This is a genomic window from Mucilaginibacter sp. UYP27 (assembly GCF_040547175.1).
Lineage (GTDB): Bacteria > Bacteroidota > Bacteroidia > Sphingobacteriales > Sphingobacteriaceae > Mucilaginibacter.
Genome location: NZ_JBEPPE010000001.1, coordinates 1441788 through 1557130, shown reverse-complemented (window position 1 = coordinate 1557130; position 115343 = coordinate 1441788). Strand labels below are relative to the sequence as shown.

Annotated in this window: 94 protein-coding genes, 2 tRNA genes, 3 rRNA genes and 1 pseudogene (2 of these 100 cut by a window edge); 49 read left to right on the top strand and 51 right to left on the bottom strand. The window is 43.5% G+C overall.

Annotated elements, in window-relative coordinates; all coding sequences use genetic code 11:
- Window positions 1-1563, bottom strand: the 5' portion of a protein-coding gene (acs, locus tag ABIB39_RS06865) for an acetate--CoA ligase (RefSeq protein WP_354428455.1). It extends 339 nt beyond the left edge of the window; the window shows 1563 of its 1902 coding nt (coding positions 1-1563); the start codon lies at window positions 1561-1563; its stop codon lies beyond the left edge, outside the window.
- A 420-nt stretch (window positions 1564-1983) separates the two neighbouring features.
- Here acs and rpmB point away from each other — a divergent pair, with 420 nt between their 5' ends.
- The 8 genes from rpmB to ABIB39_RS06825 all read left to right on the top strand — a co-directional run bounded on the left by rpmB (window position 1984) and on the right by ABIB39_RS06825 (window position 8920).
- On the top strand, window positions 1984-2217 hold the full coding sequence (rpmB, locus tag ABIB39_RS06860; protein WP_067063465.1) for a 50S ribosomal protein L28: 234 nt from the start codon (window positions 1984-1986) through the stop codon (window positions 2215-2217).
- Between the two features lie 76 nt (window positions 2218-2293).
- Window positions 2294-2476 (top strand): 50S ribosomal protein L33, encoded by a 183-nt coding sequence (rpmG, locus tag ABIB39_RS06855; protein ID WP_067063463.1) that lies wholly within the window; start codon window positions 2294-2296, stop codon window positions 2474-2476.
- A 75-nt stretch (window positions 2477-2551) separates the two neighbouring features.
- The gene (locus ABIB39_RS06850; protein ID WP_354428452.1) at window positions 2552-2713 is read left to right on the top strand and encodes a DUF4295 domain-containing protein; all 162 of its coding nucleotides are present in this window, start codon (window positions 2552-2554) and stop codon (window positions 2711-2713) included.
- 169 nt (window positions 2714-2882) lie between these two features.
- Window positions 2883-3845 carry a signal recognition particle-docking protein FtsY gene (gene ftsY, locus ABIB39_RS06845; protein WP_354428450.1) on the top strand — a complete coding sequence of 321 codons (963 nt, stop codon included), beginning with the start codon at window positions 2883-2885 and terminating at the stop codon, window positions 3843-3845.
- Window positions 3846-3895: 50 nt separating this feature from the next.
- On the top strand, window positions 3896-4273 hold the full coding sequence (locus ABIB39_RS06840; protein WP_354428448.1) for a GxxExxY protein: 378 nt from the start codon (window positions 3896-3898) through the stop codon (window positions 4271-4273).
- Between the two features lie 61 nt (window positions 4274-4334).
- Window positions 4335-5669 (top strand): 30S ribosomal protein S12 methylthiotransferase RimO, encoded by a 1335-nt coding sequence (gene rimO, locus ABIB39_RS06835; protein WP_354428446.1) that lies wholly within the window; start codon window positions 4335-4337, stop codon window positions 5667-5669.
- Between the two features lie 264 nt (window positions 5670-5933).
- Window positions 5934-7544, top strand: a complete 1611-nt coding sequence (gene bshC / locus ABIB39_RS06830; protein WP_354428444.1) for a bacillithiol biosynthesis cysteine-adding enzyme BshC — start codon at window positions 5934-5936, stop codon at window positions 7542-7544.
- 92 nt (window positions 7545-7636) lie between these two features.
- Entirely contained in the window at window positions 7637-8920 is a 1284-nt protein-coding gene (locus ABIB39_RS06825) for an IPT/TIG domain-containing protein (protein ID WP_354428442.1), read from the top strand.
- Between the two features lie 5 nt (window positions 8921-8925).
- Here ABIB39_RS06825 and ABIB39_RS06820 read toward each other — a convergent pair whose 3' ends face one another.
- A complete protein-coding gene (locus ABIB39_RS06820) occupies window positions 8926-9399 on the bottom strand; it encodes a DUF6702 family protein (RefSeq protein ID WP_354428440.1) in 474 nt (157 codons plus the stop codon).
- A 66-nt stretch (window positions 9400-9465) separates the two neighbouring features.
- On the opposite strand from ABIB39_RS06820, the gene ABIB39_RS06815 reads away from it, so the two are divergent.
- Both ABIB39_RS06815 and ABIB39_RS06810 read left to right on the top strand, forming a co-directional pair.
- Window positions 9466-10056, top strand: a complete 591-nt coding sequence (locus tag ABIB39_RS06815; protein WP_354428439.1) for a HupE/UreJ family protein — start codon at window positions 9466-9468, stop codon at window positions 10054-10056.
- Window positions 10053-12392, top strand: a complete 2340-nt coding sequence (locus ABIB39_RS06810; protein ID WP_354428437.1) for a M1 family metallopeptidase — start codon at window positions 10053-10055, stop codon at window positions 12390-12392. Before ABIB39_RS06815 ends, ABIB39_RS06810 begins: the two co-directional genes overlap by 4 nt.
- Window positions 12393-12455: 63 nt before the next feature.
- Here the strand turns inward: ABIB39_RS06810 and ABIB39_RS06805 are convergent, their stop codons facing one another.
- Both ABIB39_RS06805 and ABIB39_RS06800 read right to left on the bottom strand, forming a co-directional pair.
- Window positions 12456-12965 carry a hypothetical protein gene (locus ABIB39_RS06805; RefSeq protein WP_354428435.1) on the bottom strand — a complete coding sequence of 170 codons (510 nt, stop codon included), beginning with the start codon at window positions 12963-12965 and terminating at the stop codon, window positions 12456-12458.
- 349 nt (window positions 12966-13314) lie between these two features.
- A complete protein-coding gene (locus tag ABIB39_RS06800; protein ID WP_354428433.1) occupies window positions 13315-13692 on the bottom strand; it encodes a T9SS type A sorting domain-containing protein in 378 nt (125 codons plus the stop codon).
- A 295-nt stretch (window positions 13693-13987) separates the two neighbouring features.
- On the opposite strand from ABIB39_RS06800, the gene ABIB39_RS06795 reads away from it, so the two are divergent.
- The 7 genes from ABIB39_RS06795 to ABIB39_RS06765 all read left to right on the top strand — a co-directional run bounded on the left by ABIB39_RS06795 (window position 13988) and on the right by ABIB39_RS06765 (window position 21077).
- Entirely contained in the window at window positions 13988-15058 is a 1071-nt protein-coding gene (locus ABIB39_RS06795; RefSeq protein WP_354428431.1) for a sensor histidine kinase, read from the top strand.
- 6 nt (window positions 15059-15064) lie between these two features.
- Window positions 15065-15823: a LytR/AlgR family response regulator transcription factor gene (locus ABIB39_RS06790; protein WP_354428430.1), complete on the top strand. Its 759-nt coding sequence runs from the start codon at window positions 15065-15067 to the stop codon at window positions 15821-15823.
- A 52-nt stretch (window positions 15824-15875) separates the two neighbouring features.
- Complete coding sequence (gene msrA / locus ABIB39_RS06785) at window positions 15876-16421, top strand: peptide-methionine (S)-S-oxide reductase MsrA (RefSeq protein WP_354428429.1); 546 nt, start codon at window positions 15876-15878, stop codon at window positions 16419-16421.
- 18 nt (window positions 16422-16439) lie between these two features.
- On the top strand, window positions 16440-17252 hold the full coding sequence (locus tag ABIB39_RS06780; protein WP_354428427.1) for a 5'-nucleotidase, lipoprotein e(P4) family: 813 nt from the start codon (window positions 16440-16442) through the stop codon (window positions 17250-17252).
- A 62-nt stretch (window positions 17253-17314) separates the two neighbouring features.
- A complete protein-coding gene (locus ABIB39_RS06775) occupies window positions 17315-19756 on the top strand; it encodes an alkaline phosphatase family protein (RefSeq protein ID WP_354428425.1) in 2442 nt (813 codons plus the stop codon).
- A 34-nt stretch (window positions 19757-19790) separates the two neighbouring features.
- Window positions 19791-20657 carry an aldose 1-epimerase family protein gene (locus ABIB39_RS06770; RefSeq protein ID WP_354428424.1) on the top strand — a complete coding sequence of 289 codons (867 nt, stop codon included), beginning with the start codon at window positions 19791-19793 and terminating at the stop codon, window positions 20655-20657.
- A gap of 81 nt (window positions 20658-20738) precedes the next feature.
- On the top strand, window positions 20739-21077 hold the full coding sequence (locus ABIB39_RS06765; RefSeq protein ID WP_354428422.1) for a hypothetical protein: 339 nt from the start codon (window positions 20739-20741) through the stop codon (window positions 21075-21077).
- 104 nt (window positions 21078-21181) lie between these two features.
- Here the strand turns inward: ABIB39_RS06765 and ABIB39_RS06760 are convergent, their stop codons facing one another.
- Window positions 21182-23020: a glycoside hydrolase family 35 protein gene (locus ABIB39_RS06760; RefSeq protein ID WP_354428421.1), complete on the bottom strand. Its 1839-nt coding sequence runs from the start codon at window positions 23018-23020 to the stop codon at window positions 21182-21184.
- Window positions 23021-23034: 14 nt separating this feature from the next.
- Window positions 23035-25857: a DNA gyrase/topoisomerase IV subunit A gene (locus tag ABIB39_RS06755; RefSeq protein ID WP_354428420.1), complete on the bottom strand. Its 2823-nt coding sequence runs from the start codon at window positions 25855-25857 to the stop codon at window positions 23035-23037.
- A gap of 146 nt (window positions 25858-26003) precedes the next feature.
- Here ABIB39_RS06755 and ABIB39_RS06750 point away from each other — a divergent pair, with 146 nt between their 5' ends.
- Window positions 26004-26357 (top strand): hypothetical protein, encoded by a 354-nt coding sequence (locus tag ABIB39_RS06750; RefSeq protein WP_354428419.1) that lies wholly within the window; start codon window positions 26004-26006, stop codon window positions 26355-26357.
- Window positions 26358-26366: 9 nt separating this feature from the next.
- On the opposite strand, the gene ABIB39_RS06745 is transcribed toward ABIB39_RS06750, so the two are convergent.
- Window positions 26367-26882, bottom strand: a complete 516-nt coding sequence (locus tag ABIB39_RS06745) for a YdeI/OmpD-associated family protein (RefSeq protein WP_354428417.1) — start codon at window positions 26880-26882, stop codon at window positions 26367-26369.
- A 172-nt stretch (window positions 26883-27054) separates the two neighbouring features.
- Between ABIB39_RS06745 and ABIB39_RS06740 the strand changes: the two genes are divergently transcribed.
- Window positions 27055-27480, top strand: a complete 426-nt coding sequence (locus ABIB39_RS06740; RefSeq protein WP_354428416.1) for a nuclear transport factor 2 family protein — start codon at window positions 27055-27057, stop codon at window positions 27478-27480.
- Between the two features lie 197 nt (window positions 27481-27677).
- On the opposite strand, the gene ABIB39_RS06735 is transcribed toward ABIB39_RS06740, so the two are convergent.
- From ABIB39_RS06735 to ABIB39_RS06720, 4 genes are all read right to left on the bottom strand, one after another.
- The gene (locus tag ABIB39_RS06735; protein ID WP_354428414.1) at window positions 27678-28337 is read right to left on the bottom strand and encodes a GDSL-type esterase/lipase family protein; all 660 of its coding nucleotides are present in this window, start codon (window positions 28335-28337) and stop codon (window positions 27678-27680) included.
- A complete protein-coding gene (locus ABIB39_RS06730) occupies window positions 28334-28828 on the bottom strand; it encodes a cytidine deaminase (protein WP_354428412.1) in 495 nt (164 codons plus the stop codon). The genes ABIB39_RS06735 and ABIB39_RS06730 overlap by 4 nt, the downstream gene beginning before the upstream one ends.
- Before the next feature lie 72 nt (window positions 28829-28900).
- Complete coding sequence (locus ABIB39_RS06725; RefSeq protein ID WP_354428410.1) at window positions 28901-30796, bottom strand: DNA topoisomerase IV subunit B; 1896 nt, start codon at window positions 30794-30796, stop codon at window positions 28901-28903.
- Between the two features lie 103 nt (window positions 30797-30899).
- Window positions 30900-31592, bottom strand: coding sequence for a hypothetical protein (locus tag ABIB39_RS06720; RefSeq protein WP_354428408.1), 693 nt, complete (start codon window positions 31590-31592; stop codon window positions 30900-30902).
- 495 nt (window positions 31593-32087) lie between these two features.
- Here ABIB39_RS06720 and nagB point away from each other — a divergent pair, with 495 nt between their 5' ends.
- Complete coding sequence (gene nagB, locus ABIB39_RS06715; protein ID WP_354428407.1) at window positions 32088-34007, top strand: glucosamine-6-phosphate deaminase; 1920 nt, start codon at window positions 32088-32090, stop codon at window positions 34005-34007.
- Window positions 34008-34117: 110 nt separating this feature from the next.
- Window positions 34118-34342, top strand: a complete 225-nt coding sequence (locus ABIB39_RS06710) for a hypothetical protein (RefSeq protein WP_354428405.1) — start codon at window positions 34118-34120, stop codon at window positions 34340-34342.
- Between the two features lie 33 nt (window positions 34343-34375).
- Here ABIB39_RS06710 and ftcD read toward each other — a convergent pair whose 3' ends face one another.
- From ftcD to ABIB39_RS06685, 5 genes are all read right to left on the bottom strand, one after another.
- Complete coding sequence (gene ftcD / locus ABIB39_RS06705) at window positions 34376-36061, bottom strand: glutamate formimidoyltransferase (RefSeq protein ID WP_354428403.1); 1686 nt, start codon at window positions 36059-36061, stop codon at window positions 34376-34378.
- A 7-nt stretch (window positions 36062-36068) separates the two neighbouring features.
- Window positions 36069-37304, bottom strand: a complete 1236-nt coding sequence (gene hutI, locus ABIB39_RS06700) for an imidazolonepropionase (protein WP_354428401.1) — start codon at window positions 37302-37304, stop codon at window positions 36069-36071.
- A 157-nt stretch (window positions 37305-37461) separates the two neighbouring features.
- Window positions 37462-39135: a urocanate hydratase gene (gene hutU / locus ABIB39_RS06695; RefSeq protein WP_354428399.1), complete on the bottom strand. Its 1674-nt coding sequence runs from the start codon at window positions 39133-39135 to the stop codon at window positions 37462-37464.
- The gene (gene hutH, locus ABIB39_RS06690; protein WP_354428397.1) at window positions 39113-40672 is read right to left on the bottom strand and encodes a histidine ammonia-lyase; all 1560 of its coding nucleotides are present in this window, start codon (window positions 40670-40672) and stop codon (window positions 39113-39115) included. The genes hutU and hutH overlap by 23 nt, the downstream gene beginning before the upstream one ends.
- Window positions 40659-41162: a MarR family winged helix-turn-helix transcriptional regulator gene (locus ABIB39_RS06685; RefSeq protein ID WP_354428395.1), complete on the bottom strand. Its 504-nt coding sequence runs from the start codon at window positions 41160-41162 to the stop codon at window positions 40659-40661. Before ABIB39_RS06685 ends, hutH begins: the two co-directional genes overlap by 14 nt.
- Before the next feature lie 246 nt (window positions 41163-41408).
- On the opposite strand from ABIB39_RS06685, the gene ABIB39_RS06680 reads away from it, so the two are divergent.
- Window positions 41409-41852, top strand: a complete 444-nt coding sequence (locus ABIB39_RS06680; RefSeq protein WP_354428394.1) for an SRPBCC domain-containing protein — start codon at window positions 41409-41411, stop codon at window positions 41850-41852.
- Window positions 41853-41915: 63 nt separating this feature from the next.
- Window positions 41916-42581 (top strand): basic secretory protein-like protein, encoded by a 666-nt coding sequence (locus ABIB39_RS06675; RefSeq protein ID WP_354428393.1) that lies wholly within the window; start codon window positions 41916-41918, stop codon window positions 42579-42581.
- 377 nt (window positions 42582-42958) lie between these two features.
- On the opposite strand, the gene atpG is transcribed toward ABIB39_RS06675, so the two are convergent.
- From atpG to ABIB39_RS06635, 8 genes are all read right to left on the bottom strand, one after another.
- Window positions 42959-43867, bottom strand: a complete 909-nt coding sequence (gene atpG, locus ABIB39_RS06670; RefSeq protein WP_354428391.1) for an ATP synthase F1 subunit gamma — start codon at window positions 43865-43867, stop codon at window positions 42959-42961.
- A gap of 89 nt (window positions 43868-43956) precedes the next feature.
- Window positions 43957-45531, bottom strand: coding sequence for a F0F1 ATP synthase subunit alpha (atpA, locus tag ABIB39_RS06665; protein ID WP_354428390.1), 1575 nt, complete (start codon window positions 45529-45531; stop codon window positions 43957-43959).
- A gap of 32 nt (window positions 45532-45563) precedes the next feature.
- Window positions 45564-46112: an ATP synthase F1 subunit delta gene (gene atpH, locus ABIB39_RS06660; RefSeq protein ID WP_354428389.1), complete on the bottom strand. Its 549-nt coding sequence runs from the start codon at window positions 46110-46112 to the stop codon at window positions 45564-45566.
- A gap of 81 nt (window positions 46113-46193) precedes the next feature.
- Window positions 46194-46688 carry a F0F1 ATP synthase subunit B gene (atpF, locus tag ABIB39_RS06655; RefSeq protein ID WP_354428388.1) on the bottom strand — a complete coding sequence of 165 codons (495 nt, stop codon included), beginning with the start codon at window positions 46686-46688 and terminating at the stop codon, window positions 46194-46196.
- A 102-nt stretch (window positions 46689-46790) separates the two neighbouring features.
- Complete coding sequence (gene atpE / locus ABIB39_RS06650; RefSeq protein ID WP_191173613.1) at window positions 46791-47000, bottom strand: ATP synthase F0 subunit C; 210 nt, start codon at window positions 46998-47000, stop codon at window positions 46791-46793.
- Between the two features lie 47 nt (window positions 47001-47047).
- Window positions 47048-48124 (bottom strand): F0F1 ATP synthase subunit A, encoded by a 1077-nt coding sequence (gene atpB / locus ABIB39_RS06645; protein WP_354428386.1) that lies wholly within the window; start codon window positions 48122-48124, stop codon window positions 47048-47050.
- 32 nt (window positions 48125-48156) lie between these two features.
- Window positions 48157-48543 (bottom strand): hypothetical protein, encoded by a 387-nt coding sequence (locus ABIB39_RS06640; RefSeq protein ID WP_354428384.1) that lies wholly within the window; start codon window positions 48541-48543, stop codon window positions 48157-48159.
- Window positions 48540-48770 (bottom strand): AtpZ/AtpI family protein, encoded by a 231-nt coding sequence (locus tag ABIB39_RS06635; RefSeq protein WP_354428382.1) that lies wholly within the window; start codon window positions 48768-48770, stop codon window positions 48540-48542. The genes ABIB39_RS06640 and ABIB39_RS06635 overlap by 4 nt, the downstream gene beginning before the upstream one ends.
- A gap of 68 nt (window positions 48771-48838) precedes the next feature.
- Here ABIB39_RS06635 and ABIB39_RS06630 point away from each other — a divergent pair, with 68 nt between their 5' ends.
- From ABIB39_RS06630 to uvrC, 5 genes are all read left to right on the top strand, one after another.
- The gene (locus ABIB39_RS06630; RefSeq protein ID WP_354428381.1) at window positions 48839-49045 is read left to right on the top strand and encodes a hypothetical protein; all 207 of its coding nucleotides are present in this window, start codon (window positions 48839-48841) and stop codon (window positions 49043-49045) included.
- Window positions 49035-49361, top strand: a complete 327-nt coding sequence (locus ABIB39_RS06625; RefSeq protein WP_354428379.1) for a type II toxin-antitoxin system RelE/ParE family toxin — start codon at window positions 49035-49037, stop codon at window positions 49359-49361. Before ABIB39_RS06630 ends, ABIB39_RS06625 begins: the two co-directional genes overlap by 11 nt.
- A gap of 10 nt (window positions 49362-49371) precedes the next feature.
- The gene (gene porW / locus ABIB39_RS06620; RefSeq protein ID WP_354428378.1) at window positions 49372-52299 is read left to right on the top strand and encodes a type IX secretion system periplasmic lipoprotein PorW/SprE; all 2928 of its coding nucleotides are present in this window, start codon (window positions 49372-49374) and stop codon (window positions 52297-52299) included.
- A 7-nt stretch (window positions 52300-52306) separates the two neighbouring features.
- Window positions 52307-54544, top strand: a complete 2238-nt coding sequence (locus ABIB39_RS06615) for a penicillin-binding protein 1A (protein ID WP_354428376.1) — start codon at window positions 52307-52309, stop codon at window positions 54542-54544.
- A 97-nt stretch (window positions 54545-54641) separates the two neighbouring features.
- Window positions 54642-56465: an excinuclease ABC subunit UvrC gene (gene uvrC, locus ABIB39_RS06610; protein WP_354428374.1), complete on the top strand. Its 1824-nt coding sequence runs from the start codon at window positions 54642-54644 to the stop codon at window positions 56463-56465.
- Between the two features lie 200 nt (window positions 56466-56665).
- Here uvrC and porN read toward each other — a convergent pair whose 3' ends face one another.
- From porN to ABIB39_RS06575, 7 genes are all read right to left on the bottom strand, one after another.
- Window positions 56666-57634 (bottom strand): type IX secretion system ring subunit PorN/GldN, encoded by a 969-nt coding sequence (porN, locus tag ABIB39_RS06605; protein ID WP_354428372.1) that lies wholly within the window; start codon window positions 57632-57634, stop codon window positions 56666-56668.
- A gap of 7 nt (window positions 57635-57641) precedes the next feature.
- The gene (porM, locus tag ABIB39_RS06600; RefSeq protein WP_354428371.1) at window positions 57642-59159 is read right to left on the bottom strand and encodes a type IX secretion system motor protein PorM/GldM; all 1518 of its coding nucleotides are present in this window, start codon (window positions 59157-59159) and stop codon (window positions 57642-57644) included.
- Window positions 59160-59193: 34 nt separating this feature from the next.
- On the bottom strand, window positions 59194-60003 hold the full coding sequence (porL, locus tag ABIB39_RS06595; RefSeq protein ID WP_354428369.1) for a type IX secretion system motor protein PorL/GldL: 810 nt from the start codon (window positions 60001-60003) through the stop codon (window positions 59194-59196).
- A gap of 43 nt (window positions 60004-60046) precedes the next feature.
- Window positions 60047-61375 (bottom strand): T9SS ring complex lipoprotein PorK/GldK, encoded by a 1329-nt coding sequence (gene porK / locus ABIB39_RS06590; RefSeq protein WP_354428368.1) that lies wholly within the window; start codon window positions 61373-61375, stop codon window positions 60047-60049.
- Between the two features lie 258 nt (window positions 61376-61633).
- Window positions 61634-62398 carry a uroporphyrinogen-III synthase gene (locus ABIB39_RS06585; RefSeq protein ID WP_354428366.1) on the bottom strand — a complete coding sequence of 255 codons (765 nt, stop codon included), beginning with the start codon at window positions 62396-62398 and terminating at the stop codon, window positions 61634-61636.
- An 8-nt stretch (window positions 62399-62406) separates the two neighbouring features.
- Entirely contained in the window at window positions 62407-63393 is a 987-nt protein-coding gene (locus ABIB39_RS06580) for a DUF4271 domain-containing protein (protein WP_354428364.1), read from the bottom strand.
- Window positions 63394-63466: 73 nt separating this feature from the next.
- On the bottom strand, window positions 63467-63913 hold the full coding sequence (locus ABIB39_RS06575) for a DUF1569 domain-containing protein (protein ID WP_354428362.1): 447 nt from the start codon (window positions 63911-63913) through the stop codon (window positions 63467-63469).
- A 124-nt stretch (window positions 63914-64037) separates the two neighbouring features.
- On the opposite strand from ABIB39_RS06575, the gene hemW reads away from it, so the two are divergent.
- The 3 genes from hemW to ABIB39_RS06560 all read left to right on the top strand — a co-directional run bounded on the left by hemW (window position 64038) and on the right by ABIB39_RS06560 (window position 67055).
- Window positions 64038-65159, top strand: coding sequence for a radical SAM family heme chaperone HemW (hemW, locus tag ABIB39_RS06570; RefSeq protein ID WP_354428360.1), 1122 nt, complete (start codon window positions 64038-64040; stop codon window positions 65157-65159).
- 109 nt (window positions 65160-65268) lie between these two features.
- The gene (locus tag ABIB39_RS06565) at window positions 65269-65817 is read left to right on the top strand and encodes a fasciclin domain-containing protein (protein ID WP_354428358.1); all 549 of its coding nucleotides are present in this window, start codon (window positions 65269-65271) and stop codon (window positions 65815-65817) included.
- Between the two features lie 356 nt (window positions 65818-66173).
- Complete coding sequence (locus ABIB39_RS06560) at window positions 66174-67055, top strand: cupin-like domain-containing protein (protein ID WP_354428356.1); 882 nt, start codon at window positions 66174-66176, stop codon at window positions 67053-67055.
- On the opposite strand, the gene ABIB39_RS06555 is transcribed toward ABIB39_RS06560, so the two are convergent.
- The 4 genes from ABIB39_RS06555 to ABIB39_RS06540 form a co-directional block, all read right to left on the bottom strand.
- A complete protein-coding gene (locus ABIB39_RS06555; protein ID WP_354428354.1) occupies window positions 67052-70873 on the bottom strand; it encodes a two-component regulator propeller domain-containing protein in 3822 nt (1273 codons plus the stop codon). The two genes, ABIB39_RS06560 and ABIB39_RS06555, sit on opposite strands and share 4 nt — an antisense overlap.
- 296 nt (window positions 70874-71169) lie before the next feature.
- Window positions 71170-71997, bottom strand: coding sequence for an SGNH/GDSL hydrolase family protein (locus ABIB39_RS06550; RefSeq protein WP_354428352.1), 828 nt, complete (start codon window positions 71995-71997; stop codon window positions 71170-71172).
- Between the two features lie 47 nt (window positions 71998-72044).
- Entirely contained in the window at window positions 72045-72167 is a 123-nt protein-coding gene (locus ABIB39_RS06545) for a hypothetical protein (protein WP_354428351.1), read from the bottom strand.
- Window positions 72168-72308: 141 nt separating this feature from the next.
- Entirely contained in the window at window positions 72309-72731 is a 423-nt protein-coding gene (locus ABIB39_RS06540; RefSeq protein WP_354428350.1) for a YybH family protein, read from the bottom strand.
- A gap of 242 nt (window positions 72732-72973) precedes the next feature.
- On the opposite strand from ABIB39_RS06540, the gene ABIB39_RS06535 reads away from it, so the two are divergent.
- The 6 genes from ABIB39_RS06535 to ABIB39_RS06510 all read left to right on the top strand — a co-directional run bounded on the left by ABIB39_RS06535 (window position 72974) and on the right by ABIB39_RS06510 (window position 79578).
- Window positions 72974-73852: a carbohydrate kinase family protein gene (locus ABIB39_RS06535; RefSeq protein WP_354428348.1), complete on the top strand. Its 879-nt coding sequence runs from the start codon at window positions 72974-72976 to the stop codon at window positions 73850-73852.
- 121 nt (window positions 73853-73973) lie between these two features.
- Window positions 73974-75074: a vWA domain-containing protein gene (locus tag ABIB39_RS06530; RefSeq protein ID WP_354428346.1), complete on the top strand. Its 1101-nt coding sequence runs from the start codon at window positions 73974-73976 to the stop codon at window positions 75072-75074.
- 114 nt (window positions 75075-75188) lie between these two features.
- Window positions 75189-76688 carry a sigma 54-interacting transcriptional regulator gene (locus tag ABIB39_RS06525; RefSeq protein WP_354428345.1) on the top strand — a complete coding sequence of 500 codons (1500 nt, stop codon included), beginning with the start codon at window positions 75189-75191 and terminating at the stop codon, window positions 76686-76688.
- A gap of 26 nt (window positions 76689-76714) precedes the next feature.
- Window positions 76715-77986 (top strand): metallophosphoesterase, encoded by a 1272-nt coding sequence (locus ABIB39_RS06520; RefSeq protein ID WP_354428344.1) that lies wholly within the window; start codon window positions 76715-76717, stop codon window positions 77984-77986.
- A gap of 61 nt (window positions 77987-78047) precedes the next feature.
- Window positions 78048-78941: a UbiA family prenyltransferase gene (locus tag ABIB39_RS06515; protein ID WP_354428343.1), complete on the top strand. Its 894-nt coding sequence runs from the start codon at window positions 78048-78050 to the stop codon at window positions 78939-78941.
- Window positions 78931-79578 (top strand): class I SAM-dependent methyltransferase, encoded by a 648-nt coding sequence (locus ABIB39_RS06510; RefSeq protein WP_354428341.1) that lies wholly within the window; start codon window positions 78931-78933, stop codon window positions 79576-79578. The genes ABIB39_RS06515 and ABIB39_RS06510 overlap by 11 nt, the downstream gene beginning before the upstream one ends.
- A 78-nt stretch (window positions 79579-79656) precedes the next feature.
- On the opposite strand, the gene ABIB39_RS06505 is transcribed toward ABIB39_RS06510, so the two are convergent.
- The 3 genes from ABIB39_RS06505 to ABIB39_RS06495 are packed head-to-tail and all read right to left on the bottom strand — an operon-like array spanning window position 79657 to window position 83898.
- Window positions 79657-80343, bottom strand: a complete 687-nt coding sequence (locus ABIB39_RS06505; protein WP_354428340.1) for a response regulator transcription factor — start codon at window positions 80341-80343, stop codon at window positions 79657-79659.
- Between the two features lie 15 nt (window positions 80344-80358).
- Complete coding sequence (locus tag ABIB39_RS06500) at window positions 80359-82002, bottom strand: sensor histidine kinase (protein ID WP_354428338.1); 1644 nt, start codon at window positions 82000-82002, stop codon at window positions 80359-80361.
- A gap of 6 nt (window positions 82003-82008) precedes the next feature.
- Window positions 82009-83898, bottom strand: a complete 1890-nt coding sequence (locus tag ABIB39_RS06495; RefSeq protein ID WP_354428337.1) for an alpha/beta hydrolase family protein — start codon at window positions 83896-83898, stop codon at window positions 82009-82011.
- A gap of 103 nt (window positions 83899-84001) precedes the next feature.
- On the opposite strand from ABIB39_RS06495, the gene ABIB39_RS06490 reads away from it, so the two are divergent.
- From ABIB39_RS06490 to ABIB39_RS06460, 7 genes are all read left to right on the top strand, one after another.
- Entirely contained in the window at window positions 84002-85843 is a 1842-nt protein-coding gene (locus tag ABIB39_RS06490; protein ID WP_354428335.1) for a tetratricopeptide repeat protein, read from the top strand.
- Window positions 85844-86089: 246 nt separating this feature from the next.
- A complete protein-coding gene (locus ABIB39_RS06485; protein ID WP_354428333.1) occupies window positions 86090-86392 on the top strand; it encodes a DUF4286 family protein in 303 nt (100 codons plus the stop codon).
- A gap of 2 nt (window positions 86393-86394) precedes the next feature.
- Complete coding sequence (gene rfbC, locus ABIB39_RS06480) at window positions 86395-86952, top strand: dTDP-4-dehydrorhamnose 3,5-epimerase (RefSeq protein WP_354428332.1); 558 nt, start codon at window positions 86395-86397, stop codon at window positions 86950-86952.
- 257 nt (window positions 86953-87209) lie between these two features.
- Window positions 87210-88046 carry a M57 family metalloprotease gene (locus ABIB39_RS06475; protein ID WP_354428330.1) on the top strand — a complete coding sequence of 279 codons (837 nt, stop codon included), beginning with the start codon at window positions 87210-87212 and terminating at the stop codon, window positions 88044-88046.
- Between the two features lie 71 nt (window positions 88047-88117).
- Window positions 88118-90925 carry a S8 family peptidase gene (locus ABIB39_RS06470; protein ID WP_354428328.1) on the top strand — a complete coding sequence of 936 codons (2808 nt, stop codon included), beginning with the start codon at window positions 88118-88120 and terminating at the stop codon, window positions 90923-90925.
- Between the two features lie 107 nt (window positions 90926-91032).
- Complete coding sequence (locus tag ABIB39_RS06465) at window positions 91033-93861, top strand: outer membrane beta-barrel protein (protein WP_354428327.1); 2829 nt, start codon at window positions 91033-91035, stop codon at window positions 93859-93861.
- 31 nt (window positions 93862-93892) lie between these two features.
- Complete coding sequence (locus ABIB39_RS06460; protein ID WP_354428325.1) at window positions 93893-94669, top strand: GLPGLI family protein; 777 nt, start codon at window positions 93893-93895, stop codon at window positions 94667-94669.
- A 124-nt stretch (window positions 94670-94793) separates the two neighbouring features.
- Here the strand turns inward: ABIB39_RS06460 and ABIB39_RS06455 are convergent, their stop codons facing one another.
- The 10 genes from ABIB39_RS06455 to ABIB39_RS06410 form a co-directional block, all read right to left on the bottom strand.
- Entirely contained in the window at window positions 94794-95735 is a 942-nt protein-coding gene (locus ABIB39_RS06455) for a sugar phosphate isomerase/epimerase family protein (RefSeq protein ID WP_354428323.1), read from the bottom strand.
- 327 nt (window positions 95736-96062) lie between these two features.
- Window positions 96063-96740, bottom strand: coding sequence for a hypothetical protein (locus tag ABIB39_RS06450; protein WP_354428322.1), 678 nt, complete (start codon window positions 96738-96740; stop codon window positions 96063-96065).
- A 1-nt stretch (window position 96741) separates the two neighbouring features.
- Entirely contained in the window at window positions 96742-98385 is a 1644-nt protein-coding gene (locus tag ABIB39_RS06445; protein WP_354428320.1) for an AAA family ATPase, read from the bottom strand.
- On the bottom strand, window positions 98385-99983 hold the full coding sequence (locus ABIB39_RS06440) for an Eco57I restriction-modification methylase domain-containing protein (protein ID WP_354428319.1): 1599 nt from the start codon (window positions 99981-99983) through the stop codon (window positions 98385-98387). The genes ABIB39_RS06445 and ABIB39_RS06440 overlap by 1 nt, the downstream gene beginning before the upstream one ends.
- 76 nt (window positions 99984-100059) lie before the next feature.
- Complete coding sequence (locus tag ABIB39_RS06435) at window positions 100060-101133, bottom strand: AAA family ATPase (protein WP_354428318.1); 1074 nt, start codon at window positions 101131-101133, stop codon at window positions 100060-100062.
- A gap of 325 nt (window positions 101134-101458) precedes the next feature.
- Window positions 101459-101570 (bottom strand): 5S ribosomal RNA (gene rrf, locus ABIB39_RS06430).
- Between the two features lie 310 nt (window positions 101571-101880).
- Window positions 101881-104765: ribosomal RNA gene (locus ABIB39_RS06425) — 23S ribosomal RNA — on the bottom strand.
- Window positions 104766-105038: 273 nt separating this feature from the next.
- A tRNA-Ala gene (locus ABIB39_RS06420) sits at window positions 105039-105115 on the bottom strand.
- Window positions 105116-105161: 46 nt separating this feature from the next.
- Window positions 105162-105236, bottom strand: a tRNA-Ile gene (locus ABIB39_RS06415).
- A 159-nt stretch (window positions 105237-105395) separates the two neighbouring features.
- A 16S ribosomal RNA gene (locus ABIB39_RS06410) occupies window positions 105396-106917 on the bottom strand.
- Together the 16S, 23S and 5S rRNA genes with 2 tRNA genes alongside form the textbook arrangement of a ribosomal RNA operon.
- A 1529-nt stretch (window positions 106918-108446) precedes the next feature.
- On the opposite strand from ABIB39_RS06410, the gene ABIB39_RS06405 reads away from it, so the two are divergent.
- The 4 genes from ABIB39_RS06405 to porD all read left to right on the top strand — a co-directional run bounded on the left by ABIB39_RS06405 (window position 108447) and on the right by porD (window position 111960).
- Window positions 108447-109379, top strand: a complete 933-nt coding sequence (locus tag ABIB39_RS06405; RefSeq protein ID WP_354428317.1) for an outer membrane protein assembly factor BamD — start codon at window positions 108447-108449, stop codon at window positions 109377-109379.
- 18 nt (window positions 109380-109397) lie between these two features.
- The gene (locus ABIB39_RS06400; RefSeq protein ID WP_354428316.1) at window positions 109398-109745 is read left to right on the top strand and encodes a DNA-directed RNA polymerase subunit omega; all 348 of its coding nucleotides are present in this window, start codon (window positions 109398-109400) and stop codon (window positions 109743-109745) included.
- Between the two features lie 119 nt (window positions 109746-109864).
- Entirely contained in the window at window positions 109865-111067 is a 1203-nt protein-coding gene (coaBC, locus tag ABIB39_RS06395) for a bifunctional phosphopantothenoylcysteine decarboxylase/phosphopantothenate--cysteine ligase CoaBC (RefSeq protein ID WP_354428314.1), read from the top strand.
- Window positions 111064-111960, top strand: coding sequence for a type IX secretion system protein PorD (gene porD / locus ABIB39_RS06390; protein ID WP_354428312.1), 897 nt, complete (start codon window positions 111064-111066; stop codon window positions 111958-111960). The genes coaBC and porD overlap by 4 nt, the downstream gene beginning before the upstream one ends.
- A 78-nt stretch (window positions 111961-112038) precedes the next feature.
- On the opposite strand, the pseudogene ABIB39_RS06385 reads toward porD, so the two are convergent.
- The 3 genes and pseudogenes from ABIB39_RS06385 to ABIB39_RS06375 all read right to left on the bottom strand — a co-directional run bounded on the left by ABIB39_RS06385 (window position 112039) and on the right by ABIB39_RS06375 (window position 113455).
- Window positions 112039-112346, bottom strand: a pseudogene (locus ABIB39_RS06385) (DUF3817 domain-containing protein).
- 140 nt (window positions 112347-112486) lie between these two features.
- Window positions 112487-112813, bottom strand: coding sequence for a hypothetical protein (locus tag ABIB39_RS06380; RefSeq protein ID WP_354428310.1), 327 nt, complete (start codon window positions 112811-112813; stop codon window positions 112487-112489).
- A 54-nt stretch (window positions 112814-112867) separates the two neighbouring features.
- Complete coding sequence (locus ABIB39_RS06375) at window positions 112868-113455, bottom strand: TetR/AcrR family transcriptional regulator (protein WP_354428308.1); 588 nt, start codon at window positions 113453-113455, stop codon at window positions 112868-112870.
- 205 nt (window positions 113456-113660) lie between these two features.
- Between ABIB39_RS06375 and recJ the strand changes: the two genes are divergently transcribed.
- A protein-coding gene (gene recJ, locus ABIB39_RS06370) for a single-stranded-DNA-specific exonuclease RecJ (protein WP_354428307.1) crosses the window boundary here: on the top strand, window positions 113661-115343 show its 5' portion. The gene runs 45 nt beyond the window's last position; the window shows 1683 of its 1728 coding nt (coding positions 1-1683); it begins with the start codon at window positions 113661-113663; the stop codon falls past the right edge of the window.

Genomic DNA, 115343 nt, shown 5'->3' with positions numbered 1-115343 from the left:
ATTCTCTACCTCGGCAGTGCCAATACGGTGGCCGGATACATTCAGCACGTCATCAACACGGCCGGTAATGCGGTAGTAACCATCCTCATCGCGTAAGCAACCATCACCCGTAAAATACAGGTTGGGGTAAGTGGCAAAGTAAGTAGTGCGGCAGCGCTCGTGGTCGCCATAAGTAGTACGCAGCATACCCGGCCAAGGGAACTTGATACAAAGGTTACCGCTTACGCCGTTACCCTCTATCTCTTTACCCGTTTCATCAACCAGTACAGGTTGCACCCCCGGCAACGGCAAAGTTGCGTAGCCCGGCTTTAATGGCGTAACGTTGGCAATCGGCGAGATCATAAAGCCACCTGTTTCGGTCTGCCACCAGGTATCCACAATAGGGCATTTACCTTTGCCTATCTTCTCATCAAACCAATGCCAGGCTTCCTCGTTAAGCGGTTCGCCTACCGAGCCCAGTTTTGTTAACGAGCTAAAGTCTTTTCCCTTCACCACATCATCGCCAAAACTCATTAGCGAGCGGATAGCGGTTGGGGCGGTATATAATATATTGACCTTGAATTTCTCTACAATATCCCAAAGCCTGCCTGCATCCGGCCAGGTTGGGATCCCCTCGAACATTACCGAAGTAGCGCCCTGTGTAAGCGGCCCGTAAGCGATATACGAGTGCCCGGTGATCCAGCCGATATCAGCCGTACAAAAATAAACCTCGCCAGGCTGATACTGGAAAGCGTTGCTAAATGTGTAGCCGGTATAAACCATGTAACCACCACAGGTATGCACCACACCCTTCGGTTTACCTGTAGAGCCGGATGTGTACAGGATGAACAGCATATCCTCGGCATCCATTTCTTCGGCAGGGCACTCACTGTTACCTTGAGTTTCTACTTTTTTAACTTCATCTTCCCACCATACATCACGGCCTTTTATCATAGATACCGGTGTACGGCTTCGCGTAAGTACAATTACCCTTTTAATAGTCGGGCATTGTACCAGCGCGTCATCTATAATAGATTTCAACGGCACTTCTTTAGTTCCGCGGAAACTACCATCGGCAGTTATCACGATGTTACATTCGGCATCCTTGATCCTATCGGCAATAGATTGCGCCGAAAACCCGCCAAACACCACCGAGTGGATAGCGCCGATACGGGCACAGGCCAAAACAGCAATGGCCAGCTCAGGCACCATAGGCATGTATATACAGATCCGGTCGCCTTTTTTGGCGCCGTTATTTTTAAGCACGTTCGAGAACTGGCACACCTTATCATGCAGTTGCCTGTAGGTTAAAATACGATGATCTTCTGTAGGGTCATTTGGTTCCCAGATAATAGCGGGGGTATCGCCGTTCTTTTCCAGGTGGCGGTCAAGGCAGTTTTCGGTAATATTTAGTTTGGCGCCTTTAAACCATTCAATTTTGGGTTCGGTAAAATTCCAGTCTAAAACCTTGTCCCACTTCTTTTTCCATAAAAAATTATTGGCGATGTCTTCCCAAAATTGCTCGGGTTGGTCCACACTTTTTTGGTAGACCTGTTGGTATTCTTCAAATGATTTAACTTGCATGGTAGTATATAATGGTGGCGTAAATTAGCAATTTTAAACTATATAGCTGCTCGACTCTTAAATCTTTTTAAAATAATTTAAGAAGGTTATTAGATCACAAAAAATCAAAATTGCTAAAAGGTTTTACTTAGTTAAATTTAAACATTAAATTTAATTATTGGTTTGTAAATCGATTAACAACAATAAGGATTTGGTTCTATATAATTAATAACTTTAGGCTACCTGTAGTTTAATAAATATTATTTATTAGGTAAAACAGATTGAGCAATCGTTTGCGCCATTTTATAGGTAAACAACGCTTATTACCAGCGTTTAAATATTTTTTGAAATATTTTAAAAACTCCATTGTTTATTTCACTTAAAAAGCTGATATTTGCAAACTCTTTTTAGGAAAAGAACGAGAATTAAAAAATATTTGTCATGTCAAGAATTTGTGATTTAACAGGAAAAGGCTACATGAATGGCTTTAACGTTTCTAACTCGAACGTTAAAACTAAACGCAAGTTTTATCCAAACTTAAAACTTAAAAGGTTTTATATCCCTGAAGAAGATAAATGGATCACTCTAAAAGTATCTACTTCAGCACTTAAAACTATCACCAAAAATGGTATTACTGCTTGTATCAACAAGTTTGTAAAAAAAGGCTCTATTTAATATTAATAGATTGTTGGGGCTATGGTAAAGATGTGATATCTTAACGATTGGCAGGCAACTCAAAACATAACAGAAAATGGCTAAGAAAGGCAACAGGGTTCAGGTAATTTTAGAATGCACAGAGCATAAAACCAGCGGCATGCCGGGTATGTCTCGCTACATTACCACCAAAAACAAAAAAAACACAACTGAAAGACTGGAAATGAAAAAATTCAACCCGGTTTTAAGGAAAGTAACTGTACATAAAGAGATTAAATAATTTAAGCTGTTTGCTGTAGATGCGCGTTTGTATAAACGCGGCATTGTAAGCCACAACTTATTAAAACATAAAAACATGGCTAAGAAAGTAGTTGCAACCCTAAAAGTACAGGGTAAAGGAAAAGAGTTTTCAAAAGTGATCACGATGAACAAATCGCCTCGTACAGGTGCCTATTCATTCAAAGAGCAGATCGTTCCAAACGATAACATTAAAGATGCTATTGCTGGTAAACAGTAATCACTTTTAGTAAGAATATAAAAGCCGTCTTGTTTTAACGAGAGGGCTTTTTTTGTTATGGATGGATGTTTGACAGAAAGTTGCAGGGATATGTTTATCCGGCAGCAAACATCCCGCTTCTAATTGTTAATTTGCATATCTGCACATTTAAAATCTGCACATCTTACTTATGGGATTATTTGATTTTTTCAAGAAAAAGGAAACCACGCAGCAGGAACAGCAGGCGCTTGATACCGGCCTGGAAAAAACCAAGGACAATTTCTTTTCCAAGATTACCAAGGTAATTGCCGGTAAAAGTACGGTTGATGATGACGTGTTGGATGACCTGGAAGAAGTGCTGGTAACATCTGACGTGGGCGTGAGCACTACCCTGAAGATCATCGAGCGCATCCAGGCGCGTGTAGCTAAAGACAAATACGTAAGCACCTCCGAACTTAATAACTTGTTAAAAGACGAGATCCAAAACCTGCTTGCCGAAAACAACAGTAACGATTTCCGCACATTTGAGTACGGCACACAAAAGCCTTATGTAATAATGGTGGTTGGTGTTAACGGTGTGGGTAAAACCACCACTATTGGCAAATTGGCCCATAAGCTAAAGCAAGCCGGCAATCAGGTAGTTTTAGGCGCCGCGGATACCTTCCGCGCAGCAGCGGTTGACCAGATAAAGCTTTGGGGCGAACGTGTCGATGTAAAAGTTGTGGCACAAGCCATGGGCAGCGACCCGGCTTCGGTAGCTTACGATACCCTGCGGTCTGCCGTTGCCAATGGCGACGACGTGGCAATTATTGACACCGCTGGCCGTTTACATAATAAGGTAGGTTTGATGAACGAGCTTACTAAGATTAAAAATGTGATGCAAAAGGTGATTCCCGGCGCACCACACGAGATATTGCTGGTACTGGATGCATCAACCGGGCAAAACGCCATTGAGCAATGCAAACAGTTTACCGAAGCTACCGCGGTTAATGCCCTTGCCTTAACCAAACTTGACGGCACTGCTAAAGGCGGCGTAGTGATAGGGATCTCGGACCAGTTTAAGATCCCGGTAAAATATATTGGAGTAGGCGAAGGCGTTGAGCACTTGCAGTTATTTGACAGGCAAGCGTTTGTAGACAGTCTGTTTAAATAATTATTGTTATCACCGATTAATTATGATTAAGACGATTCCACTGAATAAAAATGGCGGAGTTTGAAAAAGATATATTAACCGAGAAAATAATTGGATGTTGTTTCGAAGTCCATAAAGGCTTGGGGCCAGGGTTTTTAGAAAAAGTGTACTCTAAAGCTTTACAGCACCAGCTTCAATTAGAAGGATTGAACTTTGAAATAGAAAAAGAGTTTAACCTGTATTTTAAAGATAAATTTGTCGGCAATTTTCGTTGCGACTTTTTTATCGAGAACAAAGTAATTGTCGAAATAAAATCTTTTGCAGGGATTTACACCCCTGTATTATTTCAAAAACAAGTGCTGTCATATTTAAAGGCAGCAAAAGTAAAAACCGGGCTGCTTATTAACTTTGGTAACGTAAGCTGTTCTATAAAACGATTGTCTGTTTAGTTTGATTATAGACCAAATCGGTGAAATCAAAAAAATCAGTGTAATCGGTGAAAAAAACATAATGAGGACAAAAACAATAAGTAAACCAGCCATGATCAAGAAACCCCGTGTAAACGTGGTTACTTTGGGCTGTTCAAAAAACATATACGATAGTGAAGTACTGATGGGCCAGCTTAAGGGCAGCGCCTATGAGGTGGTTCACGAATCTGATAAAATGCGCAGCGATGATATTATCGTTATCAACACCTGTGGTTTTATTGATAATGCCAAGCAGGAATCTATCGATACCATCCTGCAATACAGCGAGCTTAAAGAGCAGGGTAAGGTTGGCAAGGTGATTGTAACCGGTTGCTTAAGCGAGCGTTACAAGCCCGAATTAGAAGCCGAAATAACCAACGTTGATGCCTACTTTGGCACCAACGACCTTCAAAACATACTACACAGCATCGGTGCGGACTACAAACATGAACTAATAGGTGAGCGTTTGCTGACCACTCCTTCGCACTTTGCCTATTTTAAAATTGCCGAGGGCTGTAACCGCCCCTGCTCTTTTTGCGCCATCCCGCTGATGCGCGGTAAACACGTGAGTACGCCTATTGACCAGTTAGTTAAAAATGCCGAAAGCCTGGTTAAGAACGGCACTAAGGAAATTATCCTTATCGCGCAGGACCTTACCTATTACGGCCTCGACCTTTACGGCAAACGTAACCTTGATGAGCTTTTACGCCGCCTTAGTGATGTAAACGGTGTGGAATGGATTAGAATGCAATATGCCTACCCTTCCGGTTTCCCGATGGAGGTTTTGGATGTGATGAACGAGCGTGATAATATTTGTAAGTACCTGGATATGCCGTTGCAACACATTACAGATAACATGCTAAAATCGATGCGCCGCGGGCTGACCAAGCAAAAGACCATCGATGTAGTGAACGAGATCCGCGACCGCGTGCCAAACATCGCCATGCGTACCACCCTGATAACAGGTTACCCCGGCGAAACCCAGCACGACTTTGAAGAAATGGCACAATGGGTAGCCGATACCAAGTTTGACCGCCTGGGCTGTTTCACCTACTCGCACGAGGAAAAGACGCATGCCCATAGTTTAGTGGATGATGTACCCGAAGAAGTTAAACAAGAACGCGCTGATGCCATCATGGAAATCCAGCAAGGCATCTCGTTCGATAAAAACCAGGAGAAGATTGGTAACACCTACAAGGTACTTATCGATAAAAAAGACGGCGGTTACTTTGTCGGCCGTACCGAATTTGATTCGCCCGAGGTAGATAACGAAGTTTTGATAGACGCTTCTATCGATTACGCAGCAGTTGGCACATTTGTTAACGTTAAAATTGACAACGCCGAGGACTTTGACCTTTATGGACAAATTGTAAAATAAAACCAATTTTACAGGCCGCGTGTTGCTATTAAGATATTAAAATCTAATTTCGACGTTCTGATTTAATGCAGGTATGGTTTAAAGCATATCTGGCAATTAACTCACCTCAATTACGCTACGCTGGTCGAACCTCTCTGCTTCGCAAAGAGGGTGAGAAAATCAAGAGCCCTCTTTCCGCGCAGCGAAGAGAGGGTGGTCGAGCGAAGCAATGACCGGGTGAGTAAATATGCGCCGTGAATCAATAATCCGAAATTCAAATAAGCAATGGACGCAGCCTGTATTGACTATAAAGACACCGGGTATTTTTCCCAAACGGTTATTGATTACCTGGAAAACGTTCCGGAGTTAAGGTCATTTTACGGCGAGCGCCCCACCCTTGAAGGTTTCGCGGAATTTTTTAACCACAAAAAAGTTATTGCCAACCGCGAGCTTTTAGCACAAGTTTTACTTGAACAATACTTTGGCAATTCCCAAAAAGGTGAACCCGAATTAGAATCTGCGGACTTCATCCGCAAACGCATAGAATTACTTAAGGAAGACAACACTTACACCGTTACTACCGGCCACCAGCTTAATATATTTACCGGTCCTCTTTATTTTATTTACAAAATAGTTACCGCTATAAAATTGTGCAGGCAATTAAAGGAGGCTCATCCCGATAAAAACTTTGTCCCGGTTTACTGGATGGCATCAGAAGATCATGATTTTGCCGAGATAAACTACACCAATATAGGTGGTAAAAAAGTGCACTGGTGGTACGAAGCCTCGGGCGCTACGGGGCGTATCAACCCGGACACCATGCGCCAGGCGCTTAACCAATATAAAGGTGTGCTGGGCATAGATGGACACTCATCAGAACTTGGTGAAATGGTAGAAACCGCCTACACCAAATTCGACCACCTTGCTGATGCTACCCGCTACCTGGTTAACGCTCTTTTTGGCCGTTATGGTTTGGTTATTATCGATGCCGACGATCATCGCTTGAAAGAGTCCTTCGCTCCCATCATCGAGCAGGATATCATCCAACAAAACAGCTTTAAAAATATTACCGCCGTCAACGAGCAATTACAAAAGCTTGGCGTTCATATCCAGGTAAATCCGCGAGAGATCAACTTCTTTTACCTGAAGGATAACCTGCGCGAACGCCTTGTTTTCGAGAACGACCGCTACAGTGTAATGAATACCGATATCAGCTTTACCGAGGCTGAATTAAAACAAGAAATTAAAACCGCGCCCGAAAGGTTTAGCCCTAACGTAGTGATGCGCCCGCTATACCAGGAATGCATCCTACCCAATATTGCTTACGTAGGTGGTGGTGCCGAACTGGTTTACTGGCTGGAGCTTAAATCAAATTTCGACCATTATACGGTTGATTTCCCGATACTGATTTTGCGTAACTCGGGCCTGGTTATCCGCAAAGAAACAGCCGCCAAGATAAAAGGCATGGAGCTTGCCCCCGCCGAGATCTTTAAAAGTGCCGACAAGATCAAAAACGGCTGGGTTAAAAAACACAGCAACCATGACCTTACCCTCGCCGAAGAATGGCGCGAACTGGAACGTGTTTTCGAAAAGATAAAACTCCGATCTCATAAAATAGACCCAACCCTCGAGCCATCGGCCGGGGCTGTACAGGCACGATTAAAGCACGCCATAGATAACCTGCAAAAGAAGATGGTAAAGGCCGAAAAACGCAATTACCACACCCGCCTGGAGCAGATAGAATCCATCAAAGCGGATATATTCCCCAACAATAGTTTACAGGAACGTTCAGAAAATTTTGGCCTTAGCTATGTAAAATGGGGCCAACTATTTATAGACGAACTTATCCGCAATTTTGAACCGCTCGACTTTAAGTTTACGGTACTAACAGAGTAATAAATTATATCGACTGTAATTTACTATCTTTAGAACAAACTATAAGTGTGGCATATATGCGAATTTGTTTAAAATTTATTGTAATTATTGCCGTGTTCACATATACAACTCTATTTTTTAGTAGTTGTTCAAAAAGTCGTACAGAACCTGTTCCTGTTACACCAGAAGTGCCTGTAAAACCTGTCCAGGATGAGGTTGTAATAACCTCCTTAAGTGCAACTCAAGGGAAATACAACGATACCGTGCTAATAAACGGCAGCGGATTTAGCGCCATAGCATTAAACAATAAAGTACTTTTTAATGGCAAGCAAGCCGTTATCGCGGCAGCCACTACTGAGCAATTGAAAGTTACCGTACCGTTAAGCGCTGGCACCGGTTTAGTTAAAGTTACTAATGGTGTGAAATCAGCAACGGGCCCGTCATTTAAGTACAATTACACGCAGCTTACAACTGTATTGGCCGGAAATGGCACAAAGGGTATGACAAATGGCGATGGAAAATCTGCATCATTTAATTATCCTGTTAGTTTAGCGGTAACTACCGCTGGTGATATTTTTGTGGCAGACCAGCTAAACAATGTGATTAGAAAAGTAACAAAAGAAGGGATAGTCTCCACTTTCGCAGGAGATGGTATTGCGACTTCAAAGGATGGAACGGGCGTTGCTGCAAGTTTTAACCATCCTTCAGGTATAACCAACGATAAAAATGGAAATCTATTTGTAACCGAGGTTAGCGGATGTGTTATAAGAAAAATCACACCAAATGCTGTAGTAACTACGGTTGCCGGCACCGGAATAAAGGGTTATGCAGATGGTAATGGGAATATTTCTCAATTTGGTGAACTGAGCGGGATTGCTGTAAATGATAATGGCGACCTGTATGTAACCGATAGTTATAACAATACTATAAGGAAAATAACTGCTGCAGGAGTGGTTACAACTTATTTACAAACAGGTGCACAAACGGGGGTTCTTGCTACAATAGCTCTTGATAACGAAAACAATATATACTTGACTGATATGTCATATTCTGACCATCCTTACTCTGTTAATACAGCATATAAAATAAGCAACTTGAAGGCTGTTACCCCATTAGATGTTTCGACACCAGGTTTTGACTACTATGGGTTAGGGGGAATTGCTGTAGACAGCAAAGAGAACAAATATATTACAAACACAAAGCTCCAGGTTATTAAAATTAGCTCTACAGGTGTAACAACCGTAATATCCGAAACAGGCATCAATAAAACTACAAATAGTTTAACAACACACGCGAGAGCTGTATATGTACCTCACGGTATAACTGTAGATGAGCAAGGTATGTGCTACATTGCAGACTTATATAATAATAAAATACTAAAAGTCGGTCTGCAGTAATCCTCCTAAAAACTAAAACTTGTATCCGCATCGGGCGCATCAAGCTTGGTGCTTTTGCGGTTGCCGCCAATGGTTACGTGCAGCATGTTGATCTGTTCGGGATGTAGGGAATTTAGCAGGTCGTCGTGGATGTCTATCTTTTTTACGGATGGTATGCCCTTTATTTCAAAGTAAGCCCAGGCGCCATCTTCCTGGATCTCGTAACCTACATAACTCAGGTTTAAAACTTTCCCATCCGCGCGGATGCTGAGGTGCTTTTTAATGTACTCGTTAATGAAACGGTTAAGCTGGGCTTTATCTTTAGGCTTTACAATATCAAGCGCTACTTTATTATCTTTCTCCAGGGCATGCTCCAGGTCGTCATAAAACATGCGGCAGCTTACCTCAACGGCTTGTGTTTTTGGGTTGTGTTTTATTTCGGTAACGCTTACATAAAAGGGGTGGAACAGCCCGAACCAAAGAATGAATAAAGCCTGCATATTGCCTGTAAAATATATCTTTACGCAAAAAACGCTATTTTTATTGTTAATCGCTAATTAATATCCATGCAGGATTTTGGCTTATACTTTCAGCTTGGCTGGCAACACATCTGCGATTGGCAGGGTTACGACCATATCTTATTCGTTACCGTCCTTTGTGGCACCTACCTCCTTGCCGACTGGCGCAAAGTACTGGTACTGGTTACAGCGTTTACTATTGGCCACTCCATCACACTGGCATTAAGCGTGCTCAGTGTGGTGAAGGTTAACACCTCATTTATCGAATTCCTGATCCCGGTAACCATCGTAATTACAAGTTTGGTGAACATTCTTAACAAAGAACGGTCTGCTAATACTATACGGTTCAGTTATATTTTGGCTTTATTGTTTGGATTGATTCACGGGTTGGGCTTCTCCAATTATTTGAAAAGCCTGCTGGGTACCAGCACCAATATCACTGCCGAACTGTTCGCTTTTAACGTGGGGTTGGAGTTTGGGCAGGTGCTAATTGTGATTACCGTGCTTATTTTAGCCCATGTAATCATAAAATTACTAAAAACGCCCCGCCGCGATTGGGTGTTGTTCCTTTCATCAGCTATATTTGGGATAGCTTTCATTATGTGCATCGAGCGCTTTGTATTAATAAAATTCAGATGAAGAAAATTTACTACTTCCTTTCACTTTGCCTGTTCGCCTCTGCATCCGCGGTAGCGCAAAACGAAAACAATCCCGGCTCTAACCATGGCAACAAGTTTGAGCAACTGGGCACCATGATAACCGACCCAAACGAGTACCGCTCGGCATCGGGCGCGCCGGGGCCAAAGTACTGGCAGCAAAAGGCCGATTACGAGATAACCGCCAAACTTGACGATGATAAGCAACGCCTTGATGGGGTAGAAACCATTACCTATACCAACAATTCTCCCGACCCACTTACCTACCTTTGGTTACAGCTTGACGAGAACGAGCATAAAAAAGATGCCGAGAACCTAAAGTTCGACGAAAGCAAAATGCAAAGCAAAATGAGCATGCGCCAGTTACAGGGCATTATGGGCCATAACCTGGACCTGGGCAACCATATTGTAAGCATAAAAGATCTTAACGGCAACCCGCTTACTTACACCATTAACCAAACCATGATGCGGGTAGAACTGCCTGCAACTTTGCAGCCGGGCCAGAAATTTAAGTTTAAAGTGGTTTGGTGGTACAACATCAGCGACAGGCTAACCATTGGAGGCCGCGGTGGTTACGAGTTCTTTCCCGAGGATGGTAATTACTCATACACCATGGCGCAATGGTATCCAAGGATGGCTGTTTATAGCGATTTCCAGGGATGGCAAAATAAACAGTTTACAGGCCGTGGCGAATTTGCCCTCACCTTTGGCGATTTTAAAGTGAACATCAACGTACCTGCCGACCATGTTGTAGGTGGTACCGGCCAGTGCAGCAACTACGCGCAAACCCTTAGCGCGGCACAACTAAAACGCTGGAACGACGCGCAAAGCGCCACACAGCCCATTGAGGTGGTAAATCTAAACGAGGTTAAACAACTGATGAAAGGCCACGCTACTACCCGCAAAACATGGACGTTCCATGCAGAAAACGTAAGGGATTTTGCCTGGGTAAGCTCGCGCCGGATAGTTTGGGATGCCATGTCTACCCAAATTGATGGCGGCAAAAAAGTAATGGCGATGTCGTACTACGGCCCCGAGGCTTATGCTTTGTACCGTAGATATTCTACCAAGGTAGTCGCGCATACCGTACGCACCTATTCAAAACACACTTTCCCTTACCCATACCCGGTGGCTATTTCTGTCGAGGCATCAAACGGTATGGAGTACCCTATGATCTGCTTTAACTATGGCCGTACCGAAAAGGACGGAACTTACAGCGAGGCTACCAAGAATGGCATGATAGGCGTAATTATTCACGAAGTTGGGCACAACTTTTTCCCGATGATCGTAAACTCTGATGAACGCCAGTGGACCTGGATGGACGAAGGGTTAAACACCTTTTGCCAGTACCTAACCGAGCAAGCCTGGGACCCTAACTACCCATCGCAGCGTGGGCCGGCTTATAAAATTGTTGATTACATGAAGTTGCCAAAAAACGAGCTGGAGCCCATTATGACCAACTCGGAGAATATTACCCGCTTTGGCCCTAACGCTTATGCCAAACCGGCAACGGCCTTAAACATCCTGCGTGAAACGGTAATGGGCCGCGAACTTTTCGACTACGCCTTTAAAACCTATGCACACCGCTGGGCATTTAAGCACCCTACCCCTGCCGACCTGTTCCGCACCATGGAAGATGCATCAGCAGTAGACCTGGATTGGTTTTGGCGCGGCTGGTTCTACGGTACCGACCCTGTTGACATATCCTTAGATAGTGTTAAGTACTATCGCATCAACACTAAAAACCCGGCTAATGAAGCTACGTTTGATCGTGCACAGTTCGACCGTAATATGGAGAACATCAGCAACAAACGCAATAAAGCCGCGGGCGATAAATTTACCGTGGAGGCCGATACCGCCCTGCAGGACTTTTACAGCAAATGGGATAGGTTTGCCGCTACGCCAATGACTACCCAAAGCTACCAGGCCATGTACAACGGCCTAAGCGCGGATGAGAAGAAAATGTACGACACCAAAAACTTCTTTTACGAGCTTAGCCTAAGCAACCGTGGCGGCTGTGTATCACCATTGATTATAGAGTGGACCTACGCCGATGGCAGTAAAGAAACCGAAAAGATCTCGGCCTATATCTGGCGCCATAACGAGCAGAAAGTAACCAAGGTGTTCGCCAAGAATAAAGAAGTGCGCTCCATTAAGCTTGACCCTGAACGCGAAACCGCCGATATTGACGAAGGCAATAACAGTTGGCCAAGGGAATTTGCGCCAACCAGGTTCGAGTTGTTTAAGCAGCAAACCTTACCAAGAGGCGCAACCAGCGGCGCCAACCCGATGCAGGAATCGAAGAAAACCACGCAATAATATAAAAAAGCCTCCCGAATACCGGGAGGCTTTTTTATATTATTCGTAACAACGTTGCATTGCTTAGTTAGTAAGTGCTACATTAAACTTACCATTGGTAACAGTTTTAGTTTTTGCTGTGCCGTTACCAACTACAAGTGTGGTAAGCCCGCCGCTAAATGTACCCTCTATATTGTTTGAAGCTGCTGCAGATACTGCTACTGTCACAATATTAGATACAGCGTTATCATCATTTACATAGCTATCATTGTTTACGGCTGTGTAAATAACGATAGGCCTGTTTTGCTCGTTAGCATCGTTTGATTTAAATATTTTACCAGGCGTTAGTACTCCGACTACAGTAATTGACAGGTTATTACCTGCATCGTCATCGCCTTGTATGCTTGTAAAAGTATTGCTGTTAACTGTGCTGGTTCCACCTACTAAATTTTTATCAAAAGTGGTTACTTTTCCGTCGATAGTTGCTGTAATTGTTCCCGATGCTGTTGCTTTGTTATCGTCTTTTGTACATGAGCTAACTGCTACAGTACCCATTGCTATTGCTGATAGGATCAACGTCTTAATAAATTTCATAGTGTGTAAATGCTTTAATTATAAGAATATATGCTCCCAAGGTGGGCACACAAACTATGCCACAGTTTAATTTATAATTACTTAGCTCACATTTACAAAAGCAGCAGGGCACAAAGGTTAACTAAATCTCACTAAAGAAACCTTTATGCCCCCTGCTAAATCTTAACCGGTCTGCATTTTAATATCTGCATACCGGCGGCACACAAAGGAATATTTTTAGCAAACGATACCAAAACGCGATAGACCGCGGGGCAGCAAACATAGACGAACGGCTATTTTTAGCCGTTGAGATAATAGGTAGTATAAACGCCTCCCACTGTATCGGGAAGCGTTCATACTACCTGTATTGTTACTGTACAAAAAGGTAAGCTTTGTTACCGTATTCTTCGTAAACGTGCAGTTGTTTGGTAACGGTTGATTTATTGTTATTAACGGTTAACGTGTAATTACCGTTCTCCAGTTCAGACAGGTTGTAGGCCTTCTCTACCGATTTGCCTTTACCCAGGTTATCAAGCAAAATCACCTGGTTGTTTTTATCGGTAATGGTAACGGTTGCCCTTGCCGGGTTTTGGATAGATATGCCAAAACCTAAAGCGGTACGCATGGCCTGGATAACCACGGTGCCATTATCGCCACCATCGTTGTTGAATGTTTTGGCGGGGCTTGCTGCAAATAAACCTGTTGTTACTACTAATAATAGTGCTGCTAATGTGAATGACTTTTTCATGATGTTTTCGTTTTAAATTATGTTTTTACTTTTTGTTATTGACTTTCAATACTCAAAGGAACAGCGTTTTACGCAACTAAAAAAACGCAATAGACCGCGGGCCAAAACAAGTAGATGAAGGGTGAATCCGGGACGGTAAAAAGTATTTTCGGGTCGAGAAAAGTAGTGGTTAGCAGTACACCTGTCAAAATTGGCCGTCCATCGGTAAACTATAGCTGCCTGTAGATTTTAATTGGCATTATGGCCATATCATTTGTAATATTGTGATATCCTGTCAATTATAAACCAAAGGGAAATGACGTTTCAACGATCTAAAAGCAAACTGGTTAACATCCTTATACAAACGCTTATATGGGTGGTGCTGGGCATTGTGCTGTTATTTAACCAGCCCCTTGGTTGGAACATTGATGTGCCTTACCAGTTTTGGTTAAAGCAATTCTTCGTTTTCTTTTTGCTGATAATATCCTACTATTTAAATGCCTACCTTTTTGTACCGCGGTTTTTATTAAAGAACCAAACGGGCATCTACTTTATGTTAATAGCCTTAACTATAGCTATTATAATGGTATTAACCAGTTGGTTTGATAAATACCTGGAATTGGGCCGTTTGTTGACCGAGGCCTTTATGAAACATGGGCCGCCAAAACGAGGCGAACGCAGGCAGGGCTATGATATTATTACATTAGCTGTATCGGCATTGGTGTTGGGCATCAGTACCAGTATAACCACTACCCAGATATGGCAACGCGATAAACAGCGCCACCAGGAAATGGAACAGGAGAAGATAAGTTCGGAATTATCATTTTTAAAGGCACAGATAAACCCGCACTTCTTTTTCAACACCCTTAATAATATCTATGCGCTTACAGTAGTTAACGTAGAAACGTCCCGCACTGCTATTCACCAGCTCTCGCGCATGATGCGTTATGTACTTTACGATACCCAAAACAGCACCGCGTTACTAAGCCAGGAAATTGCCTTTATAAAAGATTATATCAGCCTGATGCAACTGCGCTTAACCGAAAGGGTAACGGTGAATTTTATAACCCCGGCCGCGTTGAAGGACTTTGCCATAGCGCCAATGCTGTTCCTCACTTTTGTAGAAAATGCCTTTAAACACGGCGTAAGCGACACCAAACCAAGCGTTATTGATGTGTTTATAGAGCAAAACGATAACCAGGTATGCCTGATGGTGAAGAATGGCATTTACAAAACACAGGGCACCAATATAGAAGAGAACCAGGGCATCGGCCTTAATAATACCATTCGCAGGTTAGACTTGCTTTACCCCGGCAAGTACACTTTAAAGGTAGATGACACTACCGAAACCAATATGTATATTGTAAACTTAATCATCAATTTGTAACCCATTATGACTATAAATTGTATTGCTGTTGATGACGAGCCTTTAGCCCTTGGTCTCATCTGCGCTTTTATTGAGCAAACCCCGTTCCTTAACCTGGCCGGCCGTTACGGCAGCGCGGTTGAAGCTTTGGGTGGCTTGCAGGAGCATAAGGTAGACCTGATATTTTTGGACATCCAAATGCCCAACTTAAATGGAATAGAACTGGCCCGTGTGCTGGATAGCCGCGGGCCAAACAAACCCCGCATTATTTTCACAACAGCATATAACCAATTTGCATTGGAAGGTTATAAGGTAGATGCCCTTGATTACCTGCTGAAACCTTTTAATTACGAAGAGTTTTTACATGCGGCAAATAAGGCTTTAGCCTATGTGGAACTGGTGCATAAATCAAATGCAGCACCGGCTGTGGCAGAATCAACTGCAGTTGCCCCCGAACGTGTGGAAGACGATTACTTATTTGTAAAAGTAGAGTACCAGTTGGTACGCATAGCCCTCAAAGATATTTTATACATGGAAAGCCTGAAGGATTATGTAAAGATCTTCCTGAAAGACACCGAGAAGGCCATACTTACACTTAGTAGCCTAAAAGCCCTTGAAGAAAAACTGCCTGCCAAACGCTTTATGCGGGTGCACCGCTCCTACATCGTATCATTGGATAAGATCAATTCCATCACGCGCAACGCCCTGCATATCGGCAAGATCAACATCACGGTTGGCGATCAATATAAAGATGAGTTTAGTAAGTTTTTGAGTAAGTGGGTGTGATGCTCACTGGTTATTTCTAAACTAAACCCTTGTAGTCATCGTTTAATAACCGATGAACATTCAGAAGATTACATTTGGTAACGGGTGCTTTTGGTGTACCGAAGCCATTTTCCAGCATTTAAAGGGAGTAATATCTGTGGCTTCGGGTTACACAGGCGGGCATACCGTAAACCCAACCTATATGGAACTCTGTAACGGCAATACAGGTCACGCCGAGGCTGTAGAAGTTGCCTATGATGCAGGCGAACTTTCGTTTGATGAGTTGTTGCTGATTTTCTTTAAAACGCATAACCCAACATTGGTAAACCGCCAGGGCAATGATATGGGCACGCAATATAGGTCGGCCATATTTTACCATACCCATGAACAGAAGCAGCATGCCGAAGCGATGATCAAAAAGTTGAAGGAAGAAAATGTGTTTGATAAACCGATTGTAACAGAAATTACCCCCGCAGGCGAATTTTACAAGGCCGAAGATCACCATCAAAACTATTATAATGTTAACCCTTTGAAACCGTACTGCGCCTTGGTGATACAGCCCAAATTAAATAAGTTTGTAAAGGAATTTACCGATAAAATAAAGCCTGAGCTTTTGTAACCGGGTAAACGCATTTACATGAAAAGATCACTGACCGCAGTGTTGGCCTGCGCTATCTTATTAGCGGCTTGCTCCGCTCCAAAGAAAACCGAAAGCACTGCTGCTTTGATCGCTAACAATGGCAAGGTTTGGGCCTCGGTTTGGCAGCAGCGTGCGGCAGAATATAAAGCGCTTTGTTTCCAGGCATACAATACGGCCAAATGGCGATTGGATGAGTCACTCAAAAACCCCGGCAGTAAACCGCTGGCTGTTATAACCGATATTGATGAAACCGTTTTAGATAACAGCCCTTACGACGCCATGCGGGCCGCCAATAACCAGGAGTTTGCAGCTGAAACATGGAAAGCCTGGACCAATAAAGCTTTAGCTGATACGGTGCCCGGTGCACCAGCGTTTTTTAAATATGCAGCTTCGAAAGGGGTAGCAGTATTTTACATTACCAACCGCGATGAGGACGAGCGCGTAGCGACCATCAAAAACCTGCAACGTTACAACATGCCGAATACCGATAACGGGCATGTATTTTTACGCCAAACCATATCAAGTAAAGAGGGCCGCCGCCAGCAAGTATTAAGCAACTACAATATCGTACTCCTATGCGGCGATAACCTGCCCGATTTTGATAAACTGTACGACAACAAACCCAACGAAACCAACCGCCAGGTTACTACCGATTTATTGAAAAAAGAGTTCGGTAATAAATACATCGTCATCCCTAACCCATCGTACGGCGATTTTGAGGGCGCGTTGTTCAACTATAATTACAAGCTTACCGGCGCTCAAAAAGATTCTATCATCCGGGCGAAAGTTAAGTTGGATAAGCAATATTAAGTTTTTGTTAAGCCCTATTCTTTTGCCGACGCGTTACGTACTTTTGGGCACACCGCAGTTGTATGAAACAAAAAATTATTCTTAGCACCTTAATCGTTGCGTTCGCCATTACCGCATTTGCTCAAACCAAACCGGGCAAAAAGCCAAACGGCCAGTTACTTTTGCCAAACGGATGGAAACTGAGCCCTGCTGGCCGTTCGCTGCCATTAGGCGACCTACCGCTTAACATTCAACTGTCGGCCTCCGGAAAATTGCTGGCGGTAACCAACAATGGCCAAAGCACACAATCGCTCCAACTAATAGATCCACGGAACGAAAAGGTCCTCGATCAGCAGGAATTAAAAAAATCCTGGTATGGCATAGCCTTCAGCAGCGATGAAAAAACATTATATGCATCGGGCGGCAACGATAATTGCATCCTTACCTTTCATCTTAATAACAACAAATTAGGAGTGCCCGATACCATAAAACTGGGCAGCACCTGGCCGGTAAACAAAATATGCCCTACTGGCATCGCTGTAAATAAAGCGAATACCCGATTATATACTGTAACTAAAGAAGACAGTTCGCTATACGTGATCAACCCTGCCGACAAATCTATCATACACAAAATAAAATTAACTGCCGAAGCTTACAGCTGTATTTTATCCCCCGATGGGAACACCCTTTACATCTCGTTATGGGGAGGTGATAAAGTAGCGTTTTATAACGTCGTCGATCAAAAGTTAACCTTTGCTAAAACAGGCAGCCACCCAAACGAACTGTTGTTAAATAAAAAAGGCTCGCTGCTGTTTGTTGCAAACGCTAATGACAATTCAGTTTCGGTTATCAACACTGTTACCCACAAAATATTAGAAACAGTAGCCACATCATTGTACCCTACGCATTTAACCGGCTCAACCACTAACGGCTTTGCCCTATCTGCCAACGAAAAAACAATTTATATAGCCAATGCCGATAACAATTGCCTGGCCGTTTTTGACGTATCTAACCCCGGTAACAGCAAAAGCCTGGGCTTTATCCCTGTAGGCTGGTACCCTACCAATGTTAAGGTCTTAAATAAAAAAATCCTTGTATCCAACGGCAAAGGCTTCAGCTCGATGCCTAACCCAAAAGGGCCGCAACCTGTTAAAAAGATTGATAACAGCGGTTACCAAACCGGGGCCACCAACAGCCGCGAACAATATATAGGGGGACTATTTAAGGGCACATTATCATTTATCGACGCACCCAATGAAGCCCTACTAAAACTATACACCAAACAGGTTTATGCTAATACGCCTTTCAACAATAAAATTGCAGCTTTGGCAAATGGAGAAAAAAACAATCCTATTCCTCGCCGTAAGGGTCAGATCTCGCCCATTAAGCATGTGTTTTATATTATAAAAGAAAACCGTACTTATGACCAGGTAATGGGCGATGTTACAGCTGGCAACGGCGATACTTCGTTATGCATTTTTGGCAAACAGGTAACACCAAACCACCATGCAATTGCAAATGAGTTTGTGTTGATGGACAACTTTTATGTAGACGCCGAGGTGAGTGCCGACGGGCACAACTGGAGTATGGCCGCTTATGCCACAGACTATACCGAAAAAACCTGGCCAACAAGTTATGGCGGCCGCGGGGGCACCTACGATTATGAAGGCACCCGCAAGATCGCGTACCCGCGCGATGGGTATATCTGGGATTATTGTAAACGCGCCGGGGTAAGTTACCGTACTTATGGGGAGTTTGTTACCGATGGCGAACATTCAAAGGCAAGCTTAAAATCGCTTGAGGGCCATTATTGCAAGCAGTCGCCGGGGTTTGATATGGATGTTAAGGACGTTACCCGGGTAGCTGCATGGAAACACGATTTCGACTCGTTGTTAACCATTAGCGCGGTGCCGCAGTTTAACAGCATCCGCATATCTAACGACCATACAAGCGGGCAAAAAAAGGGCGCATACACCCCTATAGCATGCGTGGGTGATAACGATCTTGCCATTGGGCAATTCCTGGAACATTTATCTAAGAGCAGCATCTGGAAAGAATCGGTAGTGTTTATCCTGGAAGATGATGCCCAAAACGGGCCCGATCATATAGATGCGCATCGCTCGCCTGTTTTTGTTGCAGGGCCATATGTTAAACGCAACATGGTTAATCATAATATGTACTCCACATCCGGCGTATTGCGCACTATAGAATTGATTTTGGGCCTGCCGCCAATGAGCCAGTACGATGCAGCAGCAATGCCGTTGTACGATTGCTTTACCGCTACTCCTAACCTACAGCCATATACCGCTAAACCGGCAGAAGTTGACCTTGAAAAACGAAATGTGGCAGTTAATAAAAGCAGCGCCAGATCGGCAGCATTTAATTTAAAGGAAGCAGATACAGCACCCGACCTTGACCTGAATGAAGTTGTATGGAAATCTGTTAAAGGAGAGGACGCAATAATGCCTGCACCTAAACGGAGCGCCTTTGTTATTTTGGAGAAAAAGAAACACGACGACGATTAAGTTGTTAAATTAGCCTGTACCAAAATCACAACGCATGACCATCCTCGAGAACGAATTTCTGAAAATTACCATTGACAGCAAAGGTGCACAGCTAAGCTCATTACTAAACAAAGAAACCGGTGTTGAACAAATGTGGCAGGCCAACCCGGATGTTTGGGGTTACCACGCGCCAAACCTGTTCCCTATTGTGGGCGGTTTACTTAATAACGAGTTGCATGTGAACGGCCAAACCTACCCCATGAGCAGGCATGGCTTTGCGCGTACTTCAGAGTTTATTGTTTTGGAAAGCGATGATGTGCATGCAGGTTTCTCGTTACCCAATTCGGAGAAAACACTTGCTGTTTACCCTTATAAATTTGATTTTCAGGTTCTGTACACGTTAATAGATAACGCGCTGCGGATAACTTATAAATTGATTAACCGCGATAAAAAACCTGTTTACTTTTCGGTAGGCGGGCACCCGGCGTTTAACGTTCCGTTTAATGCCGGCGAAAAATATGAAGATTATTATATTGAGTTTGAGGTTCAGGAACACTTGCTTAGCCACGAGCTTAATAAGGATGGCCATTTTAACGGCAACTCACACCCCGTGCCAACGCCAAATAAACAACTCCCGTTAACCCGCGATCTGTTTGCCGCGGATGCACTGGTGTTTAAGAACTTGAAATCGCGCATGGTAACGATTAAAAGCACCAGGCATGATCAAACTTTATCAGTAGAGTTTCCGCATTTTAATTACCTTGGCTTATGGAGCAAGCCGGGTGCCGATTTCTTGTGCATTGAACCTTGGCTGGGCTGTGCCGACAGTGCCGACGGGCCAAAAGATATAACCGTAAAAGAGAACATACAGAGGGTTGTTGTGGGCCATGTTTTTGAGGCATCGTTTTACATCAGTATTTAATTAACAATTATTTTATAGTTTTTAAACCATTTGGTTCGTTTTCAAGCTTATCTGTAAAATAAACTATTTACAACTACAACTATGAAAAAGAAAATTTATCTAATCGCCATGACGATGCTACTGACTGTAGCTGCCTTTAACAGTAATGCTGCAACCCTTAACGGCAAAAAAGACGTTTACAAAGAAGCTGCTGCAAATATGACCAAAGAGCAGAAAGTGGCCCGTGTTGAAGAAATTAAAATGCGTGTTAACGAGATCAAAGCAATGGATAAATCTCAGTTAAACAAAACAGAGAAAAAAGAATTAAAAACAGAACTAAAAGACCTTAAACATGAAGCCCAGGCTATGGGTGCCGGTGGTGTTTACCTTTCAATTGGTGCAATTATCATCGTCATCTTAGTATTGATCCTGATCCTGTAATCAGCAATATAAAAACACTTACAAGCAACAAAGGGCGCCAATATGGTGCCCTTTGTTGCTTTACAGGATGTTATCCCATGCTAATAGTTCGACACCATGACATCTTATTTCATAACCTCATTTAATACCGAGTGGTCAAACGTAGACAACTCGGTATGACCGCCTTTTATTTGATCGAACACCACTACTTCATTCACGCCCTTTTTTAACCACGCGGCAGGTACATATAAAGTTTGCTGCGGGCCAATGTTCCAATACTTGCCCAGGTTATGTCCATTGATAAATACAAAGCCTTTACCAAAGCTTTTCATATCCAAATAGGTATCTACCACTCCGCGCAACGAGAACGTGCCGCGGTACAATGCGGGTTGTAATTCGCCCTGCTGATTTTGGGCAGGCATATATTTAAGCCCTGCTGTTGTGCTAAACGGGAACCGGTACATTTTCCACCCAAGTAATTCTTGTCCGTTTAGCGTTACTTTTTCGGTAATTCCCTGGCGGTTATCAGTCAAATATGAGCCGTAGTTGATGCGGCCATTGTTCTCTACTAAAATATCCAACACACTATTCGCAGTGGGATTATCCAATTGCAACGAATCCTGCTTTAAACGGCGGTCTAATACGCTGATGCGTTTGCCATTGAGGTAAACGGTAGCATAATCGCGCAGCTCCTTTATTTTAAGTAAGCCATTTGCGGCGTTTGCCAAAGTAGTACGGTATAATACAAAACCATATCCTTGGTCAAGATCTTCAAAACTCATAGGCCTCTCGGCCTCGACAGGTTTACCCAAATTGTTGAACAGATTTGCTACCCCGCTAAATTTGATCACCTCTAAACCAAAGGTACGCTGCTTACGCTCGGGAACATCCGGCAGGGTTTGCCCGGCAGGCAGGTGTTTGGCAATTACTGCTCTTAATTTGTAGTACTTTGGCGTTGGGTTGCCGGCTTCATCAAGCGGGGCATCATAATCGTAGCTGGATGTTTGAGGCGCATACGCTTCGGTACGGCTCATGTTGGCGCCATTCATAAAATCGCGCGTGGTACCGCCATGAAACATATACATATTGATGGATATACCAGCCGATAATATCTCGTCCAGCTTTTTGGCATCTTCATCGGCGTTACTGCCGCTGTGCGGTTTGCCCCAGCTATCAAACCAGCCCGGGTACCATTCGGCTATGTAATACGGGCCTTTACCGTTATGATATTTATTGATCAGTTCTTTTACTTTGGCAGGATTATCCTCGCCGTTTACGGCAGGCAAAAATCCCGGCAAATAACCGGCAGGCATCTGGCTGGGACCATCGCAGGTAAACAACAAACCATCAAAACCCGCCTCGCGGAAGATCTTTTCGTTTTGCGCCAGGTACTCTTTATCGTTACCAAACGAACCATATTCGTTCTCAATCTGCACCATCAGGATGTTACCGCCATGGTTTACCTGCAGCGGTGCCAATTGCTTACCAACCTCCATCATATAATTACGATAGGCATTAATAAAGGCAGGATCTTTACTGCGCACCTTCAGGTTTTTATCCTTTAGCAGCCACCATGGGTAGCCGCCAAATTCCCATTCGGCACAAACATAGGGGCTTGGTCGCATCACCACCCACAGGCCTTCTTCTTTGGCTATGCGTACAAATTCGGCAATATCGTTGTTACCTGTAAAATCATATTTGCCTTGCACGGGTTCATGCGCGTTCCAAAAAACATAGGTACCAATGGTATTTAAGCCCATGGCTTTCGCCATTCTCATACGTTCTCGCCAGTACTCGCGCGGGATACGGGTATAATGCATCTCGCCCGATATCATTTGCAGGGGCTTACCATCCAGCAAAAAATCGGTATCGCCAAGGGCGAAGGTGTGATTTACTTCCTGCGCGTTAACCACCGTAACGCCACCGAACATTAGGGCGCAATAAATTAAGATCCTTTTCAACATAGCCTTCTCACATATTAAAATAATCCCAGTTGGCCCTTATCGTCCATATCTATGTCATCCGGGTTGGTTATCTCGAAATCTATTTTTTTCTTTGGCGATTCTTCAGGTTTTGATTTCACCGGTTCTTCTTTGGATTCCACAGATTTTTCGGGTTTTGGCTCAACCGGTTTTTCTATAACGGGATTCTTTGGTTCAGATTGCAGGGCAGCCACTATCGTTGCTGCCGGTGCGGTATCTGTCACCTCTTTATCGTCTCCAGTAATCGTGATCTCGGTATCTTCAACAGAATCCGGTGCAGGGTCGGGCACATCGCTTTCATCGTCATGCTCGGCCAATAGCTCCACACTTTTTATTTGGTGTACCGATAAGCGGTTACCCATGGCTTTCATACCTTTCACATCTATCAGGTCGGTAAGGTTTAGGTCGGCCTCCTCGGGGATAAGACCTTTACCTTTCAGTTGCTCAATTTTCACAATTGGTTGGGCTGCGCCGGATATCAATACCAATTTAGAACCACTTTCGTCGCTAATAATGCTGGTTTGTTTACCTATTACCGTATTCTCGAACACGAAGCGTTTCACCATGTAGTTCTTCGATTTACCATCATAATGCACAACTGCAAACACCTTAGCGGGGTCATATTTCTCAATAACGATCATCTTATCATCAAAGTGATTGTTAAGGTCAAAATTGGTCAACTCGTAGTTACCATTGCTTAATACATTAAGGATGCGGTCGTCGCCGTCAAACTCGCCAAGGTATTTACCGCGGCCATCAGCGTTCAGGCGTTTAAGGATGTCATCGTACCAGATCTTACGACCTGCCAGTGTAGAGATGCCCTTACTTTTCAGGGTCACTTTTTTAACCGGATATTTGGTAACCATGTTCCCTATAGATGCACGGCCTTTTATGGCCAGCGCTGCAAAATCCTCGTCGAACTGTAGTTTTTTTAGCTTTTGATGCGGTTTCAGCTGAATGTTAACTACTTCGGCTTCTCCGTTAGGATTGGCGGTAAAATACAGCGTTTTAGAGCCTTTGCCACCTTTGGTTAGGTCATATTCCTTATCGCGGGTTACGCCCGTTACCGAGAAACGTTTGATATAACTTACACCGGTTTGTCCGTCTTTATAAATCATGTTATAAACGGTACGCTCATCGTTCTTTTTAAATACTGCAACGTGCTCAATATCCTTACCAACAAAAACCTTGTCCTGCACTTTGGTCACCACAAACTTGCCATCGCCACGGAACACGATGATCTCATCGATATCCGAACAGTCGCACACAAACTCATCTTTCTTTAATCCCGAGCCAATGAAACCGTCCTCGCGGTTTACATATAGTTTAACGTTGGCTAAGGCAACTTGCGAGGCTTCTACCCTGTCAAACGTACGCAGCTCGGTTTTACGGCCCCGATCCTTACCATACTTTTCCCGTAGTTTTTCAAACCATGCTATAGTATAATCGATAAGGTGTTTTAAGTGGTTTTTAACCGTTTTTATTTCGGCTTCCAAAGCCTTGATCTGCTCATCCGTTTTCTTCACATCAAAACGGGTGATGCTGCTCATCGGTTTATCTATCAGTTTTTTGTAATCCTCGGGCAGAATGGCGCGGTAGAACTGTGGGAAGAATGGCTCAAACAACTTATTCAACACTATCAACACACCTTCAAAGTCTGAAGATTGCTCATAGTCTGGATGTTTGTACATCCCTTCCTGGATAAATATCTTGAGTAACGAACTGAAGAAGATCTTCTCCATCAGTTCCTTTAGCTTTATCTCCAGCTCCTGCTTCAACAATTCTTTAGTGAAGAAAGTGCTTTCTGTAAGCATATCGTTCACGCTCATAAAGCGCGGCTTGTCGTTCTGTATTACACAGGTATTCGGCGATATAGATACCTCGCAATCAGTAAAGGCGTAAAGCGCATCAATGGTAACATCGGGCGAAATGCCCGGCGCCAGGTGGATGACGATCTCTACATCCTGCGCGGTGTTATCTTCTATCTTTTTTATTTTGATCTTACCTTTATCATTAGCAGATATTACACTATCAATAAGCCCGCCTGTAGTAGTGGTGAAAGGAATCTCGGTGATGGTAAGCGTCTTTTTATCGCGCTCAACAATTTTAGCACGTACACGAACTTTACCCCCTCGCTGGCCTTCGTTATATGCCGATGCATCAGCCATACCGCCGGTAGGGAAATCGGGCAGCAAGTTTGGCCTGTTGCCACTTAAAACCGCTATAGAGGCATCTATCAGCTCGATAAAGTTATGTGGTAAGATCTTGGTAGCCAAACCCACCGCGATACCTTCGGCACCCTGTGCAAGCAATAGCGGGAACTTAACAGGAAGCGTTATAGGCTCGCGGTTACGGCCGTCATAGCTGGCCTGCCAAACGGTGGTATCCGCATTAAAAACAACATCCAGCGCAAATTTAGAAAGGCGCGCCTCGATGTAACGTGGAGCAGCTGCCGAGTCGCCGGTTATAGGGTCGCCCCAGTTACCCTGGCAATCTATCAGCAGGTTTTTTTGACCTATCTGCACCATGGCGTCACCAATAGACGCATCACCATGCGGGTGATATTTCATGGTGTTACCTATTACGTTGGCGGCTTTGTTGAAACGCCCGTCGTCCATCTCTTTAAGCGAATGCAGGATACGGCGCTGTACGGGTTTTAAACCATCGTTTAAGTGGGGAACGGCACGGTCAAGTATTACATAGGATGCATAATCCAGGAACCAATTTTCGTATAGGCCATCAAGAGAAGTGACTTTATTAAGCTTATTTTCTTCGTTATTATTTTCAGGAGTATCGGGAGTGTTCAGATCGTCGCTCATTCTGTAGCTAAAAAAATTATGGATGGGTAAAGATAGGGAAATGTGCAGATGCGGGAATATGCTAATAAGCAAATTTTATACACATTTCAACACTTGTTAATGACAGTTTCAGTTGATAACTTTAACAGGCTTATTGATATACTAAAATGATAGACAACCGTTTAAATCAGCTGATAAATGTATGGTTTTTACCATCTAAAAACACTTGGAAAGATTTTCAAGTTATGGCAATGAAAGATATAGGAACTTTATGTTTTTATGCAGACGGGATAACTTTTGAAGGAGGCGAGACCAATATAAAAATCAAAAAGATACTTGAAATTTCATACGGTAAACAAGGCCGGGATTTCATCAACAAATGGGTCAAGATAAAATATTACAATCACTTAGACGAATTAAGTGAAGCGTATTTTGCAGATGGAAATAACAGAGGTTGGTCAGGTATTTTAGGGGGCACTAAAAAGATGTACAATTTGGTGAAGAACCTGTACAATATTTAAAATGCTTTTTTATTCCCGCAACTTCTTCTGCTCCCTCAGCATCGCCCCGTAATCCATCCGCCGTACGGCCGCACTAAGGGTTTTAGCTATACGACTGGCGCGGGTCTCTACCGTTTTAGCATCGGTGATCCATTTAATGAAATATCCCTGATGCGATTTTGACAAACTATCAAAATAGGCAAATGCTTCCGGCAGTTCATAATCGAAACACTCTTGCAGATCGTCAGGAATCTCAATTTTAAAATCTTTATCATGCTCCAGCCGCAAACGCAGCATAGCACCGCTTTCTTTACGGATGGCTTTACGAATCTCCGCCTTTAAAGCCAGTATAGAATCGCCCCCGCCCACCGGCATCAACGACATCCCCGCAACAGGGTACTCGTCCAGCCAGCCGCGTACCCTCATTGATCTTTTGTTACCGGGCAATATCTGTTGCGCCACATCAGACGGAACAATTACAAAAGTCCAGCCCGTTTTGTCACCGTTCTCGCCGTATTGCCGCATTATGGTGGTAAAATCAATCATCAGTCAAATATATCCTTTCGGTACCCAAATGTTAAATGATTGTTAAATACCCAGATTTAACATTTGCACGTGTAACTAATTGACATTGGCTTGCATCTTATATACAGAAATTAACTGATCGGTTTCATCAATTACAAAACACAAATTAATAACAACCTTATTTACATCAATCATGAAAACGTTAAAATCAGTTACCCTTGGCCTTGCCCTATTAGCAACTTGCAGCTTTGTAAAAGCCAGCGATGTGCCCGACGCATATTTAACAAAAACCCACGCCATAAATACGTATGTTGATGCCATGACCCGCGGCCGTGTAAGCAACTTTAGCCAGGTGTTAGATCAATCTGCAAAGTTTGATATCCAACGCGGCAATACGGTGTTAAGCTTCAATAAAAAAGAAATGACCGACTTTTTAAAAGGCGAGAAAAATGTAGAGCAGGCTTGTATCACCAACACACAGATAGTAGAGAATGGCACCGATAGAGCCGTTGTGAAAGTGGATATGAAATTTGACCACTTTACCCGCAGCAACTATGTAACCATAGCCAACACCGGCACCGGCTGGAAGATCACCAACGTGTACAGCGTTTTTAAATAATACTTAGTTTTAGTGTTTGAGTGTGACGGGCTCCCCAGTATATCGGGGGGCCTTTCTTATGGGCCTCTCCCCAGCCCTCTCCAAAGGAGAGGGAGCTTTAAAAAAATTTCGAATGATGAATTTTGAATGTCCAATATCGAAGTTTTCCACTTCATTATTTGAAATTCAACATTTGGTGTTGGATATTAAAAATTGGATTACTTCACCAATGGCAATAAAACCGCCTGCCATTTATCATATCCATTGCTGTTTAGGTGCAGCATATCGCTTTCAAACAAGGTAGTATCCGGCATTTTGGTTGTAGGGTCTAATATAGCTGAGGCTACATCAACATAGTGCGTTTTCTTGCGGTTCCTAATAAAATCGCGCACCAGGCCGTTGGCTATCCTAACCTCAGATAAATACTTGGCACGGCTTGGGCTTGGCTTTATAGCCATAAAATAGATCTCGGCATTGGGCAAGTTTTGTTTGATCATCGCCCAAAGTTTGTAAAACTCGCGGGCAGTGAATTTACCGGTTTTGCCTGCGGCGATATCGTTCTCGCCGGCATAGATAAAGATCTTGCGCGGGTGGTACGGGTACATGATATACGGCATATAGTAATCTACCAATTGCTCTATGGTACAACCGCCAACGCCACGGCGGATGATCGGCTTATCGCTAAAGCGTTGCTCCATGTCTGTCCATTTACGGATAGATGAACTGCCGATGAACAGGATCCCGTTTTTGGCGGGCATCTTAAGGCTGTCCTGATGTTTAAAATCGCGAATCTCGTTATCGAATAGGAAACCTGTTTGCGCGCGGGCATTTACACCAAATGTTGCTAAAACTAAAAGTAAAATGATCCTGATCTTCATACCGGTTGTACTAAACGTTCTTCAAAAAACATAAAAGGCATCATGCTTTTTACATCATCAATAACCCACACAGGCCCGTCAATGCAGTATAACAACACCCGTAACGGACTGTTTTGCCTTTTCTCCACTTCGGCCATTACCTGCAGGCAGGCACCACATGAGGTAACGGGTTTCAACAACGCAAAATCATTTGTATGCGCGGTAACTGCCATACTTACAATAGGGTCATCAGCATGGCCGGCACCCCAATGGAACAGCGCAACCCGCTCGGCACACAGACCGGATGGGTAAGCTACATTCTCCTGGTTACTGGCATGGATAATTTTACCGCTTCGCAATTGCAGCGCTGCCCCCACCCTAAATTTTGAGTACGGCGAATGCGATGTTGCCATGGCTTTTACAGCTTGGGCACATAGGGCCTGGTCTGTGCTATTTAGTTCGGTGATGGTATCGTATTCTTTAAAAGATACTTTGATATCGTGTTCTGTCATGGTAAATAAGAATCCCCCAACCTGAAAAGATTGGGGGATACAAGTTAGGGCTTATTTTTTTAATATCAAAACTTACACCGCTACCGGCAATTCAACTTCATCCAGATTTTCGGCTAACAGCGGGTTTACGCTTTCGTCATCTTTCTCTACCCGTAGGTTATTTACAATATGCTGCTGGCGGGTTGGCGTATTCTTGCCCATAAAATACTCCAGCAGGGCTTTGATGTTGGCATCTTTCAGGAACACGGGGTCTAACCTGATGTCCTTACCAATAAACAGCCCAAACTCATCGGGCGAGATCTCTCCCAAACCTTTAAACCGGGTTATCTCGGGCTTAACGCCAAGGCTGGCTATGGCGTTACGGCGCTCTTCATCACTGTAACAGTATATGGTTTGCTTTTTATTACGTACCCTAAACAGCGGAGTTTGCAGGATATGCACGTGCCCGGCCTTCACCAGGTCGGGGAAGAATTGCAGGAAAAACGTCATCAGCAATAACCTGATGTGCATTCCATCCACATCGGCATCAGTTGCCACTACTATATTGTTGTAACGCAATCCATCTATACCGTCCTCGATATTTAGCGCGTGTTGCAACAGGTTAAATTCCTCGTTTTCGTAAACCACTTTTTTGGTCAGCCCGAAGCAGTTTAGCGGCTTACCCTTTAAACTAAATACTGCCTGGGTTTGCACATCCCGCGATTTGGTAATAGATCCGCTGGCCGAATCACCCTCCGTAATAAACAGAGTAGTTTCCTGCCTGCGCTCGTGGTTATCATCAAAGTGCAGTTTACAATCGCGCAGTTTGCGGTTGTGTAACGATGCTTTTTTGGCGCGATCATTAGCCAGTTTTTTAATGCCCGCAATATCCTTGCGCTCACGCTCCGATTGCAGGATGCGTTTCAGCAAGGCATCGGCAGCAACAGGATTTTTGTGCAGATAGTTATCAAGCTCCTTTTTCAGGAAATCGTTTATAAAACCACGTACCGAAGGACCTTCCGGGCCAATGTTTTGCGAACCCAGTTTGGTTTTTGTTTGCGATTCAAAAACCGGCTCCTGTACTTTTATCGCGATAGCGGCTACGATAGACGCACGGATATCCGATGCGTCAAACTCCTTTTTATAAAACTCGCGGATGGTTTTCACCACCGCCTCTCGGAAGGCTGCCTGGTGCGTACCACCTTGTGTGGTATGCTGGCCGTTTACAAATGAGTAATATTCTTCACCGTAAGATTGGCCGTGCGTCATCGCTATTTCTATATCCTCCCCTTTAAGGTGAATGATGGGGTAGCGCAGGTTCTCGGCATCGGCATTACGTACTAATAAATCGTACAGGCCGCGTTCTGATAAATATTTTTGCCCGTTAAAGTTTAACGTTAAACCTGCATTCAGGAACACATAGTTCCAGATCATATTCTCTACAAACTCGGGGATAAAGCGATAATGGCGGAAGATGCTTTCATCGGGGATAAAATTAATAGCGGTACCATTACGTTGTGAGGTTTCCTTTTCAGGCTCATCACGAATCAGTTCGCCTTTCTCAAATTCGGCAATTTTAGTACGGCCATCACGGTATGATTGTACAGTGAACGAGCCCGACAAAGCGTTAACCGCCTTAGTACCCACTCCGTTTAACCCTACCGATTTTTGGAAGGCCTTACTATCATATTTACCACCCGTATTAATTTTAGATACACAATCTATCACTTTGCCCAATGGGATGCCGCGGCCATAATCACGAACAGACACTTTGTGGTCGCTCATGCTTACCTCAATGGTACGGCCAGATCCCATCACAAATTCATCTATCGAGTTATCAATGATCTCTTTTAGCAACACATATACGCCATCGTCATAAGCCGAGCCATCGCCCAGCTTACCAATGTACATACCCGGTCTTAAGCGGATGTGTTCCTTCCAGTCTAACGACCGGATACTATCATCATCATAATTTACTGTTTCTGCCATGTTAAGATCAAATGTTTTGGTGCTGATTCAGCCCGATATGCAAAAATAAAGTTATGCCACTTAAATTAGTATTTAAATGTGCCAACTTATTAACATTGCAGGGCTATTGCTTAAATTTTATACAGCTGCTAGCCTTGTCAATATTCTTAAAAAACTCGGGGCCTTTTTCGTTACTAAAGCAAACCGCCAGTATGGTACCGGTATGGTCTTTTTGCAAAGTTATAAGGAGCGCGTATTTATAATGCTTTGTTACCGTTTCATCAAGCAGATTTAGCAGGTATGTCCTACCGGCATCTGCATTATATTTTGCCAGGTATTTTGGTGGGATGCTGCGTAACAAATAATTATTGTCGCCGGTAAAGGCCTTTGCCTGTGCAGTACCCATACCAATGTATAACGAGTCGGGGTTGGCCTGTGCAGTATTTTTGTTACCTATAGAGCGTTGGTAACTGGCGTAATTTTCCTTTTGTGATTTTACCTGAAACCACAGTTCAAACTCCTTGCCGGGTATTTCCATGGCATAGTCAAAAGAAAGATCCTCATTATCCGGCGCCTTTATCTCCCTAAACCCTTTTGGGAAGGTAAAGTTAACGTTAGCATTTGCTGCCAATGCCAGGAAATTTTTAAGTTGAGCACTAATGACCGCCTCGGCATTGGCTGAAGTTTTTGGTGTATTTGTATGTTTTACACTAATCGGTTTTTGTTTAATAACTTTCCTTCTCACCTGCGAAAACAGTGCAGGCGAAATACAAAACAACAATACCCCCGTAAGTAATATTTGTTTAAGTTGCTTCAAGTTATAGGATAAGTTAATTAGGTAACTAAATCAATGAACGAATTTAAGTGATTTTGAACATTAAATAAAATTAATTTAATCTAAAATATTAATTAAAAATAAACACACAGCAAATATGATCATACATCCAATGCCATATCACAAAGTGGGCGCAAAAGCCTTTCCTACGTTCATTGAAATTAAACTAACCCCGCCACTCATCACTACGTTTGTATATCAGATAAAAAATCCACTATTGATCAAAACTTATCGCAGGTATCAATTTTAATCTTTTTAAATTATTTTAATAAGTATTTTGATTTTATGAATTATCTTTATTAAGTTTGTATCGATGATGAAAAACAAGTCATTAAAATACGCATACTTTTTGTCCCTTCTGGGGGGATTAAATTTTATAGTTAATTGGTTAGTAAATCCTCGCTTCGGTGAGGATTTTTTTTATGCCAATTTTTTTGAGCAGATAAAACACAATACAGCAATATATTAAACCTGATTATGGCAAGATTAAATTTATTAGAAGAAACCCGTTACGAAAAACTGCCGGTTACGGTGTACCCCGACCAGCGTGCCGCATCAATAGCAGTAGCAGGCAGGATAGCTGCGCTGATCCGCAAAAAACAAGCGGCCGGCCAGCCCACCGTGTTGGGCCTGGCAACAGGTGTTACACCAATACAGGTTTACGCCGAACTAATTCGCCTGCATAAAGAAGATGGGCTTTCTTTTAAAGGCGTTATCACTTTCAATTTGGATGAATACTACCCCATGAAACCGGATGCGGCACAAAGCTACGTTACCTTCATGAACGAAAATCTGTTCGACCATATAGACATTGACAAAAAACTGGTACACATCCCCAACGGCACCCTGCCGCAAGATGAGGTTGCTGCATTTTGTTTAGAATACGAACGCCAGATAGAAGAACTTGGCGGCCTCGACCTGCAGATCTTAGGTATTGGCCGTACCGGTCACATCGGGTTTAACGAGCCGGGCTCGGCGCCCAACTCGGGCACACGGTTGGTTACGCTTGACGACCTTACACGTAACGATGCTTCGCGCGATTTTGGTGGTAAGCAAAACGTACCTACCAAAGCGATAACTATGGGTGTAGGAACGATATTTAAAGCCCGCGAAATAATCCTGATGGCATGGAGCGCCAAAAAAGCGCCGATAGTACGCAAAGCGGTAGAGGGCGAAATTTCTGGCGAAGTGCCTGCAACCTTCCTGCAATTATCAGACAATGTAGAGTTTGTTTTAGATGTGGATGCCGCATCGGGCCTTACCCGCTTTGATACACCCTGGTTGGTGTCTGATTGCGTTTGGGATAACAATTTGAAGAAAAAAGCCGTTATCTGGCTATCGGGGGCGGTTGGCAAACCCATCCTAAAACTTACCGAAGAGGATTACAACAGCAACGGTATGGCGCAACTCGCGGTAGAGCAAGGCCCCGTATACCAGATCAACATTGACATTTTTAACCAGGTGCAGCACACCATTACCGGCTGGCCGGGAGGCAAACCGGGAGCAGACGACAGCCAGCGCCCCGAACGTGCCGAACCCGCAAGCAAACGGTCTATTGTTTTTTCTCCTCACCCCGATGATGATGTGATCTCGATGGGTGGTACATTTATTCGCCTTGTTGACCAGGGCCATGATGTACACGTAGCTTATCAAACATCGGGCAACACCGCCGTGTGGGACGATGATGTGCTACGATACATGGAATTCGCTATTGATTTTAAAGCCAGCGTTGGGGAGGATACCGCCAAACTGCAAGGCATTTACGAAGACATGCGCACATTCATCCATAAGAAACTACCAAACCAGGTAGATACTACGGAAATTCGTGATGTAAAAGGCTTTATCCGTAAAACGGAGGCTATCTCGGGTGCACGCTTTGCAGGGTTGCCGGATAGCAATATCCACTTCCAGGCGTTGCCGTTCTACGAATCCGGTAAAACCAAAAAGAACTCGGTTGGCGAAGAGGATATCAAACAGACCATGGAATTGCTACAAAAGGTAAAACCACAACAGGTATTTACCGCCGGTGATTTTGCTGACCCGCATGGCACACACGTGGTTTGTTTCAATATCGTTATCGAATCATTACAACGCCTCCGTAAAACCGAGGCTTGGGTAAACGACTGCTGGGTTTGGATGTACCGCGGCGCATGGCATGAGTTTGCCACCCACGAAATTGAAATGGCCGTACCACTTTCGCCCGCCGAAGTATTGCGCAAACGCAGCGCGATCTTTAAACACCAGTCGCAAAAAGATAAGCCCGTTTTCCCCGGTGACGATGCACGCGAGTTTTGGGTACGCGCCGAAGATCGCAACCGCGAAACCGCCCAAAATTACGATCGCTTAGGTATGGCAGAGTATGCAGCTATGGAGGCTTTTGTGAGATATCATTATTAAGATAAACATTTCTGTAACGTAAAAAGCCGCGAATTATCGCGGCTTTTTACGTTACATTCCCACCATGCCCTTGCGAGAGATAGCCCGGCAATCTCTTTAAGTATTCGTTTATGCAAAGTGTACAATTATGTAAAGAGATTGCTTCGTTCCTGCAATACCGCGGGGGAATAGAGAAAGAACGTAGCGACATGGTGGCGCTATTTTGTCAGTACATGCAAAAACTGAAAGTGCTGATTATAAGGCAGATATGCGCGTTCACGCCCGTTCATGGCCGTGAACGTGAACATTTTGCAGTTACGGGGGGCGTTTTAGGCGTGTTGAGCGGTTCCAAATAGAGCATCTAAATGACGCTTTACCGGGCGTGATTTTTATTTTATCTTCCCGTTCACCAAAGCAATTATCTCCGCTTCGGCGGCAATTGTTTTTTGCTCTATCTCTTCGCCACGTTTTAAAATATCATCTACAAAAGCTTTATCCTTAAAGCCTGATGCATTTATCTTCACATTCATAAACGCCCCCATTACCGCCGAGCGTACACACAACGCCGCTACACCCGCATCCGTTACCGAATTTGGGTTACCGTTTTCTACCATAGCTTTTATCAGCGTTAAACTTTCATAAGAGGTTTCCATTACCTGGAATGGAATTTCGATTGCGTAACGGGTAGCATCCTGTATGGCCCGGTTACGTGCAGCTTTCTCTGCATCGTTTCCTTTCGGCAAACTAAACGCTTCCATTATTCGGTTGAAGGCCGTGGTATCAAGGTCAACCAGCCTTAACAATTCATCTTTCAAGGCCTGCCCCTGCTCAGCCCAATTACTAAATTCATCCCAACGGTGGTCCCAGCCTTTTTTGTGAGATGACAGATTAGCCACCATGGTAGCCAGCGACGCACCCAAAGCACCCATATAAGCGGAGATTGATCCTCCACCCGGCGCAGGGCTTTCGCTCGCGGTTTCGTCGGCAAAAGCGGTTAAGGTCATACCCACCATTTTGCAGGCATTGGCGTCTCGCAGCAAATATTCTATTATACGGTCGTCGGGATTAAAAGGACCAAGTTCATCCAACCCCATCGATTTAATAGCGATCTTGATAATTTCCGCCTCACTCACCCCCACCGACCGCTGTTGTTTCCGCAAAAAATATTTACCGGCATCCAGCATGGCTTTCAATGGGATCAAGCCCACCAACTCGCTGCCCGTAACACGGATACCACGGTCTGCAGCCTTGCTGCAAACCTCGTCGAAAGCAACATGTATAGGCGTAACTTCAATGTTGGTTAGGTTCATCGAGATCTGGGCAACGCCATACTCTTCAATGTACCAGCCAATAGCCTTTACACTTTTTAAGGTGCCTGGGATAGATCTCGGTTTGCCATCCTCATCATTGATAATTTTACCGTTCACCGGGTCGCCCTCGCGCATTACGCGGCCAGCCTCGCGCACATCAAAAGCAATGGCATTAGCCCTGCGGGTTGATGTGGTATTCAGGTTGATATTATAAGCGATCAAAAAATCTCGTGCGCCAATCACGGTAGCACCCCGCTTGGTATCCATCTCGGCCGGGCCAAAATCGGGTTTCCATTTAGGCTCTTTTATTTTTTTGAAGAAACCCTCATACTCACCCGCACGGATCACCGATAAATTATCCCGGCTTTTATCTGCTTGTGCATGCTGGTATAAATACGCAGGAATGCCCAACTCCTGGCCCACACGCTTAGCCAGCTGCTTAGCATACTCAGCGGTCTCTTCCATCGTTATATTGGCAATAGGTATCAGCGGACAAACATCGGTTGCGCCCATTCGCGGGTGCTCGCCTTTATGTTTGCTCATATCTATCAGTTCTCCGGCTTTTTTAATCGCCAGGAAAGCTGCTTGTATCACTTGCTTTGGTTCACCCACAAAAGTTACCACCGTGCGGTTGGTGGCCTTACCCGGGTCAACGTTTAGCAAGCGAACGCCCTCAACAGACTCCACCTCGTCGGTAATTTGTTTAATGATAACCAGGTTTACACCTTCGCTAAAATTGGGCACACATTCTATTAGTTGGTTCATTAGTTTATTAGTTCAACTGTTCATTAGTAACACCCTTAACCCAAACGAGGTTAGGCTTCAATTTTCCCTGGTAATATAATATTTCGCGGTAATCGGCGCATGGGTAGGCCTGCATATCGCCGGGCATACCCGGTGCTAATATACCACCTTCTATTTTTAATGCCGTGGCCGCGCGAAAGGTCAATCCTGCAAAAACTTCGGCAGCAGATAACTTTTCTGATGCGCTCATCACGGCGGCTTGCATTAGCAAGTCGCCCATGGGTGCCGAGCCGGGGTTCCAATCGCTGGCAATAGCGAGGCAGGCACCGGCATCAAGCAGTTTGCGGGCGGGTGCATAAGGCATACCCAAACCTAAAGATGCACCGGGTAATGTTACTGCAACAGTATTAGATGAGGCCAACAGGCCAATTTCTTTTTCGCCGCTTGCTTCCATGTGGTCGGCAGATAAGGCGCCAACCTGCACCGCAACGGCGCTGCCACCTGTTGTAAACTGGTCGGCATGTACGGTAATATCAAAGCCCATTTGTTTGGCTTTGGTCAGGTAGGTCAAAGCGTTTTGAGTATTAAAGGCGCTTTGCTCGATAAAGACATCTACACGTTCGCTTAGGTTTTCCTGCTTAAGAACAGGTAGCAACTCATTTATAATATAGGCCAAATATTCTTCCTGCGATCCTGTAAAATCCTTCGGCACCATGTGCGCGGCAAGGCAGGTAGGTATCAGTTTAGCTTTAGTTTGTGCCGACGCCGTTTTGATTGCTTGGAGCTGTTTTAACTCTTCATCAACGCTTAACCCATAACCGGTTTTAACTTCGATAGTAGTTACTCCTTCCGCCAAATGGCGATTGGCACGTCGTAGCAGGTTATTTACAAGGGTGGCCTCATTAGCAGCCCGGGTTTGGGTAACGGTATCCCAGATACCGCCGCCTGCTTGGGCAATTTCTAAATAAGTTTTACCTGCTATGCGCATGGAATAGTCCTTTGCACGGTTACCACCGAAACAAATATGCGTATGGCAATCTATAAAGCCGGGCAGCAAAACATGATTGCCGTGTATCTCTTCGATTTGTGCCGATGGATTGGCTTTAGTTAGTTCTTTATAATCGCCAATTTCGATAATAAGTCCGTTCTCTACCAGCACTCCACCATTAGCAACAATATGTAATTGCTCATCCTTCAAAGCGCCTTTTAAGGGCAACCCTGTTAAGGGGAGTATTTGCGTGAATGGACCTATTAATTTTTTCATATTGTTGTTCATGTATCCCTCGCGTCATTGCGAGGTACGAAGCAATCTCTACATCGGCAGGTCAGCTCTGTACAGCAAAGAGATTGCTTCGTACCTCGCAATGACGGCTTTTTTACATTGTCTTCGGGCTTTCCGACTATCGGTTTCCGACTTAAACCTACCAGACTTTCAACCCAAATCTATCTGCCCAATCCTGTGCCTTGTCATAACCGGCATCCGCATGGCGGAAGATACCCATGGCAGGATCATTATGCAAAACTCGTTTCAGGCAAGTTGCGGCGCGTTCGGTGCCATCGGCTACGACTACCATTCCGGCATGTTGCGAGTAACCCATACCTACGCCGCCGCCGTGATGGAACGATACCCATGTAGCGCCGCCCGAAGTGTTAGCCATCAAGTTCAGCAATGGCCAGTCAGATACGGCGTCCGAGCCATCTTTCATCGATTCGGTTTCGCGGTTTGGTGATGCTACAGAGCCACAATCCAAATGGTCGCGACCGATCACGATAGGCGCTTTTACTTTGCCGCTTGCTACCAGCTCGTTAAATATCAACCCGGCCTTTTCGCGCTCGCCCATGCCTAACCAGCAAATGCGTGCAGGCAAGCCTTGAAAGGCAATTTGCTTTTGCGCTTTTTCCAGCCAGTTTATTAAAGGTTTGTTATCGGGGAAAGCGTCGATCAAAGCCTTGTCAGTTGTATAAATATCTTCTGGATCGCCGGATAGGGCTACCCACCTAAACGGGCCTTTCCCCTCGCAAAACAACGGGCGGATAAACGCCGGTGTAAAGCCCGGGAAATCGTAAGCGTTTTGCTCGCCGCCCTGTTTGGCAAACTCGCGCAGGTTGTTCCCGTAATCGAATGTTATCGACCCTCGTTTTTGCAATTCCAGCATAAAACCAACATGGCGGGCCATACTGGCTAATGACAAGTTTTTATATTGCGCAGGATCTGCCTTGCGCAGGTCAAGCGCCTCATCTAACCTTAATCCGTTAGGAATATAGCCGTTCAATGGGTCGTGTGCGGAGGTTTGGTCGGTTACCATATCGGGCACAATGCCATCAGCGATCAGTCGTTCCAGCATATCGCCGGCATCGCTCACCAAACCAACCGACAAAGTTTCGCGCTTGGCCATGGCATCCTGCACCCAGCTTACCGCTTCCTCGTATGAGTGAGTTAACCTGTCAATATATTTACTATCTATCCGTTTTTGGATGCGGGTAGCATCTACATCGGCACCTAAAAATACGGCACCAGCCATAGTTGCGGCCAATGGTTGTGCGCCACCCATACCGCCAATACCGGCGCTTACGATCAGTTTACCTGTCAAATCATTATTAAAATGCTGGCGTCCTGCCTCCACAAACGTTTCGTAAGTGCCTTGCAAAATACCCTGGGTGCCAATGTAGATCCAACTCCCGGCGGTCATCTGGCCGTACATCATCAGGCCATCGGCGCGCAGTTTATTGAAATGCTCCCAGGTTGCCCATGCGGGTACAAGGTTGCTGTTGGCTATTAAAACCCTTGGCGCCTGCGGGTGGCTGCGGATGATCCCAACCGGCTTGCCGGATTGTACCAATAACGAATGATCCTCATCCAGTTCCAGCAACAGTTCAATTATCTTCCGCAGCGATTCGGGGTTGCGGGCTGCCTGTCCGATACCGCCATAAACCACCAACTCCTCAGGGTTTTCTGCAACCTCTCCGTTAAGGTTGTTAAGCAACATGCGCAGCGGTGCTTCCGTTTGCCAGCTTTTAGCATGCAGTTGGTTACCAACCGGGGCATAATAAACCGGGTGGTTGGCGTACGTATTAATAAATTCCGAATTCGTCATCGTCGTTTATATTGATGTTGTGTTTTTGGGCGGCTTCGTCTGCAACCGACCGGAGCTGCCCGCTAATAATTAGTTGATGCAGGGCGTTGATATCATCCGCAAAAATCCTGTCTTCTTTAATAAAAGGAACGTGCTCCCTTACCAATTGATGCATGTTCTCTATTACCGGGGTACTTTGCAAAGGCCGGCGGAACTCTAACGCCTGCGATGCGTAAAGTAACTCTATAGCCTGGATGTACTCCAAATTATCTAACACCGTGTGCAGTTTGCGCCCGCTGATAGAGCCCATGGAAACATGATCTTCCTGCCCGAGCGAGGTAGGCACACTATCGGCACTTGCCGGGAAACAGAAAGTTTTATTTTCGGTAACCAACGCGGCGGTGGTGTATTGCGGGATCATCAGGCCCGAATTTAGTCCGGCATCATCTGTTAAAAGTTTTGGTAAACCGTAACGGCCTTCGCTCATGAGGTAGCAGCGGCGATCAGCAATATTGCCCAGTTCGGCAGCGGCTACAGTAGCGTAATCTAACGGCAAAGCCAATGGCTGCCCGTGAAAGTTGCCACCGCTTATGGTATCATCGGCATTAAAAATTACCGGGTTATCGGTTACAGAATTTAATTCTATCTCAGTTAGTTCTTTTAAATGCAGCCAGGCATTGCGCGATGCACCATGTACCTGCGGCATACAACGTAACGAATATGGATCCTGCACCCGATCACAATCTACATGAGAACTGCCAATGGACGACCCCTCCAATAACGACGCCAGGCGTTTCGCCACCAACTTAGTGCCTTTATACGGGCGAATGGCATGTAGCCTCGCATCAAATGGCCGTGAAGAGCCCATAAGCCCTTCAAGTGACATGGCGCCGATCAGATCAGCAACATTAAGCGCTTTGTTTAAACGTTCAACCGCCTTTATAGCGAAAGCTAAAATAAATTGGGTGCCGTTTATAAGTGCTAAACCTTCTTTTGGGCCCAGCACCAATGGCTGTAAATTATGTTGTTTAAGGATTTCGCCTGCGTGATGCCTTTCGTCGCCAATATTTACATATCCTAAGCCAATTAACGGCAAAAACAGATGCGAAAGCGGCGCCAGATCACCCGAGGCACCAACCGATCCTTTCTCGGGTACGACCGGGATAATATCATTATCTATATGCCAAATGATCCTATCTAACGTTGCAGGTGCAATACCCGAGTAGCCCTGCGCCAAAGCTTGCACCTTGGTTATCAGCATCAGCTTGGCGATTTCCTGCGGGTTAGGTTTACCTACGCCAACGCTATGGCTTTTTAAAATATTACTTTGCAGCAGGCTGGTATCCTTCTCAGAAATGCCTGTATCGCAAAGCGGACCAAAACCTGTATTAATACCGTAGACCGGTAAGTGCGCGTGTACAATTTTTTCAACCTCTTTCCAGGAAGTGCGAATGCGCGTGGCGGCATCGGTATCAATTATACCCTTTATTTTGCCCGATGCTATATCCAGGCAAACACCAATAGTTAAGTGGCCTGTGCCGTAATTAAATTGTGTCATGGAGAGCGGGGTTTAATTTGGCGCTTACTTTACCCGATAAGTTGTAAGCACGAAAAGAATCTTCTAAAGCGGATATTGCGGGGAGTATTTCGGCAATCTTTGAATCGCTCGCTTCCAGTTCGGCCATGCTGACGGTAATGGCTTCCCAAACGGGCAGGATCCGACTTAGCAGTTCGCGGCCCTTACCTGTGAATTGTACCATTTGCCTGCGGCCATCGTCGGCATGGGTGGTGGTTTCTACTAATTTACGGTTCTTTAAGTTTGTTATCAGCTGACTTGCCGCCGGGTGCGATACCTCGGTTTGTTCGCTCAACTCCTTAATAGATAGCGAATCGTTTTTTGACAGCAGGTAAAACACCGGGAACCAGCTGGCATCAAAATCAATGCCTTCATTTTGGTAGATGCGGTTTATTTCGGCAAGGAAGGTTTCACTCATCCGCCTTAAGCGGCTGCCCAATACCAGGTAACCCAAACTTTGATACAAATTCATAAGTGCAATTTATATAAGTGCTTATATAAATGCAAGTTTATTTTGTAAATGTTTGATAATCTATATTTATTAGACGCATAACTTACTCACCCGGTCATTGCTTCGCCCGCCGCCGCGGGGTGAGTAATCTCAAGCATTCTCCCCCTCAGACAGAACTTGTCCTAATCCACCTGTTCTCTTGTCGCAATTGCACCGTAAAAATCAATTTGTTATAGGGTATCTTCGTTATATATTAAATATTAGATTATGAAAGAGCAATTTAGTATCATCATCAACACATCGCGCAAAAAAGTTTGGGAAACACTTTGGGGCGATGAAACTTATCCGCAATGGACTGCACCATTTTGTGAAGGTTCAAAGGCCATTACCGACTGGAAAGAAGGCAGCAAGGTTTTGTTTAGCGACGGTGAAGACCGTGGCATGGTGTCTATGATTGCCCGCAATATCCCTTACGAATTTATTTCCTTTAAAATGCTGGGAGAATTAAAAAACGGTGTGGAAGATTTCACCAGCGATAATGCGAAAAAACTGGCCGGCGGCATGGAAAATTATACCCTTACGGGCGATGGCAATAAAACCCACTTAACGGTAGACCTGAGCGGTACCAACCTGGATCAGCACATTATGAACTACTTTTTGCAAACCTGGCCAAAAGCGCTGGAAGCATTAAAAGCCGTTGCTGAAAAATAACTTTGTATCAGCCTTTTTACTGATAATACACCTGCATTTGCTCATTAAAGCTATTTTTGCTTAATGAAAAAGTCACTATTAATATTTTTAACAACCGTAATATGCGGCGCAAGCTTTGCCGGCGGCATCGACACCATAAAACGTAGCGGTTATACACTTATCGTACACGGCAACGACGCTAACTTTGATAAAGCTATTACCGATAAACTTATCAGCACATTTTTCATCGTTTACCCTAAAATAGTAAACGAGTACAATAAGAAAAGCCTTAAACAGGTGGAGTTTTTTATCGATACCGCCTACCATGGTGTTGCTGCTACAGATAATGGCCGCGTGGTTTTTAGTCCGGCTTATATGACTAAGCACCCAAATGATATTGATGTGGTTACCCACGAAGTGATGCACATTGCCCAAAACTACGGCAGTTTCGACGGGCCGGGATGGTTAACAGAAGGCATTGCCGATTATGTACGTAACGAGCAAGGTGTGGCTAACGCTGCCGCAAATTGGAAGTTGCCGGATTTTAAACCTACCCAAAATTATGATAACGCCTACCGTGTTACCGCCCGATTTTTAGTGTGGGTAGAAACTAAGGTCAAAAAGGGGACCGTTAAAAAATTAGACAGTCAGATGCGCGATCATACTTACACAGCAGCATCTTGGAATAAACTTACCGGTAAATCGGTTGATGACTTGTGGAAGGATTATTCGACTAACCCGACGATATAATTGCCAGCCTGAATTTACCGGCTTTGAAGGTTAAATGACGTAAAGAGAGACAAAAAAAGCGTTATTTAGATGCGCTATATACACCCGGTCAGCAGCACCTAAAATAGCCCTGAAAACGACCTGAAACGCCCCCGTAACTGCAGAATGTTCACGTTCACGGCCATTAACGCGCGTGAACGCTCGTATCTGCCTTATAATCAGCGTTTCCAATTTTTACATATACTGACAAAATAGCGCCACCATCATTAGTAAGGTTTGCCAGGCTCACCATTACAGTCTATTAAACGCGCGGCATTGCAATAACGATCTGCCTGAAACTAAGAAAGGCCTTCCAAAAATTGGAAAGCCTTTCTTGTTTGTCAATTTAATGATTAAAATCAACCACCTAATGCTGCTGCACCACTTACGATCTCGGTAAGTTCGGTTGTGATTGCTGCCTGGCGTGCCTGGTTGTATGAAAGTTTTAGGGCTTTCAACAGGTCGCCTGCATTTTCGGTTGCTTTATCCATCGCTGTCATACGTGCGCCATGCTCAGATGCGTTTGAATCTAAAACGGCACGGTATAACTGAATTTTAATATTTTTAGGGATCAGCTGTTCTACTATCTCTTCCTGCGAAGGTTCTAAGATGTAGTTAACCTGCGTTTCAATAACAGCATCCTTAGCTTTAACCGCTTCTTCTTTTGGTTTTGCTTCGGCCATTGGTACCGGCAATAATTGCTCGGCAACCTGGAACTGTACAGCCGCGTTGCGGAAATGGTTATAAACCAATTCAACACGATCGTAATCGCCATTGATAAAGCCTTGCATAATGCTGTCGGTAATTTTCGAAGCATTGATAAAGTTCAGGTCAAGGTACAAATCGTTGTTGTTACCAATAACGTTATACTTACGACGCTGAAAAAACTCCTGGCTTTTTTTACCGATGGCAACAATAGAAACGTTACCCGCCCTTAACTGCTCGCTGTATTTCTCGGCAATCAGGTTATTGGCAGTTTTAATAACGTTGGTATTAAAAGCACCCGCTAAACCACGGTTTGATGATACAACAATAACCAATACACGCACCGGCTCGCGCTGTTGCAGGTATGGCGAAGCACCATCCTCTAAACTTGCCGATAGGTTTGCCAAAAGGTCTTTCAACTTATTAGCGTACGGGCGTAACTGTACAATAGCATTGGTTGCCCTTTTCAGCTTCGCTGCCGAAACCATTTTCATGGCCTTGGTGATCTGCTGTGTTGAGCTTACGGATGCTATCCTGTTTCTTACTTCTTTTAAATTAGCCATTCTTTTGTTTTAGTATCAAGTATCGAGTATCATGTATTTAGACTTTATGTCTTGCTACTTGATACTCGATACTAATTACTTACTACTAATTAGTACTTACCTGTCAATTCTTTAGCTACTGTTTCCAGTACGCCAGTCAACTGGTCATCAAATTTACCTGCTTTAAGGGCTGCCAACACTTCAGGGTGGCGTTGCTCTAACTGGCTTGTATATTCTGCTTCAAACTCACGGATCTTGTTAACCGGTACGTTACGCATCAGGTTTTTAGTACCTAAGTAGATGATAGCTACCTGTTTTTCTACCGTTACCGGAGAGAACTGGCCTTGCTTCAAAATTTCTACGTTACGTGCACCTTTATCAATTACGTTTTTGGTTGACGCATCTAAATCCGAACCGAATTTAGAGAATGCCTCAAGTTCACGATATTGTGCCTGGTCAAGTTTAAGTGTACCGGCAACTTTCTTCATCGATTTGATCTGCGCGTTACCACCCACACGTGATACCGAGATACCTACGTTAATTGCCGGGCGGATACCTGCTAAGAACAAGTTAGACTCTAAGAAGATCTGACCATCAGTAATTGAAATTACGTTGGTAGGGATATATGCAGATACGTCACCAGCCTGTGTTTCGATAATAGGCAAAGCGGTTAATGATCCACCACCTTTAACAATGTGCCTGATAGACTCCGGCAAATCGTTCATTTGCTGCGCGATGCTATCGTTGCTGTTAACTTTAGCGGCACGTTCTAATAAACGGCTGTGCAGGTAAAATACGTCACCCGGGTAAGCCTCACGGCCCGGTGGGCGGCGTAATAACAATGAAACCTCACGATAAGCTACCGCTTGTTTAGAAAGATCATCATAAACGATCAATGCAGGGCGACCTGTATCACGGAAGTACTCGCCAATTGCAGCACCTGCAAATGGAGCAAAGAACTGCATGGTAGCAGAGTCTGATGCATTAGCCGCAACAACGATAGAGTAAGGCATAGCACCATTCTCTTCTAATGTGCGTACAATGTTTGCAACTGTAGAAGCCTTTTGGCCACAAGCTACATATATACAATATACCGGCGCGCCGGCATCGTAAAATTCTTTTTGGTTAATAATGGTATCGATACAAACAGCGGTTTTACCAGTTTGGCGGTCACCAATAACTAACTCGCGCTGGCCACGGCCAATCGGGATCATCGCATCAATAGCTTTGATACCTGTTTGTAATGGCTCAGTTACCGGCTGGCGATAGATAACACCCGGCGCTTTACGCTCCAAAGGCATTTCGTACGTTTCGCCGATGATCGGTCCTTTACCATCAATTGGGGTACCCAAGGTATCCACAACACGGCCAAGCATGCCTTCGCCTACGTTGATAGATGCGATACGGTTGGTGCGTTTTACATTGTCACCTTCCTTGATATCGTCAGACCTACCCAACAATACCACACCTACGTTATCTTCTTCAAGGTTTAATACTATACCTTGTAAACCGTTATCAAATTCAACCAGTTCACCTGATTGTACTTTAGTTAGTCCGTAAACGCGTGCAATACCGTCACCCACCTGGAGCACGGTACCCACTTCTTCTAATTCAGATTCTGACTTAAAGCCCGCTAATTGCTGACGCAAAATTGCTGATACTTCGTCTGGTCTTACCTCTACCATTTTTGAATTTATTTTAGAGTTTTAATTTAATACTATTTGATTGCAACCTGTGCAAATTCCTTTTTCATTCGTTTTAAGCTGCTGGCTATGCTGGTATCAACCTGCCTGTCGCCTACAGTAAGCACAAAACCACCAATTAACGATGGGTCAACTTTATCAGTAAGCTTAACCGTGCCGCCAATCGCTTTCTGCACATCGTCAAGCATTTTTTGCTTATTCTCTGCAGATAGTGGTGACGCGGTTGTTACTTTGGCATTTGTAATTTGGTTCTTCACATCGTATAAACCAATAAACTCCTGCGCGGTAGTGTATAACACTTCGCCACGGCCTTTATTGATCATGATGTTTAAGAATGCAATAGTTACCTTGTTAACTTTGCTGCCAAAAACATCAGCCAGTATATGTACCTTTTTACTGTGCGATATAATGGGGTTAGCCAAAACAGCACCCAACTCCGGGCTACTTTTTACAGTACCCAAAAAAAGCTCCATATCAGTTTTAACCTCTTCAAGGGCTTTTTGCTCCCCGGCAAGGTCAATTAGTGCTTTCGCGTATCTTAATGCTACTGTTATTTCTGACATCGTTCTTGAGATTTGAGATGTGACATTTGAGATGTGAGACTGCTTGTCTTATGTCTCAAATCTACCATCCCATGTCTAATATTATAACTTAACTTCTTTTAACAGCTCTGCAACTAATGCATCCTGTTTGCCCTGGTCTTCAAACTGCTTGCGCAATACTTTCTCCGCAATCTCAATAGATAAAGCAGCAACCTGGTTTTTTACATCTGCCATAGCAATTGTTTTTTGGTTGTGGATATCAATACGGGCAAGCTCTATCTGGCGTGCACCTTCTTTGTGTGCAGCATCTTTAGCATCAGCTATGATCTGGTCTTTCACCTTTTTAGCTTCCTGCAAAATAGCATCACGCTCTATACGCGCTTGTTTTAAAAGAACTTCGTTCTCGTTGGTTAAACGAGCCATTTCTTCTTTAGCAGCCTCAGCTTTTGACAGCGAGTCTTCAATAAAGCGCTCGCGCTCGTCAAGGGCACCCATAATAGGTTTCCAGGCAAATTTGGCAAGTAAGAAAAACAGCACCAGGAACGATACTGTTGTCCAGAACACTAAACCAATCTCGGGGGTAACTAATGGATTCATTATATATGATGTATATATTTTAACATTCAATTTAATAACCGTGCCCGCAGCCAATCGCTACGGGTACGGTTAATTTTTTAATCCTCTTGAAGGGATGAAATATTATTTCAAGCCTAAGAAAGATACAACCACACCAAACAAAGCAGCACCCTCTACAAGGGCAGCAGCGATGATCATTGCAGTTTGGATTTTTGAAGCAGCTTCTGGCTGACGAGCAATACCTTCAACAGCTTTACCACCAATTTGACCGATACCTATACCGGCACCAATTACGGCTAAACCTGCACCAAGTGCAGCGATACTTCCAAACATTGTTTTAAATTTAAAGTGTATATATTAATATAATTATTTGCAAAAAATTAGTGGTGGTGCTCCTCAATAGCTGTACCGATAAATAATGCGGTTAACAGCGTAAAGATGAACGCCTGCAGTGCTGCTACCAGCAACTCCAATACATCCATAAATACCACAAAAGCTACTGATACCGGCGCAATGCCTACCGACTTGAACACAAATATCAGTGATATTAAGCTAAGCACAATAATGTGGCCTGCTGTAATGTTGGCAAACAAACGTATCATTAACGCGAAAGGGCGTGAGATGATACCCACCAACTCGATAACCCACCATAAAGGCCAGATCCAAACAGGCACATCGGCCGGGATGAAAATGTGTTTCCAATAGTGTTTGTTACCGTTAAGATTTACTACTATTAATGTGATAACAGAAAGCACAAGCGTTACCGCTATATTACCCGTTAAGTTTGCACCACCCGGGAAGAAAGGCACAAGGCCTATCATGTTGTTGATCCAGATAAAGAAAAACACGGTTAATAACAACGGCATAAAGCGCTGGTATTTGTAACCGATGTTTGGGCGGGCGATATCGTCCCTTACAAAAAGGATAAGCGGCTCCATAAAAGATTGTAAACCCTTAGGTGCTTTGCCCTGGCGTTTTTTGTATGCCGATGATACGCTAAAGAAGATGATAAGCAGGAAAGCGATACCCATCCACATGCTTGCCACGTTACGGGTGATAGAAAAGTCGATTAAACTACTGTTCCATTTTACAATGCTTGCGCTTTCGGCAACAGTATTATTTTCGCCAACAATATTTACTTTATCGTTTATTAAACGGTATGTGTAGTATTTGCCAACGTAGTCTGCATGGCCATGCTCGAAATGCGATGAAGAAAATACTTCAAGGCCTTTATCAGTGTACAATACAACCGGAAGTGGTAACGAAGTTTCGCCCCAAAGGTGTAAAGAATGAGAGTCGGCAATGTGTTCTAAAATAACCTCGCTTGGCTCAAACTTCTTTTCAGCGCCTTCGGCATGTTCAGCGTGTTCTTCCTGCGAAAAAGCCGGTATTGAAAATGCGGTCAGCGTTAAAAAAACGGCACAAATTCGTAAAAGTGTAAAAATTTTTGATTTCAAAATTGAGCTTTTATACATCTAAATAAAGTTTTTTACTTTAAATTTTGGTTGCGCAAGTTACGTAATAACACGTAAACTTCAAAGGCCGTATTTAAGAAATATAAGTAAAAGAAATTGCCCGCAAAAACGCCCTTTTCTACCTTGTTTTTCATCAAAAATATCACCATAAACGCCAGGCAGGCCAATATTTTAAAAGTAGTCCCGGCCAAAAAAACCTGGGCGTAGTTTTCGGGGTTTATTTTTTGGGTAAATAATATGGCCATTACTATTAAAAACGTAAGGCCTGTAATGTAGGCGAACATCCCCCAGAAATAGGGCATCAATAAATTAGGGTATCCTGCCATTGAAACGCCAAAAGGCAGGGCGGCAAGTACCGCCACAAAAATGGCAAACGATATAAGTGCAGGTTGAATCTTCAATTTCGTACAGATCTGATAACGATGAACAATGATATAAACACCCCGGCAAGCGACAGCGCTGCGGTTACCCACATGGTATCGTGTTGGTTGGCTTTGTCTATTTTATAACCGGCGAATGCAAAGATGCCGATAATAGCTATCATCTGGAACGCCAGCCCGGTATATTTGGCGTAAGCGTTTACTGCTTTGCCCCCTTCTTCGGGTTGCTTTTGTTCATTTTGTGCCATGCGGCAAATTTATTAAACCTATTGAATAGTATTTAGTAAATTAGCGATACTTTTTATATCCATTTTCTATGAAAATTTTATTGGACATTCAGGATGACAAGGCTTCGTTTGTATTAGAAGTTTTAAAAAACTTTAAATACGTGAAAACCAAACCGTTGACAGATGAGAACAGTCGTTTTCTAAGCGAATTAAAAGAGGCTGTAGAAGATGTTAAGCTGATAAAGGCCGGTAAACTTAAGGGCAGACCTGCGGAGGAATTGCTTGATGAGTTATAATGTTATCACGCTTCATTCATTTGATAAGCAGGCAAAACGTCTCGTAAAAAAGTATCCCTCATTAAAAATCGAATTAGGTGAATTAATAAGGTCATTAAAAAGCGAACCTAAACAGGGTACCTCTTTAGGTTCAAGTTGTTTTAAGATACGGCTATCTATCGCAAGTAAAGGGAAAGGTAAAAGTGGCGGAGGTAGAATTATCACGCATTTACATTTCTCAGAAAATACCGTTATTCTTTTAAGTTTATACGATAAAGCCGAACAAACAAATATATCAGACGCTGCAATTAAAGAATTATTAAAATATATCTATTAACCAAAAACAATTGAGGCCAACTTCTACCCTTTCTTTAGCTAAGTTATTGTTGCTTGCCATACTTGTGGCTGTTGCCGGCTGTTCGCTCGAGAAAAAGAGCGGGCTTAACCGCGGCCTGCAAAATTTAACAGCCAAATACAATATCTTGTTTAATGCCAAAGAGATCCTTCGCCAAAAACAAGAAGCTTATGAAGCCGGGTATGTTGACGATTACAGTGAACTGCTAAGCGTTTACCGCGATACCATAACCAAAAGCGATGTACCCGATAAAGAGTTGGACCTGGTTAAAGAGAAAGCCAATACCATCATCAGCGTTAAAGAGCAAAGCCATTATTTAGGCGATGCCTATCTGTTACTAAGCAAGGCCAATTATCTCGATGGAAATTACTTTGACGCGGTAGAGTATGCCAATTATGTTATCCGCTCGTTTGGCAGCAATATTGAGCTTAAACAAGAGGCATTGGTTTACAAGGCGCGTTCATTACTATACATCAATCAGCCTAACGATGCTAAAACTGCTTTGGATAGCGCCCTTGCTGAGATCAACCCTAAAAAAAATATTACGGGCGATGTGTACGCCACCAAACTCCAGTATGATATAAACGTACAAGATTACGCAGATGCCGAAGCCATGGCGAAACTGGCGGTAGAAAACGCACACGGTAAAGAGCGCGAATTACGCTGGACATTTATTCTTGCGCAATTGCAGGAAATGAACCACAAACCTGTTGATGCGGTTGCCAATTATGATCGCGTTAGCAAAAGCAACGCGATATTTGACATGGCCTTTAATGCCAACCTTAACCGCATCCGTATTGAGGACATGCAGAATGGCGTTAAAGTAAGCCGCCTTACCCGCCTGCGGTCGCTACTTAAAAACGCTAATAATAAAGATTTTACCGACCAGGTATATTTCCAGATAGCGCAGATCCAGTACAACGATGGCGAAATAGATAACGCGCTGAAAAGCTACAGGCAATCCATCAACTACAGCACAAAAAATCAAAATCAAAAGGGACTGTCTTACCTGCGTATGGCCGATGTGTATTTTAAGAATAAGGGTGATTACACCGGCGCCAAAAACTTTTATGACAGCGCGTTGGTGAGCCTGTCGCCAAATTACCCTAACTATCATATCATTAAAAAGAAGGCCGACAACCTTCAGGTATTGGCCGATAGGTTGCAGGTAATTGACCGCGAAGATACCTTACAGATGCTTGCCAAACTTGATGAACCAACCCGCCTTGCCCGCATCGATAAAATGGTGGAGGCAAAAATATTAAGATCGCAACCTGCACAAGTAAATAATGCCCAGGCACGTAGTGCTATCAATGTAAACCAAACGGCACAAGAGAGTGTGCCCAATGGCGATAACTTTTACTTTAGCAATGCCAACGCGGTAAGCCAGGGTTTTAGCAGCTTTAAGCGTGTTTGGGGTAACCGCCGTTTAGAGGATAACTGGCGCAGGGCCAATCGCGCGGGCAGCGACATTACCCAAAACAATTCTGTAGCCATACAAGCAACCGACCCGGATGGCGGCGCAAACGACCTGATCAGCAACAACGCCAACAAGGTTACAGCAGGCAATTACAGGCAGGAGCTTTTACAGAACCTGCCGCTTACACCCTCGTTACTGGCACAGTCTAACAAGCGCAGTTACGATGCTTATCTGGATATTGCCAACTTTTACCGCGATATATTGGATGATAAAAAAGAAGCTATTGCAGCCTACGAACTTATCTTAAGGCGTTTCCCAAATAACGATAATACCGCGGCAATATATTATAACCTATACCGCCTGTACAGCGATACAGACCCTGCATCCTCAAATAAGTATAAAGATCTGTTGGTGAAAAACTACCCGCAAACGCCATTTGCCAGGATCATCCTCGACCCGGAGTACAGTAAGCACATCAATGATGAGGATACCGGCTTCAGCATACTATATAATAATATATACGATCTGTATGCAACCAGGCAGTATGCAAAGGTTATTACCGCATCGGAGGCTTTGCTGGCGCAATATCCAAACAACCGGTTTGCATCGCAGATCTATTATCTGCGCGCCTTTGCTGCGGGTCACTTGAGGCCATTAACTCCTTTTAATACCGATCTGCAAAACATCGCAACCAAATACCCCAACGATAAACTGATAACCCCGTTGGTTAATCAGCATTTGGCGTACATCGTTGCCAACCGTTCAGAACTATCATTACGTAGCGTGGTAATATCTGATCGTGAAACAAACGACTCACAGTTTACCCTGCCTATCCCCTACCAAAAAGAAACTGAATTTAGGGTACTTGCAGAAAAATATATACCGCGACCCGATGTGCGCAAACCAGAGCCGAAACCGGTTACGCCACCTTTGGTAAAAGAGCCAAAAGCTTCAGAAATAACTTCCGCTACGCCAAAGGTTGAAAAACCTGCAGAGGTTGCCGTTGTTAAAGAATCTGTAAAAGAAACGACTGTTGAAACTAAAACTGATATTTTGCCACCGGTAACGCAATCGGCACAGGTTACTGCACCTGTTGTTACACTACCTGCGGTTGCACCTGTTAAGCAAACCCCATCGATATTTAGCTTGCGCGATAGTACCAATTATTACCTGGTGATAAATGTAAGCAGCGGCGCAATCAATCTGTCGTCATCTCGTTTTGGTATTGGGCAGTTCAACAGGGTTAGTTATAACAGCGCCGGCATCAAACACCAGCTAAAAGCCGTTGGATACGATAACCAACTGATATATATTGGGCGCTTTGCCAATCTTGCAAGTGTTAAAGATTATGCCCGTAAGATTTTACCGCTGATGCCGGATATTATGAAGGTGCCGCAGGATAAATACAGCTTTTTTATTATAACACAAGAAAATCTGAATAAATTAGCCGACCGAAAAAAACTGGATAGTTATACAGACTATTATCAACAAAACTACTAAAAAACAGATGATCAATAAAGTTTCGCAACAGGATATTAAACGTTACAACTGGTATATATGGCGTTTTGTGATCGCCTGTTTCTCTTTTTTCGTGCTGATGATACTGCTTATCGCGTTCCAGGTGTTTGGCCCGTTGCCGTCATTCGCCGAGCTGGAAAACCCTAAAAGCGACCAGGCATCAGAGATCATCTCGTCAGATAAGCGGGTTATTGGCAAATATTATATCAAGAACCGCACAAGTGTTACTTATAAACAGATTTCGCCAAACATTATCAATGCATTAATTGCTACCGAGGATACCCGCTTTTACCAGCACTCGGGGATAGATTTTCAGCGTACGTTCAGCATAATATTTTATAACCTTATTGGCAAAAAACAAGGTGGTAGTACCATTACCCAGCAGTTGGCGTTAAACCTTTTTTCGGAGCGGTCGCACAACCCTTTTAAACGCGTCATTCAAAAACTACAGGAGTGGATCACCGCGGTTAAGATAGAACGTAACTACACTAAGGAAGAGATCCTTACCCTGTACATGAACACCGTAGATTTTGGCGCTTATAACACTTATGGCATCAGTTCGGCATCGCGTACTTACTTTAATACTACACCAGATAAACTTACGCCGGACCAGGCTGCTTTATTGATTGGGATGATAAATGGCCCTGGTATTTACTCGCCCATAAACCACCCCGATAACGCTAAAAACCGCCGTAATTTTGTTCTTCGCCGTATGGATGAAGAGGGCTTTTTAAGCGCCGGACAGGCAGATGAATATAAAGCAAAACCACTTGGTTTAACCTTTAGCCCTATAGACCATAACGACGGTATTGCAACCTATTTTAGGGCTATACTTAAAAAAGAGGTGCAAAAAATATTGGTTGATAAATCGATCATGAAACCCGATGGCACCCCTTACGACCTCGACCGCAACGGCCTAAAAATATACACTACCATTGATGCCACCATGCAGCAATATGCCGAGGACGCGCAGAAAGAATATATGCGTACCCTGCAGGCGCAGTTTAACGCCCACTGGAAAGGGATTAGTCTTTGGAAAAGCATCCCAAACTTTAAATCACTGCTTGATAAAGGCATGTACAGGTCAGACAGATATATCGCCCTAAAATCGCAGGGGGCATCCGAAGAAGAGATCCGTGCTGATTTTAATAAGCCTGCCAAAATGAATTTATTTACCTGGCGTGGCGATATCGATACACTAATGAGGCCTATCGATTCTATTGTGTATTGTAAAATGCTGCTGCGTAACGCGCTTATGAGTATGGATCCAACAACCGGCTACATCAAAGCTTGGGTGGGCGGTACCAACTTTGAACATTTTAAATACGACCAGGTAAAAATGGGTACCAGGCAGGTAGGTTCTACCGCTAAACCATTTACTTACGCCGTGGCTATTGATGATGGGATTTCGCCTTGCCAGCAAGTGGCCAATGAGCCTATCACCATTACCGGCTATGGTGCCGACTGGACGCCACGTTCGTCGCCAAGCGAAACTGTGCCGGGTGTAATCACCTTGCGCACCGCGCTTGCCCGTTCGCAAAACTGGGTTACCGCCTATGTAATGAACGAGGTTAAGCCCGTCCCGGTTATGGAACTGATCAAAAAAATGGGGATCACCAGTAACGTCCCTCCTTATCCTTCTATTTGTTTAGGTACGTTCGATGCATCGGTTTTTGATATGACGGGTGCTTACTCGGCATTTGCCAACCAGGGTGTATGGACAGAGCCTACCTACCTGTTGCGTATCGAAGATAAAAACGGGAACGTTTTATATAACAATACGCCGCGCATAGTGCAAGCTATGAACGAGCAAACCGCTTATGTGATGACCTACATGCTAAAAGGCGTTATTGACGAGGGTACCGGTTATCGCTTACGTGCCAAATATGGCCTTACCAACCCCATCGGCGGCAAAACAGGCACTACGCAAGACAACTCCGACGGATGGTTTATGGGCATTACTCCGCAACTGGTTACCGGCGTATGGACAGGTTGCGAAGACCGCGACATCCACTTCCGGTCTACCCGCCTTGGCGAAGGTGCCAATACCGCACTGCCTATATTTGCAGGTTACATGAAAAGAGTTTACGCCAACCCATCCTTAGGGATCAAAAAGAATGTAGACTTTGTAGCGCCAAAATCCGGCGTATCTATCACGCTGGATTGTGGGGCCTACAGCCAACAGCAAAAAGGCACTAATGAGGTGGATAAAAAATTAGACTTTTAGAACTTGTTATAAAGTTGAAATGTTGTAAGGTTTAAAGGTTGTCTTTATGATTGATTCAACATTACAACCTTAAAACGTTCCAACCTTTCAACAAAAGATGGAGAAATTCGATTACAAGGAAGCTTTAAAAAATATACCGCACAAACCGGGTGTATATCAATATTGGGACAGCGAAAAACAGCTCATTTATATTGGTAAGGCAAAAGACCTGCGTAACCGTGTGGGTTCGTACTTTAATAAAGACACCCAAATAAATGCCAAAACGCGGGTGCTTGTTTCCAAGATCCGTAACATCACTTTCACTATTGTAGATACCGAGGTGGATGCCTGGCTGCTGGAAAACAGCATGATCAAGAAGCATCAGCCCCGCTATAATGTGATGCTGAAGGATGATAAAACCTACCCCTGGATCATTATCAAGAACGAGAACTATCCCCGCATATTCTGGACCCGCCGCATCATTAAGGATGGCTCCAAATACCTTGGCCCTTATGCCTCTGTAAGTATGATGCATACCATTTTGGGGCTGATAAAAGAAACTTATGCCCTGCGTACCTGCAGCCTTAACCTTACCCGCGAGAATATCGAAAAAGGCAAGTTTAAAGTTTGTCTGGAATATCAGTTAGGCAACTGCAAAGGCCCTTGTCAGGATTTCCAATCTGAGGCCGACTACGACAATAATATTGGCGAGATAACCGACGTGCTCAACGGGAAGATAGGCAACGTTGTACGTGGCTTAAAAAGCGACCTGGACAAAGCGGTAAGCGAGCTTAACTTCGAGCTGGCCCATCGTTTAAAACGTAAACAAGATCTGCTGGAGAACTACCAAAGCAAATCTACTGTGGTAAATTCTTCTATCACCGATGTGGATGTGTTTAGCATTGCATCCGAGGAGAAATATGCGTTTGTAAACTTCCTGAAAGTGATGAACGGCACCATCACTCAAACCCAAACTATCGAACTTAAAAAACGCCTTGACGAAACCGACGAGGAATTGTTAAGCATCGCTATAACCGAGTTCAGGACCAGATATAACAGCACTTCTAAAGAGATCATCGTCCCTTTTAATATCGATGTAGAAGATGAGAAGCTAAAATTTACGGTGCCTAAACTGGGCGAGAAACGCAAGTTATTAGATCTGTCGCAAAAGAATGTGATGTTCTTCAAAAAGGAAAAGATAGACCAGTACGAAAGGCTGAACCCCGATGTTCGCGTGGACCGCCTGCTTACGTTGATGATGAAGGACCTGCGGATGAACACCCTGCCTCGCCATATAGAATGTTTTGACAACTCCAACTTCCAGGGTGCGTATCCGGTATCGGCCATTGTAGTGTTTAAGGATGGTAAACCATCAAAAAAAGATTACCGCTTTTTCAATGTAAAAACCGTTGTCGGTCCTGATGACTTTGCCACTATGGAAGAGGCCGTGCACCGCCGCTACCGCCGCATGCTTGATGAGGGTACCGAGCTACCACAACTCATCATCATTGATGGTGGTAAAGGCCAGCTATCATCAGCGATGAAAAGCTTGAGGTTACTGGGTATAGATAAACAGGTAACCGTTATAGGCATTGCCAAACGTTTGGAAGAACTATACTATCCCGGCGACCAATATCCGCTATACCTTGACAAACGATCTGAAACGCTTAAAGTGATCCAGCAGTTGCGCGACGAGGCCCACCGTTTTGGTATTACCGCTCACCGTAAAAAACGGGACAAAGGCACCTTAGCCACCGAACTTGAACTAATACCCGGCATAGGTACAACCACCGCCGACAAGCTTTTGAAATACTTCAAATCCGTGAAAAAAATCCGCGAAGCAACTGAAACCGAGTTGCAGGAGGTGGTAAATTTGAAGCAGGCTAAATCTATTACACAGTACTTTAATCCATCGGTTAGTGATGTGACGGGTTTGCAATAAGGTCATACATGCAATTAACACGTCGTCGCGAGTAGAGATGGCGACGTCGGGCAATCTTCGATAGAAACATCAGCGACTGTGTAAACCGGGGATTGCTACGCCACGTTCCAATTAAGGGTCAGTAGGATTACAAGGAAGCACTGAGACATAAAAAAAGCCCATATGCAAACGCATACGGGCTTCAATATTTTCATGCTAAATTACTCGCTGTATTTCCAAAGATTAAGTTCATAATCAAGTATGGTTTTTTTGATCCTTTCAGACTCATAAAGCTTATCAATACCTTGCGCGTAATCGCGTATGCGTTCGTCTTTATCGTTTGATTGTTTCACAATGTAGCTGGTAAAAATACGCTTCACAAAGCAATCGTCAAAGCTTAAGCCTGTTGCATCATTGTTACGGCTAACCGCTTCTTTAACTGCCAATACTTTCCTTGCTTCATCAAAGTAGATCCAAAAAGCCGGTTGGTAATCCAACTCTAAACCTGCTGCTTTAGGTTTATAAAGTGGTGCGATACCAATGATACGTGGTTCAAATACAGAACGCTGCCTGTCAAAATACCAATCCTCTTTAATGCGGAACTTAACAACGCTATCCGGGTTAAATTCACCTGCCTGGATCGTTGATCCTATTTTGTTACCGTCTTTATCAAACTTATCTACCACCGAGCTATCTGCCATGCGGGCACGTGCCTGCCCTACACCTAAAGGCCTGCTAAAGCTATCACCGTTAGGGTCATCTTTAGTGGGCGATGGGTCATAGGCTGTAAGTTCACCAAGATCGATAGCATTCATTAACACATCTATCAGCCTGCCTTTTGGCGAGCCAAGATATTGGTTCATCTTCTCGCGAAGGTCAATCTCTCGCCACACACGTTTTGCAAACATTACATCAGCTTCGCGCAGGTTAGCATAAGGGGTTACCTTTGCACTAAGGATATTGTTTTTCTTGTAATAACCATCCATCGGGCGGTCAAAAGGTTTTTTCCTGTTAGTATCAACAGCCGTTAAATTTGTGCCTGTCGCCTGTCTATCAGGGTTAACACGCAAAGTAACAGGGGCTGTTGTCCTTGCCCTTGTCCCGGCTTTTTTGGTTGTTCTTTTTTTGGTTTGAGCGAATGAAGCGCTGCAAGCAAGGCAAAGTACAATGATCAAAAATCTTGTTTTCATAATCTTCTTAATTAGCCAATAGTATTATCGGGTCAAGCCCGCGCTGTGTGCCATCGGGGCCTACAGCAACTATATCCTGGAATACAACGGTAGTGCCCGGCGTAACACCGTTCATAGCAGAGCGCATTGCGCCAGATAACTCGCCACCCGTGGTTGTTAAGCTAACAGCATCCTGGCGTGGTTTGATAATAATTAAGTTAAACCTGGTAACGTTGAATTTAGCGTCGAACTCAAAGTTATCCAATTTTGCAAAAAGCCTGTCTTGCGCACGGATATTGGCAGCACTGGTTTTACCACCGCTTTTGCCGGCAAACATCGCTTTAGGATCCGGGATCCGTTTTACACGGAAATCCATCGCGCCTAATACCATGCCTTTATCGCCCAGTACGGTAACTTTAGCAACACCCGGCGAAGTTACATTTGCTGTATAGTGCCCGCCTGAACCAGATACCGAGCCACCGCTCATGCTTACTTTTATACTTTCTTTGGGTACGCCTGGTGCCGAAACCGACAATGGGTTTGGTACACCAATGTACAATACATTCATTTTATCAGGAGACACCACTGCCGATGGTTTTGCAACCATATAGCTACCATTAATATCATAAGATTTTGGTGGTCCGTCTACTTGTTTAACAAACAATTTACCTGTCCAATTCCTGACACCTTCGCCGCTTGCAGTTGTAGTATAAGTACCAACACCGTTTGTAGTTGGTACAGCAGAACCACCTACAGTAATTGTAGGATCAGACTTAGAATCGTAAGCGGTTAAATAGATATCTGCTTTATATTGCTGGCCAGATAGCACATAATTGCTCGATGGTACTACCACTGCCCTAAACTCGTTTAAGGTTACCTGTGCCTGGTCAACTTTCCCTAATATCTTTTTAACTACTTCATTCTCGGCGTTTTTATTATCTGCCTGTATTTTTGCTAAAGTGGTTAAAGCAGCACCTAACGGGATGCCTTCTCCAAAATAACCGGTTTGGAAGGTTTTAGATGGATAGCCAGGACGTTTTGGTGGATCGTTTGCATTTAATGAAAAATTAACACCCGCACCATCTTTACCTAACAACCCGATCAGTTTAGCCTTTGTAGCTTCAATTTTTTGCTTTAACACATCGGCTTTTTTATCGTTTATCATCACTTCTGATGATATGTCAAGGCTTTCTCTCGCATTAACGTCATTGATCTCGGGGTTTATACCACCACCTTTTTCAACTAACTCTTTCTTGAGTTCTTCAATATACCCGTTAAGTTCAGCAGAGACCTTAGTTGCCTCTTTAGCAGTAGCTAAAAGTTTATTTGCTTTTTCGGGTTGCTCTTTAACCTTTGTTGCCACAAATGCCGAGTAGGTATTATCTAAACCGGTAGTAACGTTTACGCGCGATTGGTCTAAGCTGTTTGTGATATTCTTGAACGAGTCCAGTAGGCTGTCCGGTACGTTTAAGGCTATAAGCCCTAATAGTACCAGGTACAGTATACCTATCATCCGCTGTCTTGGGGTTTCTTTACCTCCGGCCATGCTTTATATTATCTGTGTTGGTATACTTAATATGTTAGTTAACCCTTGGCTGGTTCATTGCTGTAAGCATGTTACCATACACCGAATTCAATGACGCAAGGTTTTTAGCTAAACGGCCAACCTCATCTTTAAACTGTTTAGAATCGTCTAACGATTCGTTAAAGTTATTCATTGTTAACGACAGGTTTTTGTAGAAGCTGTTCATCGCTTTTAAGTGCGCGCTCGAGTCTTGCAACTCCAGTTCGTACACCGCGTTTAACGATGAAAGGTTTTTAGCCAGGTTAGTAACCTGATCATGGTAAGCTTTAGAATCGATGTTAGTGCCTGCCATTTCATTTAAATTAGCAGACGCTTTCTCAAAAGCATTGCTTAAACCATCGTAGCTTGCAGTTGCCTGTTTTACTTTGTTTGTAAAAGCAATTGTAGCATCACCTGCATCGGTCACCCTTGAAATGGCGTTAACCTTATCACCAAATGTGCGCAAGCCTTCGCCTAAGCTGCCAATAAGCTCGGGGCCTATTTTAGCGTCAGACAGCATTTTGTCTAAAGCAGCAGTGTTTGAAAAACTGTCGCCACCAGATATAGCAGGCCTTGAAGACGATTTTGGCAATTCGCCAGAAAAATCTTCATTCAATTCGGGATATACACGTACCCAATCCACGTCTTTATCTTCTCGTTGTAAACCGAGGATAAAAAACAATATAGCCTCAGTACCTAATCCAAGTGTTATAAATTCTGAAGCGAACTTCCAGTGTTGAATTTTAAACAGCAACCCAATTATAACAACTGTAGCTCCAATTGATATAATATTCCCAATTCCGAAAGGTTTCTTTTTACCAGCCATAAACTTTAGTAAAGATGATTTGTATTTGTTAGTTTGTTTTGAATTAGCGTTTGTCCTTGATATCGCGACCAAGGAATGGGGTTACACAGCGGAAACCGATATACGATTTCGCGGTGTCCTGGTACTCGAAAGTACTGGTTGAGTTTTGAAGGAAGTAACCGATATCTTTCCAAGAGCCGCCGCGTACAACTTTACGTTTTAGTACTTCGGGGTCGCTCGCTTTTGCTTCGTAATCAAATGTTGGCGCAAGGTCATGCACAAATGTTGATGCAGATTCATCGTAAGCAGATGAGGTCCACTCGGCAACGTTACCGGCCATGTTGTACAAACCGTAATCGTTAGGGAAGTATGATCTTACGTTAACTGTGTAAGCACCGCCATCATCAGTATAATTACCACGGCCCGGCTTAAAGTTGGCCATCAAACATCCTTTGGCATTTTTAATGTAAGGGCCGCCCCAGGGGTAGTCGGTTCCTATCCTGCCGCCACGTGCTGCATATTCAAATTCAGCATCGTTTGGTAATGCAAATGGTTGATTGTGCGGGATGTGGCGCTTGTCTTTAGCACCATCGCTTAACCGTGTGCGCCATGCAGTAAATGCACGGGCCTGGCGCCAGGTAACACCCACAACCGGGTAGTTACGGTAAGCAGGGTGAGAAAAATAACCCTCAACCATTGGCTCATTGGCTGCATACGAGAAATCGTTAAGCCAAACCAATGTATCCGGGTAAACGCCTACGGTATCGCGTAAAATGAAATCAGAACGTTTTTTTGTTTTATCGTTACGATAGTTTGATGCATCGCGCAGTGTAAATAACGCGTAGTTGTATTTTAACATACGTACGTCTATCTCGTTACGGTCAAACACACGGTCATCGCCCTGGTAGTAAAGTCCTTGTAATTTTTGTTGGTTCGCCGAGGCGTTTTTGCCACGTGTACTAAATACCGGGTTGTTCTCAACATATTTCCAGTTGATGTATTTCCTGCCGTTTGGATCTGCAGCTGCGCCTTTTTTAGGCTGATAGTAATATTTTGTATCGTTTAAGTAGTTGGTTATAGCAATAGAATCTCGCACCCAAAATACAAACTGCTTGTATTTGGTATTAGAGATCTCCGTTTCATCCATAAAAAACGGAGGAACTGTAACTTGTTTGGTTTGTGCTGTTTGTGCAAATGTTACATCCTGATCTGTTTGACCCATTAAAAACGTACCACCCTTAATATAAACCATGTTAAGGGGAGTTGTTGCCCTGAAAGAACGTTGCTTAACCCCTATAACCTCGCCACTTGAAGCACCACCGCCGCCACCTATCCCGCATCCGGTTAATATAGTACCGGCCAAAACTATTATTAAAAAGTATACTTGTTTCATTTTGTATCCAAAATCAGTCAATATCTATTAATCCTATGTAACAGAACGTACCCCCGAATATATCACTTTTACAGTAACCAAACAGAAAAAATGTTTTTAAAATCTAATAAACAATGCTAATAGTTAAAAAAAACGCCCTTCGATTTCGATAGTACATCAAAGAGTACGATAAAAAATATTTCGTTATTACATAAATACTTTCACCGTTATACGGGCTATTCTGAAAAATGTTGCGGTTTGGCAACTGTTAAATTTTAATTATTTGTTGGCTTGCTTAACGTATTGGTCTATCGCCATGGTCATGGAGGGTGCGGCAGGTGTAGGTGCGGGGATATCCAGGATCAGTCCGGCCTCTAAAACAGCCTTATGTGTAGTTGCGCCAAAAGCTGCTATACGGGTATTATTCTGCTTAAAATTGGGGAAGTTTTTGTACAACGACTGGATACTTGACGGGCTAAAGAACGCTATAACATCATAAAACACTTCGGCAAGGTCGCTTAGATCGCTGCATACAGTGCGGAAAAGCACAGCGGGTGTAAAGTTATAACCGTTATCTAATAAGAACTTTTGGGTTTCTTCGGCCGCTACGTCAGAGCAGGGGTACAGGAATTTTTCGGCAGCATGTTTCTTTAAAACCTCGGCCAGGTCGGCGGCGGTTTGTTTACCAAAAAATATTTTCCGCTTACGGTATTGGATGTATTTTTGGAGGTAAAGGGCGATGGTTTCAGACAGGCAGAAATATTTCATTTCTACCGGAACCTCAAAGCGCATCTCCTCGCAAATACGAAAGAAATGGTCTGCGGAGTTACGGCTGGTAAATATAACGGCGGTAAAATCGGCCAAGTTAATTTTTTCCTTACGGAAATCCTTAGCAGGCACACCTTCTACGTGGATAAACGACCTAAAATCAATTTTTAAATTAAGCTTTTTAGCTAATTCAGCATAGGGATTTTTATCATTCTCGGGTTTCGGCAGCGTAACTAATATGCTTTTAACCTTTTTCTTTCTATCTTCCAATGCCATGTTTAATTCTACCTAAATCCTATATTAAGTGCCTTAATCAATATTAATATGGGGCAAATTTCAAGGGCACAAAGATAGACAAATAAATAAAATTTATGAAATCGAAAATTTGAAATAATACTTACGCTGCTACGCAAGTACTGCCATATAAATATCACTATCACAAATAGTAATGTAAGTACCAGTAAAAAGGGAATAAATTTATCGGCTATAAGGCTGAAACATAGCGCTACGGGTAAAAAAACAAAGGTTATATTAAAATATGTAAGTGATAAGGCCGAGATATATTCGGACACTAACTTATTGATATCAAACACAAAGCCTAAGAACTTTAATACCAGGAACTTACTGGCAAACAGCGCTATAATAACAAACGAGAGGGTTGCAAAAAGCTGGAAACCGGCAATTGTATAATAAACTTTATAATAACCTGTGGTTAACAAATAAAGGAACAGGCCGCAGGTAAAACCAAATAGCAGGAACAAACCTACAAATGTCCAAAAGTTTATGGGGCTATCCTCCTTTCCTGCCTGGGTGCTGCTTTTTCGGTTATAAAACGATTGGAAAACGTTGCTCATATCCTTGCTGGAGAATATGTTTAAGCCCGATGCAAATAATAACAAAATGATAATAATGGCAATAACCCAAATATCGCGCGATGGCCTTGTGTGCCCATATCCCTGCTTACTTCTCGCTTTGGTAGATAAGCTAAAATACAGGTCGCCTTTGTAAGCATTGGCTTTTAAAATGCTATCCACGAACATGTTGGGGCGGTTAGGATCTGGTGCCTGAACATATAACATCGCAAGGGAGTCCGACTCGAATTTTTCACGTGCCGCTGTAGCATGCGCAACCGAATCTAAAAATGGCAACGGGCCTTTAAACCTTGAGCGTATGCGGACGCTATCTGCAGGCTTTTGTACCGAATCGGCCTGCGCGTAAGCAGCAGTGCATCCTGTAACAACCATAAATACCAAACAAATAAACCAGCGCATGTAAATATAACCCGTGTATGGCGGCAAATTTAGGCAAATAAAAGCGGTTAGGCTAAAGCATGCGAAATTTCAACTACTTAGCAAATTGCCTTAGGTGATGGTCGCTGTGTTTATAAACCAAATAGCCAATTTGCTCTTTCTCTATCTTCCCGAAAAAGGGGTGCGTAATACTTGTGTTAGTCGAATTGCCATATTCTTCTAACAGTGCTATCCAATATTTTTTGGCCGCGAAGAAATCGCCGGTGGTTGATGCCTCTACAAGGGCCGGAACTGTTGGGGTACTTTTACTAAGTGGGCTCTCATCTTTGGTTAATGATCTTAGCGCTATTTTGCCAAATATATAGCCGATGATGGCTCGTTTAAATTGCGTTTTTCCGAGCATCATCTCCTCGTACAAAGCACAATGTCTCACCATTTGATAGGCATTCATTTTGCCCCATTCAGCTTTGGTGTCCTCGGTTAAGCTGTTGATACGATCTATCAAACCGTCGCGGGTGAGTTTGTCAAATATAGTTTTCATTATCCGTTGGTGTAAGTTAAGCAAACTTAAGCACTCCCCACAATATCCACGGGGGTTATTATGACAACTTAACGGGGCAAATGCGCCAATCATCGTACAAAACAGAATTACTTATCTTTGCGGCATGGCCGGTATTTACATCCACATCCCTTTTTGCAAGCAAGCCTGCCATTACTGCGATTTCCATTTCAGCACATCGGCTAAGTACAAGGACGAGATGGTGGATGCGCTTTTAAAGGAAATAGCCCTTCAAAAAGGCTACCTCAATAACGAAACCATCGAAACCATTTATTTTGGTGGCGGTACGCCGTCGGTGCTTTCTGCGGATGAGATCATCCGCATTATCAATATCATTACCGAGTTGCACACCGTATCGGCAGATGCGGAGATAACCCTCGAGGCCAACCCCGATGACCTGGACCAGCAAAAAATAAACGCCTTCAGGCATACGCCGGTAAATAGGTTCAGCATTGGCATCCAGTCGTTTTTTGATGAGGACCTGCAATGGATGAACCGTGTGCACCGCGCCAACGAAGCCGAAGCATCGGTAAAGCGGGCACAGGATGCAGGGTTTGAAAACATTACTGTCGACCTGATATATGGCTATCCCATGCTTACCGATGTAAAATGGAAACACAACCTAAATAAGGTATTTGAACTGGGCATCCCCCATGTATCTGCCTATAGCATGACGGTTGAGCCGCAAACCGCGCTGGCTACCTTCATCAGCAAAAAAAAGCAGCAACCCATGAGCGAGGCTCAAAGCGCCGGGCAGTTCACCATAATGCTGGATGCCATGGAAAGCAACGGGTTTGAGCAGTACGAGATCTCGAACTTTTGCAAATCCGGCCAATATTCGCGCCATAATTCCAATTACTGGCGGGGTGTAAAATACCTGGGAATCGGCCCATCGGCACATTCTTTTAATGGCGATACCCGCCAATGGAATATAGCTAATAACACTAAGTACATTAAAAGCTTAGTAGAAAACACTATCCCCGCCGAAGTGGAGATCCTGACGGAAACCAACCGATTGAACGAGTATATCATGACCGCGCTCCGCACCATTTGGGGCATGGACCTGGACAAGCTTGATTGCATTGCATCCGGCGCTAAAAACGATGTTTTAAAGGCCGCCAGGCCATATTTTGACGATGGCAGCATCGCCCAAAATGGCACTGTACTTACCCTTACCCCGCACGGCAAATTATACGCAGATAACATAGCGGCGGCATTATTCTTTTAACATTCAAAAAACTTAGCAATAGCGAATGGTTGTTGGAATTATATCCTGCAATTAAAACCGCCTGCAATTTTACGGCGTATCTTCTTTCAAATAATTACACCTAAAAAACATGAAAAAATTAATCATCGCGGCCTTTGCTTTAGCAGCTATAGCAATAGCCCCAAATGCAAATGCTCAAACTAAAATGGTTGGTGGCGCAGCAATGTACCCAACAAAAAACATTGTAGAAAACGCTGTAAACTCTAAAGACCATACCACATTGGTTGCTGCTGTTAAAGCCGCGGGTTTAGTAGAAACTTTGCAATCTGCAGGCCCGTTCACCGTGTTTGCACCAACAAATGAAGCTTTTGACAAATTGCCAAAAGGCACTGTTGAAACTTTGGTAAAACCAGAGAACAAAGCAACACTTACAAAAATCTTAACCTACCACGTAGTAGCAGGTAAATGGAGCGCAGCGCAATTAGCAGCTAAAATCAAAGCTGGTAATGGTACTGCCGAGTTAACTACTGTTAGCGGCGGCGTTTTAAAAGCCATGATGGATGGTAAAAAAATATACCTTGTTGACGAAAAAGGTGGCAAAAGCTGGGTAACCATTGCCGATGTTAACCAAAGCAACGGTGTTATCCACGTAGTGAACACTGTGTTGATGCCAAACTAATGAGTTGGCAGTTAGTGGTAAGCAGTTAGCCTAAGTAGATGTGTGAGGCGAGAATGCAAAACTGTAAACTCCTAACTGCAACTTATTTATACTGCCTATGAAAGCCCGGTTGCAAAAGCGCCGGGCTTCTTTTTTGTCAGTTACCAAATCACAATTAGCATTCTAAATATATGGACTGGAAAGAAAAGCTTGCCATTAAACGTGCAGATAAGACTTTAGCTGCCGGCCAGCCCAAGTAGGTTTATAAATTTACCTGCGTTTAACAGTACCACGGTTTTTATTTTGTTATTTTGATAACTTTATGGTGATAGTTGCGTCCTAATACAGCTATTGATAAAAATCCGATATTTAGAGATATGAGCTTTATACTGCACCCGATAGATACTGTTGATAACATAAGCCCCGAAGATTTTAAGAAAAATTACCTGGACCCGCGCCGCCCGCTGGTTATTAAAGGCATGACCAAAAGCTGGCCCGCCCGCGATAAATGGACGCCCGAATACCTCAAAGAGGTTGTTGGCAAAAAGGTAGTCCCTTTATACGATAACTCAAAAGCCGACCCATCAAAGCCTATCAACTCATCGGCTGCAGAGATGCCCTTTGATGATTATATCGACCTTATAAAATCGCAACCGACAGAACTGCGCATCTTTTTCTTCAATATATTTAAACAAGCACCGCAACTACTGGATGATATTGTATTCCCGAAAGACCTGATGGGTGGTTTTCTGGAAAGCATGCCATCTATGTTTTTTGGTGGCTCAAACTCCGTTACGTTTTTACATTACGATATTGATCTTCCGCACATCTTCCATACCCATTTCGGCGGCCGCAAGCACGTAATATTGTTCGAAAATAAGTGGAAACGCCGGTTATACTGTATCCCCAATGCGACTTATGCGCTTGAGGATTATGATGTATTAAACCCTGATACCAAAAAATTCCCTGCCCTTGAAGGTGTAGAAGGCACCGAGGTGTTCCTGGAACATGGCGACACCCTGTTTATGCCTACCGGCTACTGGCATTGGATGAAGTATATTGATGGCTCCTACTCGTTGAGTTTACGTGCCTGGGATGCATCCATTACCCGCAAAGCTGCAAGCATTTACAATCTTGCTGTTAAAGGCGGTATAGATAGCTTGCTAAAAATGGCATTCAAAGAAAAGTACGCCAAATACCGCGAGCACATTGCCATTAAATGGGCCGAGCAGGAACTTGCAGCAGGGAAACCTTATTAAGACCTATTTTTGGTGGTGCTATCGCTTAAATTGTCTTTGAATGACTTTTCGAGATTTGTCATCAATTCTGCAAAACCTATTGGCTTAGACATAAAATAGTTCATCCCAGCATCTAAGCAATCTATCTTGTCTTCCGGCATTGCGCTGGCTGTCATAGCTATTATTATTGGTTGATCAACCCCTTCGCGTCTAATTTTCCGGGTTGCCTCTAAGCCATCCATTTCTGGCATTTGTACATCCATTAAAATCAAGTCAAATTTTTCAAGCTGAGCAATGTCGAAAGCCTCGCGTCCGTTATTTACAATAAATGGTTGGTAGCCAAATTTGTTAAGCACTTGCTTTATAACTTTTTGGTTGATTATATTATCCTCTGCAACCAAAATTTTCATTGGGAATTTTAAAGCGAACTCCGCGGTTATCGGTTTCGGATCGGGAACAATGGGATCAATGTGGCTTATTGACTGTACTTGGTTTACTTTGCACGCTGTGCTAAAAATTACCGTAGTGCCGGTACTTATTGTACTTTCAATCTTCATTGACCCGCCTAACAACTCAACAAGCCTCTCGCAAATAACAAGGCCTAATCCCGTACCGCCATATTTGCGGGTAGTAGATGAATCGCCCTGCGAAAATGGCTTAAACAAACGAGATAATTTTTCTGTAGAAATACCAATACCGGTATCCACTACTTCAAATAAAAGCTTTAACTGATCGGCTTCCATATTAAGGAGCTTTACATTCACACACACCTGGCCAACTTTTGTAAACTTAACAGAATTACCTATTAAGTTTATTAACACCTGTTTTAACCGCAATTTATCGCTGATTATCTTACCGGGTATAGCGCCCTCCAAATTGCATAACAACTTAATATTTTGTTTGGCTGCCTGCCCGCTAAATAATTTTAAAACTTCTTCGATACATTGATGCAAATCAAATTCGTGATTATCTAAAACCATTTCTCCCGATTCTATCTTTGAAAAATCAAGAATATCGTTGATCACATTGATCAAGCTTTCGCCACTTATGCGGATGGTATCGGCATACTCCCTTTGCTCCGGGTCAAGGTTAGTTTCGCAAAGCAGGGATGCCATTCCCATAACCCCGTTCATTGGGGTCCTTATTTCGTGGCTCATGGTGGCTAAAAATATGCTTTTCGCTTTATTAGCCCTTTCTGCCTCCATCCTTGCTTCCAATTCCTGTTCACGCTGGTTTCTAAGCTCTTCAGATTGGGCTTGCAATTCTTCGTTAATTGCGGTTAATTCTTCAGATTGATCCTGGAGTTCTTCTGCTTGTTTTGCTATTTCGGCGGTTCGTTGTTTAACTACACTCTCCAGCTTCAATTTTGTAGCTTGTATATCGTGTACACGAAATTTGTAATACCCGTATAATACGGCGAGCATTAGTACACAAACAAGCACCTTAAACCACCAGGTCTTCCAAAACGGGGCAATAATTGTAATCTTCAATTGCATCGGGTTATTGTTCCAGATACCATCGTTATTGGCAGCCTTTACTTCAAATATATAGTCGCCCGGATCTAAATTAGTATAAGTAGCCTTCCGTTGTGCACCCAAATAGTTCCAATCTTTTTCAAAGCCATTAAGCCTATAAGCATATTGATTTAAGGATGGCAGCGTAAAGTTGAGCGCGGTGTATTCTATTGTGAAAACAGATTGCTGATAGTTCAGCTTCACCTCCGATGTTTGTGAAATGGCTTTACTTAACGGCGATTTTTTACCTATCCCGGTATTTCTGTTAAATAACTGGAACCCGCTTATTACCACTTTTGGCACAATGTGATTTACAGGAAGAAAATCGGGATCTATAATATTAAAACCATTAAGGCCACCAAACAACAATTTGCCATTTTGGGTAACAAGGCTTGCACCTTTAGAAAACTCGGGGCCTTGCAATCCGTTAAGTATTGTAAAATGCCTAAAGTCTGAGTTGCCAGGCTTAAAGCGTACTAACCCGTTTGTAGTGCTAACCCATATAAAACCATTTTTATCTTCGGTGATGCTATTTATAATGGAATAAACCGAGCCATCCACAAAACGATAGCCCTCAAACTTTTGAGTTTTACGGTTGTAAAAATTAAGCCCCCCGCCTATGGTACCCACCCACAAGTTCCCCTTGCTATCTTCAAAAATATCAGCAATAGTATTATTGGTTAACCCTGAATTGTACACTTTAAAATGTTTAAAGGTTTTACTGTGCGGGTTGTATAAGTTCAATCCATCATAAGTGCCTACCCAAATATGGTTGCCTCTATCCCTGTAAATTGCCCGTACATCATCATTACTTAAACTATTTACGGTGTCTTTGATATTATAATTAAAGCGCTCGTTCACGATGCCTTTATGAATTATGTTTATACCGCCTTCATCAAGGCCCACCCAAATATCACCGGCGTCATCTTTTAGCAACGCGAAAACTACGTTGCTGCTAAGATCCCTTTGTGAACTTCCTTTTCTGTAGTGAGCTATCCTGTGAGTTTTATCTCCCAGCAGATCAAGCCCATCCCCATACGTTCCTAACCAAACCTTATGATCATCTTTTAACATCGAAAGAACCTTTTGCCCGGTTACGCCAGCATTGTCATGCGTTATCTTCTGTGTTAATTTATCTAAAAAATGCAATCCGCCGCCATCGGTGCCTATCCAAATATCATTACCGGCCTCTGCAAAACTTAAAACATGGTTATTAGTAAGTGCATCTGGCAAACTTTTTTGATTAGAAAACTGCAAAAAAGAAGGGATATTATTGTCGTATTTTATAACTCCGGTTTCGAATGTGCCAACCCAAAGTGTTCTGTCAACATCCAATACGTAATTGATGGAATTTACTGTATTATTAAACCTGTTGTATTTATGCTCAAAGGCTTGTTCGCTCTCGTTGAAGAGCTCTAACCCTTCTTCGGTGGCCACCCACATTTTATTATCGCCCGCATCAGTTAGGCTAAAAACGGAGTTATTTACAATTGTGTTGTTGTTACCTGCGCGGTGGCTGTAATGATTAAATGATTGTTTTTTTGCGTTAAAAAGATCTATTCCTTCGTCAGCTGTAGCAATCCATAAGTCGCCATTGTTTTTTGTTAGCAAAAACCGAATGTGGTTACTACCCAAACTATTAGCGTCGCCACCGCTATGCGTGAATTTCGTATGCTTATTATTTTTATAATCAAATAAAATTAGCCCCCCCTCTGTGCCCAACCATAGTTTTCCGTCCTGTGCCTCAGCTATTGAATAAATGTGGCGATCCGGAAAATAATCTTTGTTTTTTTCATAGAAATAGCGCCTAAACTTTTTAGTTTTTATGTTATATAAATTTAACCCGGAGTAAGTCCCGATCCAAATATTGCCTTTTTTGTCCTGGCATATGCTCGTTATATCGTCATTTGAAAGAGTAGTTTCATCATTTTTATTAGCACTGAGGTTATCAAAGGAGTCGTTATTTTTATCATAAATGCTTAAGCCGCCGCCGCCTGTACCTACTAATAAGTGGCCCGCTTTGTCCTCGTATAAAACATTAATGTTGTTTGCTTTTAAGCTGCTATTATCATTTGCATTATGGCGATATATTTTAAATGAGTAGCCGTCGTACTTATTTAGTCCGTCATCTGTGGCAAACCACATAAAGCCGGTTTTATCTTTCAATAAAAATTTAACGTTGCTGTGCGAAAGGCCCTCGCTGATGGTTAACGATGATTTATAAGCATTTTGATATTGTCCATAAATATCAGTGGGTATTAAAAAGAGAAAAATGGAAACACTAAAAGCAAATGCAGGCAGTTTTCGCAAAAATGATATGGTCATTAATAATAGGTCAGAAAAATATTAAACATATTAAGTATTTGCCACATTTAATTGAACCGGCTATGCTTTAAATTGGACTATATTGGCTGAAACGTTTACGGTAATTCAAAAACAAATGTTTCAAATTAAGCGCTTTAGCGAAATTTATAATGTTTCTTAATTAGAAGAAAAGCACGAGATAATAATGCTTATTGGGCGAGTCAGTTTAAAATATCAACACGAGTTTGGAAGAAACTATTTGCGAAGAAGATAAAATAATATTCAGCCTGTGGGCAAATTTCGCCGCATTCCTTTGCTTAATAATACTTCATTATCCTAATCAACATATCCGCTATTATGCGGTGCCCCTGGTCTGAAGGGTGCAGGCCGTCGTAGGTCATGTTCATAGCTTCTACCGGGTATGGGTAGTCGTCGGTAGCGGGGTTATAGGGGATAGTAGTGTACTCCGGGTAATTGTAGTTTTTATACTCCTTGGTTTTAGGATCGCGCAGGCGGCGGTACTTAACAGCATTCTCGGTAGTAATTCCGCTTTTATAATACAGGTCTGCCAGTTTTAAATGTTCTGCTGTCGCGATAACCTTAACGGCATCTGCATATTGCGACAGGTAAACGCCGTCCTTATCCTTGTAATCTCCATGCAGGAAAACCGCGGGGCTATTCAAGTCCACATAATCAGTACGGTGTAATGGCGTCATTAAAATTATCATACCCTTATCATTCAAACTTCGAATCTTATCGATAATGATCCGGTAAGAGCCATACGCCGTTTTGCTTCCCGTGTTATTTTGATAATCGCTTAAGGTACCTATAGGCAAGCCTGTCCACCAATCGTTAGTGCCCAGGAACACCGAGTAAACATCCGATTTCACCAGGCCGAGATTATTAATATTGTCGGCGATGCCTTTCGCTGTCCAGCCGGAGTGCCCGTTATTTACATACTTCACATAGGGCAACTTATCTACCACATCATCCATATACCCTCTCGAGATCCGATTTTTGGAGAGTTCCGGCCTGCCGTTCATGTAAGTTATCGAATCACCGATTGCCGTCCAGGTAAGTTGCTTTTGCGGGGCAAAAGAGGTGGTTATGATGATGAGAATTATGAGGGTAAAGAGCTTTTTCATAATGCATAATGTAGATAACAAATTAAAAAATATACGCTTGTCTGGATTTAATGCACGACGAATAATGCCACACAAATCAATATCGCAAACCCTATAAACATTGCGCCCACAATTTGCTGCCCGGCACGCTCCATCATTCGTTTATAGCTATCGTTTTTATCATAATCCATCCTATAAATAGTTCTGAATGAATATGCGACCGCTGACGGTTGGAAAAATTTCCCAATGTGTCCAAGCAAATAAAGTACGCATACCCCAATTATGCGTAGCAAACCTCCAATCCAGTTGCCCAATGTAATTCTAACATTCCCCTAACTTGTATGGTCGCAAACTATTTTCCACGCTCCGTTTATCTTTCTAAACCAGAGGGTAAAGTAACCACCGGGGGCATCTTTTTCGCGGGCAAGGCTCCAGGCACCCATTACAAAGGCGTCGGTATTGCTGAGAAGTTGTACCTTATCAATTCTGAAAGTAAGCTTGCCCATAGCCGCCTTATCAGGGTAGCCTTTTTTGTAGCCGTCAAGCGTTTGCTGCCAGCCGTAGGTTGGCCCACGCTTGCCAATAAACATTAGCGAATCCGACTTCCAGTATCCCTGCATAAAACCATCCAGGTCGCCGTTGCTCCAGGCAACTTGCTGATCGTGCATCAGTTTCACTATCGCCTGCTTATCCTGCGCGTTAACAACAAAGCAGATAACAACAAGCAGGTAACAAATTAGGAGGAACTTTTTCATAGCCTAAATATAACCGGGATTTAGCAGATTTAAAAGGTTTAGGGGGATTTTGATTTGCACCAAGGGCTTTGCAGGTAGATGATTTATAAGCTTCACCACACTATTGTTCAGGTGAACAACCAATGCATACTACACCTTTGTGTTAAACAATTGTTAACAAATGTTACAACGTATTATTAAAAATTTAACATGCTTTACCATAAATCCTTTTTAGCTTTACCGCCTTACTGTTCCACTATTATATGAAGAATAAGGTTTTGTGCTTTGGTGAAGTTTTATGGGATGCCTTTGGTGATGAAAAGAAACCAGGCGGCGCGCCAATGAATGTTGCAAGGCACCTGGTGCAGCAGCATGTTAACGTTTCTTTTGCCAGCCGTGTTGGGAGCGATGCTTCGGGCGATGAACTGGTGAAATTTTTGAAAGACAACGGCCTGTACTCGCCTATGATCCAAAGAGATAATAACCTGCCAACTTGTGAGGTTACTGTGGAGCTCGACGATAAAAACCAGGCTACCTACATCATCCCACAACCGGTATCATGGGACAAAATCCAATTGGATAATAATCTTAAAGATGGCGGTAAGGATGCGTCTATTATTGTGTTTGGCAGCCTGGCCTGCCGCGAAAAAACCACGCACGATACCCTGCTTAACTTGCTCGACGAAACGGACGCTACCAAAATATTTGATGTAAACCTGCGCCACCCGCACTACACTCTGGCAACAATAGAGACCCTTGCGGCCCGCGCCAACGTAATAAAAATGAACGAGGAAGAGGCCGACCTGCTTATTGGGGGCGGTACCGGCGACCTTAAAAGCAAGATAACCGAGTTTCAGAAAAAGTATCATACCAAAACCATCTGCGTAACCCGCGGCGAACACGGGGCCATTATTTGGCACGATTATGAGTTTTTTGAACACCCGGGCTTTACCGTTGATGTTGCCGATACCGTTGGTGCCGGCGATGCTTTTCTGGCTACCTTTATTGAAGGGCTTATCGCTAATAAACCCATCCCCAAAATATTGCTGAATGCTTGTGCTATTGGCGCGTACGTAACCAGCAAACGCGGTGCAAACCCGGTTTATAACCAGGACGAGATCGTTAGGATTAAAAAAAGCTAAACTACCAAAGCAGTTTAGGGATGTATTGTCATGCTTAGTTAACAATTGCGCTAATTTGGCGCGCGTTCAAACTTTTAGCTTAAATAATCCGTTACTTTATACTCATACGAAAGGGTAACATATGCGTGGTTTTGGATTTTCAGAGTTTAAACCAGACCAGATCCCGAAAGGCGGATTTGAAGAATTACTAAAACTATTCCTGGAATTATTGAACTACACCGCCGGTGATGCCGGGGAGGCTTTATCGTGGCTTAACGAGTTGGATAAGCAGTACAACATCACCAATGATGAATACGGCATGGGCGATTTTATTGACGAGCTAAAGCAAAAGGGGTACCTGAATGAGGATAACAAAAGCGGCGAGTTCAATATTACGGCCAAAACAGAGCAAAGCATCCGAACTTCGGCGTTAGAGGAGATCTTTGGCAAGCTTAAAAAATCTGGAAAGGGTAACCACCGTTCGCCGCAAAGCGGGCAGGGCGATGAAAAAAATGCCGGACGCCGCGAGTTTGAGTTTGGCGACAGCCTGGACCAGATAGACATGACGCAATCTATCCAAAATGCGCAGGTTAACCACGGCATTGGCGGCGATTTTATGATGACCGAGCGCGACCTGGAAGTGGAGGAGATGGATTACAAAACCCTTACTTCTACCGTGCTGATGATAGATATCTCGCATTCCATGATCCTTTATGGCGAAGACAGGATAACCCCCGCCAAAAAGGTGGCGATGGCCCTGGCCGAACTTATCCGCACCAAGTATCCTAAAGACACATTGGATATTGTGGTGTTCGGTAATGATGCCTGGCCTATAACTTTGCAGGATTTGCCTTATTTGCAAGTAGGCCCGTACCATACCAATACTTACGCGGGGCTGGAGCTGGCTACCGATCTGCTTCGCCGCCGTAAAACGCACAACAAGCAAATATTTATGATAACCGATGGTAAGCCTACCTGCTTAAAGGAAGGCACCAAGTATTATAAAAACAGCATTGGGTTGGATAGAAAGGTGGTGAACAAAACGCTTAATATGGCCGCGCAATGCAAACGGCTTAAAATACCTATCACCACGTTTATGATAGCTAAAGACCCTTACCTGCAGCAGTTCGTTCGCCAATTTACCGAGACTAATGGCGGCAAGGCTTTCTACAGTTCTTTAAACAACCTTGGCGAGTACATTTTTGAAGATTACGCCAAGAACAGAAGGAAGAATGTGAAGTAGGTTCAAGACAGGAAGTCGGAATGACCGAAAGTCCGAAAGAAGCGACATTAAATAAATACAACAGAATATATCCCGGACTTTCCGACTTGCGGACTTTCGGACAAAATAAACAACATGGATACAAAAAATATAAAAACCCTTGGTGAGCTTAAGAAAAGCGGTTACAAGAGCCGTTCGGTTAAGGATGAGTTGAGGGCTAACTTAATTAAACAGTTACAGCAAAAAGAAGGTGGTTTTGAAGGCATTATTGGTTTCGAGGATACGGTTATCCCAGATCTGCAGACCGCCATCCTATCGCGCCACAACATATTATTATTAGGCTTACGCGGACAGGCAAAAACCCGTATCGCGCGTTTGCTGGTAAACCTGCTGGACGAATATGTGCCGTACATCGAAGGATCAGAGTTATTTGACGACCCTTTGGCGCCCATCAGCTGGTTTGGCCACAGCACGGTAGAAAGCAAAGGTGATGATACCCCTATTGGCTGGATCCACCGCAGCGAACGTTATACCGAAAAACTGGCTACGCCGGATGTTACCGTCGCCGATCTAATTGGCGATGTTGACCCGATTAAGGCCGCCACCATGAAACTTACCTACTCCGACGAGCGTGTTATTCACTTTGGATTGATTCCGCGTGCACACAGGGGGATCTTCGTGATAAACGAACTGCCCGATCTGCAGGCGCGCATCCAGGTATCGCTGTTCAATATTTTGCAGGAGCGCGATATCCAGATCCGTGGTTTTAAACTGCGTTTACCGTTGGATATCCAGTTTGTTTTCACCGCCAACCCGGAAGACTATACCAACCGTGGTTCGATAGTAACGCCACTTAAAGACCGTATAGAAAGCCAGATACTTACCCACTACCCGCGCACGGTAGAGATCTCGCGCAAGATAACCCAGCAGGAGGCTTTACTTAGTGATGAGCAACGCAGCACAATTGAAGCTGATGGTTTAGTAAAGGACATGGTAGAGCAGATCGCTTTTGAAGCACGTAACTCCGAATACATTGATAAAAAATCGGGGGTATCTGCGCGATTAACCATTTCTTCATACGAGAACCTGATCAGTAACGCCGAGCGTCGAATGATCATTAATGGTGAGAAAAGCACTTTCGTCCGGATTTCCGATTTCCTTGGTGTCATCCCTGCCATCACGGGTAAAATTGAGTTGGTTTACGAAGGCGAGCTGGAAGGCCCGGGCAAGGTGGCAAACATCCTTATCGGCAAAGCCATTAAAACATTGCTGCTGCAATTTTTCCCCGACCCGGAGAAATCCAAGAAAGCAAAAACACCAAACCCGTATGCCGAGATCATTAACTGGTTTAGTGATGGCAATACCTTATCGTTGATTGATGACCTGTCGTTAGTGGATTATAAAAAATCGCTTAACGCAGTACCGGGATTAAACGATGTGGTGAAAAAGTTCCATCCAAAACTGAGCGAAAACCAAACACTACTGCTTATGGAATTTATCCTGCATGGTTTGGCCGAGTTTTCGCAGCTGAGTAAAGGCTTTTTAGATAATGGGTTTGCTTTTTCGGATATGTTCAACAGCTTGTTTAACTTAGAGCCGGACGAAGATGACCTTGACATCGACGACCGTTACTAACTTTTTTATACACCAGCTTAAACGTGATGCAGGGAAACGCCCTATATTTTATACTTGTACCGCTTGTACTTATTATCATAGACTACTACATTTTACGGGGAATCCAAACTGCCTTTATTAAAAAGCAATTTACCCGTAAAAGGTGGTTTTTAGGCTTCTACTGGTTTAGCTCTTTGTTCCTGATCACTATTTTGCTGTTAAGTATTTACAGCAAAATGCCGGTTGGGGTACGCGGGGCGTTCTTGTTCCTGTTTTTTATTACATTCATATTCAAGATATTTTATGTGCTGTTCATCGCCGTTGATGACCTGCGCAGGTTTATCATTTACCTCATCCGCAAAAACAAAACCGCGCCAGATCCTGAAAAGGATAACGGTTTTAAGACCATCCCGCGGTCGGAGTTTTTGATGAAGGCCGGGATATTGGCTGGCGCTGTGCCGCTTTATCTCATCAAGCACAACATGAGCAAGGGCTTATATGATTACCATGTACTCAACGTAGACCTTTACCTGCCTAACCTGCCAAAAGCCTTTGACGGGATGCGCATAGGGCAGATCTCTGATATCCACTCGGGCAGTTTCCATAGCGTGCACAACATGCAGGGTGGCGTGCAAATGTTGCTAAACCAAAAAACCGATGTAATATTTTTTACCGGCGACCTGGTTAACGGCCAATCATCAGAAGTGAACCGGGTTATGGACGTGTTTAAAAAAGTAAAAGCACCTTTGGGCGTTTATTCTATATTAGGCAACCACGATTACGGCGATTATGGCAAATGGGCCACCCCTGCCGATAAAGCTAAAAACTTGCACGATATGCATCAGGCACACAAAACCTTGGGTTGGGACCTGCTGACAGATGAGCATCGCCGCCTTAAAATTGACGGTGCCGAACTGGGCATTTTAGGCATTGGCAACTGGGGCGCAATGAGCCGCTTCCCTAAATACGGCAAAATGGAAGAGGCCGTAAAAGGGACCGACGACCTGCCTGTTAAACTTTTATTATCTCACGATCCATCGCACTGGCGCGCCGAGGTTATCCCAAAATACCCGCAGATCGATGTAATGTTTAGCGGCCATACACATGGCATGCAGTTTGGCGTACGCACACCGGATATTCAATGGAGCCCTATTGAATATGTTTACAGCGAATGGGCAGGCCTGTACCGCGAAAAACACCAGCAGATCTATGTAAACGTTGGCTACGGCTTTTTAGGCTACCCCGGCAGGATAGGTATGCTGCCCGAGATAACCGTGTTCACCCTAAAAGCCGGCGATGACCCGGCGTTGAAAGCATAGCACCACTTCAATAAATAATTATTCCTTTTTCACCTGCATTGCCGTATTTTAGCAAAAACCGATGAAAAAAGCTCTCCAAAGCGCGTTTGATTTTTTGCTGTTCAGTAACATCTTCATGTCGCTTTGCGCGGTGGCGCAGGCTCTGGTCACTTTCCATCTGATCGATTCTAAACCGGTTTATGCCGTATTGGCGTTGCTGTTCACTTCCACGCTCGGTATCTACAATTTCAGCATTTTATTAAGCAAGCCAAAGCATCCCGAACGGTCGCCCTACAAACGCGTGCGCTGGTTTTTCGAGCATTACAGGTTGATGGTAACGTTTACCATGGTTAGCCTATTGTCGCTTATCCCGCTATTCTTTATGCTATCGATGGAGTCGCGGATCTTGCTGATCTTCTCAGCGATACTGTCGTTTTGTTATAGCTTGCCACTTTTTAGCATTGGCGAGCAAAAATTCGGATTACGCAATATCCCGGGGCTAAAAACATTTTTAATAACCCTGGTATGGACCATGAGTTGTGTGTTGCTACCCGTATTAGAAGCGCAAGACCTGCATATGGCCGAGGTTTCTGTAAGGGACATTACCATCCTTGTAGCCAAACGTTTCCTGCTGATATTTGCCCTGGCAATCCCCTTTGATATCCGCGATCTGTTCAGTGACCGCCAGGCCGGCCTTAAAACCATCCCCGTTGCCTGGGGCGAAAAGAACGCCTACCTTTTTTGCCAGGTATTGCTTGCCGGCTATATCGTTTTGCTTTTCCTGTTCAGGAACAATGGTTTTAGTGTGGATTTTTGGTCTTTAACGGTCACTGCCGTATTGATGGGCTGGCTGATATTTAAATCGAAAAGGGAAAAAGATGAGTATTACTATTTCTTTTACCTGGATGGTGTATTGATCTTGCAATATGTGATCATGATAGGGTTTGGTTTGATATACGGCAGCTATGCCGGCTAACTACGATAACTCGGCAAGTTTTTACGACCGCCTTTCGCGGCTGGTTTTTGGCAAGGCGTTGGTAAATGCCCAAGTTTATCTTTTACCAAAAATCCCTCCAAATTCAAACATCCTGATAGTTGGTGGCGGCACCGGGTGGATCCTAGAAGAGGTTGCTAAGATACATTCTTCGGGCTTAAACATCACCTATGTAGAAATCTCGGCCAATATGATGGCACTATCCCGAAACAGAAACATCGGCAGGAATAAAGTAATATTTATTAACCAACCTGTAGAAGAAGCAGGGCTATCACAAGAATACGATGTGGTGATAACCCCCTTTCTTTTTGATAATTTTACAGATGACAATCTACCCGTAATATTTAACCACGTCCATCAAACGCTTAAACCCGGCGGCCTTTGGTTTAATACTGATTTTCAATTAACGGGCAGGTGGTGGCAATATGCTATGCTAAAAAGCATGTTGTTGTTTTTTAAAATAGTATGTGATGTTGAGTCCCGGCATTTACCGGATGTGGCAAAACAGTTTAACCTAAATGGCTATAAGGTTATAGAAGAGAAAACAGTTTTCGGCGATTTTATAGTGACCAGGGGTTATAAAAGAGCGTCATTGCGAGGTACGAAGCAATCTCTTTAGGACAATTATTCACCTTGCAATATGGATATGCTTAAAGAGATTGCTTCGTACCTCGCAATGACGTAACGGACATTATTCCTAATAAACAAACTTATACCCAATACCCCTTACCGTTTGCAGGTAGGTTGGCGAATCGGGGTTGTTCTCTATCTTTTTGCGGAGGCGTACAATATGCATATCCAGCGTGCGGGTATTTACATCGGCATTGTAACCCCAAACTTCCATCATCAGTTCCTCGCGGTTTATCACCTTGTTTTTGTTTTTAAGGAAGTATAGCAATATGCGGTTCTCTAAAATGGTAAGCTCGGTTTTGCGGCCGTCACGTATCAGCAAGTGGGTATTTGGCAGGTGTTCCATATTACCAAACTTGTGCGATTCTGCCTTCTCGTTGTTAAGCGAGAATTTGATCTTACTATCAATCATCGCCACCAATACATCCATATTAAATGGCTTGGTAATGTAATCGCTTACACCAAAGTTATAGGCGCCAATTTTGTCAATATCCTGGGCCTTGGCTGTCATCATGATAATCAGTCTGTCGAAACCCTTTTCGCGCAGACTGGCGCATACCTCACTACCCTGTTTTCCGGGAAGCATCCAATCTAAAAGTACAATATCGGGTTGCTCGGCAAGTATCATCGCTTCGGCTTCTTCGCCATTGCCGCTTTCTAAAACCTTATATCCTTCGCTTTGCAGGCGTTCTGATACTAAAAACTTAAGGTTCTCATCGTCTTCTACCAATGCTATTTTAATTTCTTTATTCATTGTTATAATGATTGTCTAATTATCTAACGGTAACGTTACTATAAAAGTTGAACCTACATTAAGTTTACTTGTAACGTCAATTTCTCCGTTCATAAAGTTAACCAGTTCTTTACAAAAAGCAAGCCCCAATCCAACGCTTCCATTTTGGTTGTACTGGTTTTCTATGCGGTAAAACTTTTTAAATACATCGCCTTGCTCATAATGGGCCATGCCTATGCCCTTATCTGCAAATGAAAATACAATATTGCGTTTTTCGGGCTTAATATTTATAACTAATTCTTTTTTGCCCGGGTGCGAATATTTGTATGCATTCTCCATCAAATTCTGGAAAATGCTGCCCAGCAGTACCGGATCGCTGTGGAACTTTGTGACGCCGTTTATATTAAACTCCAGTTTAAAATCGGGGTATTTTATTTTAAAGGTATCTATATAACCGTTCACAAACTCCTTAACATATATTTCCTCGCGGTTTACGGTTATAGAGCGGTTCTCTAACTGGGTAAACGAAAGCAGTTTGTTCATCAATTCGTTGAGCTTATCGGCTTCTTCATCCAATATTTTACCGTAATGGCGGCGCTGGCGTTCGCTCAATTCGGCATCACCCTTCAGGTTAGATCCTGCTATTTTTATAACACTTACCGGGGTTTTAAACTCATGGGTAAAGTTATTAATGAAGTCGTACTGCAGTTTAAACACCTTTAAGTTGATGTTCAGGTTGCGATATATCAGCCAACCAATCAACACCAAAAAGAAATATATAAGTAATACGATAGCGCCGATTGGTAAAAAGCGGCGGTCTATCTCATGGTTCAAGTGTTCCTGGGTGGATATAAAGTAGAGCTTAAAGTTTGAGAATGCCCCGGTAAGCGCGGCCTCGGTTACTTTACGGCCGCCCTCAACATCAAGCGGGTCATAAACCACAGGTTGTATGGTTACCTGCTGGTAAAGTTCGGGATGAGTATTTTTTACTTTTAACTGGTGCGCATCCAGCAAAAAGGTCATCATATTTTGTTTATAAAAAGCCTTAACATTCTGGTTCTTGAGCAACGATTTGTAGATGCGGATATCTTCGCGGCGGGGAATATTCAGGTAGCTAATTTTATCGGGCGTTACATTGTAAAACGTCCGGAAGATCTCGTCTTGTGTTGGCAATCTTGATGTATCTGCCACGCTGATAAAATCGCCCAGCTTTAAGGCCATCTGCCTAAAATCGTCGGTATTGGACCAGGCCATATCTTTAACGCCCCTTACACTGCCCCGTTTAGGTTTGTATTGATAAATCGCCTTTACAGAGATCCCGGCGTTGTTGCTAAATTTTGCCTTGGATGCCGGGTTGCCTATTTGCATATCGTAAAATAAAACACGGCGCACAAACGGGTAGCTTTTAAATACGGTTGCCGAGTAGCTTGCCGCAATGGCCGAATCCATAAAGCCCTGGTAAGAGGTTATCTCGGGGATCTTGATCTGGAAGAAATCGTTGTAGGGCTTAACCGTTTGATCGAGCACCTCTATTTTTTTGGATGCAAATTCATTCTCTACATACTTGGCAGTAAGGTTGTATGAGATAATAACCGCTATAACAAGGCTCACTGTTATCAACACCAGAAAAGCGGTTATCAGCGAGAAATTTTTGCGATATAGATTTTTCTGCCCTTGCATAACAGGTTAAGGTTTAACCTGCATATTGGCGTTCAGGAAAGTTTCGATCTCGGCGTACATCTCCATACGGTTGTGCTCGCTTTTAAAGTAGGCACGCTCGTTTTCTTTTAGGCGATAGGTTACCGGCACATTACGTTTTTTAAGTTCGCGCACAAACTGGTTTAGCTCGCTGATGTTAGCCCTCGGGTCCTTGGCACCCTGGAATATCAGTAACGGACTTTTAATTTTATCGGTATGGAAAACCGGCGATATAGCCCTCAATTGATCGGCGTCCGTTTCGGGGTTACCCACCATTTCGTAGGTCATTTTTAAGAAAGGCTTAAAAAATGGCGGCGCATCCTTTAAGTAAGTAAAAAAATTGATCAGCCCGTACTTCACGATAGCGCAGTTATATAATTCGGGGTGGAACGATACACCATAAAGTGCCGAAAACCCACCGAAGCTGCCACCAAATATGGCTATCTTTTTAGGATTGGCTATTTTGTTTGCAATAAGCCATTTCACGCCATCGGTAATATCCTGTTGAATTTTACCGCCAACCTGTTTAAAGCCGGCCGTCCGGAACGCCTTACCATACCCTGCCGACCCCCTAAAGTTTACCTGGAAAACTGCATAACCACGGTTAGCCAAAAACTGCACCTCGGCGTTGTAATCCCATGAATTACGGCCCCAGATACCATCGTGCGGCATCACTACTACAGGCAGGTTCTTTCTGTCTTTTCCCTTAGGAATGGTTAAATAGCCGTTTATCAACATACCATCACCCGCCTTAAATGAAACCGGCTCCATATCAGATAACTCCGCCGAACTAATCTCCGGGTTTATATCTGCCAGTTTGGTTAGCTTATCTGCATTCCGTTCGTATAAAAAGTACGAACCGGGGTTTTTATCATTAGAGGCCGAAATAATAAATTTATTTTCGGCGCTGTCGCGGTCAACAATATCTATTTGGTTGCCTTTTATTTTGTTAGATAGGTTGCTGTAAAGCTTTTCGATATCCTTATCCAGGAAATGCTTCTGCGTTTTAGCCTCTTCCCATGATACCAGCTCTATCCGGCGTTTTATCTTAGAGTAGCCTACATCTAAAATATCTGCTTTATCGCTGGCATATATTACCTTATTTTCTTTACCTGTATTAGCGTCTATCTCTATCAGTACGGTTTTATCGCGGTTAACGTTTGATAGCGCATAGAAATTATCGCTATCGCCGGCAAAGGCAATGGGTTCTACCTTATCATTAAAGTTACTTTTGATGATAGATTTAAACGGGACGTTGTCATTTGCACGGTAAAGTATACTCTCGTTTACCCCGTCAGATACCTTTACCAGGCGGATGTTACCGTTCGGATCCGGGTACCATTTGGTGATGTTGCCAGGGTTGAGCAAGTATGGTTTTAGTTCGCCGGTTTTTACGTTAAGGCGGTACACATCAAAGTTAACCGGGTCGCGCTTGTTCATGGCCACGGTAATAACATCGGGCTGCTGGCGGTTGCGGTTAAGAATGCGGATGCGTGCCTTATCCAAATTTACCAGGCTTTTAATTTTTAGGGTAGCAACATCAAGCGTGTAGATCTTAAACTCATCTACCGCGATAATATCCTGCGTAAAAACGATCTGATTATTATACGTCCAGGTGTAATCGCGTACCGAGTAATCGGTAAAAGTGGTTGCCATTTGCTCGGCCCCGCTCTCTAACGATCTGATGTATATATTTTGTTTATCTTTATAAGGCTTTAAATAAGAAATGTACTTGCCGTCGGGCGAGATCTTGAAAAAGCTTTTTTCGGGTGTCTTAAAAAAATCATTAACAGGTATTTGCCTTACGTTGTTTTGTTTACATGCGCAGGCAAATAGTATTATGGTAACAAATAAAAATGATCTTAAACGACCCAACATTTGGTTTATCCTAATTGTAAAGAGTGGTCAAATTAGTTATTTTAGTTAACCTTTGTACAAATGTCACTACAATTTTACCCGCTTTTTACGTTACATATAATATATGCCGGCTGCACTAAACTATAAAAAAACTATCAGGCAACTAAGCGTATTATTGCTGGCACTGTTTATTTGCAGCACAAAGCTTTTTGCCCAAAATAACGACTTGCAGCTGGCCCGCCAGTACGCCGCAAACGGCGAACAGCAAAAAGCGCTCGAGATCTATCAAAAGCTGTTTAAACAGGATGGCGAAGCTTACTTTCAACAGTACTTTAACGTGCTTTTAAACTTTAAAAAGTACGATGATGCCGAAACCATCGCCAAAAAAATGCTGCGTAAATATCCGGGCAATAACGAGTACACCATTGCGCTGGGTTCTGTTTATACCCAACAGGGAAATACTGCTAAAGCAGATGCGTTGTATAACGATTTGATCAAAAACCTGCCCGCCGACCAAAATGCTATTGCCGGCATTGCATCACAGTTTTACCAGAGCGCTAATGCCGATTATGCCATTAAGATATTTTTGCAGGGGCGCAAACTTATTCATAACGAATCGGCCTTTGCCTTTGAACTGATAACGCTTTACCGATACAAGCGCGATAAGGAGGAACTGACCGAAGAATATCTTAACTTTTTGCCAACCAACCCGGTATTCATCAGCCAGGCCGAAAGTACCTTGGCCAGCGTTTACGAAGGCCCCGAAGATTATGAGATGCTGAAAGTTGCGTTGCTGAAACGCATCCAGAAAGACCCGCAGCAGATCATATACCCTAACCTGCTTACCTGGCAATACCTGCAACAAAAAGAGTATGACATGGCGCTTAATCAGTCGCTTGCCTTAAGCCGCAGGCAAAATGATGATGGCAGCGCCATTTTTGAACTATGCCGCACACTGGTTACTAACGAAGCTTATGATGCCGCCATCCGTGGATACGAGTATATTATTGGCAAAGGTGATAAGGATAGCCCCAACTACATTTCGGCCAAGGTAGAGCTTATCAACACCAAAAACCTTAAAGTAACATCGGGCAAATATGTACAGGCAGATTTGCTTGGGCTTGAAAAAGATTACCTGAGCCTGCTTGATGAAGTTGGCCGTGGCCGCGGCACCGTTTTCGCGATGGAAAGGCTTGCTAACCTGCAGGCTTTTAAACTGCACAAACTAAAAGACGCGCAATTACTTTTGGAAAGCGCTATTGCCATCCAGGGTGTAAGGCCCGCCCTCATTGCTGCTTGCAAGCTTGACCTTGGCGATGTTTACCTGCTTAACAACCAACCCTGGGATGCTACCCTATTATACAGCCAGGTGGAAAAAGATAACCCTAACAGTAATATTGCCCAGGAAGCGCTTTTACGTAACGCCAAAATGGCCTACTATACCGGCGATTTTAACTGGGCGCGCCGCCAGCTTGATATTTTGAAGGCCGCCACTACGCAATTGATAGCCAACGATGCACTTAATCTTTCCTTGTTGATATCTGATAACCTGCATGCCGATAGCAGTGGCAACGCCCTGAAGATCTACGCCCGTGCAGATCTGCAGATCTTTGCCGAACAGCCCGCGAAGGCTATGATCACGTTGGATAGCATCGACAAAAAATATCCGGGTAATGCTTTAGAAGCTGATATATTGATGGCAAAAGCCCGCATCCTGATCCAGCAAAAGGAGTTTGCCAACGCAGTGGTAATACTAAAAACCATTTCCGAAAAACATACAGATGACCTTTGGGCAGATGACGCCGTTTACATGCTTGGCGACATCTACGAAACCAAGCTAAATGATGCCAACATCGCCAAAAGCTACTACCAAAAAATAATTACGAATTACCCCGCCAGCCTTTGGATAAACGATGCGCGAAAAAGATTCCGGGTTTTAAGGGGCGACAAGAATGACGCGAGTTAGATAGAGAAAGTAATAGGCCTTAGTTAATATTTGTTCGGCAAAACAAGGGCTCAAAAGTTCTTTGCCGTCCCATTTATGGGACGGATTCAAGAAATGCAAATCCGGCTTTAGCCAAAATAGTCGCAATTGGGCTAAAGCCAAGCATCCACCATTACTCCCGTTGGCTGAAGCCAACGGCAATGAGTATTCATTAACGTGATATAATAATCACCTGCACAATCCAAAAATCATTACTACTTTTGCCCCATGATTGTATATAACGACACCGTAATTTTAGATGATACCGTTGAGCAGGAATGGCTGGACTGGATGAAGAATGTACACATCCCGTTAGTGATGGCTACCGGTTACTTCAGCTCGTACCGTTTGCTTACCATTGTAGATTCGCCAAATGACGGTATTACTTATTGCGTACAATTTAATGCCGATACCATTGAACAATTCCAGGAATATTATACCAAGCACTTGTTTAAACACCAGGACCTTCACCAACAACAATTTAACGAGCGGTTTGTATTATTCAATACATTAATGAAAACCGTAGACTAACCATGGGCTTTAGCGAAACCATTATTCCCGGCGTACTAATATTTGAGCCAAAAGTAATAAGCGATGAACGCGGCTATTTTTATGAAAGCTATAGCAAGCGTTCTTTTGCAGAGGCCGGCATCGAAGCCGATTTTGTGCAGGATAACCAATCATTTTCTCAAAAAAATACAGTACGTGGTTTGCACGCGCAGGCACCTCCTCATGCCCAGGGCAAACTGGTTAGGGTAGTGCAGGGTGCGGTGTTAGATGTAGCGGTTGATGTACGCGAAGGCTCGCCTACTTATGGCAGGCATGTTGCGGTAGAACTTAGTGCCGATAATAAATTACAGCTTTGGGTACCACCCGGCTGCCTGCATGGTTTCGCTACCCTGGAGGACAATACTATTTTTGTTTACAAAGTTAGCGGTGGCCTTTTTCATAAAGACTCGGAGATCGCGGCGGCATGGAACGACCCTGAATTAGCTATTGGCTGGGGCGTAAATGAAATGGATGCCATACTATCTGCTAAAGACCAAACCCTACCGTCTTTCGCATCTTTCAAAAGCCCTTTTAAGTTTTAAAGCAGCACTTATCAGTCAATACATTATTTCATATCAATTAATTCGTTTTATTTCGGAATTAATTGATATGACGTATTTCTTTTATATTTCGCTCTACGATTTTTTCACAACCCCACTGTTTATTCTTCAAGAAATAAATTAATTATTTGTTAACTCAGATGAAACTTTGTTATATTGCTTTCGTATACAATACATAGCTGGCCGGCTACAATACATCTATAATTAACTTATCGAAACACTAAACAACTTTCAAACACATGAAAACAAGATTATTATTTAAAACAGGCGTTATCGCTGCGTTTGGCGCAACCGTTTTATTTGCCTGTACAAAAGACAACAAAACCACTAACGACGTATCCGCGGTGTCAAAAACCGAGGTCTCTGCAGCCGTATTAAAAAACATCAACGACCTTGGATTTAGTACAGACCAGGTGCGTAAAGTAAATGATGGTTACCTGGTAGAAGGCGACATATTACTAACTGAAGAAAACCTGACCGAGGCAAGTACCAGCCCAAATGTTCGAATTGCTGAAACTGAGCAGTACCGAACCACCAACCTGGTAAAAAACCTGCCGCGCACGGTTACGGTTTCAATATCTAACTTGCCTACTGTGTATGCCACGGCCACGCAAAACGCAATTACACGTTACAATGCGCTTAATTTAAGCCTAAAATTCCAGTTTGTAAGCAGCGGCGGGCAAATCCAGATCATTGGGTTTAATGAGGGTCCAAGCGGTGGTTACATTACTTTAGGCTCATCGGGCTTCCCTACCAGAAAAGGAAACCCATACAGCCAGATCCAAATGAACACTAACGCGCAGGCTTATGGCAGTAACCCGGATGTTAACTATTTAACATCTGTTTTACAGCACGAGATGGGCCATTGCATTGGTTTCCGCCATACCGATTACTTTAACCGCGCTTACAGCTGTGGTGGTACTGCCGTAAACGAAGGTGCATCAAACATAGGTGCTATCCTTATCCCGGGCACACCATCTACAGCTGATGCTGCTTCATGGATGCTGGCCTGCTCTAATGGCGGCGACCGCACCTTTAACGCTAATGATAAAATAGCACTTAACTATTTGTACTAAGCTTTCGAGATCAACTAAATAGTTTTACTTTAAGGGGGAGTTTTACCGGCTCCCCCTTGTTTTGTATAGATATGATAAGAAAGACCATTTGCCTTTTTCTTTTTATTGCCTGCTTTAACATATCATACGCCCAAAAAAAATTAAGCGACTTATCGGTAACCCAAATGTATGCCTCACCTGTGGCGGGGGTTTTTAAAGCCGATAGCTTACAATACTACCTTATCAAAGTAAACCATCCCTCCCAATTAAAAAACTTAAGCCTTGTAAAACGGGTATCCTACAACTATTACATCGCATCATCGCGCGGCGCGATCTCCACTACAGAAAACATTGTTAGCGCAGTACCGGCAAACGCCTTATGGAAAGCCGACGACAACCTGGCGCTGTTAAACAGCAGCCACCCAAATGCAACCAAGGTTGTTAACCTGGTGCTTAAAAACCAAAGCATCAGCACCCTCCTTCAAATAAGAAAATACGGCACAATTGTTTCTAAAAATGGCAATGTGGTCAACATAAAAATACAGTTGAAACAACTGCCCGCCCTGCTACAGCAACCCGACATCACTTTTGCAGGGCTGGACAGGAAACCGCACGCCGAACTGGTTATAGACGACCTTGACCTTGGCGCAAATAACCTGGCGGCAATAACAGACAATTTTGCAGACATAAACGGCAACGGCATCAACGTAAGCGTAAAAGAAGAACGCTATGATGCAGACGATCTTGACTTGCTTGGCCGTTCTTTTACCTCCGTTACCCCTGCCGAAAACAACTCCGGTCATGCTACCATTATGGCTACGCTGATAGGTGGTAATGGCAATTCGTTTATTAAAGGCAAAGGCGCGGCCCCGGCGGTAAAATTTACCTCGTCGGATTTTGCGAGGCTTTTGCCCGATACCATCACCGCATTTAAAACTTTTAACATCAGTCTTCAAAACCACTCTTACGGTACCGGTATTGAAAACTATTACGGTATCGAAGCCGGGGCTTACGATAAACAGGTATATGAGAATGATGATATCGTCCACGTATTCTCATCTGGTAACATCGGTACAACTACATCTTCTACAGGATTGTACAATGGAATAGCTAATATGGCCAACCTGTCCGGTACATTTAAGCAGGCTAAAAATGTATTGGTTGTTGGTGGCACAGGCCGCACAGATGTACCGGAGACATTAAGTTCGGCAGGCCCGGCTTATGATGGCCGTGTTAAACCAGAGTTGGTTGCCGATGGTGAAGACGGCACATCGGGTGCGGCAGCCCTTACATCGGGCGCGGTGGCTTTGTTGCAGCAGGCTTATAAAAAACGGTTTACGTTACTCCCTTCATCAGCACTAATAAAAGCTGTTTTAATAAACAGTGCCGATGATATTGGCATACCTGCTGTTGATTTTAAAACAGGCTATGGCAAACTGAATGGGTTGGAAGCTATCAGAACCATAACCGACGGCAGGTTTAAAACCGGCAACGTAGTTGATAAGGGCCAAACAAGTTACCAAATAACCGTCCCCGCAAACTGTAACCTGCTAAAAGTTTCTTTAGTTTGGAATGATGCCCCGGCGAAGCTGAATGCGCCTTATGCATTGATAAATGACCTCGACCTAACGGTTAAAACAGCAGGTGGCACAAAGTTATTGCCATGGTCGCTAAGCACCTTCCCACTTACCGACTCGCTTTTAGCCCCTGCCAAAAGGCAACGCGACACGCTGAATAATACCGAGCAGGTAACCTTGCAAGATCCGCCGGCAGGCGTTTACACCATCACCATTAACGGCAGCAGGGTAACCCAAGGCCCGCAAGCTTTTTATGTGGCGTATCAAAACAAGCTCAACAACCAATTTGAATGGACGTCGCCATCAGGTAAAAATGAGTTTTTGGGCGATGACGAGAATTACCTGCGCTGGCAAAGCACTTTTGGCAATGCTACAGGCAATTTAAGTGTGAGCTATGATCATGGCACTACCTGGCAGGTGCTGGCAAACGGGGTATCATTACGTGGCAACAGCTACCGATGGAAAACTCCCGATAAGTTTACACAGGCAATGCTAAGGATGCGCATCTACAACCAAGATCACATTAGCAGGGAGTTTACCATCTCTAAACCATTAACCATGCAGGTGGGCTATAACTGTACCACAGGCACGCAACTGCACTGGAACCCGCAACCCGGCGCTACAGGCTACGTGGTTTACACCATAAAAGACAATTTGCTCCAAAAGCTAACTACAGCTACAGATACTTCCATTGTTATCCCGGCAGATGCGCAATCATCAACATACTTTGCCGTTAGCGCACGGGGTAACGGTTTTGAAGGTGTAAGAAGCGTGACTATTGACGTTACCAACCAGGGGGTAGGCTGTTACATCCGTACGTTGCTGGCCGAGGTTACCGATAATAAAACTATTGAACTTAGCCTGCAGGTGGGTAGTACACTAAACCTAAAAACCATCACCTGGGAGAAATTGACCGGCACAGGTCAATACACGGCCTTCGGCACAAGCACTGTTAACAATGGGTTACTTGAATATAGGTTTACCGATGCATCGCCAAAAAAGGGTATTAATTATTACAGGGCAAAGCTTACCACCGCCGATGGTTTCAATGTTACCTCTGAGCTTGCAAGCGCCATACTTTTGCAAAGTAACCAGTTTACGCTATACCCCAATCCTGTTAACACACAGCTTACTATTTTAAGCGGAGAAGCAAACGATTATGAGTTAAAACTCTATAATTCGATAGGGCGGTTAAGCTTAACCAAAACTTTTAACGGCCTGCAAAACACCGTGCCTATAAACGTAATGCCGGGCGTTTATACCAGTGTTATCACCCAAAAAGGGAAAGTGATTTTTAGTGCTAAAGTAATCAAGGCTCCGTAACAAAAGTGTGACTGTGTACTCTAAAAGCAGATTTAACACTTTTTAACAAAGATTTAACATCTTCTACTAAGATTTTAGTTATATCTTAGTAGCTTACAAACCTAAGTATGAAATTCACAATTACAGCACTTGTAATCTGCTTCATGTGCTCTCTATCTGCGCTTGCGCAAACCAACTATTCCGTAAAAGGAGTATCTGTTGATAGCGTTGCCCATGTAAAACTGGTTAATACATCTATCAGCGTATTAAATGCTAAAGACTCCACCCTTCGTAAGTTTACAAGGGCGTCGGCAAACGGCTCTTTTAGTTTAAATAACCTTAACAAAGGCAAATTCATCCTATTAGTGACCTACCCCGGTTACGCCGATTACGTAGAACACTTTACGCTTGATTCTGCAAAAACCACTTTTAACGTTGGCAGCATCGCCATGAACCTTAAATCGAGGTTATTGAACGAAGTTATTATTAAGGGCACGGTTGCCGCCATAAAGATAAAAGGCGATACAACCGAGTTTAACGCCAAGGCTTACACCATCCAACCCAACTCTAAGGTTGAGGACCTGCTGAAACAACTCCCCGGTATACAGGTAGATAAGGATGGCAAAATAACCGCCCAGGGCCAAACCGTACAAAAGGTACTGGTAGATGGCGAAGAATTTTTTGGTGACGACCCTACCCTGGTTACCAAAAACATCCGTGGCGATATGGTAGATAAGGTGCAGGTTTATGATAAAAAAAGCGACCAGGCTACCTTTACCGGTATTGATGACGGGCAAAAAACCAAAACCATCAACATAAAACTAAAAGAAGATAAAAAGAACGGCTACTTTGGCAAGGTAGATGCCGGTATTGGTACCGATGGCTACTACCAGGTACAAGGCCTTTACAATAAATTTAAGGGTAAAAAGAAATTTAGTGTTTACGGCGTTGGTGCAAACACCGGTAAGGTAGGCCTAAGTTGGCAGGATAACAATAAACTGGGCACCAGTGATGGCATGCAGTTTAGTGATGACGGCGGTATGTACTTTAGCAGCGGTAACCGTGACGAACTGGATTCGTTTGATGGTCGTTATAATAACCAGGGGATCCCTAAGGCCTATACAGGTGGTGTGCACTATGATGATAAATGGAAGAACGATAAATACGCGTTAAACACCAATTACAAAGCAGGCTCGTTAGAGGTTGACGGTACCCGTAATGACAGGACGCAGCAAAACTTACCCGAAAACCCTGCCGACCCAACAGCAAACCGGGTGATCAAAAGCGTATCCGACAATACCTTCAACAACAGCATTTTCAGGCAAAAGCTGGATGCTACATACTCTGTAAAGCTGGATACTACATCAAACCTAAAGATCTCAATGGATGCAACGCAAAAAAACAGCGATACGCACACCAGGGATACTTCTACCAGCAGACGCGCGGATGAAACCCTGCTGAATACCAACAGCAAAAGCATCAATAACAGCGTAGACCAGCAATTGTACAATGCCACTATCTTCTACAATAAAAAGTTTAAGAAACCGGGCCGTACCATTTCATTTAACGTAACCGCGGGCCGCACCGAAAACAAAGCGGATGGCTTCCTGAAATCGGAGATAGATTACTTTGGCCTTACCGGCTTACCAACCACCCAGGAGATCATTGATCAGCGTAAAACAGATAACACCAAAACATCAAGGTTAAATACTAATATAACCTATACCGAGCCCCTCACCAAAGCTTTGGCTATTGTGTTTAACTATGGCTTCGGTTTAAATAACAGCGATGCGGATCGGAAATCGTTCGATAAAGCCCCGGGAGGCACCGGGTACGACCAGCTAAATACCGCGCTAAGCAACCACTACATTTTTAACCAAACCTCAAACCAGGGTGGCATTAACTTTAACTACAAAAAAGGCAAAAGCAACCTGCGCTTTGGCACACGCGTTACCAATGTAGATTACAAGCAGGAGAACGAGGTTACCAACATGGCGGTAAGCCGTAACTTTACCAACTGGGCGCCGCAGGCAAATTACTCGTACAAGATCTCTACCTACAGTGGGTTTAACCTTGGTTATTACGGTAGCCAGCAACAACCAACTATAGATCAGTTACAGCCTATTGTGGTAAATACCAACCCACTGAATATCACCATTGGTAACCCTAACTTAAAGCCATCGTTCAGCAACAACTTTTACGGTTATTACAATATGTACAAGGTACTGAGCGATCAATCGGTATGGCTGAATGGCAACTACGGATTCACTACAAACCCTATCATTAACAACGTTGTTACCGATAAAACATTGGGTAAAAGCACCACCCAGGCAGTTAACCTACCCGGCGAAAAACCATACAACTTTAACTTGAACGTTGATATGAGCCGTAAACTCGGTTTTGCAGGACTTAACATCAACGCGAGGCTTAATACCGATGGTAACACCTATTACAGCCTGCAGGATAACGTGCTCAACAAAACAAAGTCAAATACTTACGGCGGCGAGTTAGGACTGTCTAAAAATAAAGAAAAAAAATATTCGCTATATCTGAGTGGCGGCCCTAATTATACCGTTGGGCAATCATCCATTAATAAGGATATCAACAACAATGGCCGTGGCTTTAGTGCCAGTTACTGGATGCAGGTTTACCTGCCGTGGAAGATAGAAGTAAGCAGCGATGGAAAATACCAATACACGGCGGCTACACAATCGTTCGCAAACGATTTCCGCCAAACCATTATCAACGCCCGCTTGATCAAATCGTTCCTGAAAGGTGAAGGTTTAAAAGTGACCCTAAGCGGTAACGACTTACTGAACCAAAACCAGGGCTTTACCCGCAGCGCATCAAGCACCTATATTACCGAGAACCGTTACACTACCATCCGCAGGTATTATATGCTATCGATAAGCTGGGATTTTAGCGGAATGGGCGGCGGTACGCCTGCAAAAAAATAAGTTAAGCATCAACAATAAGAAATATATAGCGATGAAGAAGCAACTATTATTACTACTAACCTGCCTCATAGGCAGCAACGCATTATTTGCACAAAACGCGCATTTCACCACATCCGGCACTATCGAGTTTGAGAAAAGGGTGAATATGTACGGTGTAATTAAAGCCGTAATTAACAAGGATAACGAAAGCTGGTACGCCCCCGCTTTTGAGCAATACAAGAAAAACAACCCGCAGTTTAAAGTGCTTAAAAGCACGCTAACCTTCGGCAGTAACAAAACCCTGTATTCGCCGGTTGCAGATAACGCCCCGGCATCAAACAGCTGGTTTAGCGATATGCCCCTGGCGCAGCAAATTAACACCACCCAAACAGATCTTAATACCAACCTAAGCGTTACCGCTAAAAAGGTTTTCGACGAAGGTTTTTTGGTGAAAGATACCGCACGAAAGATCAACTGGAAAATCACCGACGAAACCCGCGAAATTGCAGGCTACATGTGCCGCCGCGCCAATGCCATTGTGATGGATTCGATATATGTGGTGGCTTTTTACAGCGACGAGATCCCCCTATCCGGCGGCCCCGAATCATTTAGCGGTTTACCCGGGATGATCCTCGGCCTTGCCCTGCCGCACGAAAACGTTACCTGGTTTGCCACCAAAGTTACCGACCTGCCCGTTGCCGAAGCCGCCCTGCGTGCACCAGTAAAAGGCAAAGTAACCACATCTGCCGCCCTTAAAACCACCCTCACCAAAGCCATGGAAGGTTGGGGCGAATACGGTAAACGCTTCTTTAAGATCTACCTGTTGTAGAGAGTTAAGAAACAAGAGCCAAGAATCAAGACAACAAAAAGCCTGTACAGTTAAAAGCTGTACAGGCTTTCTTTATTTTCACTCTTGATTCTTGTCTCTTGATTCTTGACTCTAATCCTAACTTTCAACTCATTCTCTTCAAATACCCCGCGTTCTTACTGGCGCTTTGCAGGGGCGTTTCGTGGTGAAAGCGGCTTTGCTCTACAAAAAAGTACCGCATACCCATATCCTGCCCGGTGGCTATAAACTTTTTGAAGTTGATGATCCCCTCGCCTATATCACATGCCGATTCTTCTTTGCTCCCTGCCGGCAGGCGTTTCTTTAACACATCGCGCAAGTGTGCCAGTTTAAAGCGGCCTTTGTGGTTGCGCATGTAGGCGTAAGGGTCGGCGTCCTCGGTTACGGTGTAGTACACATCCATCTCAAAATCTACCAGGTCCTTATCCGTACCGGCAAGCAATACGTCAATAGGCAGCTGCCCGTCTACCGGTTTGTAGGGGTAATCGTGCGGGTGGTAACCAAACCGAAGCCCGTGCTTTTTGCAGATGGCACCCCGCTGGTTAAAATCATCGGCGAAGGTTTTAAAAGCGCCGATGCTTTTTTGGGGGCCGAGCCATGGGCATACCAGGTACTTCATCCCTATCTCCGCGGCATCTGCTGCCAGCTTATCAAACTCGGGTAAGGTGCAGGGGTTGTAGTGGGTGCTTACCAGGTTAAGGCCGTAGCCCGCCGCTATCTTTTTGAACTCTGTATTGGTTTTGCCCCAAAAAATACCCTTATCGCTGCCGTAACTTTCTATCCGGGTGTAGCCCATTGCGCCCAATAGTTGCAGCGTGCCAACAGGGTCGCGCTCCATATCCTCTTTAACCATGTAAAGCTGTATGCCGCGCGCGGGTTTCGTCCGTCCGTTAAGGGGTGCCGCCAGTGCAGCCGACGCCGACAATGCCGCCAGCATCCCACCGCTGTATATAAATGCTCTTCTGTTCATAAATTGGTTTATGATGTAAGGTAAGGAATTTTGCGGAAAGTTGGTGGTAGTTGCGGAGGTTGATAGTTGATGGATCATAGTTCATGGTAGCTGCGGGAGATGGCGGGTGGGTTGGATCTTAGTTTCCCGATAGCTATCGGGAGGTAATAGTAGCTGCGGTTGGTGGTGGATGGTATTGTGTCGGGTTATGGTTGATGGTACCTGCGAAGAACGGCATGTAGATCTTAGTAGTTAAGGCTTCAAGTCAATTAACCATTATCTATAAAACTATTTATCAATAAACTAATGAACCAATAAACCAACAAGTAAAGGTGCTGTAGTGGTACTTCGGAAGCGGTAGCCCCGCTATCCGCTTATACTGCACCAGGCCTTAACCGCGAGGGCCGGTATCCGCTGCTATCGGGTTTAGGTAATTTCTTGTTGAAGTTTAGGTAAAACTTTTGTTTCAATTTCTTCATAAAATGCTTTTAGACTACAATTCTTGTCTAAATACTTACCCCGCTCTATTACCTTAACCTTTGATAAGGGTTTGCTAATAGAATAATAATTATCATAATTCGATGCTGTATTGATTCCTTTTTTATTAAGTAATTTAACAAGTCTGCCTTTTGCATCATATGGTTTTGAAGTGTCACCATCTTCAAAAATTGCTAAAATCCATGCATCGATTTCTTCAATAGCAATCGCATATAAAATTGATTCAGATAAATCTTCTTTAAACCATGCTTCATTTATTTCCAGAATAATAAGTCCCCTCAAATCTTCGCAATATGTTTCAGATTTTTTGTCGGGCCTAACAATTCCATATTCATGTGCTTTATCGCTATCAATGTGAATTACAATAAAGTCCTGACCTTCGAAAGCTAAAAAACCATCGATTAATTCTCTATTCTCACATTCTTCTTTTACTACAGACCAAGAACTAAATGTTTGTGGAGATTTATAGGCTTTGTCTGTTTCGTCAATAGTATATATCGGTCTTAAAGCTTCAAAAGCACTTATATCCAAACCAGTTAATCCAGTTAAGATATTCGAAATAACTGCCCTGTCTGCATGTCCTTCAGAAATCACTCCTATTCTCATTCTAAAAATTTTTAGGAACGGCGCCCAGTAATCCTTTTAACCACATCTCGGAGAGTTTGAATTTTTTATCACTTAAATCGGCTTTGAATTTTATTCTCCTAGTTTTTGTTTTCCCCTCGCTATCTCTAAAAACTTCAAAAAGTCTTTGTTCATCATCCAATAAATTTAAACCGTCTAAAACAGCCGGGTTATGGGTAGTAATTAATGATTGTCTACCCATGTCTTTGGAAAGCTTAACTAATTCTGAAATTAAGACTTGGCATAAGCGTGGATTAAGTGCTGTTTCAATATTATCGATTGCAAATAATTTTGGTGTTTTATTGCTGATAAATAATGTTAGATAAAACAACACATGTAGAACACCTTCATTTGAGTTTTCTGCTGAAAATGTGTTGTTGTTATCTTGCATAAATTTATCTCTAAAATAAAGAGTGGAGATGCTTCTTCCTGGTTTTAAACCTAACATCTTAAGCTTATCATCTTTATCTGCTATAATTTCACCTAACCAATCAAAAAAACTAAGGCATTTATTTAAGTGCGATCTTTCAGTTCTGTTAAAACTTCCTATTAGAATATCAAGTCCTTCGCCATTCAATCCTAATGGAGTTTTTTTACTATCTGTGGATGTTATTCCTCTTAAAGATTTCGTGTTTAAATCAAATATTGCATAATCGGAAATAACCGAGTCAAAATCTCTATCCTTTTTAAGTCCCCTTGTAGCAATTAATTCATTTACTTTTAATAACAAGCTATCTCCCGAAATCCCTGGATTACTTCTCGCAATTTCTCCAAAATATTCTAATAACAAATCTGGGTATAACTCTTCTTCAGCTAGATTTATCCATTTTGTATAAATGTCATTTAAATTAGCGGGAGTTAAAGAACATCTATACTCTTCTTGATTATTGTTACTTTCAAAAGCAAGATTTATGTCAATACTACTCTTTTGACTGTCACTTAGAAATGAGCTTAAAATCAAATCCGGTCTTGCAATACGTACTCCTCTACTGTATAATCCCTCAAAGGTTAAATCATTTGCACGTTCGGCACCTACTGTTGCGAGAGCTTCAAGGATATTTGTCTTTCCGCAACCATTAACACCTATGAATACATTAAATCTACCTAAATCAATAGTGTCATTAACTATTGATTTATAACTATTAATGCTAATTTTTTTCAGAAAAACAGATGGCGAAACATCAGTCGGATTTTGATTACGGTATTTGATATAGTTTTCCAATGCTAACTCCCAGTCTGGGGTATTGTACTTTTTGATCGTATTTAAGACCAAATAAGATACTGCATAATGGGTAAGAGAACTTGTTGTTGGCAGGTTGGGATCGTCAGGATTTAATTCTGCTATATTATATGTAACAAATGGCTTAAGAGCACTTTTTCTAAACGACTCTCTTGTATTAGGTTTGTATTCTACGTCATAGTTTTTGTTAATAAATTCCATGATATCTTTAGAGAGAGTCAAACTCTTTCTTTCACCATCTTCCCAAGAATCACTTGGCTTAATGTTACATAAAGCAAGAAATGTTAATGCAGGAATTTTCCCTTGCTGTTCTCCAGGGAGCTCAAAACTTTTTAGAATGTCTTGCGCTTCTTTGATTTTAGCTTCGATATCTTCTTTAGTATCCATTAAAGTTTTATCTTAAGATGTGTAGAAATAACTTCATCAATATTATTTTGAGTTATTTCACTTTTGTTTAAAACGTCTTTCCCAATTTTAATAATGCTCTTAATACTTGGGAACTTTATATCTCTCAATTCAGTTGCGCTGACATTTATATTTCCATTAAAAGTACGGAAATATCTATCGAACAGTGTACTGTTTAGCAGAGCCGATAATCCCATTGTTTCGTCATCAGTTAAAGAACCTTGTCTTTTATAGATATAGTTCAAATGATTTTCGATTCCTATATTGGTAAAAGCCTTCAATGATTTACTTAGATATGGCGATGCAACCAATTTTCTTGCATCATCTTTAGAACTAAACCTCCGTAAAAGTATATAATTTACATTTGAAACTAATAATTTTGAGGAGTCATCGGTTGATATAAAATATTGCAATTTTGGTTTCCCCTTTGTGCCTTGTTCGGTTGGCCATTTATAATGCATATATTGAACATTATGAAGCCAAAACAGCGGCACAGTACTTTCAGTTGGTTCTGATGAAATGAATTTTTCATTCCTAAAATCCACGATTTTACCTGTAGAAATTTCCCAACCTAACGAATGTAGTGAATTATGCCATTTGCTAAATATTTTGATAACCCGATCATCGTTACTGCTTACAGGCAAATGAAGAGTTTTTTGAAAGCTTTCTTTATCTATCAGCGATTCTAACGAGTAAAACATCCAAGTACGTTGATCAATATCAGTAATCCCACTCGATGTAGAGATAATAACAGAGCCTTGCGATGGCTGGTCAAATGGTAAATGTAACTGATTGGACGAAATGTTCATTTTAGCTATTGCTGCTATAATAAGAGTTTCCTGTAACACTTTATCTCTCTTAAATGTTGTTGTACGAGATTTAAATAAATGAATATTTTTTATATCAACTAACGAAAAAAATTGTTCACGAAACAGTCGAAAATAGTTCCCAGAACAAAAACTCCTAGGAGTTATAAAAACTAGCTTCCCTCCAGGTTTTAACAATTTAGCAGATAGTAAAAGAAAAATGGAATAGATATTTGTTTGTCCATAAATAATAGTCTCCGCAGCTTTTGCTCTAGGATCATCTTTAGCCAGTTTAAAATATGGCGGATTAGAAACTATCAAATCATATTGCTCATGAAAATCTTGCTTTCCTGTCAAAATATGAGTGTTATGTAAAATAAAATCATTCTTACAAAGAAAATAACTCAACTCGACATTTCTAGTTGACAACCATTGTCTTAAATAATTCAAGCAATTATCTGCAAGTGGAAGTAAGTTGACATCTGTTTCAAATGCGACTAATTCAATGGTTTTTATTCTCGGATTTATAACAATTAGTTCCTCAGCCATAGCAGCTGAAAGTATGCCAATCCCACATCCCGGGTCAAGTATTTTAACAATCTCTTTGTTACTGTTAGCAAGTTCACCTATAAATTTCGCTATCTGTATCGGTGTAAAGTATTGCCCTAAATTTTTTTTATGTTCAGAAGTGACTTTTTTGCTATAAAATGCGCCCAATCGATCCGCATATTCGGAAGGCTTTTCATTTTGCCACGGAGTAATATTCTCAGTCATAATTATGCTGCTAAGGTATTACAAAGTTTATTATTGAGGGATGATTTTTAGCACAAGATGCACATTATTACCCGTATCACCTCGCCATCAACTTATTAACCAACCCTATAGAAATACTAAGTTCCTTACCTATCTGCCGCTGGTTATAACCTTTGGCCGCGAGTTCGGCTACTTTTGGTGTTAAGATATGCTGGTTTAACATGCGGGTACGCAGGTGCAGGTATTCGTGGCTGTGGCCTTCAAACTGCATTTGCATAAAATTACCCGGCTTTGTAATCCGGCAGAGGCATACATTGTCTTCGCCATAGATCTGCCCGCTGCTGCGCTGTTTTATTTGTTTAAGGTAACGCAGGCGCGGGTCGGCGGCACTTGTACCAATGGAGAAGGCGCTGTCGGCCAGGTTTATCAATAGCTTACTGCCGTGCATATCGTCGGTAGAGATGGGCGAGCCCTGGTTACGGCGTTTGGGTGTATGGGCCAGCACCAGGATGGACAGGTGATAATCCTTTTTAAGGGCTTTGAGGTTTTTAACCAGGTTAAGCGCAACGGTCGAGTTTTCGATCCCGCCGCGCAGGCAGCTGATATTGTCAATAATCAGCACCGTGGCTTTGAGTTGCTTAAGCCTGTATTCTATAGCGGCGAAAATCTGATCGTCGTTATTACTGCCATTATCAATGTCGCTGTTTATATTAAATTCGGCCCGGATAAAATTATCTGTAAAGTTGTGATGATGGCCCTCGTGTGTATAGCGCCGGTAAAACTGAAGGGTGCTTAACTCAAAATCTACATACAGCACTGTGGTGGGCTTTGCATTCATGGTGAAGGGCGCTATAGCTATGCCCGTTGCTATACTGTTGGCAATTTGCACGGCCAGCACACTTTTACCAACGTTGGTATCGGCAAACAGGATACAAAATTCTCCCCGGTGCCAAAACTCCCCGAAAAGCATTTTAGGCGCGGGCTCGCGTTCGCCAAGTTCCATCCAGCGGTTGCCGGTGGCAACGGTAAACAGGTAGCGGCAATCGTCAGGGTCGGGCGGTTCGGGCGCGATCAGTTTTAACCTTTTAGCCGGGCGGTACACCTGGCCCCTGGATTCGGCACGCAGTTTCTCAATAAACTCCGGGCGGTGGGCGGGCTGGTTCTCAGTCATTTTGTGTGTTGATAATGATATGTGTGTATGAAACGGAAGGCCGAAGCACGAAAGCCAGGCCTGTTACGGTGCAGGCAGCACCTGATACACAAATATAACGGGTATGATCCAGACTAATGGTGACACGATATTGTCAGTAGTGACAAAAACGGAAGTAGCTGATTAAGACCAGTATGTGGAAAAGTTGTGGCGTTCACGGCCGTTAACGTGAACAAGGGGAGGCATTAGGATGTGCATATGTGGGGGGATATGCGGAGGTGTGCGGATGAGAAAAGTATATAACAAAGAAACCCCTCATCTTTTGGATGAAGGGTTTAACTTTAAGATTGGGCACCGACCTACTCTCCCACATTTTACTGCAGTACCATCGGCTCTGGCGGGCTTAACTTCTCTGTTCGGAATGGGAAGAGGTGGACACCGCCGATATAGGCACCTGAATATTTTATAGTTAGTATTTAGTAGCGTGTATCAAGTATCAAGACTTTAAACGCGCTATTAAGCTAACCAATATTTTATTTTGTAAGTATAGTAACCATATGTTCAGGAAGAAGACCATGTCTTGCTACTTGATACGATATACTTGCTACTATAGCAAACTTAAACATAATTGAAAGAAGTAAGTATCAGAGAAAACAACAGCTTTGTTTTGCTCGGTGTTAGAGGCAAGGGATCGGATATGGGAACCGGGATTGCTCCTGGTCCTTGCTTCTTACGGCCTCGGATCTCTAACACCATTCATTACCTGCTATGAGAAAGCTTCGGATTATTAGTATTACTCGACTTTGATGTCACCACCTTTATATCTGTAACCTATCAACGTAGTAGTCTGCTACGATCCTCAATGGAAGTCTCATCTTGTGGCTAGTTTCGCACTTAGATGCTTTCAGCGCTTATCTATTCCCAACGTAGCTACTCTGCAGTACACCTGGCGGCATAACAGATTCACCAGAGGTTAGTCCAACCCGGTCCTCTCGTACTAAGGTCAGCCCCACTCAAACTTCCAACGCCCACAACAGATAGGGACCGAACTGTCTCGCGACGTTCTGAACCCAGCTCGCGTGCCACTTTAATGAGCGAACAGCTCAACCCTTGGGACCTTCTCCAGCCCCAGGATGTGACGAGCCGACATCGAGGTGCCAAACCTCCCCGTCGATATGAGCTCTTGGGGGAGATCAGCCTGTTATCCCCAGCGTACCTTTTATCCTTTGAGCGATGGCCCTTCCATGCAGAACCACCGGATCACTATATCCGTCTTTCGACCCTGCTCGGCTTGTCTGCCTCACAGTCAAGCAAGCTTATGCTATTGCACTCCACGTACGGTTACCAAGCGTACTGAGCTTACCTTTGAAAGCCTCCGTTACCTTTTTGGAGGCGACCACCCCAGTCAAACTACCCGCCAAACAATGTTCTCGACATTATCGAGTTAGACACCAAATACAGAAAGGGTGGTATTTCAACGTTGACTAACATACTCCTAGCGAAGCATGATCACAGTCTCCCACCTATCCTACACATCCTGTATCCGATATCAATGTTAAGTTGTAGTGAAGGTGCATGGGGTCTTTCCGTCCCGTTGCGGGTAACCGGCGTCTTCACCGATACCACAATTTCACCGAGCTCATGGCTGAGACAGCGCCCAGATCGTTACACCATTCGTGCAGGTCGGAACTTACCCGACAAGGAATTTCGCTACCTTAGGACCGTTATAGTTACGGCCGCCGTTTACCGGGGCTTCGATTCAATGCTTCTCCATTGCTGAATAACATCCCCTCTTAACCTTCCGGCACCGGGCAGGTGTCAGGCCATATACGTCATCTTTCGATTTTGCATAGCCATGTGTTTTTGTTAAACAGTCGCCTGGGCCTTTTCACTGCGGCTGATATTGCTACCAGCGCCCCTTCTCCCGAAGTTACAGGGCCATTTTGCCGAGTTCCTTAGCCATGATTCACTCGAGCACCTTAGGATTCTCTCCTCGACTACCTGTGTCGGTTTACGGTACGGGTTTTTATAACCTGAAGCTTAGCGGGTTTTCTTGGAAGTCTGATTACCTGAACTATCACCTTACCCGAAGGCTCAGTGTACTATCAGCTTTCAGCAAGAGTGGCGTACTTAACTACCTCTCCTATACCTACGGCCTTTAACGAACTATTCCGTCAGTTCGCGTCAGTGTCACTACTCCGTCACCGCATCGCAGTTATAAAAAGTACTGGAATATTAACCAGTTGTCCATCGGCTACGCCCTTCGGCTTCACCTTAGGCCCCGACTAACCCTGATCCGATTAGCGTTGATCAGGAAACCTTAGTCTTTCGGTGGGCGGGTTTCTCTCCCGCCTTATCGTTACTTATGCCTACATTTGCTTTTCTAATTCCTCCACAGTCAATTGTCTTTCCTGCTTCACCGGCAATTAGAATGCTCCCCTACCAGTATATACATAGTATATAATCCATAGCTTCGGTATAACGCTTAATGCCCGTTTATTATCCATGCCCGATCGCTCGACTAGTGAGCTGTTACGCACTCTTTAAATGAATGGCTGCTTCCAAGCCAACATCCTAGCTGTCTGTGCAATCGGACCTCGTTAGTTCAACTTAGCGTTAATTTGGGGACCTTAGCTGATGGTCTGGGTTCTTTCCCTCTCGGCCATGGACCTTAGCACCCATAGCCTCACTGCAGTGTATATTATATAGCATTCGGAGTTTGTCTGGATTTGGTAGGATTTGACTCCCCCGCACCCAATCAGTAGCTCTACCTCTATATAACTTAACCACCACGCTGTTCCTAAAAACATTTCGGGGAGTACGAGCTATTTCCCAGTTTGATTAGCCTTTCACCCCTACCCACAGATCATCCGGAAACTTTTCAACGTTTATCGGTTCGGTCCTCCAGTACCTGTTACGGCACCTTCAACCTGTCCATGGGTAGATCACAAGGTTTCGCGTCTACCCCCTCTGACTATACGCCCTATTCAGACTCGCTTTCGCTTCGGATCCGTGTCTTAAACACTTAACCTTGCCAGAGAGGAGTAACTCGTAGGCTCATTATGCAAAAGGCACGCCGTCACACCACGAAGGTGCTCCGACCGCTTGTAAGTACACGGTTTCAGGTTCTATTTCACTCCCCTGTTCGGGGTTCTTTTCACCTTTCCCTCACGGTACTGGTTCACTATCGGTCTCTCAGGAGTATTTAGCCTTACCGGATGGTGCCGGCAGATTCCCACAAGGCGTCTCCGACCTCGCGGTACTCAGGATACCACTATCCTATCATTACTTACCCGTACGCAGCTCTCATGCTCTATGGCGGGGTTTCCCACCCCCTTCCGGTTCATTTTGATATTCATGTTGTGGTCCTACAACCCCAGCTATGCCGTAACATAACTGGTTTGGGCTTCTTCCCTTTCGCTCGCCACTACTCAGGAAATCATTATTATTTTCTCTTCCTCTGCTTACTTAGATGTTTCAGTTCAGCAGGTTTGCGCATTTATGCAACTATTCTTCAAATAGTTAGGTTTCCCCATTCGGAAATCCGCGGATTAATTCATATTTGCTAATCCCCGCGGCTTATCGCAGCTTATCACGTCCTTCATCGCCTCTGAGAGCCAAGGCATCCCCCGTGTACCCTTTCTTACTTTCTTCTATACTTGTGATGCTTTTGCTCATCACTGTATGCTTTTTGATATGTTGTTCGTTCAAATAAATGTGCCGGGAGATCCGAGCCAAGACTTGGACCGAAGTCTTTTATCTTGTTTCTTTCTTCCTTTTGCAAGTATTTAAAGCCAAACAACGTCTCTACTGTTGTTTTCTCTTTTTAATTACTTCTTCCAATATGTCAAAGAACTTTACCCTATACTACACAACGTGTACAGTAACTTGCATTATATCCTATCCTGTTAAGGAAACGGAGGGTGTGGTGGAGAATAACGGATTCGAACCGTTGACCCCCTGCGTGCAAGGCAGGTGCTCTAGCCAGCTGAGCTAATCCCCCTTTCAGATGTTTATCAATACCATGTTATTCTGGTATCTTCACCTCGTAGTCCCGAGCAGATTTGAACTGCTGACCCCTACATTATCAGTGTAGTGCTCTAACCAAACTGAGCTACAGGACTGTGTGTTATTTTTACAATCTTGCCACTATTATGGCTGCACCACAACCGATGGCTTCATCTTCCGGGTTGTTTTTTTAGAGAATAAATAAGAAAATAATCATGCAGGTAACAGTTAAACTGTCATTTGCGTACTCAAAGTAATTTTGGATAATGCTCCAGAAAGGAGGTATTCCAGCCACACCTTCCGGTACGGCTACCTTGTTACGACTTAGCCCCAGTTACCGACTTTACCCTAGGACGCTCCTTACGGTTACGCACTTCAGGCACTTCCAGCTTCCATGGCTTGACGGGCGGTGTGTACAAGGCCCGGGAACGTATTCACCGCATCATTGCTGATATGCGATTACTAGCGAATCCAACTTCACGGGGTCGAGTTGCAGACCCCGATCCGAACTGTGAATGGCTTTACGAGATTGGCATCCTGTTGCCAGGTAGCTGCCCGCTGTACCATCCATTGTAGCACGTGTGTAGCCCCGGACGTAAGGGCCATGATGACTTGACGTCGTCCCCTCCTTCCTCTCTATTTGCATAGGCAGTCTGTTTAGAGTCCCCATCATTACATGCTGGCAACTAAACATAGGGGTTGCGCTCGTTGCGGGACTTAACCCAACACCTCACGGCACGAGCTGACGACAGCCATGCAGCACCTAGTTTCGTGTCCCGAAGGACTGATTCGTCTCTGAATCATTCACTAACTTTCAAGCCCGGGTAAGGTTCCTCGCGTATCATCGAATTAAACCACATGCTCCTCCGCTTGTGCGGGCCCCCGTCAATTCCTTTGAGTTTCACCCTTGCGGGCGTACTCCCCAGGTGGAATACTTAACGCTTTCGCTTAGACGCTGACCGTATATCGCCAACATCGAGTATTCATCGTTTAGGGCGTGGACTACCAGGGTATCTAATCCTGTTTGATCCCCACGCTTTCGTGCCTCAGCGTCAATGACACTTTAGTAAGCTGCCTTCGCAATTGGTGTTCTGTGACATATCTATGCATTTCACCGCTACTTGTCACATTCCGCCTACCTCAAGTGTATTCAAGTTCTTCAGTATCAAAGGCACTGCGATAGTTAAGCTACCGTCTTTCACCCCTGACTTAAAGAACCGCCTACGCACCCTTTAAACCCAATAAATCCGGATAACGCTTGGATCCTCCGTATTACCGCGGCTGCTGGCACGGAGTTAGCCGATCCTTATTCTTACCGTACATTCAGCTTCTCACACGTGAAAAGGTTTATTCCGGTACAAAAGCAGTTTACAACCCGTAGGGCCGTCTTCCTGCACGCGGCATGGCTGGTTCAGGCTTGCGCCCATTGACCAATATTCCTTACTGCTGCCTCCCGTAGGAGTCTGGTCCGTGTCTCAGTACCAGTGTGGGGGGTCATCCTCTCAGATCCCCTAAACATCGTAGCCTTGGTAAGCCATTACCTTACCAACTAGCTAATGTTCCGCATGCCCATCTTAATCCTATAAATATTTGATTATCAGAAAATGCTATCCGATAATGTTATGCGGTGTTAATCTCTCTTTCGAGAGGCTATCCCCCAGATTAAGGTAGGTTACATACGTGTTACGCACCCGTGCGCCACTCTCATGAAAAGCAAGCTTCTCAATCCCGTTCGACTTGCATGTATTAGGCCTGCCGCTAGCGTTCATCCTGAGCCAGGATCAAACTCTCCATTGTATAATGTGTTTGTTCAAATCCAGACCCTATTAACTCATCAATAGAAATCTGTAAAAAAAAATATTCTCTTACATTATCCACTATCTTAAGCTCGCTTTAATAACAATCAGTTCCTTCTCTCGAATTCCCTGCCGTTACGCTGCATAATTTATTCTCTATCTCTTTTAAGAACTGTGCGCTTCACCTCGCGGCTCTGCTTTTATGTTGTTGACCATTGCGGTCTAAACTCTCAATGTTTTAAACTAAAAATCGCTTTTAGTTTGTTAACGTTATTTGTTAAAATCGTTTCCGATTTTTTCTCCCTCGTTTTGGGATTGCAAAGGTAGAAACCTTTTCTGAATTTGCAAACTTTATTTTTTATTTTTCAAGCTGCTTTTTCAACGTACAAACCGTAAATCGTTTCCTCTTTAGCGGGCTGCAAAGGTAGTAACCTTTGTTAAATTTGCAAACTTTATTTTTTAATATTTTAAAGCTGCTTTTTCAATGTACAACCGCAATTTTGTTTCCTCTTTTGCGGGCTGCAAAGGTATTAACCTTTGTTGATTTTGCAAACTTTATTTGAAATAAATGTTGTGCTATATTTTCAGAGAACGTCCCGCTATTTCGTTTGCGGGCTGCAAAGGTAAGTACAAATTTTACTTAAGCAAATGCTTTGAATGTTTTATTGATAGTGTATTTGTAACACACAGTAAATGAGGCTCAAAAATTCACTTTTAATGCGTTATAATGATGAGTAATATCGTTATTGGTTGCAAATAGGCACATTTGCGGTTATTAGTGCTATATATTACTTATAAAACTTGAAGTAGCGATAGGTGTAAATACACAGTGATAGCTGTGGCAAAGCATAAATCGTGAGAATCTTCCAAATTGAGTGATCATGGTCCAGACATAGCTTTATCCTTATCAACGCATCTGCAACTTGTAATTTACGGAAGTATTCCCATTTAAGGGAAAGCTGTGCCATAGCGGTAATTTATAAATGTGGGCATACCAATTGATTTACACTTGCAACTTCTTCGCGATAGGGATAGTAGTGGAAACCCCGGAATGAAAGGCTGCTTTTACCCGCAGCCTGGGATGAGGAGTTGTAACGGATAGCCCGGGCCGCAGGCAACGCCCCAATTATTAAACATATCACGGTTTACCTTATACCTATATATTACATGCCAAAACTAAAAATTATAGAGTCATACTATATAGTATATAATTACTCTACACCTTTGGCACGTACAGTGGCTTTAGCTTGCTATACTATAATAGTACAGCTACTATAAAACAGCATGCTTGTACATACTATATATTTACTAATTGGCAGCTTACACCTCTGTATAAAGCTATCCAGTATTATACTATATATAACCGTAAATTACAGCAGCATTTCATTACCGGATGATCCTTTTAAAATCCCACAACGTTAAAAGATGTTAAATACATGCATTATATATATAAGGAGCACTTTTGTCGTTATATATTCGTCCTCTAAATAAATAATTGACTGATTTATAATATTCAACTATCTTTGCAAAATGTTTAAAAAACAACTACTCATATTTTCGGGCGTAATGTTCCTGCTTATTGTTACGCTTGGCAGTTGTAAAAGCAAGTACGAAAAGTTAAAAGCAAGTAACGATAACGCTAAAAAATACCAGGAAGCGGTTAAGTTTTACAATAAAAAGGACTATACCAAAGCCCTTGGCTTATTTGAAGACCTGGTAACCCGTTACCGTGGCCGGGCAGAAGCCGAGGATTTGTTTTATTATTACGCTTATACTAACTATAAACTTAAGGATTACACATCGGCAAGGTTCCACTTTAAAACATTTGCAGATACTTACCCATCCAGCCCGCGTGCTGAAGAATGCCGTTTTATTGCCGCTTATTGTTTTTACCTGGATTCGCCCATCTATTCGTTAGATCAGGAGAACACCACCAAAGCAATAGAGTCCTTACAGTTGTTTATTAACCTTTACCCTAAAAGTGACCGTGTTACCGAGGCAAGCAAACTGATCCAAAATTTACGCGATAAGCTGGAGCAAAAATCATATGCTAACTCTAAGTTATACTTAACCATTGGCGATTATCAATCTGCCGTTATTGCGTTTGGCAACACCCTGCGCGATTACCCTGATACCAAATATGCCGAAGAGCTTGAGTTTTTAACTATACGTGCACAATACGAGTTTTCTAAAGTAAGCCTTGAGCGTAAACAGCCCGAGCGTTTTGAGCAGACAATAGGTTACGCCGATCAATTTGTAGAGAAATACCCCTCAAGCAAGTTTTTGGGTGATGCCAATAACTACAAGAAAAACAGCCAACAAGGTATTGAACGTGCTAAACGCGTTTTAGCCGAAGCTGCCGTTGATTCTAAACTGGCCGAGAAATTAGCTAAGAAGGACACAACCAATACCGGCCAACCCCCGTCAATTAAGGACAGAGATAATCAGAAAATACCATATTAATAATAGATAATAAAAGACATGAACGTTAACAACCCAACTAACAAGCCAGCTGTAGCCAGCAGTACAGTTACCCGTGACCTGCGTGAACTGGATGTGAAAACCGACAATATATACGAGTCGTTGGTAATTATGTCAAAAAGGGCGAACCAGATCTCTAACAATATAAAAGAAGAGTTACACCAAAAACTTTCTGAGTTTGCATCTGCTAACGATAACCTTGAAGAGGTATTTGAAAACCGGGAGCAAATTGAGATATCTAAATACTACGAAAAATTACCTAAACCTACTTTGGTAGCTGTGCAGGAATTTTTAGATAACAAAATTTATTACCGCAACCCTGCTAAAGAAGCAAGGGATTTGGAGTAATATCCTTACGGGATCACAACATTTTAAGCCTCTGTCATATCGACGGGGGCTTTATTTGTTTAATAACGTTGGCTTATTTATATATTTGATTTTAATTGTCCCGTTAGGGATTAGGGTGTATGTTAGAAGGTAAAAAGATAATTTTAGGGGTTTGCGGAAGTATAGCGGCTTATAAATCGGCAACGCTGGGGAGGCTGCTGGTTAAGGCCGGCGCGCAGGTGCAGATAGTGATGACGCCCGATGCTACCAATTTTATTACTCCGCTTACGCTATCTACCCTATCTAAACGCCCCGTATATTCCGACTATTTTAAACCAGATACCGGTGAGTGGAATAACCACGTAGAGCTTGGGCTTTGGGGCGATGCCATGATCATAGCACCGGCAAGCGCAAACACTATGGCAAAAATGGCCGGCGGTTTGGTTGATAATTTGCTTACAGCCGTGTACCTATCGGCCAAGTGCCCGGTGTACTTCGCCCCCGCTATGGACCTGGATATGTGGAAGCATGACGTTACGCAGCACAATATTACCGTGTTAAAGGGCTTTGGGAATATCCTTATCCCACCGGGTAATGGCGAACTGGCAAGTGGGTTGCATGGCGAAGGCCGCATGGCCGAGCCGGAGGAAATAGTCGCCTTCCTGACAGATGACATCAAAAAGAAACTCCCTTTATTTAGCAAACAAATACTAGTTACTGCCGGCCCAACTTATGAAGCTATAGACCCGGTGCGTTTTATAGGGAACCATTCATCCGGTAAAATGGGTTTTGCTTTGGCTGATGAATTGGCTTCGCTTGGTGCTGATGTTACGCTTGTGGCCGGGCCAACCGCGCAAATCAACAAATACCAAAGCATTAAACGGATAAACGTTACCAGCGCGGCAGATATGTTGCAAGAGTGTTTAACGTACTTCCCGGCAGCAAATGCCTGTGTGATGTGCGCTGCCGTGGCCGACTATACCCCTACCGAAGTTGCCAAACAAAAGATAAAAAAGCAGGATGGCGGCCTTACCATCGAACTGAAGAAAACTACAGATATACTTAAAACCCTAGGCGCCCAAAAGCAGCCAGGGCAGATTTTAGTGGGTTTTGCCTTAGAGACCGAGAACGAAGAACAGCATGCCATTGGTAAACTGCAAAAGAAAAACCTGGATCTTATTGTGTTAAATTCGTTAAACGATGCCGGCGCGGGTTTTAAGAGTGATACTAATAAAGTAACTTTGATAGACCGCGACCTCAATAAAACTACTTACGGCCTTAAAAACAAAACCGAAGTGGCCCGCGATATTTGTATTAAGCTGATTGAACTTCTAAAAAAATGAAAAGTTATATAGCCTTTACCCTGTTATTATTCGCCTGTTGCGCTGCAAAAGCCCAGGATTTGAACGCACGTGTAAAGATTGTAGCGCCAAAAATACAGGTGACCAACAAGCGGGCCCTGCAAACATTGGAAACCGCCATGAAAGATTTCCTGAACGGACGCAAGTGGAGCGCAGATGAGATAGCCCCCCAAGAACGTATCGATTGTAATTTTGTGCTGAATGTGACCGCATGGGATGGCAGCAGCAATTTCAGCGGCGAGCTGCAAGTGCAATCGTCAAGGCCGGTTTTTAATTCTACTTACACCGCTACGCTGGTTAATATAAATGACAAGGATTTTGATTTTACTTACACCGAAGGCCAAACCATTGACTACAGCGACCAGAACTTTCAGAGTAATCTAAGTTCGGTAATGGCGTTTTACGCTTATATTATTGTGGGGATGGACTATGATTCGTTCTCTAAATACGGCGGCACGCAGTACTTTGCTAATGCACAAAACATTGCCATTAATGCGCAAACTACATCTTTTAAAGGTTGGAAAGGCTTTGACAATAACCTTAACCGTTACTGGTTAGTAGAGAACCTTAACAATAAGATTTACAGTAACCTGCGCGAGTTTATCTATAATTATCACCGTAACGGCTTGGATATAATGGCAGATAATGCCACCAAAGGCCGTAAATACATCAGCAGCATATTGCCCGTACTAAACCAGGTAGATCGTAAACGCTTAGGCTCTTACTTTCCGCTGGCATTTTTTACGGCTAAAAATGCGGAGTTTGTCTCCATATTTAGCAATGCATCACCGCAGGACAGATTGCAGGCCATGAATACCCTTTCCCTTGCCGACCCTGCTAACGGCGGGAAATACCAGGCGCTGAAAGGAAAGTAGTTTCGGGGAGCGAGTTTTTGAAAGCGGGATACATTTTTAAAATCCAGAATACCGCTCCCCGTACCAATAACCACGATCTTAAACCGGCTTGATATTCCTTAAGATCTTCTTGTCGATATAGAACGTCCCAAAGGGAATGATGCAGGCCAGCAATACCTTGCCCGTTGTTTCCCATTTCCATTTTTGCTCTACCCCTGCGCTTACCGTGTTCACTATAAACAGCAGAATAATGCGCCATGTATTGGCCCTATCGCTTTTACCATGGAAGCATCGTGCCCAAAATATTTTAAAGGGACGGCGATAAAAATTAATAAAAGCAAAGAGATCCCTTCCAGGAAAGCGGTAATACGCAGGCGGCCAATATTTGTTGATAGTAGCTGTTTCATGAGTTAAAAAGAATGCAGATAAGGCCTTTGTGCCAATGGCGAGAACGGCCAGGGTATAGCAATGAATATGATAAGCAGTGCCAATCCGAACCATATCAGCATAGTTTTGAACTTTTCGGCATCGGTAACTTTGCGTTTAGCTATAGCCGAGCCGATGATATAATTATTATTGCGGATACCATCAGCACTAAATGCAGCACACCAAAAAAGAATGGCTGGGTAATATGCCCGTTTGGCCCAACGGAATGGAATGAATACTTAGCATTGGGGCTTTGTGTGTAAACTAAAATACCCAGCATCAATTGGATATGCGCGGCAGTGGCTGTCCAGTGGCGTATTTGGTCATCTTTTTTGGTGAAAACCTTATTGTTACTGTACCCCATATACGCCCTATAAATAGAATAAACAAGCGTACCCAACACGGCCCAACGGAAAAGCGAATGAAAGAATAATAGCGTATCGAACATGCATAAAATTGTAATTAATATACCAATTGGTATGTTACAATTAAAAAAAATATACTATCCCAGTTGTTTAAGGTAGTTTTTCAACTCCTGCAAATAAATATTATAACACGCCGAGCCCATTGCCTTGCCCATGTTACGGATGCCGCCATAGCCGGCCACCACAAAACAAGCCACATACTCGGGGTTTACATCCTCGCGAATCTCTTTCGTAGCTTTTCCCTGGCTGATGCTTTCTTTAATAGCGTCCTGCCAACCATCAGTAAGTTTTAAAAGGGCTTTTTTAAAATACTCATTCAGCGGCGACATTTCTTCAATTAAGTTAACCGCGGGGCAGCCATACTTAGCGCGAAGAAATGGCACCTTTAACAAAACCACACGCATCATTTCGTGGATATCGTTTATTGGGTTCTTAGCATCAAGCAACGGTTTTACAAGCGAGGTGTACATACCGGGGTAAATAATCTCGTTGATCATCGCCAGGCCCATTTCGTCCTTATTTTTGAAATGGTAAAAGAAAGCGCCCTTGGTTACCTTGGTAGTAGCCAAAATATTATCAATACTCGTAGCCTGGTAACCCTGCTTATAAATAAGCTCGAAGGACTTGGTCAGGATCATAGTACGGGTATTGGCGGCTTTCGACATATTTAAAATACTAATTAGTATGTATGCAAACATACCTCATAGATCAGTAGCGTCCTAATTTATTTTGCATTACCGGATCTCGAATCAAAAAATTCGAAAAATTTGTCAAATTAACGATACCGTAAATTCCAAAAATTCGTTAACTCTGGAAATTCGGGTTCAGGCGAATTAACTATCTTTACTCTTTTTAAGCGACAGATTATTTATGACTAAACGTTGGGTGTTAAAAGATGCGGCAGATGCGGTAACCGTACAGGAACTTGCTGCACGGCTCAACATAACGCCTGTTTTATCGACCCTATTGGTACAGCGTGGCATCAATAATTTTGATGAAGCCAAATACTTTTTTCGCCCTACCGAACTACACCTGCATGATCCATTCCTGATGCTGGATATGGAAAAAGCCATAGAACGCATCGAGCAAGCCGTCACCCAAAAAGAAAAAATTTTAGTTTACGGCGATTATGATGTAGACGGCACTACAGCTGTCGCACTTACCTACAGCTTTTTCGAAAAGATCCACAAAAATATAGAATACTACATTCCAGACAGGTATAAAGAAGGTTACGGCATTTCTACCCAAGGCATTGATTATGCTGCCCAAAATGGCTTCAGTTTAATTATTGCGCTGGATTGTGGTATAAAATCCGTTGATAAAATCGCTTACGCCAACACCCTTGGGGTAGATTTTATTATTTGTGATCACCACTTACCCGGCGAGGTATTGCCTGCTGCTGTAGCGGTGCTCGATCCTAAACGTGCCGATTGCGGTTATCCTTATAAAGAATTATCCGGTGCGGGTATCGGCTTTAAGCTGATCCAGGCTTGGACAGAAAAGCACGACCTGCCTTTTGAAAGCATTGCCGAGTACCTCGACCTGGTAGCCATCAGCATAGCCTGCGATATTGTTCACCTAACCGGCGAAAACCGGGTGCTTGCACATTTAGGCCTAAAAAAGATCAACGAAAACCCATGCATCGGTGTAAGAACCCTGATGCAGGTTGCAGGCCGTGGCAACACTTATACTATTAGTGATGTGGTATTTTTGTTAGGCCCGCGGATAAACGCCGCCGGCCGGATAGACGATGCTAAACATGCCGTTGAACTTTTGATAGCCTGCCATGAAGATGCCGCCAAAGAAAAAGGCGACATGATCAACGTCCGCAATACCGAACGTAAAGGGCACGACCAGCAAATTACCGACGAGGCGCTGAGCATGATAGATAATGATGAGGTGATGATCGCCCGTAAATCTACCGTGGTGTTCAACCAAGACTGGCACAAGGGTGTTATTGGCATTGTGGCATCGCGTTTAACCGAAAAATATTACCGCCCAACCGTGGTGCTTACCCGCTCAAACGGGCATGTGGCAGGCTCGGCACGGTCGGTTTTGGGTTATGACCTGTACGAAGCCCTTTGCGGATGCAGCGATCTGCTCATCCAATTTGGCGGGCATAAATACGCGGCTGGTTTAACCATGCACCCGGAGAACGTCCCTGCCTTTATCAAAAAATTTGAAGAAGTGGTTGGTTCAACCATTACCGATGAGCAACTGGTACAGCAGGTAAGCATCGATGCGGAGATAGAATTGAAGGATATCGACTCCAAATTTTTCCGGGTGATGAACCAGTTTGCGCCCTTCGGACCGGAGAACATGGCGCCTGTTTTCCTGAGCAAAAATGTGTATGTTAGCGGAAATGCGGGTTTAGTTGGCAGCGCGCATGTTAAAATGTTTGTAATGCAACCAGGCTCTGCAGCGTTTAGCAGCATTGCCTTTAACCAGGGCGAATTGCTGCCGCAATTAAAACCGGGCGTACCTTTCGATATTTGTTACACTATTGAAGAAAACGTGTGGCGCGAACAACGCAGCATACAATTAAATATAAAG

Bases quoted from the DNA above. Each gene is read 5' to 3' on its own strand.
- rpmB (WP_067063465.1), top strand. From the start codon at position 1,984: ATGTCAAGAATTTGTGATTTAACAGGAAAAGGCTACATGAATGGCTTT.
- rpmG (WP_067063463.1), top strand. From the start codon at position 2,294: ATGGCTAAGAAAGGCAACAGGGTTCAGGTAATTTTAGAATGCACAGAG.
- ABIB39_RS06850 (WP_354428452.1), top strand. From the start codon at position 2,552: ATGGCTAAGAAAGTAGTTGCAACCCTAAAAGTACAGGGTAAAGGAAAA.
- ftsY (WP_354428450.1), top strand. From the start codon at position 2,883: ATGGGATTATTTGATTTTTTCAAGAAAAAGGAAACCACGCAGCAGGAA.
- ABIB39_RS06840 (WP_354428448.1), top strand. From the start codon at position 3,896: ATGGCGGAGTTTGAAAAAGATATATTAACCGAGAAAATAATTGGATGT.
- rimO (WP_354428446.1), top strand. From the start codon at position 4,335: ATGAGGACAAAAACAATAAGTAAACCAGCCATGATCAAGAAACCCCGT.
- bshC (WP_354428444.1), top strand. From the start codon at position 5,934: ATGGACGCAGCCTGTATTGACTATAAAGACACCGGGTATTTTTCCCAA.
- ABIB39_RS06820 (WP_354428440.1), bottom strand. From the start codon at position 9,399: ATGCAGGCTTTATTCATTCTTTGGTTCGGGCTGTTCCACCCCTTTTAT.
- ABIB39_RS06815 (WP_354428439.1), top strand. From the start codon at position 9,466: ATGCAGGATTTTGGCTTATACTTTCAGCTTGGCTGGCAACACATCTGC.
- ABIB39_RS06810 (WP_354428437.1), top strand. From the start codon at position 10,053: ATGAAGAAAATTTACTACTTCCTTTCACTTTGCCTGTTCGCCTCTGCA.
- ABIB39_RS06805 (WP_354428435.1), bottom strand. From the start codon at position 12,965: ATGAAATTTATTAAGACGTTGATCCTATCAGCAATAGCAATGGGTACT.
- ABIB39_RS06800 (WP_354428433.1), bottom strand. From the start codon at position 13,692: ATGAAAAAGTCATTCACATTAGCAGCACTATTATTAGTAGTAACAACA.
- ABIB39_RS06795 (WP_354428431.1), top strand. From the start codon at position 13,988: ATGACGTTTCAACGATCTAAAAGCAAACTGGTTAACATCCTTATACAA.
- ABIB39_RS06790 (WP_354428430.1), top strand. From the start codon at position 15,065: ATGACTATAAATTGTATTGCTGTTGATGACGAGCCTTTAGCCCTTGGT.
- msrA (WP_354428429.1), top strand. From the start codon at position 15,876: ATGAACATTCAGAAGATTACATTTGGTAACGGGTGCTTTTGGTGTACC.
- ABIB39_RS06780 (WP_354428427.1), top strand. From the start codon at position 16,440: ATGAAAAGATCACTGACCGCAGTGTTGGCCTGCGCTATCTTATTAGCG.
- ABIB39_RS06775 (WP_354428425.1), top strand. From the start codon at position 17,315: ATGAAACAAAAAATTATTCTTAGCACCTTAATCGTTGCGTTCGCCATT.
- ABIB39_RS06770 (WP_354428424.1), top strand. From the start codon at position 19,791: ATGACCATCCTCGAGAACGAATTTCTGAAAATTACCATTGACAGCAAA.
- ABIB39_RS06765 (WP_354428422.1), top strand. From the start codon at position 20,739: ATGAAAAAGAAAATTTATCTAATCGCCATGACGATGCTACTGACTGTA.
- ABIB39_RS06760 (WP_354428421.1), bottom strand. From the start codon at position 23,020: ATGTTGAAAAGGATCTTAATTTATTGCGCCCTAATGTTCGGTGGCGTT.
- ABIB39_RS06755 (WP_354428420.1), bottom strand. From the start codon at position 25,857: ATGAGCGACGATCTGAACACTCCCGATACTCCTGAAAATAATAACGAA.
- ABIB39_RS06750 (WP_354428419.1), top strand. From the start codon at position 26,004: ATGATAGACAACCGTTTAAATCAGCTGATAAATGTATGGTTTTTACCA.
- ABIB39_RS06745 (WP_354428417.1), bottom strand. From the start codon at position 26,882: ATGATTGATTTTACCACCATAATGCGGCAATACGGCGAGAACGGTGAC.
- ABIB39_RS06740 (WP_354428416.1), top strand. From the start codon at position 27,055: ATGAAAACGTTAAAATCAGTTACCCTTGGCCTTGCCCTATTAGCAACT.
- ABIB39_RS06735 (WP_354428414.1), bottom strand. From the start codon at position 28,337: ATGAAGATCAGGATCATTTTACTTTTAGTTTTAGCAACATTTGGTGTA.
- ABIB39_RS06730 (WP_354428412.1), bottom strand. From the start codon at position 28,828: ATGACAGAACACGATATCAAAGTATCTTTTAAAGAATACGATACCATC.
- ABIB39_RS06725 (WP_354428410.1), bottom strand. From the start codon at position 30,796: ATGGCAGAAACAGTAAATTATGATGATGATAGTATCCGGTCGTTAGAC.
- nagB (WP_354428407.1), top strand. From the start codon at position 32,088: ATGGCAAGATTAAATTTATTAGAAGAAACCCGTTACGAAAAACTGCCG.
- ABIB39_RS06710 (WP_354428405.1), top strand. From the start codon at position 34,118: ATGCAAAGTGTACAATTATGTAAAGAGATTGCTTCGTTCCTGCAATAC.
- ftcD (WP_354428403.1), bottom strand. From the start codon at position 36,061: ATGAACCAACTAATAGAATGTGTGCCCAATTTTAGCGAAGGTGTAAAC.
- hutI (WP_354428401.1), bottom strand. From the start codon at position 37,304: ATGAAAAAATTAATAGGTCCATTCACGCAAATACTCCCCTTAACAGGG.
- hutU (WP_354428399.1), bottom strand. From the start codon at position 39,135: ATGACGAATTCGGAATTTATTAATACGTACGCCAACCACCCGGTTTAT.
- hutH (WP_354428397.1), bottom strand. From the start codon at position 40,672: ATGACACAATTTAATTACGGCACAGGCCACTTAACTATTGGTGTTTGC.
- ABIB39_RS06685 (WP_354428395.1), bottom strand. From the start codon at position 41,162: ATGAATTTGTATCAAAGTTTGGGTTACCTGGTATTGGGCAGCCGCTTA.
- ABIB39_RS06680 (WP_354428394.1), top strand. From the start codon at position 41,409: ATGAAAGAGCAATTTAGTATCATCATCAACACATCGCGCAAAAAAGTT.
- ABIB39_RS06675 (WP_354428393.1), top strand. From the start codon at position 41,916: ATGAAAAAGTCACTATTAATATTTTTAACAACCGTAATATGCGGCGCA.
- atpG (WP_354428391.1), bottom strand. From the start codon at position 43,867: ATGGCTAATTTAAAAGAAGTAAGAAACAGGATAGCATCCGTAAGCTCA.
- atpA (WP_354428390.1), bottom strand. From the start codon at position 45,531: ATGGTAGAGGTAAGACCAGACGAAGTATCAGCAATTTTGCGTCAGCAA.
- atpH (WP_354428389.1), bottom strand. From the start codon at position 46,112: ATGTCAGAAATAACAGTAGCATTAAGATACGCGAAAGCACTAATTGAC.
- atpF (WP_354428388.1), bottom strand. From the start codon at position 46,688: ATGAATCCATTAGTTACCCCCGAGATTGGTTTAGTGTTCTGGACAACA.
- atpE (WP_191173613.1), bottom strand. From the start codon at position 47,000: ATGTTTGGAAGTATCGCTGCACTTGGTGCAGGTTTAGCCGTAATTGGT.
- ABIB39_RS06635 (WP_354428382.1), bottom strand. From the start codon at position 48,770: ATGGCACAAAATGAACAAAAGCAACCCGAAGAAGGGGGCAAAGCAGTA.
- ABIB39_RS06630 (WP_354428381.1), top strand. From the start codon at position 48,839: ATGAAAATTTTATTGGACATTCAGGATGACAAGGCTTCGTTTGTATTA.
- ABIB39_RS06625 (WP_354428379.1), top strand. From the start codon at position 49,035: ATGAGTTATAATGTTATCACGCTTCATTCATTTGATAAGCAGGCAAAA.
- ABIB39_RS06615 (WP_354428376.1), top strand. From the start codon at position 52,307: ATGATCAATAAAGTTTCGCAACAGGATATTAAACGTTACAACTGGTAT.
- uvrC (WP_354428374.1), top strand. From the start codon at position 54,642: ATGGAGAAATTCGATTACAAGGAAGCTTTAAAAAATATACCGCACAAA.
- porN (WP_354428372.1), bottom strand. From the start codon at position 57,634: ATGAAAACAAGATTTTTGATCATTGTACTTTGCCTTGCTTGCAGCGCT.
- porM (WP_354428371.1), bottom strand. From the start codon at position 59,159: ATGGCCGGAGGTAAAGAAACCCCAAGACAGCGGATGATAGGTATACTG.
- porL (WP_354428369.1), bottom strand. From the start codon at position 60,003: ATGGCTGGTAAAAAGAAACCTTTCGGAATTGGGAATATTATATCAATT.
- porK (WP_354428368.1), bottom strand. From the start codon at position 61,375: ATGAAACAAGTATACTTTTTAATAATAGTTTTGGCCGGTACTATATTA.
- ABIB39_RS06585 (WP_354428366.1), bottom strand. From the start codon at position 62,398: ATGGCATTGGAAGATAGAAAGAAAAAGGTTAAAAGCATATTAGTTACG.
- ABIB39_RS06580 (WP_354428364.1), bottom strand. From the start codon at position 63,393: ATGCGCTGGTTTATTTGTTTGGTATTTATGGTTGTTACAGGATGCACT.
- ABIB39_RS06575 (WP_354428362.1), bottom strand. From the start codon at position 63,913: ATGAAAACTATATTTGACAAACTCACCCGCGACGGTTTGATAGATCGT.
- hemW (WP_354428360.1), top strand. From the start codon at position 64,038: ATGGCCGGTATTTACATCCACATCCCTTTTTGCAAGCAAGCCTGCCAT.
- ABIB39_RS06565 (WP_354428358.1), top strand. From the start codon at position 65,269: ATGAAAAAATTAATCATCGCGGCCTTTGCTTTAGCAGCTATAGCAATA.
- ABIB39_RS06560 (WP_354428356.1), top strand. From the start codon at position 66,174: ATGAGCTTTATACTGCACCCGATAGATACTGTTGATAACATAAGCCCC.
- ABIB39_RS06555 (WP_354428354.1), bottom strand. From the start codon at position 70,873: ATGACCATATCATTTTTGCGAAAACTGCCTGCATTTGCTTTTAGTGTT.
- ABIB39_RS06550 (WP_354428352.1), bottom strand. From the start codon at position 71,997: ATGAAAAAGCTCTTTACCCTCATAATTCTCATCATCATAACCACCTCT.
- ABIB39_RS06545 (WP_354428351.1), bottom strand. From the start codon at position 72,167: ATGGATTATGATAAAAACGATAGCTATAAACGAATGATGGAGCGTGCC.
- ABIB39_RS06540 (WP_354428350.1), bottom strand. From the start codon at position 72,731: ATGAAAAAGTTCCTCCTAATTTGTTACCTGCTTGTTGTTATCTGCTTT.
- ABIB39_RS06535 (WP_354428348.1), top strand. From the start codon at position 72,974: ATGAAGAATAAGGTTTTGTGCTTTGGTGAAGTTTTATGGGATGCCTTT.
- ABIB39_RS06530 (WP_354428346.1), top strand. From the start codon at position 73,974: ATGCGTGGTTTTGGATTTTCAGAGTTTAAACCAGACCAGATCCCGAAA.
- ABIB39_RS06525 (WP_354428345.1), top strand. From the start codon at position 75,189: ATGGATACAAAAAATATAAAAACCCTTGGTGAGCTTAAGAAAAGCGGT.
- ABIB39_RS06520 (WP_354428344.1), top strand. From the start codon at position 76,715: ATGCAGGGAAACGCCCTATATTTTATACTTGTACCGCTTGTACTTATT.
- ABIB39_RS06515 (WP_354428343.1), top strand. From the start codon at position 78,048: ATGAAAAAAGCTCTCCAAAGCGCGTTTGATTTTTTGCTGTTCAGTAAC.
- ABIB39_RS06510 (WP_354428341.1), top strand. From the start codon at position 78,931: ATGCCGGCTAACTACGATAACTCGGCAAGTTTTTACGACCGCCTTTCG.
- ABIB39_RS06505 (WP_354428340.1), bottom strand. From the start codon at position 80,343: ATGAATAAAGAAATTAAAATAGCATTGGTAGAAGACGATGAGAACCTT.
- ABIB39_RS06500 (WP_354428338.1), bottom strand. From the start codon at position 82,002: ATGCAAGGGCAGAAAAATCTATATCGCAAAAATTTCTCGCTGATAACC.
- ABIB39_RS06495 (WP_354428337.1), bottom strand. From the start codon at position 83,898: ATGTTGGGTCGTTTAAGATCATTTTTATTTGTTACCATAATACTATTT.
- ABIB39_RS06490 (WP_354428335.1), top strand. From the start codon at position 84,002: ATGCCGGCTGCACTAAACTATAAAAAAACTATCAGGCAACTAAGCGTA.
- ABIB39_RS06485 (WP_354428333.1), top strand. From the start codon at position 86,090: ATGATTGTATATAACGACACCGTAATTTTAGATGATACCGTTGAGCAG.
- rfbC (WP_354428332.1), top strand. From the start codon at position 86,395: ATGGGCTTTAGCGAAACCATTATTCCCGGCGTACTAATATTTGAGCCA.
- ABIB39_RS06475 (WP_354428330.1), top strand. From the start codon at position 87,210: ATGAAAACAAGATTATTATTTAAAACAGGCGTTATCGCTGCGTTTGGC.
- ABIB39_RS06470 (WP_354428328.1), top strand. From the start codon at position 88,118: ATGATAAGAAAGACCATTTGCCTTTTTCTTTTTATTGCCTGCTTTAAC.
- ABIB39_RS06465 (WP_354428327.1), top strand. From the start codon at position 91,033: ATGAAATTCACAATTACAGCACTTGTAATCTGCTTCATGTGCTCTCTA.
- ABIB39_RS06460 (WP_354428325.1), top strand. From the start codon at position 93,893: ATGAAGAAGCAACTATTATTACTACTAACCTGCCTCATAGGCAGCAAC.
- ABIB39_RS06455 (WP_354428323.1), bottom strand. From the start codon at position 95,735: ATGATCCATCAACTATCAACCTCCGCAACTACCACCAACTTTCCGCAA.
- ABIB39_RS06450 (WP_354428322.1), bottom strand. From the start codon at position 96,740: ATGAGAATAGGAGTGATTTCTGAAGGACATGCAGACAGGGCAGTTATT.
- ABIB39_RS06445 (WP_354428320.1), bottom strand. From the start codon at position 98,385: ATGGATACTAAAGAAGATATCGAAGCTAAAATCAAAGAAGCGCAAGAC.
- ABIB39_RS06440 (WP_354428319.1), bottom strand. From the start codon at position 99,983: ATGACTGAGAATATTACTCCGTGGCAAAATGAAAAGCCTTCCGAATAT.
- ABIB39_RS06435 (WP_354428318.1), bottom strand. From the start codon at position 101,133: ATGACTGAGAACCAGCCCGCCCACCGCCCGGAGTTTATTGAGAAACTG.
- ABIB39_RS06405 (WP_354428317.1), top strand. From the start codon at position 108,447: ATGTTTAAAAAACAACTACTCATATTTTCGGGCGTAATGTTCCTGCTT.
- ABIB39_RS06400 (WP_354428316.1), top strand. From the start codon at position 109,398: ATGAACGTTAACAACCCAACTAACAAGCCAGCTGTAGCCAGCAGTACA.
- coaBC (WP_354428314.1), top strand. From the start codon at position 109,865: ATGTTAGAAGGTAAAAAGATAATTTTAGGGGTTTGCGGAAGTATAGCG.
- porD (WP_354428312.1), top strand. From the start codon at position 111,064: ATGAAAAGTTATATAGCCTTTACCCTGTTATTATTCGCCTGTTGCGCT.
- ABIB39_RS06380 (WP_354428310.1), bottom strand. From the start codon at position 112,813: ATGTTCGATACGCTATTATTCTTTCATTCGCTTTTCCGTTGGGCCGTG.
- ABIB39_RS06375 (WP_354428308.1), bottom strand. From the start codon at position 113,455: ATGTCGAAAGCCGCCAATACCCGTACTATGATCCTGACCAAGTCCTTC.